General features: G+C 49.9%; 93 protein-coding genes, 1 tRNA gene and 2 riboswitches (1 of these 96 cut by a window edge). Of the genes, 59 read left to right on the top strand and 35 right to left on the bottom strand.

What is annotated here, in order from left to right; genetic code table 11:
• The 8 genes from HMPREF2981_RS09550 to fabF form a co-directional block, all read left to right on the top strand.
• On the top strand, positions 1-282 hold the 3' portion of the coding sequence (locus tag HMPREF2981_RS09550; protein WP_238789094.1) for a YraN family protein. The gene continues 165 nt to the left of window position 1, outside the view; only the last 282 of its 447 coding nucleotides appear in the window; its start codon lies beyond the left edge, outside the window; its stop codon occupies positions 280-282.
• The gene (locus tag HMPREF2981_RS09545) at positions 282-1,826 is read left to right on the top strand and encodes a YifB family Mg chelatase-like AAA ATPase (RefSeq protein ID WP_070662633.1); all 1,545 of its coding nucleotides are present in this window, start codon (positions 282-284) and stop codon (positions 1,824-1,826) included. The genes HMPREF2981_RS09550 and HMPREF2981_RS09545 overlap by 1 nt, the downstream gene beginning before the upstream one ends.
• A gap of 200 nt (positions 1,827-2,026) precedes the next feature.
• Positions 2,027-3,361: a DNA-processing protein DprA gene (gene dprA / locus HMPREF2981_RS09540; protein ID WP_246825444.1), complete on the top strand. Its 1,335-nt coding sequence runs from the start codon at positions 2,027-2,029 to the stop codon at positions 3,359-3,361.
• Between the two features lie 60 nt (positions 3,362-3,421).
• A complete protein-coding gene (locus HMPREF2981_RS09535) occupies positions 3,422-4,492 on the top strand; it encodes a tyrosine recombinase XerC (RefSeq protein ID WP_083313888.1) in 1,071 nt (356 codons plus the stop codon).
• Positions 4,493-4,786: 294 nt separating this feature from the next.
• Positions 4,787-5,686: an ACP S-malonyltransferase gene (locus HMPREF2981_RS09530; RefSeq protein WP_070662628.1), complete on the top strand. Its 900-nt coding sequence runs from the start codon at positions 4,787-4,789 to the stop codon at positions 5,684-5,686.
• Positions 5,687-5,742: 56 nt separating this feature from the next.
• Positions 5,743-6,768 (top strand): beta-ketoacyl-ACP synthase III, encoded by a 1,026-nt coding sequence (locus tag HMPREF2981_RS09525; RefSeq protein WP_070662626.1) that lies wholly within the window; start codon positions 5,743-5,745, stop codon positions 6,766-6,768.
• Positions 6,769-6,970: 202 nt separating this feature from the next.
• A complete protein-coding gene (locus HMPREF2981_RS09520) occupies positions 6,971-7,213 on the top strand; it encodes an acyl carrier protein (protein ID WP_004004541.1) in 243 nt (80 codons plus the stop codon).
• An 88-nt stretch (positions 7,214-7,301) separates the two neighbouring features.
• Positions 7,302-8,570: a beta-ketoacyl-ACP synthase II gene (gene fabF / locus HMPREF2981_RS09515; protein WP_070662624.1), complete on the top strand. Its 1,269-nt coding sequence runs from the start codon at positions 7,302-7,304 to the stop codon at positions 8,568-8,570.
• Positions 8,571-8,774: 204 nt separating this feature from the next.
• On the opposite strand, the gene HMPREF2981_RS09510 is transcribed toward fabF, so the two are convergent.
• The gene (locus HMPREF2981_RS09510) at positions 8,775-10,250 is read right to left on the bottom strand and encodes a GH25 family lysozyme (protein WP_070662621.1); all 1,476 of its coding nucleotides are present in this window, start codon (positions 10,248-10,250) and stop codon (positions 8,775-8,777) included.
• 484 nt (positions 10,251-10,734) lie between these two features.
• A riboswitch (FMN riboswitch) is annotated at positions 10,735-10,873 on the top strand.
• Between the two features lie 123 nt (positions 10,874-10,996).
• Here HMPREF2981_RS09510 and pnuC point away from each other — a divergent pair.
• The 12 genes from pnuC to lgt all read left to right on the top strand — a co-directional run bounded on the left by pnuC (position 10,997) and on the right by lgt (position 22,997).
• Positions 10,997-11,716 (top strand): nicotinamide riboside transporter PnuC, encoded by a 720-nt coding sequence (gene pnuC / locus HMPREF2981_RS09505; protein ID WP_048779804.1) that lies wholly within the window; start codon positions 10,997-10,999, stop codon positions 11,714-11,716.
• A complete protein-coding gene (gene ribD, locus HMPREF2981_RS09500; protein ID WP_048779803.1) occupies positions 11,713-12,960 on the top strand; it encodes a bifunctional diaminohydroxyphosphoribosylaminopyrimidine deaminase/5-amino-6-(5-phosphoribosylamino)uracil reductase RibD in 1,248 nt (415 codons plus the stop codon). The genes pnuC and ribD overlap by 4 nt, the downstream gene beginning before the upstream one ends.
• A 191-nt stretch (positions 12,961-13,151) precedes the next feature.
• On the top strand, positions 13,152-14,429 hold the full coding sequence (gene ribB, locus HMPREF2981_RS09495) for a 3,4-dihydroxy-2-butanone-4-phosphate synthase (RefSeq protein WP_048779802.1): 1,278 nt from the start codon (positions 13,152-13,154) through the stop codon (positions 14,427-14,429).
• Positions 14,426-15,187, top strand: a complete 762-nt coding sequence (locus HMPREF2981_RS09490; RefSeq protein WP_048751638.1) for a GTP cyclohydrolase II — start codon at positions 14,426-14,428, stop codon at positions 15,185-15,187. Before ribB ends, HMPREF2981_RS09490 begins: the two co-directional genes overlap by 4 nt.
• Before the next feature lie 82 nt (positions 15,188-15,269).
• Complete coding sequence (gene ribH / locus HMPREF2981_RS09485) at positions 15,270-15,743, top strand: 6,7-dimethyl-8-ribityllumazine synthase (protein WP_070662618.1); 474 nt, start codon at positions 15,270-15,272, stop codon at positions 15,741-15,743.
• Between the two features lie 139 nt (positions 15,744-15,882).
• On the top strand, positions 15,883-17,475 hold the full coding sequence (locus HMPREF2981_RS09480; protein WP_070662615.1) for an anthranilate synthase component I: 1,593 nt from the start codon (positions 15,883-15,885) through the stop codon (positions 17,473-17,475).
• Between the two features lie 24 nt (positions 17,476-17,499).
• Positions 17,500-18,183, top strand: a complete 684-nt coding sequence (locus HMPREF2981_RS09475; protein WP_070662612.1) for a Trp biosynthesis-associated membrane protein — start codon at positions 17,500-17,502, stop codon at positions 18,181-18,183.
• 171 nt (positions 18,184-18,354) lie between these two features.
• The gene (locus tag HMPREF2981_RS09470) at positions 18,355-18,609 is read left to right on the top strand and encodes an HGxxPAAW family protein (RefSeq protein WP_048779795.1); all 255 of its coding nucleotides are present in this window, start codon (positions 18,355-18,357) and stop codon (positions 18,607-18,609) included.
• A 94-nt stretch (positions 18,610-18,703) separates the two neighbouring features.
• A complete protein-coding gene (gene trpC / locus HMPREF2981_RS09465; protein ID WP_048754311.1) occupies positions 18,704-19,498 on the top strand; it encodes an indole-3-glycerol phosphate synthase TrpC in 795 nt (264 codons plus the stop codon).
• A 187-nt stretch (positions 19,499-19,685) separates the two neighbouring features.
• Positions 19,686-21,017: a tryptophan synthase subunit beta gene (trpB, locus tag HMPREF2981_RS09460; RefSeq protein ID WP_048779793.1), complete on the top strand. Its 1,332-nt coding sequence runs from the start codon at positions 19,686-19,688 to the stop codon at positions 21,015-21,017.
• On the top strand, positions 21,014-21,865 hold the full coding sequence (trpA, locus tag HMPREF2981_RS09455; protein WP_048779791.1) for a tryptophan synthase subunit alpha: 852 nt from the start codon (positions 21,014-21,016) through the stop codon (positions 21,863-21,865). The genes trpB and trpA overlap by 4 nt, the downstream gene beginning before the upstream one ends.
• Before the next feature lies 1 nt (position 21,866).
• Positions 21,867-22,997, top strand: coding sequence for a prolipoprotein diacylglyceryl transferase (gene lgt / locus HMPREF2981_RS09450; RefSeq protein WP_080976609.1), 1,131 nt, complete (start codon positions 21,867-21,869; stop codon positions 22,995-22,997).
• A gap of 228 nt (positions 22,998-23,225) precedes the next feature.
• On the opposite strand, the gene HMPREF2981_RS09445 is transcribed toward lgt, so the two are convergent.
• Entirely contained in the window at positions 23,226-23,798 is a 573-nt protein-coding gene (locus HMPREF2981_RS09445; protein WP_048779787.1) for a flavodoxin domain-containing protein, read from the bottom strand.
• A 509-nt stretch (positions 23,799-24,307) separates the two neighbouring features.
• Here HMPREF2981_RS09445 and pyk point away from each other — a divergent pair.
• Positions 24,308-25,786: a pyruvate kinase gene (gene pyk / locus HMPREF2981_RS09435; protein WP_048779785.1), complete on the top strand. Its 1,479-nt coding sequence runs from the start codon at positions 24,308-24,310 to the stop codon at positions 25,784-25,786.
• A 198-nt stretch (positions 25,787-25,984) separates the two neighbouring features.
• Here pyk and HMPREF2981_RS09430 read toward each other — a convergent pair.
• A tRNA-Leu gene (locus tag HMPREF2981_RS09430) sits at positions 25,985-26,064 on the bottom strand.
• Between the two features lie 212 nt (positions 26,065-26,276).
• On the opposite strand from HMPREF2981_RS09430, the gene HMPREF2981_RS09425 reads away from it, so the two are divergent.
• Positions 26,277-26,891 carry an ANTAR domain-containing response regulator gene (locus HMPREF2981_RS09425; RefSeq protein ID WP_048754317.1) on the top strand — a complete coding sequence of 205 codons (615 nt, stop codon included), beginning with the start codon at positions 26,277-26,279 and terminating at the stop codon, positions 26,889-26,891.
• Positions 26,892-27,331: 440 nt separating this feature from the next.
• Here the strand turns inward: HMPREF2981_RS09425 and HMPREF2981_RS09420 are convergent, their stop codons facing one another.
• Positions 27,332-27,796, bottom strand: a complete 465-nt coding sequence (locus HMPREF2981_RS09420) for a PaaI family thioesterase (protein ID WP_048779783.1) — start codon at positions 27,794-27,796, stop codon at positions 27,332-27,334.
• A gap of 112 nt (positions 27,797-27,908) precedes the next feature.
• Here HMPREF2981_RS09420 and HMPREF2981_RS09415 point away from each other — a divergent pair, with 112 nt between their 5' ends.
• Positions 27,909-28,322, top strand: coding sequence for a nuclear transport factor 2 family protein (locus tag HMPREF2981_RS09415; RefSeq protein WP_048779782.1), 414 nt, complete (start codon positions 27,909-27,911; stop codon positions 28,320-28,322).
• A gap of 79 nt (positions 28,323-28,401) precedes the next feature.
• On the opposite strand, the gene HMPREF2981_RS09410 is transcribed toward HMPREF2981_RS09415, so the two are convergent.
• On the bottom strand, positions 28,402-29,679 hold the full coding sequence (locus HMPREF2981_RS09410) for a dicarboxylate/amino acid:cation symporter (protein ID WP_070662606.1): 1,278 nt from the start codon (positions 29,677-29,679) through the stop codon (positions 28,402-28,404).
• Between the two features lie 229 nt (positions 29,680-29,908).
• Between HMPREF2981_RS09410 and polA the strand changes: the two genes are divergently transcribed.
• Together polA and rpsA are read left to right on the top strand one after the other, a co-directional pair.
• Positions 29,909-32,854 carry a DNA polymerase I gene (polA, locus tag HMPREF2981_RS09405; RefSeq protein WP_080976608.1) on the top strand — a complete coding sequence of 982 codons (2,946 nt, stop codon included), beginning with the start codon at positions 29,909-29,911 and terminating at the stop codon, positions 32,852-32,854.
• Positions 32,855-33,175: 321 nt separating this feature from the next.
• Positions 33,176-34,636 (top strand): 30S ribosomal protein S1, encoded by a 1,461-nt coding sequence (gene rpsA / locus HMPREF2981_RS09400; protein ID WP_004004572.1) that lies wholly within the window; start codon positions 33,176-33,178, stop codon positions 34,634-34,636.
• Between the two features lie 115 nt (positions 34,637-34,751).
• Here the strand turns inward: rpsA and coaE are convergent, their stop codons facing one another.
• Positions 34,752-35,372, bottom strand: coding sequence for a dephospho-CoA kinase (gene coaE / locus HMPREF2981_RS09395; protein WP_239661839.1), 621 nt, complete (start codon positions 35,370-35,372; stop codon positions 34,752-34,754).
• 33 nt (positions 35,373-35,405) lie between these two features.
• On the opposite strand from coaE, the gene HMPREF2981_RS11160 reads away from it, so the two are divergent.
• The 5 genes from HMPREF2981_RS11160 (at position 35,406) to HMPREF2981_RS11155 (ending at position 41,464) form a co-directional block, all read left to right on the top strand.
• Positions 35,406-36,098, top strand: coding sequence for an IMPACT family protein (locus HMPREF2981_RS11160; protein ID WP_280925897.1), 693 nt, complete (start codon positions 35,406-35,408; stop codon positions 36,096-36,098).
• Positions 36,099-36,237: 139 nt separating this feature from the next.
• Positions 36,238-37,437: a hypothetical protein gene (locus HMPREF2981_RS09385; RefSeq protein WP_246825443.1), complete on the top strand. Its 1,200-nt coding sequence runs from the start codon at positions 36,238-36,240 to the stop codon at positions 37,435-37,437.
• A gap of 114 nt (positions 37,438-37,551) precedes the next feature.
• Positions 37,552-39,720 carry an excinuclease ABC subunit UvrB gene (gene uvrB / locus HMPREF2981_RS09380; RefSeq protein WP_048774469.1) on the top strand — a complete coding sequence of 723 codons (2,169 nt, stop codon included), beginning with the start codon at positions 37,552-37,554 and terminating at the stop codon, positions 39,718-39,720.
• Positions 39,721-39,929: 209 nt separating this feature from the next.
• Positions 39,930-40,613: a transcriptional initiation protein Tat gene (locus HMPREF2981_RS10720; protein WP_083313887.1), complete on the top strand. Its 684-nt coding sequence runs from the start codon at positions 39,930-39,932 to the stop codon at positions 40,611-40,613.
• Between the two features lie 407 nt (positions 40,614-41,020).
• Positions 41,021-41,464, top strand: a complete 444-nt coding sequence (locus HMPREF2981_RS11155; protein WP_246825441.1) for a hypothetical protein — start codon at positions 41,021-41,023, stop codon at positions 41,462-41,464.
• 21 nt (positions 41,465-41,485) lie between these two features.
• On the opposite strand, the gene HMPREF2981_RS09370 is transcribed toward HMPREF2981_RS11155, so the two are convergent.
• Entirely contained in the window at positions 41,486-41,884 is a 399-nt protein-coding gene (locus tag HMPREF2981_RS09370; protein WP_048779777.1) for a winged helix-turn-helix transcriptional regulator, read from the bottom strand.
• A 158-nt stretch (positions 41,885-42,042) separates the two neighbouring features.
• Between HMPREF2981_RS09370 and HMPREF2981_RS09365 the strand changes: the two genes are divergently transcribed.
• On the top strand, positions 42,043-42,645 hold the full coding sequence (locus HMPREF2981_RS09365) for an NAD(P)-dependent oxidoreductase (protein WP_048779774.1): 603 nt from the start codon (positions 42,043-42,045) through the stop codon (positions 42,643-42,645).
• A gap of 76 nt (positions 42,646-42,721) precedes the next feature.
• Here the strand turns inward: HMPREF2981_RS09365 and HMPREF2981_RS09360 are convergent, their stop codons facing one another.
• From HMPREF2981_RS09360 to HMPREF2981_RS09340, 5 genes are all read right to left on the bottom strand, one after another.
• Positions 42,722-44,173, bottom strand: coding sequence for an alpha/beta fold hydrolase (locus tag HMPREF2981_RS09360; RefSeq protein WP_048779772.1), 1,452 nt, complete (start codon positions 44,171-44,173; stop codon positions 42,722-42,724).
• 114 nt (positions 44,174-44,287) lie between these two features.
• Positions 44,288-45,604, bottom strand: a complete 1,317-nt coding sequence (locus HMPREF2981_RS09355; RefSeq protein WP_048779770.1) for a hypothetical protein — start codon at positions 45,602-45,604, stop codon at positions 44,288-44,290.
• Positions 45,605-45,759: 155 nt separating this feature from the next.
• The gene (locus HMPREF2981_RS09350; RefSeq protein WP_246825440.1) at positions 45,760-47,100 is read right to left on the bottom strand and encodes a hypothetical protein; all 1,341 of its coding nucleotides are present in this window, start codon (positions 47,098-47,100) and stop codon (positions 45,760-45,762) included.
• A gap of 697 nt (positions 47,101-47,797) precedes the next feature.
• Positions 47,798-49,162, bottom strand: a complete 1,365-nt coding sequence (locus HMPREF2981_RS09345) for a hypothetical protein (protein WP_070662598.1) — start codon at positions 49,160-49,162, stop codon at positions 47,798-47,800.
• Between the two features lie 688 nt (positions 49,163-49,850).
• Entirely contained in the window at positions 49,851-52,457 is a 2,607-nt protein-coding gene (locus tag HMPREF2981_RS09340; protein ID WP_070662595.1) for a DEAD/DEAH box helicase, read from the bottom strand.
• A 539-nt stretch (positions 52,458-52,996) separates the two neighbouring features.
• Here HMPREF2981_RS09340 and HMPREF2981_RS10715 point away from each other — a divergent pair.
• The 3 genes from HMPREF2981_RS10715 to HMPREF2981_RS09330 all read left to right on the top strand — a co-directional run bounded on the left by HMPREF2981_RS10715 (position 52,997) and on the right by HMPREF2981_RS09330 (position 57,196).
• Positions 52,997-53,407 (top strand): immunity 52 family protein, encoded by a 411-nt coding sequence (locus HMPREF2981_RS10715; protein WP_246825439.1) that lies wholly within the window; start codon positions 52,997-52,999, stop codon positions 53,405-53,407.
• A gap of 236 nt (positions 53,408-53,643) precedes the next feature.
• Positions 53,644-55,470 (top strand): ABC transporter transmembrane domain-containing protein, encoded by a 1,827-nt coding sequence (locus HMPREF2981_RS09335; protein ID WP_246825438.1) that lies wholly within the window; start codon positions 53,644-53,646, stop codon positions 55,468-55,470.
• Entirely contained in the window at positions 55,463-57,196 is a 1,734-nt protein-coding gene (locus HMPREF2981_RS09330; RefSeq protein ID WP_070662590.1) for an ABC transporter ATP-binding protein, read from the top strand. Before HMPREF2981_RS09335 ends, HMPREF2981_RS09330 begins: the two co-directional genes overlap by 8 nt.
• Positions 57,197-57,308: 112 nt before the next feature.
• On the opposite strand, the gene HMPREF2981_RS09325 is transcribed toward HMPREF2981_RS09330, so the two are convergent.
• Both HMPREF2981_RS09325 and HMPREF2981_RS09320 read right to left on the bottom strand, forming a co-directional pair.
• On the bottom strand, positions 57,309-58,397 hold the full coding sequence (locus tag HMPREF2981_RS09325; protein ID WP_246825437.1) for a hypothetical protein: 1,089 nt from the start codon (positions 58,395-58,397) through the stop codon (positions 57,309-57,311).
• A 43-nt stretch (positions 58,398-58,440) separates the two neighbouring features.
• Positions 58,441-59,196 carry a DUF6318 family protein gene (locus HMPREF2981_RS09320; RefSeq protein WP_070662587.1) on the bottom strand — a complete coding sequence of 252 codons (756 nt, stop codon included), beginning with the start codon at positions 59,194-59,196 and terminating at the stop codon, positions 58,441-58,443.
• A gap of 198 nt (positions 59,197-59,394) precedes the next feature.
• Positions 59,395-59,519, top strand: a riboswitch (TPP riboswitch).
• 100 nt (positions 59,520-59,619) lie between these two features.
• On the opposite strand from HMPREF2981_RS09320, the gene HMPREF2981_RS09315 reads away from it, so the two are divergent.
• Positions 59,620-61,263 (top strand): bifunctional hydroxymethylpyrimidine kinase/phosphomethylpyrimidine kinase, encoded by a 1,644-nt coding sequence (locus HMPREF2981_RS09315; protein WP_070662585.1) that lies wholly within the window; start codon positions 59,620-59,622, stop codon positions 61,261-61,263.
• A gap of 112 nt (positions 61,264-61,375) precedes the next feature.
• Here the strand turns inward: HMPREF2981_RS09315 and HMPREF2981_RS09310 are convergent, their stop codons facing one another.
• The 5 genes from HMPREF2981_RS09310 to HMPREF2981_RS09290 all read right to left on the bottom strand — a co-directional run bounded on the left by HMPREF2981_RS09310 (position 61,376) and on the right by HMPREF2981_RS09290 (position 67,103).
• Positions 61,376-61,924, bottom strand: a complete 549-nt coding sequence (locus HMPREF2981_RS09310) for an NAD(P)H-dependent oxidoreductase (RefSeq protein ID WP_070662582.1) — start codon at positions 61,922-61,924, stop codon at positions 61,376-61,378.
• 253 nt (positions 61,925-62,177) lie between these two features.
• On the bottom strand, positions 62,178-62,726 hold the full coding sequence (locus HMPREF2981_RS09305; protein WP_070662579.1) for an NAD(P)H-dependent oxidoreductase: 549 nt from the start codon (positions 62,724-62,726) through the stop codon (positions 62,178-62,180).
• Positions 62,727-62,935: 209 nt separating this feature from the next.
• On the bottom strand, positions 62,936-63,718 hold the full coding sequence (locus HMPREF2981_RS09300) for a slipin family protein (protein WP_004004593.1): 783 nt from the start codon (positions 63,716-63,718) through the stop codon (positions 62,936-62,938).
• A gap of 158 nt (positions 63,719-63,876) precedes the next feature.
• The gene (locus HMPREF2981_RS09295; RefSeq protein ID WP_070662576.1) at positions 63,877-64,686 is read right to left on the bottom strand and encodes a transposase; all 810 of its coding nucleotides are present in this window, start codon (positions 64,684-64,686) and stop codon (positions 63,877-63,879) included.
• Between the two features lie 5 nt (positions 64,687-64,691).
• Positions 64,692-67,103, bottom strand: coding sequence for a nitric-oxide reductase large subunit (locus HMPREF2981_RS09290; RefSeq protein WP_070662574.1), 2,412 nt, complete (start codon positions 67,101-67,103; stop codon positions 64,692-64,694).
• A gap of 459 nt (positions 67,104-67,562) precedes the next feature.
• Between HMPREF2981_RS09290 and HMPREF2981_RS09285 the strand changes: the two genes are divergently transcribed.
• The 17 genes from HMPREF2981_RS09285 (at position 67,563) to HMPREF2981_RS09210 (ending at position 89,275) form a co-directional block, all read left to right on the top strand.
• Positions 67,563-68,243 carry a lysophospholipid acyltransferase family protein gene (locus HMPREF2981_RS09285; protein ID WP_004004596.1) on the top strand — a complete coding sequence of 227 codons (681 nt, stop codon included), beginning with the start codon at positions 67,563-67,565 and terminating at the stop codon, positions 68,241-68,243.
• A gap of 91 nt (positions 68,244-68,334) precedes the next feature.
• Positions 68,335-70,308, top strand: a complete 1,974-nt coding sequence (gene uvrC, locus HMPREF2981_RS09280; RefSeq protein WP_070662571.1) for an excinuclease ABC subunit UvrC — start codon at positions 68,335-68,337, stop codon at positions 70,306-70,308.
• Between the two features lie 103 nt (positions 70,309-70,411).
• Positions 70,412-71,302 carry an RNase adapter RapZ gene (rapZ, locus tag HMPREF2981_RS09275; protein ID WP_013399016.1) on the top strand — a complete coding sequence of 297 codons (891 nt, stop codon included), beginning with the start codon at positions 70,412-70,414 and terminating at the stop codon, positions 71,300-71,302.
• Positions 71,302-72,372 (top strand): gluconeogenesis factor YvcK family protein, encoded by a 1,071-nt coding sequence (gene yvcK / locus HMPREF2981_RS09270; protein ID WP_070662568.1) that lies wholly within the window; start codon positions 71,302-71,304, stop codon positions 72,370-72,372. The genes rapZ and yvcK overlap by 1 nt, the downstream gene beginning before the upstream one ends.
• Positions 72,373-72,508: 136 nt before the next feature.
• A complete protein-coding gene (whiA, locus tag HMPREF2981_RS09265) occupies positions 72,509-73,474 on the top strand; it encodes a DNA-binding protein WhiA (protein WP_070620247.1) in 966 nt (321 codons plus the stop codon).
• Between the two features lie 469 nt (positions 73,475-73,943).
• On the top strand, positions 73,944-74,948 hold the full coding sequence (gene gap / locus HMPREF2981_RS09260) for a type I glyceraldehyde-3-phosphate dehydrogenase (protein ID WP_070662565.1): 1,005 nt from the start codon (positions 73,944-73,946) through the stop codon (positions 74,946-74,948).
• 270 nt (positions 74,949-75,218) lie between these two features.
• Positions 75,219-76,442: a phosphoglycerate kinase gene (gene pgk, locus HMPREF2981_RS09255; RefSeq protein WP_048754071.1), complete on the top strand. Its 1,224-nt coding sequence runs from the start codon at positions 75,219-75,221 to the stop codon at positions 76,440-76,442.
• A 114-nt stretch (positions 76,443-76,556) separates the two neighbouring features.
• Complete coding sequence (locus HMPREF2981_RS09250) at positions 76,557-77,624, top strand: hypothetical protein (protein ID WP_246825436.1); 1,068 nt, start codon at positions 76,557-76,559, stop codon at positions 77,622-77,624.
• A gap of 28 nt (positions 77,625-77,652) precedes the next feature.
• Positions 77,653-78,015: a hypothetical protein gene (locus HMPREF2981_RS11150; protein ID WP_246825435.1), complete on the top strand. Its 363-nt coding sequence runs from the start codon at positions 77,653-77,655 to the stop codon at positions 78,013-78,015.
• A gap of 142 nt (positions 78,016-78,157) precedes the next feature.
• Positions 78,158-78,934 (top strand): triose-phosphate isomerase, encoded by a 777-nt coding sequence (tpiA, locus tag HMPREF2981_RS09245; protein ID WP_037230887.1) that lies wholly within the window; start codon positions 78,158-78,160, stop codon positions 78,932-78,934.
• An 84-nt stretch (positions 78,935-79,018) separates the two neighbouring features.
• A complete protein-coding gene (locus HMPREF2981_RS09240) occupies positions 79,019-79,408 on the top strand; it encodes a DUF6176 family protein (protein ID WP_210398825.1) in 390 nt (129 codons plus the stop codon).
• 290 nt (positions 79,409-79,698) lie between these two features.
• Positions 79,699-81,321: a BCCT family transporter gene (locus tag HMPREF2981_RS09235; RefSeq protein ID WP_070662559.1), complete on the top strand. Its 1,623-nt coding sequence runs from the start codon at positions 79,699-79,701 to the stop codon at positions 81,319-81,321.
• A 144-nt stretch (positions 81,322-81,465) separates the two neighbouring features.
• A complete protein-coding gene (locus HMPREF2981_RS09230) occupies positions 81,466-81,876 on the top strand; it encodes a hypothetical protein (protein WP_070448675.1) in 411 nt (136 codons plus the stop codon).
• 122 nt (positions 81,877-81,998) lie between these two features.
• A complete protein-coding gene (gene secG / locus HMPREF2981_RS09225) occupies positions 81,999-82,256 on the top strand; it encodes a preprotein translocase subunit SecG (protein WP_172461380.1) in 258 nt (85 codons plus the stop codon).
• A gap of 247 nt (positions 82,257-82,503) precedes the next feature.
• Positions 82,504-83,883 carry an SWIM zinc finger family protein gene (locus HMPREF2981_RS09220; protein ID WP_070662555.1) on the top strand — a complete coding sequence of 460 codons (1,380 nt, stop codon included), beginning with the start codon at positions 82,504-82,506 and terminating at the stop codon, positions 83,881-83,883.
• A 66-nt stretch (positions 83,884-83,949) separates the two neighbouring features.
• Positions 83,950-86,604, top strand: a complete 2,655-nt coding sequence (locus tag HMPREF2981_RS09215; protein ID WP_070662552.1) for a DUF6493 family protein — start codon at positions 83,950-83,952, stop codon at positions 86,602-86,604.
• Positions 86,605-86,626: 22 nt separating this feature from the next.
• Positions 86,627-89,275, top strand: a complete 2,649-nt coding sequence (locus HMPREF2981_RS09210; RefSeq protein ID WP_070662549.1) for a DUF6493 family protein — start codon at positions 86,627-86,629, stop codon at positions 89,273-89,275.
• A 54-nt stretch (positions 89,276-89,329) separates the two neighbouring features.
• On the opposite strand, the gene HMPREF2981_RS09205 is transcribed toward HMPREF2981_RS09210, so the two are convergent.
• The 9 genes from HMPREF2981_RS09205 to HMPREF2981_RS09165 all read right to left on the bottom strand — a co-directional run bounded on the left by HMPREF2981_RS09205 (position 89,330) and on the right by HMPREF2981_RS09165 (position 100,912).
• Positions 89,330-90,295 carry a 6-phosphogluconolactonase gene (locus HMPREF2981_RS09205; RefSeq protein WP_070662546.1) on the bottom strand — a complete coding sequence of 322 codons (966 nt, stop codon included), beginning with the start codon at positions 90,293-90,295 and terminating at the stop codon, positions 89,330-89,332.
• A complete protein-coding gene (locus tag HMPREF2981_RS09200) occupies positions 90,288-91,274 on the bottom strand; it encodes a glucose-6-phosphate dehydrogenase assembly protein OpcA (protein WP_070662543.1) in 987 nt (328 codons plus the stop codon). The genes HMPREF2981_RS09205 and HMPREF2981_RS09200 overlap by 8 nt, the downstream gene beginning before the upstream one ends.
• A complete protein-coding gene (gene zwf, locus HMPREF2981_RS09195) occupies positions 91,271-92,818 on the bottom strand; it encodes a glucose-6-phosphate dehydrogenase (RefSeq protein ID WP_070662540.1) in 1,548 nt (515 codons plus the stop codon). The genes HMPREF2981_RS09200 and zwf overlap by 4 nt, the downstream gene beginning before the upstream one ends.
• Positions 92,819-93,030: 212 nt before the next feature.
• Positions 93,031-94,137: a transaldolase gene (gene tal / locus HMPREF2981_RS09190; RefSeq protein ID WP_048779729.1), complete on the bottom strand. Its 1,107-nt coding sequence runs from the start codon at positions 94,135-94,137 to the stop codon at positions 93,031-93,033.
• A 111-nt stretch (positions 94,138-94,248) separates the two neighbouring features.
• Positions 94,249-96,390 carry a transketolase gene (gene tkt, locus HMPREF2981_RS09185; RefSeq protein ID WP_083313885.1) on the bottom strand — a complete coding sequence of 714 codons (2,142 nt, stop codon included), beginning with the start codon at positions 96,388-96,390 and terminating at the stop codon, positions 94,249-94,251.
• 324 nt (positions 96,391-96,714) lie between these two features.
• Positions 96,715-97,626, bottom strand: a complete 912-nt coding sequence (locus HMPREF2981_RS09180) for a heme o synthase (RefSeq protein WP_048779837.1) — start codon at positions 97,624-97,626, stop codon at positions 96,715-96,717.
• Between the two features lie 300 nt (positions 97,627-97,926).
• Positions 97,927-98,973 carry a COX15/CtaA family protein gene (locus HMPREF2981_RS09175; RefSeq protein WP_048779725.1) on the bottom strand — a complete coding sequence of 349 codons (1,047 nt, stop codon included), beginning with the start codon at positions 98,971-98,973 and terminating at the stop codon, positions 97,927-97,929.
• A 95-nt stretch (positions 98,974-99,068) separates the two neighbouring features.
• Positions 99,069-99,899, bottom strand: coding sequence for an ABC transporter permease (locus HMPREF2981_RS09170; protein WP_080976603.1), 831 nt, complete (start codon positions 99,897-99,899; stop codon positions 99,069-99,071).
• Positions 99,896-100,912 (bottom strand): ABC transporter ATP-binding protein, encoded by a 1,017-nt coding sequence (locus HMPREF2981_RS09165; protein WP_371326232.1) that lies wholly within the window; start codon positions 100,910-100,912, stop codon positions 99,896-99,898. The genes HMPREF2981_RS09170 and HMPREF2981_RS09165 overlap by 4 nt, the downstream gene beginning before the upstream one ends.
• A gap of 326 nt (positions 100,913-101,238) precedes the next feature.
• Between HMPREF2981_RS09165 and HMPREF2981_RS09160 the strand changes: the two genes are divergently transcribed.
• The 5 genes from HMPREF2981_RS09160 to HMPREF2981_RS09140 all read left to right on the top strand — a co-directional run bounded on the left by HMPREF2981_RS09160 (position 101,239) and on the right by HMPREF2981_RS09140 (position 106,033).
• The gene (locus HMPREF2981_RS09160) at positions 101,239-102,063 is read left to right on the top strand and encodes a helix-turn-helix transcriptional regulator (protein ID WP_070662531.1); all 825 of its coding nucleotides are present in this window, start codon (positions 101,239-101,241) and stop codon (positions 102,061-102,063) included.
• A gap of 93 nt (positions 102,064-102,156) precedes the next feature.
• Positions 102,157-103,614 carry a Fe-S cluster assembly protein SufB gene (gene sufB, locus HMPREF2981_RS09155; RefSeq protein WP_004004625.1) on the top strand — a complete coding sequence of 486 codons (1,458 nt, stop codon included), beginning with the start codon at positions 102,157-102,159 and terminating at the stop codon, positions 103,612-103,614.
• Complete coding sequence (gene sufD / locus HMPREF2981_RS09150) at positions 103,614-104,888, top strand: Fe-S cluster assembly protein SufD (protein WP_070662528.1); 1,275 nt, start codon at positions 103,614-103,616, stop codon at positions 104,886-104,888. Before sufB ends, sufD begins: the two co-directional genes overlap by 1 nt.
• An 18-nt stretch (positions 104,889-104,906) precedes the next feature.
• The gene (sufC, locus tag HMPREF2981_RS09145) at positions 104,907-105,665 is read left to right on the top strand and encodes a Fe-S cluster assembly ATPase SufC (protein ID WP_070662524.1); all 759 of its coding nucleotides are present in this window, start codon (positions 104,907-104,909) and stop codon (positions 105,663-105,665) included.
• A gap of 38 nt (positions 105,666-105,703) precedes the next feature.
• Positions 105,704-106,033 carry a metal-sulfur cluster assembly factor gene (locus HMPREF2981_RS09140; protein ID WP_004004628.1) on the top strand — a complete coding sequence of 110 codons (330 nt, stop codon included), beginning with the start codon at positions 105,704-105,706 and terminating at the stop codon, positions 106,031-106,033.
• 136 nt (positions 106,034-106,169) lie between these two features.
• Here HMPREF2981_RS09140 and HMPREF2981_RS09135 read toward each other — a convergent pair whose 3' ends face one another.
• Entirely contained in the window at positions 106,170-106,634 is a 465-nt protein-coding gene (locus HMPREF2981_RS09135; protein WP_083313884.1) for an HD domain-containing protein, read from the bottom strand.
• Positions 106,635-106,726: 92 nt separating this feature from the next.
• Positions 106,727-107,731 carry a GNAT family N-acetyltransferase gene (locus HMPREF2981_RS10705; protein WP_246825433.1) on the bottom strand — a complete coding sequence of 335 codons (1,005 nt, stop codon included), beginning with the start codon at positions 107,729-107,731 and terminating at the stop codon, positions 106,727-106,729.
• 333 nt (positions 107,732-108,064) lie between these two features.
• On the opposite strand from HMPREF2981_RS10705, the gene HMPREF2981_RS09130 reads away from it, so the two are divergent.
• Entirely contained in the window at positions 108,065-108,877 is an 813-nt protein-coding gene (locus HMPREF2981_RS09130) for a DUF4253 domain-containing protein (RefSeq protein WP_070620301.1), read from the top strand.
• Between the two features lie 50 nt (positions 108,878-108,927).
• On the opposite strand, the gene HMPREF2981_RS09125 is transcribed toward HMPREF2981_RS09130, so the two are convergent.
• The 3 genes from HMPREF2981_RS09125 to HMPREF2981_RS09115 all read right to left on the bottom strand — a co-directional run bounded on the left by HMPREF2981_RS09125 (position 108,928) and on the right by HMPREF2981_RS09115 (position 111,003).
• On the bottom strand, positions 108,928-109,494 hold the full coding sequence (locus HMPREF2981_RS09125) for an energy-coupling factor transporter transmembrane protein EcfT (protein ID WP_246825466.1): 567 nt from the start codon (positions 109,492-109,494) through the stop codon (positions 108,928-108,930).
• 117 nt (positions 109,495-109,611) lie between these two features.
• Positions 109,612-110,352 (bottom strand): energy-coupling factor ABC transporter ATP-binding protein, encoded by a 741-nt coding sequence (locus tag HMPREF2981_RS09120; protein WP_070662863.1) that lies wholly within the window; start codon positions 110,350-110,352, stop codon positions 109,612-109,614.
• Between the two features lie 57 nt (positions 110,353-110,409).
• Positions 110,410-111,003 (bottom strand): biotin transporter BioY, encoded by a 594-nt coding sequence (locus tag HMPREF2981_RS09115; protein WP_070620307.1) that lies wholly within the window; start codon positions 111,001-111,003, stop codon positions 110,410-110,412.
• Positions 111,004-111,270: 267 nt separating this feature from the next.
• Between HMPREF2981_RS09115 and HMPREF2981_RS09110 the strand changes: the two genes are divergently transcribed.
• On the top strand, positions 111,271-112,869 hold the full coding sequence (locus HMPREF2981_RS09110) for an ABC-F family ATP-binding cassette domain-containing protein (protein ID WP_070662521.1): 1,599 nt from the start codon (positions 111,271-111,273) through the stop codon (positions 112,867-112,869).
• A gap of 592 nt (positions 112,870-113,461) precedes the next feature.
• On the opposite strand, the gene HMPREF2981_RS10700 is transcribed toward HMPREF2981_RS09110, so the two are convergent.
• The gene (locus tag HMPREF2981_RS10700; protein WP_246825465.1) at positions 113,462-114,175 is read right to left on the bottom strand and encodes a metal-dependent hydrolase; all 714 of its coding nucleotides are present in this window, start codon (positions 114,173-114,175) and stop codon (positions 113,462-113,464) included.
• Positions 114,176-114,309: 134 nt separating this feature from the next.
• A complete protein-coding gene (locus HMPREF2981_RS09105; protein WP_070662516.1) occupies positions 114,310-115,278 on the bottom strand; it encodes an SURF1 family cytochrome oxidase biogenesis protein in 969 nt (322 codons plus the stop codon).
• Positions 115,279-115,343 lie beyond the last annotated feature (65 nt).

Here is a 115,343-nt window from a genome sequence, read left to right as displayed (position 1 = left end):
CCCGCAGGGCTAGATATTCCGTTGCGGGGAGAGCTAGATCTTATTGCTATTACTCCCCAGGACGAGCTGGCTTTTGTCGAAGTTAAAACTCGATCCTCAGAAGAGTACGGGCATCCTTTTGAAGCTATCAATGGTGATAAGGCTAAACGCACACGTGAACTCGCTATACTATGGTGTCGTCTACGCGAGAACCTTGATTTTGGGCATTTTCGTGTTGATGCTATTGCGGTGACAGGAACTCCTGAAAAGTTCACCTTCGAACACTTGATGGGGGTGGCGTAGTGGGGTTTGCACGTACGTACTCTGTAGCTTTGGTTGGGCTTCACGGCCATATCGTTGATGTTGAGGCGGATGTCTCTCAGGGGCTTCCCGGGTTTGTGCTCTTGGGCCTTCCTGATACAGCTCTTAACGAATCTAAAGAGCGTGTTCGCTCTGCCGCTAAGAACTCGGGTATTTCGTTAACACAGCACAGACTCACCATTAACCTGACACCCGCAACACTGCCTAAGCGTGGCTCTGGGTTTGATCTTGCGATGGTAATCGCGGCTCTGCAAGCTGAACGAAATTTACATCCTAGCGGCGATTGCGTTTTTCTTGGGGAGCTAGGGCTCGACGGTTCTTTGCGGTCTGTTCCTGGCATACTGCCAGCTGTAAAAGCTGCTGCTGATGCGGGGCACTCGCGCGTAGTGGTGCCCCATGCCAACGTTGCAGAGGCATCGTTAATCCCGGGAATTCAGGTTGCCGGATTTCGGTGTTTGGCAGAAGTATTTTCTGCTTTCGGAGCGAGCACAGAGAACCTGAAATATCCACCAGCGCCGGTTGAGTCGATGACTCCGAATCCTTCTGCGCATACTGCGGTATTAGCTGATATGTCTGATGTTGCGGGGCAACAACAGGGAAGATTTGCCCTCGAAATTGCTGCCGCCGGGGGACATCATATTTTGTTGCAGGGTCCTCCCGGATCTGGGAAAACAATGCTGGCAGAGCGGCTTCCTACTATTCTGCCTCTTCTTGATGATGAAGCAGCTATGGAGGTAACAGCGATTCAATCGCTCTGCTCATCGGACGCATCTTTGAGCGAACTAGTACGTATACCGCCTTTTGAAGCTCCGCACCATAGCGCATCTGCACCCGCTATTTTGGGAGGAGGCAGCGGAATCCCGCGACCGGGTTGCGTTTCAAAAGCCCATCGCGGAGTACTTTTTCTGGACGAAGCTCCAGAGTTTAAACGTACAGTGCTCGATTCTTTGCGCCAGCCTTTGGAGAGCGGAGAAATAGTTCTTGATCGAGCTGCGGCCTCAGCAATTTACCCCGCCCGGTTTCAATTAGTTCTTGCTGCCAACCCTTGCCCTTGTGGAATGAACGTAGGTACCGGTGCTGATTGCACCTGTACCCCTCGTGAGCGACGCTCATATTTCAGCCGTTTATCGGGACCACTTCTTGACCGTATAGACCTCAATCTTATGGTTCCTAAAGTATCCTCCGCCGAGCTTGCCAGTCAAGAACGCGGGGAAAGTTCTCGTAGCATTCGAGAAAGGATTATCACAGCTCGTGCTGCCCAGGTGGAAAGATTATCTCCCTATGGGTTACGGGTTAACGCTGAGACGAATGGAAAAATTCTACGCGGACCGCTTCGGCTGAAATCAACCTTGGTACAAGGTCTTAACCGAGCCGTAGACCGGGGCACTTTAACAGCGCGCGGATACGATCGAGTGTTACGCACCGCATGGACTCTGAGCGACCTAGACGGCACGACCTCACCCCAACAGGAACATCTTGATGTGGCTTTATTCCTGCGGCAGCAGGGTGGGCATCAAGGGCTATAAAAATTATCCACGTTGATGGAATAAACGAGCATAGTGAAGAGAGAACTATCATGCCAGACGTACTTTTAGACGTAGAAAACCATACATATTTTCAACAGCTAATGATGTATCGCCGGAAAGAGCTTGAAAGCCTAAACCAAGCGTACATCCCGGAACCTTTTGAAAGTTCAACACCGTTTCAGTGGCGAATAAATGCGAAGTTGCAGGATGAAGAAGCCGAGCTGCTATTTGAGGAAAACCTGGAACCGGAAGAACGGATACGCCAGGTGCGAGCCTATATTCGGTTATGTACCGCCCTTATTATGCGCTTTGCTGATCCTGCGGACCCTCTGATCGTTGAGGGACTAAAAACTTTGGGGGCTCCGCTTACTTTGTATTGCGTGACTAATCCGGAAGGAATGACGGAAACGTGGTGGAATGGGGGAGAACCCAGCGAAGAAATTGCCGATGTACTTCGTGCCGCAGGGGTCAGTTATACACCCGGTCAGCATTCCATGAGCTATGAGGACTTTACTCGTGGTATCGCAAAGAAGCGTAGGAGATGGCAGGGACGTCAGCGATTTGAACCTCGACGTGAATGCGCTATGGCGGTATCTTGCGGTATATGGCTTGTAACCCCTGTTGACGATTTTTGGCCTAACCACCTGCAAGATTTAGGGGATGAAACTCCGTATGGTCTGTGGGGCAAGGGTGATCCCGCAAAATTACGGATACTAACAGAGTATTTTCAGAAATGTGTTGCGGTCGTTGGTTCGCGCGATGCGAGTGTGTACGGGGCTGATGCAACATCATATTTAGTACACGAATTAGCGCAGAAGAGTCACATTATTATCTCCGGTGGGGCTTATGGCATTGATGTGGCTGCCCATCGTGCTGCGCTTGCCGCAGGAAATGCTGCGGTTCCTACGATTGCGCTCATGGCTGGAGGCCTGGATCATTTCTATCCCGTGCAGAACAGCGAGATTTTGCACCGTATTGTGGAGGAAGGCCTTATTCTGAGCGAAGTATCTATTGGAAATACACCCACACGGTGGAGATTCCTAGAGCGTAACCGTCTTATTGCCGCCCTTTCACACGACATTGTGGTGGTAGAAGCACGTTGGAGGTCGGGCGCCCTCAACACCGCCCGGCACGGACTTGAAATCGGACGGGAACTTTGGGCTGTTCCAGGGAATATTAACTCTCCGAACTCTGTAGGCTGCCACAGGCTTATTCGGGATGGTCATGCTCATATCCTGAGCGAGATACAAGATATTCTGGAAGCTCGTGAAGGGTTCGATGCTCTGCAGGAAGAAAAGCAAAGTCATGATCACGAGCAAAGTACAATTCTCGATACCATGTCGGAGGCGCAGGGACGGCTTTGGGACATGATGTCCCCGCGGGCCTATCGATCGGCGGAAGAACTTGCGGGCCACATCGGCTTGCCTTTGCGCGGTACTATGGTAGAACTGAGCCAATTGGCGCAACAAGGTCTGGCAGAAACCGATGGGTTCGGGTGGCGTAAAATACGGCAGGCAGCTCGCTCAGCATCATAGCTTAGTACATGGACTTGCTAACCTCGTAGAAGAGATAGGGGCAGAAAGGAGGAAGGCGAAATGACAGCCGCATTTTGGGATGATAATAAAGAGCTTTCAAAGACTTTACCTATGCCCGATGCAGTTCTACCGGAAAGTTCATTAGCCCCTACCCTCCCCATGTCTGCAAGCCAGCAGGACTCCACCCCAGACCTTGCTCCCGCCTTATCTGGAGAAGTATTTTTACCTATTGTCGAGCATTTCGAACGTTATCTCAGGTACGAGAAGTATCGTTCCGAAGAGACTATCCGATCGTACATATCTGATCTCTGCGGGTTTTTCGGCTTTATCGGACGACGAGGAATTAGCCGTGTTGAAGATGTAAACCTGCAGCTTATCCGTGAATGGCTGGGGTCTATGCACCTGAAACAAAATGCCAAGACAACTGTAGCTCGACGTGGTTCGACCCTGCGCACTTTTTTCAGCTGGGCTCATGAGGAAGAACTTATCACAGAAAATCCTACCCGGGGAATGAGTACGCCTAAGCGTGACCGACATCTTCCTGCTGTCCTGAGTCAGGAACAGATGAGCTCCGTTTTGGACACCGTAGCATTGCGATGCCGCGAAAATCCGCAGGATATCCGGATGCTGAGGCTTTGGGCTGTTCTAGAGGTTCTGTACTCATCGGGTATGCGTATCTCAGAACTTACAGGCTTGAATCTATCGAGTGTAGACCGAGCTAATAAGACGGTTCGCGTTATCGGTAAAGGTAATAAAGAACGTGTTGTACCATTGGGAACCCCCGCGATGAAAGTTCTTTCACAGTGGGTCAAAATAGGGCGCCCGTATTGGATAGCCAAAGGTTCACGCGATGTAACTGCCCTGTTTATAGGGCCACGCGGCAAACGTGCAAACCCTCGACAAATTCGTGAAGATATTAGCCGAATCCTACGTACACTTGAGAATACCGAGGTTTCAGGGGCACATGTCCTTCGTCATTCTGCTGCAACTCATCTTATTGACGGAGGGGCAGACATTCGTACCGTTCAAGAGCTGTTAGGGCACGCATCGCTCTCAACGACACAGATCTATACTCATGTCTCCATGAAACGTTTAGCAGATACCTATATTCGTGCTCATCCGCGAGCTTGATTGTACGGAAGCGGAAAAGGCTATTGAAGTTTTTCGTGTGCTTGCCCTGCGCGGTAAGCGAAAAATGATGACGTTACAAGAAGCAACTGGTACTTAGAAGGCATAAGATGTCAAGACCAATATCCAGCGGAGCCTGTGGTGGGTGCTTATGGAATATACCGGCTAGGACAAAAGATGGGTAGAATATCTCTGGAGCGTTTATCATAATATGTGGCATTTTGAGCTACTCCGTACGATGATAAAGCGATAGAATACTATACGCGAGAGCGTCATGAGCTATTTGAAAGGTCAAGAATGTACGCTATTGTCTGCCCCGGTCAAGGATCTCAAAAAAAGGGCTTTCTCACTCCTTGGCTTGAGATGGTTGGAGTTCGTGAACACCTTGAGCGTCTCTCACAAGCAGCAGAGCTTGACCTTATCCATTACGGCACCGAAGCCGAGGAAGAAGCTATTAAAGACACTGCTATTGCTCAGCCTTTGATTGTTGCTGCAGGTATTGTCACCGGGCGTCTAACGCTTGCTCGTCTAGGATCAGAGAATCTACTTTTCGCGGGGCACTCCGTAGGAGAAATTACAGCAGCTGCGCTTTCTGGAATTCTTAGCGATGAAGATGCTATGCGTTTTATTCGCGTTCGTGCCACCGGCATGGCCCAAGCCGCCGCTGCATCCCCAACCGGTATGGCAGCAGTCCTGGGCGGCGATGAAGAAGAGGTTCGTGAAGCAATTAAAGCGGCGCAGCTAGTTGCAGCCAACTCCAATGGCGGTGGACAAATCGTTGCAGCAGGCGCACTTGACGCTCTTGAAAAATTCACTGAGAATCCACCGGCTCGTACTCGTGTTATTCCGCTTAAAGTTGCTGGTGCCTTTCATACAGAAGCTATGGCCCCGGCCGTGGAACCACTCAAGAAATTTGCAGACACGATCACGGTTGAAGATCCAAAGCACAAAATTTTGAGTAATCGCGATGGCTCTGTGGTCGCTTCCGGACAGGAATTTCTCGATTCTCTCGTCAAGCAGGTTACAAACCCTGTGCGGTGGGATCTGTGTATGGCTCAGATGTTGCAAGACGAAGTCACCGATATTATTGAGGTAACACCTGCAGGAACCCTCGTCGGATTGGCAAAACGCGCAATGCGTGGTGTACCTTTCACCGCCGTTAACGCTCCTGAAGACCTCGAAAAATTTGGTGTATAGGTTTAAGGCGTATCAGATCAGACCCACGAAGAAACAGCTCAAGGAACAGTAAACACGTGACTACCCTCAAACAATATGAGAACAATCGTTACTCCCGCATTTTAGGCTATGGGGCTTCCCGTGGTGAGGTGATTGTTCATAATAACGATATCGTTGAAGCTATCAACTCGTCTGATGAGTGGATTAAGCAGCGTACCGGGATTTCAACTCGACATCGAGCTAGCGAAAACCAAACCGTTAATGACCTTGCAATCGCAGCAGCTCATGATGCGCTCGCCAACTCACACGTGACGGGTGAACAGATTGATGCCGTTATTATCTCAACAATTTCCCATCCGTATGCTACTCCGTCACTAGCTGTTCTGGTTGCGGATGCCATTGGGTCTCGGTGTCCTGCTTACGATATTTCTGCGGCCTGCGCTGGCTTCTGCTATGGTATAGCTCAGGCAGATGCTATGGTTCGTTCTGGTATGGCGCAGAATGTTCTCGTGATAGGCGTTGAAAAACTCTCAGATTTTATAGATAATACGGAACGTTCTATCTCATTCTTGTTGGGAGATGGAGCGGGTGCGGCTGTTGTCAGCGTATCGGACGAACCCGGCATCGCCCCGACTATTTGGGGGTCAGACGGCTCTCGTTGGGAGACTGTCGGAATGACCCATTCCCTCCTCGATATCCGTAACCGTGACTTTGTCGCTAACCCTGTGCAGGAAGATGAAAAGATTTGGCCTACCCTGCGTCAAGATGGACCTTCAGTCTTCCGCTGGGCTGTGTGGGAAATGGCAAAAGTTGCACAGCAGGCTTTAGAATCGGCAGGTATTACTCCGGATGAGCTGGGTGCATTAATTCCGCACCAGGCTAATGCTCGCATTATCGATCAGATGGCAAAAACACTGAAATTGCCTGAAAATGTCGCTATTGCGCGAGATATTACTGATGCTGGTAACACGTCTGCAGCCTCCGTTCCTTTGGCAGCGCATCGTCTTTTGCAGGAACAACCTGAACTTTCTGGAAAATTTGCACTACAGATTGGTTTTGGGGCCGGTCTTGCATATGCGGCACAGGTTGTTGTTCTTCCGTAAGTTATCGAGATCACTCTTAAGGTATCTGAATATACCTTTTATGAGATACCTCAAATTCGTACCTGCAAACACTAGATTTACAGTACGAATTTGAAAAACTCGGGGTTATTGTGTGAGATACTTACACAGACACGATAAACTCGATTATGCACATGCTCTTAACCAGGAGCGTGCTACCACTTCTATGACAAAGGAGCCCTTCATGGCTAACAAAGAAGAGATCCTCGCAGGTCTTGCTGAGATTGTAAACGAAGAGACCGGTGTTGAAGTTGAAGATGTTCAGCTGGATAAGTCCTTCACCGAAGACCTCGATATTGACTCTATCTCGATGATGACTATCGTAGTGAACGCTGAGGAAAAGTTCGAAGTTACTATTCCAGACGAAGAGGTCAAGAACCTCAAGACTGTTGGTGACGCAGTAGACTTTATCGCAAAAACAGCCTAAATTAGGCTGCCGATGATGGGCGCGGGCAAGTAACCGCGCCCATATGTCTAGTTTCACCCTCCACCGATATAACCAAGAAAGTGTGAAGATGTCTCGAAAAGTGTTGGTGACCGGTCTCGGCGCAACCACTCCTATTGGCGGCGACGTCCCCACCACCTGGGCAAATGCGCTTAAAGGCGTCTCGGGTATCACTAAAATTGATGAGCCCTGGGTAGAAGAATACAGCCTGCCTGTTTACATCGCTGGGCGCCTCGCAGAGCCTGCTCACGAGTCAGAACGACTCACCAAAGTTGAAGCAAAGCGCTTAGATCCTTCAGGACAGCTAGCACTTATCGCTGCTCGTGAAGCCTGGGAAGATGCTGGTTTTTCGGGTTCCGACGCTGAATCCGCAGAAGAAGTTGATCCCTTACGCACCGGTGTAGCATTTGGTACTGGTATCGGTGGTGTGTGGACCCTGCTTGATGCATGGGATACACTGCGTGAGAAAGGGCCTCGAAGGGTTCTTCCCATGACAGTTCCCATGTTAATGCCTAACGGCAACGCAGCCGCTGTGTCGATGAACCTGAAAGCGCGCGCCGCTGCTCAAACCGTCGTATCTGCCTGTGCTTCTTCAACGGAAGCTATGGAACTGGGGGTCGATATGATTCGCACAGGTAAAGCAGATGTGGTTGTTGTCGGCGGTTCCGAAGCAGCAATTCATCCTCTTCCTTTAGCGGCCTTTGCGCGTATGCAGGCGTTGTCATCGCGTAACGATGACCCCGAAAAAGCCTCACGCCCTTATGATGTGGATCGTGACGGATTTGTGATGGGCGAAGGTGCCGCGGCTATGATTCTTGAGTCAGAGGAGCATGCCCGAGCCCGTGGAGCGCGAGTCTATGCCGAGCTAGCAGGTACCGGTGTCTCTGCTGATGCCTTCCATATAACCGCTCCCGATCCTGATGCTCTAGGAGCCACACGAGCTCTACGCGAAGCACTCAAAGATGGGGATATTGACCCTACTACAGTTGTGCATATTAACGCACACGCAACCTCAACTCCTGCGGGGGATCTACCGGAAGCAACTGCTATGCATGCTACTTTCGGTGAGCATACAAAGAATATTGCTGTTTCTGCAACCAAGTCTATGACGGGGCATCTGTTGGGTGGTGCAGGAGCCCTTGAAGCAGTGCTTACCGTATTGGCGATTTACAACCGTAAAGCTCCGGCTACTATTAATCTGGAAAACCAAGATCCACAGATTGATCTTGACGTTGTGACACAGGCACGGGAGCTTTCTGAAGGAAAGATTGTTGGTATCTCTAATTCCTTTGGCTTTGGTGGACATAACGCAGTCGTCGCGTTCCGTTCTGTTGAGTAACTCTGCATAATACTGCATTGGGGTCTTCTCAGAAATTACCTGAGAAGACCCTTTTCGTATCTGTGTACAGCTGAACCCACGAAAAACAGTGAGGTACGCATACTTAAAGCAGCTGTCATATCTGAAAGTACCGCGGGTAATAATACAGGGAGGATTCCCCACAAAACTGTGGGAAATCCTCCCTGTTAATGAAGAGCGACTATTTTACTTGTGCTTATAGCGGTAGATAAACGCTGCCATCGCGCCCCGTTCAACAGGTTGCCAAGGACGGAAGGTGCCATCAGCCCAGCCGGTAGCAATACCAGTACCTTTGAGCCACATAATTTCTCGATAGAATTGGTTATTCGCTCCAACATCTGAGAAATTACGACCTGCGGGTACCGCTGGCTTCCCCGCGAAACGGTAGAAGAATGCTGCCATCGCATCGCGGTTGACGCTATCGTGCGGACGGAAGGTACCGTCTGCCCATCCGGTAGCGATACCTTGCTGATGCATCCAGACAATTTCGCGATAGAACTGGTCTTGAGGCGATACATCGCGGAAAGGTGAACGTGCTGGAAGATTAACCGGGGGAGAGCCAGCCATACGGTAGAAATAAGCTGCCATCGCAGCGCGTTCTACACCTGCGTCCGGTCGGAAAGTGCCATCCGGCCAACCGGTAGTAATTTTCTCGTTGGCTAACCATTCAATTTCTTTATAGAAAGGCGAGCTCTGCGGAACATCCCGGAACCGGGTCTTAGGAGCCGTTTCTACTCGGGGCGCGGGTTGAGGATGCCATGAACGGTTCTTTGCCCCCGCGTTGGTGGCTAGTGCACGTAAATCGTGAACCGTACCCGGGAAGAAATTCGAGTCTCCAACAAAAGGTCCTTCAGAAGAGAACTGCCATATATCGTAATTACCCCACCCGGCTGGCATAGGACCGGGATAGTAGTTGTAATTTGCTAGATGCAGGAGATGGTTACCGAACTCTGTTGCGCCTACGCATTGCCTCCACCAGTAATTAGCGGTATAAATCATAGGATATCGACCGGTGAGGCTGCGGTAGGTCTCCATGAAATCACGAATCCACCGAGTGAGATCGGCACTGCTCATGTTGTAGCAGGTGTTGCCAAGACTTGGATATGGGTTGTATTCAATATCGAGTAGGCCGGGCATTGTAATTCCGTCGTTACTCCATCCACCGCCATGTCTGACAAAATAGCGTGCCTGTTCAGCTCCAGAGGTGGAGCGTGGGTTGGCAAAATGATAGGCACCACGAATCATGCCCGACTGCGCGGAACCGTTGTATTGCTGAGCAAAGTAAGGGTTAGTGTAATAGTTACCCTCTGTTGCTTTTGTGTATGCAAAACGGGAGCCCATATTATATGCACGGTTCCAGTCTACGTTTCCTTGGTATGAAGAAACGTCCATACCGAGGGTTCCACTTGTGGGAGTCCACATGGAAGTGGCATTAGGGGAGATCTTGCCAAGAGTTGAGGATTGCGACTCTGCAAGGCGAGCTCGCTCACCTGCACCCATTGGAGTATTCATTTCCTCGTGAGCGGGAATTTGAGCTGTAGCAGAAGCATCAGAAGTATTTTCATGAGCTACTGCCGGGCTTATAGTTCCTAAAGCCAGCACCATAGCGCCAACGGCTGCGATGGTCTTTGAGATAGACTTTTGCCGGTTAAAAAGTTTCATGTTTACCTGCAATTTTATTTAGTTGTGTATGTGAGAGTGATATGTGCTGCGCATGATTTAAAAATACGAATGAGTTTTTCGATTCTTAAAAATGCACTGCAGTTCGTGCTCTTCAGAGGAAGCATGAACGAAATGTATTCTAGAGATAATTTCCTATAAATTTCAAATATTCTGCTTCTTTGTAGCATGGTTTTTCGGGGTTGTGAGCATTTTTTGAGCATCAAGTATTAATATTTCTTATATTCCAGATTTAATATCATTAAATTATATATTAAACCTCATATATGGTGAAAATAGTTTTATATTTTTTAATATAAACAGGTAGGAGTGAACAATACATTCTATATGAGAGTGCATAATATCTAAATCACAGACTTAGGTGTACGTAAATTAGTTATATCTTTACCTACACATGTGCAAGTACTGGTGCCTTCCCCAAGACCTGCTTTTGGCGAGCTTGCGCGGTATGCCATAATTGACCCGTAATCGTGCTCCGGGGTCGGTGAAATTCCGAACCGGCGGTGACAGTCCGCGAACCGTGTGCATCAATATTGTGATGCCTATGGCCGAACCGGTGAAATTCCGGTACCGACAGTACAGTCTGGATGGTAGGTAGCACGAGCAGAAAGCACGGGATGCGGTCACGGTATATATTCGAAACCGTTATCTAATGTTCCAGCAATTGCTGGAATCAATGCATTTTGTTCTCCCCGGAGTCGCCGCAATGACGATGAAAGGGAGGAACAGTGAACGTTCTGCGGTGGCTCTTCGACGCACAAATACAGTTTGGAGACCAGATTCTTCTTGTGCGCGAAGTTTTAGGTAACCTTTTCGGTTTAGCCTCAGCGTTGGGCGGAATGCGCCGTAAAGTCTGGGCATGGCCGATCGGTATAGCCGGAAATCTGCTGCTTTTTACCGTTTTTATGGGTGCCTTCTTCGGCAGCCCCAACCCCATTAATATGCTTGGTCAGGCTGGGCGCCAGATTATGTTCATAACTGTTTCTGTATGGGGCTGGTATCGTTGGCGGCAATCCTGCAGAGTTCAAGGAACGCGTGCCGAGGGGGCAGCTGTAATTCCACGATGGGCATCCAGGATGGAACGTTTTAGCGTTATCTCTGTACTTATTCTTGGCACGATAGCGTTAACCCCAATATTTCGTTCTCTAGGGTCATACGAGCCTGTATGGTCAGATGCTTGGATATTTACCGGTTCGCTTATGGCGACCTATGGTATGGCACGAGGATGGGTAGAGTTCTGGCTAATTTGGGTTGCTGTTGATATTGTTGGTGTTCCGCTACTTTGGGGTGCAGGCTACTATGCCACCTCGCTGATGTATGTTTTCTACGGATGCTTTACTCTTGTAGGCTTCTTCGTATGGTGGAGTACTCGGAACCGTGAAGAAAAAACCCGAGTTCAAACGCAATTTCCAGATATTACTGTTGACGTGGAATCGAGCAAATCATGACAACGTATCTAGGTCCTGAGATGTATACGCCCGTAAATGACCTTGACTATTCTGCTGCGGAGTACGGACATCTTCAAGGAATACCTGCTTCGGTAACCATGAAGATCCCTGAAGGGGCATTGACCGATGATTGTGCTATGCGTTTAGCTTTAAAAGCCGCTCGTCAGGGTATACGAGGGGCTAATCCACTTGTGGGGGCAATTATTACAAACTCCACCGGTCAAGTACTGCATGTTGGATGGCATCGTGGGGCGGGAACCCCTCACGCTGAAGCGGATGCCCTAGCTCAAGCCCGCGCGGCTGGCACGGATATGAGCGATGCAAAAATGTATGTTTCGCTAGAACCCTGCAATCATACAGGCAAAACCGGTCCGTGCTCGCATGCTATCAAAGAAGCTGGAATTTCTCAGGTCTTTTATGCATATCCAGATAGGAGCGCTCAGGCTTCTGGCGGAGCAGAATATTTACGCTCTCACGGAATCGTAACAACATATATGCGAGAATTTGCTGACGACTCGTACGCGCTAAATGAACGATGGTTTATTTCGGTCGCAGAAAAACGACCATTTATTACCGTTAAATCTGCTTCAACTCTTGACGGTTTTATCGCGGCAGCAGACGGCACCAGTAAATGGATAACTGGTTCACAAGCACGTGCTGATGGGCATCTCATCCGAAAACGCGCAGACGCCGTGATGATCGGAACCCGCACTACACTCCTTGATAATCCCTCACTAGATGCCCGTGATATCTCAGGGCAACGCTACAAGAAACAGCCTTTACGGGTTGTCATGGGAGAAACAGATATACCAAGCACCTATAAAGTGTGTGGTCTAGGTACAAGAGACCCAGAAAATTACATGCAGGTTTACACTCACGAGCCCCGAGTCCTTCTTGACGAACTTTACAGTCGTGGGGTGCGACACCTCATGATTGAGGGAGGACCGGGAATGGTTGGCCTATTTACCGGGGAAGATCTTCTTGACGAACTTGTTTGGTACCGCGCTCCTATACTCATGGGGCACGGTAAAAGTGCAATGTACCGACTTATTACCAACACGTTGGAAAATGCCCCTCGTCTGCAGCTTGATGATCTTGGGATGTTTCCATCAGTTCGGGTCTTAGGTGAAGACACCGCAACGCACCTGATACCAAGCCCACGCAGTACCGCAAAAAATACACCGGGTATTCGTCGTGTACTTCCACGTTTCACGCACAAATATTTTCCAGATCCACGAGAATAAAAACTACAAAAGTTATGCATAATTCCTGGAAACAAAGTGCAGGAAAGGGACCATCGTCTTTGAGATCGTTCCGGTATGCACCTGCACGATATTTCGGGGAATAAAAGACTCATCTTTATAGTTATAGTGCAAGTATCGTAGCGGCATCTGAATTCCATCCTGGTACAGCTGCCACAGAGGAGAAGACACACATGTTTACAGGAATTATCGGTGCGCTAGGTACCGTTGAGTCCGTTCAACCAGTCTATGACGCTCAAGGGACTTCGACCGGAGCTGCATATATCACTATTAACGCTGGTGATATTGTCTCTGACTTGGAGCATGGAGGATCCCTAGCTGTCAACGGTGTATGTCTAACTGCCGTCGATGAGGATAGCATTGAACCGCAGCAATTTCGCGCTTATGCCATGGAGGAGACGCTCACTCGGACTAATTTAGGCACACTAGCTCAAGGAACGATCGTTAACCTTGAACGGTGTATGCCTGCCAACGGAAGGTTTGACGGACACGTAGTCCAGGGACACGTAGATGGTATCGCGACGGTTACATCAATAACTGAACATGATGCATGGTGCACTATTCGTTTTTCCATTCCTCAAGAACTTGCTCCGTATCTGGTTGAGAAAGGTTCTATCGCCGTCTCCGGCGTATCGCTGACAGTAACAGCAGTTTCTGCCTCTGCTGAGAGCGCTCCTTGGTTTGAAGTCGGTTTGATTCCTGAAACTCTTAGCGCAACTAATCTAGGGCAGCTTACCGTAGGAGACACTGTCAATCTTGAAACAGACGCGCTCGCTAAATATGTAGCCCGGTTGATGGAAATGAGAAATGTAGATTTCCATGAAACTTCCGTAGTTGCACAAGAGCTGGATTCTATTCAGGAGGCCATTGAGGCTATCTCCGCCGGTCGAGCTGTCGTTGTAGTGGATGATGAAAACCGTGAAAATGAGGGAGATATAATTTTTGCGGCTGAATATGCTACAGAAGAACTCATGGGATTTACTATCCGCTATACTTCCGGAGTGATATGTGCTCCAATGAGTCACGAACGCGCAGACAGCATGAACTTGCCGCCGATGACCGCGCACAATGAAGATCCTAAAGGTACTGCATATACGGTTTCTTGCGATGCGCGTGTAGGAACCACAACAGGTATTAGCGCCGCCGATCGTGCCCGCACAGTCAGAGTTCTTGCAGACGCCTCAGCGGGCCCTGAAGATTTGAGCCGTCCGGGGCATATATTTCCCTTGCGTGCCGTAGCTGGTGGGGTTTTGGAACGTGCTGGGCATACAGAAGCGGCCGTAGAACTTACTCGTGCGGCAGGTCTTTCGGGCGTAGGCGTTATCGCCGAGCTTGTTCATGATGATGGAAGTATGATGCGCTTTGAGGCTTTGCGCTCTTTTGCAGCTGCACACAGCCTCCCCATGATTTCGATCGAAGACCTTATTCAGTATGTGAAGGAACGAGCATGAGTGATACCCCAGAAAAGCAGAGCACTCAGCACAAGCACATACCCTCAGAGCTCGAATTCGAGAAACGCGATCTTGCTGAGAGATTTGCCCACCAATACACAGCTTCGCCTTTAGACTTAGTGCCTCATCCCAGTCCGCAACTGGTGGAATCGACCGTTGAGGTTATTGTTCCTACACCCCATGGAAACTTTGGGGTACGTGCTTGGCGGTTTGCCGATGGTGCTGAGCATATGAGCATTCGTGCTATAGACGCCCAAGGGAACCCTATTGCATTTTCGGGAGAAGCTCAGATTCCCGCAGTGCGAATCCACTCCGAATGTGCTACTGGAGATATTCTGGGCTCCTTCCGATGCGACTGTGGTCAGCAGCTTGAGAATGGGTTAAAAATTCTCTCGCGTTATGGTGGTTGGATGCTCTATATTCGCAATCATGAAGGGCGAGGTATTGGGCTTGTAAATAAGCTGCGAGCCTATGCACTTCAAGACGTTGGCCTTGATACCCTAGACGCAAATTTAGCGCTTGGCTTAGACGAAGATATGCGTGATTACACGCAGGCGGCACTTATTCTGCAAGAACTCGGGGTTCATAATCTGCGACTTATCACAAATAATCCGGCAAAGGTTGACGCGCTGACCGAGCTGGGGCTTGAAGTACATGAGGTAATTCCTGACGAAATTCCGGCGCGTGCTGAGAACGCCAAGTACCTTGAAACAAAACGTCGGCGTATGGGGCATAGGCTCCATGGGCCTAGTATATAGTTCTTCTGGCTGATAACAGCTTGCTGTGTGGTCAGAGGACGACTTTGCGATATAAACCAACGACACCAAGGAGTTAAGAAATATGAGCGGCGCAGGAGCAGCAGATACCACTCTCAATCCTGAGGACTACACTGGATTCAAACTAGCTATTGTCGCGGCAAGCTGGCACACTCAGGTCATGGAAGGGTTACTCGATGGGGCGCAGCGCGCCGCCGCTGATGCGGAGCTGGAGCCGACTATTGTGCGTGTTCCGGGGACTTTTGAACTACCTGTTGCAGCAACCCGTCTTGCCGAAAAATACGATGCGATTGTTGCCCTCGGCGTTGTTATTCGCGGTGGAACTCCTCACTTTGACTTCGTATGTCAGGGCGCTACGAGCGGTCTGACCGATGTTTCCGTGCTGACTGGTCGCCCGGTCGGTTTCGGGGTACTCACTTGCGATAATGAACAACAAGCTCTAGACCGTGCCGGACTTCCTGGTTCCTCTGAAGACAAAGGCTATGAGGCAACGGCGGCAGCTTTGCAAACCGCAGCGACTCTCAAACGACTGAGCTAATTAACAGCGCGAAGTGTCAATTTTGATACTTCGCGCTGTTTGTTCAAACCACTGTTAGATGTGGTGGAACTTGTACACTAATACGAGAGCCCCAGGCAACAGTTTGGGCATCAGCAATCAAGCACGAAGGATTAGTCCTATGCAGGATTTGGGCATTATCTCACCCTCTCTTGAAGAATTCCGGGAACGCGCGGTGACTCACCGAGTTATTCCGGTGTGCATCAAAATTCTTGCAGACTCGCTCACACCCATTGGTATTTATCGTTCGCTGGTTCTACACGATGGTGCCGCTGATCCTGGAACTTTTTTGCTTGAATCGGCTAAGACCGCGACCGAGGGGGAATCGGCAGCTTGGGACCGGTATTCTTTTATCGGCGCTTCTTCTCGTTCAACCCTGACCACACGAGACGGCAAGATATATTGGCAAGGGCAAACTCCGGCGGGAGCCCCAACAGAAGGCGACCCCGTTGAAGCTATTGATCAAACCCTTCGTATGCTTCATACTGAACCGGTTCCTGGCCTTCCACCGTTAACATCGGGGTTGGTAGGTTACTTGGGCTGGGACGTAGTACGCCGCTGGGAAAACCTGCCGTATCCGCCAGCTGATGACGTGAATCTCCCAGAATTTGCCTTGAATATGGTTTCTGACATGGCAATCCATGATAATACTGACGGTACAGCGCTCTTGATCGCAAATGCCATTAACTTCAACGGTACCGATGAAAATGTGGATGATGCATACGTCGATGCGGTCGAACGTCTGCACCGTATGCTGCAGCAGCTAGAACAGGGTGCCTCTGAAACGGCATCGGTTTTAACCGGAGTTTCTGAGGTAAATGATCGAATTCATCGTGAGGTTACTCAAACCTGGTCGGTGCAAGGGTATCAAGACGCAATTGATCGGTGTAAGAAAAATATTATTGATGGCGACGTCTTTCAGATCGTGATCTCACGTCGTTTTGAAGTTGAAACCGGCGCGGATGCGCTTGATGTCTATCGCGTCCTTCGTCAATCTAACCCTTCACCCTACATGTACCTCTTTAACTTTGAAGATGCTGAGGATGTTCCTTTCCAAATTGTTGGTTCTTCCCCAGAAGCCTTGGTGACCCTCAAGGAGGGTCGTGCGACCTCGCATCCTATCGCTGGTTCCCGGCCTCGCGGTGCAACTCGTGAACAGGATATAGCTCTTGCTGAAGAGCTTCTTGCCGATCAAAAAGAGCGCTCTGAGCATTTGATGCTGGTTGATTTGGCGCGTAATGATCTGTCTCGAATTGCAAAGCCTGGAACGGTCTCTGTTGATGAGTTCATGGTGATTGAGCGGTTTAGCCATATCATGCATATTTCTTCCTCAGTGAGTGCTGAACTTGACCCTCAATTCAGTGCTTACGATGTACTTCGCGTTGCTTTTCCGGCGGGGACTCTCTCGGGGGCTCCCAAACCGCGGGCCATGCAGCTTATCGATGAGTATGAGCCGACCCGCCGTGGGGTTTATGGGGGTGTCTGCGGATATTTTGATTTTGCTGGAAACATGGACATGGCTATTGCAATTCGTACTGCTGTTCTCAAGGGAACAAAAGCTTACGTACAGGCTGGAGCCGGTATTGTGATGGACTCCAACCCGGAGTCCGAGACTGAAGAGACCGTAAATAAGTCAGCTGCTCCGCTCCGTGCCGTATTGACGGCATCGGGTCTGAAACCTCTGCAGACAAAACGCGTTACCACAGCAGATTAAGAACCTGCGGGAGGGCATAATCCCATGAATACACAGCGGCATAAATCCTCGTCTTTGAATCAATCAAATAACTACGAGACAACGAGTACTGCTACGGCTTTTAGTGCGGCGGATGAAAACTTACACTCGAAACCTGCGCGACTACAAGCGCCTGGACTGGTGCTTTTAGCAGGGCTTGCTGTGGCTGCCCTTGCCTTTAGTACGACGCTTTTTCCTTGGGTCCAAGCGCATGTGAACGGGGTCTTGGGGGAACAAAACCTTGACATTAACGGGTCTCAAGCGGCGCCCGCAGTAAGCGCGCTGGCGATGGTAGCTTTAGCAGCTCCTTTAGCGGCACGCATAGCCCCTCAGCTTTTGCGGTATGTTATCGCATTTGTAAGTTTAGGATCCGGGGCGGGTATTATTTTTTCTGCGCTGTCGGTGGTGATGAATCCCGCAGATGCGGTTGTAACTGAGACCAGCAAGGTAACGGGAACCGTGGCGTCTACAGGTGCGTATGCTGTGACTGTTTGGCCGTGGATTTCATGCATATCAGGTTTTCTTATTATGTGCGTGGGACTTTGGACTCTTGTGGTGGCTCGACACTGGCAAGGTGGGCGTAAATATGACCGCACAGTGCGTAACATGCAAGAAGCTCCCGGTGAGGTCGACAATATGGATGCATGGGACCTGCTGAGCAGGGGAGAAGACCCTACCGCAGAGAAATAGTTTTAATAGTAAAAAGGTTTCAAACGCTGCGAGTTGTACACCCGTGCCTGCCTAAATATTTGTACGATTCTCACCAGCAAATTCACAGAAGACGAGGTCATGACCTAAAATCGAAGAAAGGACGTCTGTACGCATTATTCGCGTATCTGTGCACACACATGAGGAGTTTTCGTGACGGAAGAGAAAGTTGTTATTGTTCCTGAACGCCCGTATGCAAATCACGGTAGCACCGTAGCGTCGTGGGTTATGATCGCCATCATGACGGCCGGGGTACTTGTTGGTGCTGTTGCGTATGATCTGGCTCAGCCCGTTATCGTCTTTGTTGGTGCTGGCATTATCGTGCTGGGTCTAGTGGCTGGATTGCTTCTCAAGAGTGCTGGCTACGGCCAAGGTGGTTCTAAAACCAAAAATACTGAGCGTCACTAGTAAATACGCTATGAGCGCCTCGCCCATGACGAGGCGCTCTCTCTTGTGCTATCTCAAACTTTTGGATATTTGATGACTATGAGAAGGAACACTGTTGAGTACCGTACTAGATGAAATTATTGGTGGAGTACGTGAGGATTTAGAGGATCGTCGTGCAAAACATCCTCTGGAAAAGGTGCAGGAGCTAGCGCTCTCTACGGCACCAGCTCTTGACGCTGTATGCGCTTTACGTGGTGATGGCCAAACTGTGCGTATCATTTCAGAGGTGAAACGTTCGTCTCCATCGAAAGGTGTCCTGGGGGAAATAGCGGATCCAGCGGAACTAGCGGTGAAGTATCAGCGTGGAGGAGCAGCAGCTATTTCGGTGCTTACCGAAGAACGCCGTTTCGGCGGAAGCCTGGAGGATCTGGATGCGGTTCGTGCTCACGTCAGTATTCCCATATTGCGTAAAGATTTTATTGTTGATGAGTACCAGATTTGGGAGGCACGTGCACACGGCGCAGATCTGGTGCTTCTTATTGTTGCTGCCTTGGAAGAAGATACCTTGAGTGCTTTCTTAGAGCTTGCCGAATCGCTTGGTATGAATGCTCTCGTAGAAGCACATACTTCAGAAGAAATATCTATCGCTCAGCGTGTCGGAGCCAAAATTATAGGTATTAACGTTCGCAACCTAAAAACTCTTGAAGTCAAGAACGCGCATTATGCAGAGCTTGCGGCCGACCTGCCGGAAAGCGTTATTAAAGTTGCAGAATCTGGTGTATCTGGGCTGAGCGATGTACAGAACTACGCGCAGGCTGGTGCTGATGTCGTGCTTATTGGTGAGACTCTGGTCAAATCTGGAGATCCGGAGAAAACTGTACGTGAATTTTCGGCTGTACCTCATCTCTAATGCAGATTAGGGCTATCTTACGTAGATGACAGTTTTTCACATGTGAATAATCATAGGGCTTTTCTTTATATACGCTGACGCTATGTCATTCCGCGTAGAATAGTAAGAATACGAACAAGCCGTACCATGAGTTAAGTGTACAAACCTAACTCATGGATGAAAATAAAAGTACCCGGGAAGGACAACAATGAGCGAAAACCTGGCAGACGCATTTCTTGAGGGGAAATCCCTCAAAAATGCACCCGGTCCCTACTTCGGGCAATACGGTGGGCGATGGATGCCTGAATCGTTAATTGCCGCCATGGATGAGCTTGAGTCTACCTTCCAGAATGCTAAGCAGGATCCAGAGTTTATTGCGGAATTTCAGCGACTCTCTGCTGAATACTCGAATCGTCCTTCATTGCTAACGGAAGTTCCGCGGTTCTCAGAGCACGCTGGGGCTCGGATCTTTCTGAAACGTGAAGATCTTAACCATACCGGTAGCCACAAGGTTAACAATGTTTTAGGACAAGCACTTCTCGCAAAGCGCATGGGTAAGACACGTCTGATCGCAGAGACCGGTGCTGGTCAGCACGGTGTAGCAACGGCAACGGCTGCTGCGCTTTTCGGTATGGACTGTGTGATTTACATGGGTGAAGAAGATACCGAGCGGCAGGCTTTGAACGTGGCGCGTATGCAGCTTTTGGGCGCGAAAGTTATTGCCGTTCAGAATGGCTCCCGTACTCTGAAAGACGCTATTAATGAGGCTCTTCGAGACTGGGTCGCTAATGTCGAGAATACCCACTATCTGCTGGGTACAGCGGCGGGAGCACATCCTTTTCCTACTATGGTGCGTTTCTTTCATGATGCTATTGGTTCTGAAGCACGCGAACAAATTCAACAGATGACTGGGCGTCTTCCCCACGGAGTTTCTGCATGCGTTGGTGGGGGTTCAAACGCCATTGGAATCTTCCATGCATTCCTTGATGACCGCGATGTAAAACTTTACGGTTTTGAGGCGGGGGGAGACGGTGTAGAAACCGGACGTCACGCCGCAACTATTAATCTAGGCCGCCCAGGAATGCTTCACGGTGCCGTAACCTACCTGATGCAAGACAAAGATGGGCAAACTATAGAGTCGCATTCGATTTCTGCTGGCCTGGACTATCCCGGCGTTGGGCCCGAACACTCATACCTTTCAGACTTAGGCCGTGTCAGCTACCAGCCGGTGACCGATACTGAAGCTATGGATGCTTTTCAACTGCTTTGCCGTACTGAAGGTATTATTCCTGCCATCGAATCGGCGCATGCACTTGCCGGTGCGTTACGTGTCTGTCAGGAATGGGCGCATCAAGATTCTGAGTCTGCCCGTGAAAAAATAATGGTGGTGTGCCTATCTGGTCGTGGCGATAAAGACATGGAGACCGCCTTGAAATGGTTCGATCTAGGGAAAGCAACCCCGTCATCTTCTCTCATGACAGGCAATAAAGAGGCAGTTGCTGAGAAGGCAGTGCAGGCAGAAAGCGAGGCGCACGCATGAGCTATCAAGACGCACAGCCGCATGTGGCAAAGTACGAAGTCCTTGACGGTACCTTCCCACCCCAAAACCCGAACTCGCTTCTCGTGCAGCGGTTACGCGAATGCAAAGAAGATGGGTGTGCAGCACTTATCGGGTACCTCCCCGCAGGTTTTCCCAACTTTGAAGATTCTGTGGCAGCAGCTATCGAATTAGGAAATAACGGTGCCGACATTATTGAGCTGGGCGTGCCGTACTCGGATCCGGTCATGGACGGCCCCGTTATCCAGCATGCCACAGGTGCCGCATTAGAAGGCGGCTTCAAACTTTCTCGGGTTTTTGATGCTGTACGGCGCATTACCGAGGCAACCCAAGCTGTCGTTGTCGTGATGACGTATTGGAACCCTGTACTTGCCTACGGTGTTGATAATTTTGCACGTGATCTTGCGGCTGCTGGAGGAGCTGGAATGATCACTCCAGATTTAGTACCCGATGAAGCATCGGCTTGGTTCGAAGCCTCTGAAAAATACGGGTTAGATCGTATTTTCTTGGCGGCGCTATCATCATCACCTCAACGTTTAGAGACTATCGCTAAGGCTTCGAGCGGGTTCGTTTATGCCGTTTCTGTCATGGGCGTTACAGGGGCTCGCACCTCAGTCTCAGAAGCTGCCCAAGGACTTGTCGAAAACCTTCATGCTGCAGGCGCTGAATACGCGTGTGTTGGTTTAGGCGTTTCAACTCGTGCCCATGTTGAAGAGATCGGAACTTATGCAGATGGTGTGATTGTAGGAACGGCACTTGTAAAAGCTCTAGCTGATGGAGGTCCTACTGCGGTGGGAGCACTAACTCGTGAACTTGCAGGACGTGCATAGTATGAATGTTATATTATCGGAATCCTTTACCTCAGCAGTATCCCTTCCGCTGGCGTCAATTCCGTCGCCGAGTGTATCTTATCTTCAGCTTGGGCCGTTTCGTATCCATTTTTACGCACTTTGCATTTTAGCCGGAATAATCGTGTGTCTATGGCTTAGTGCTCGGCGCTGGGCACAAGTTGGCGGCACACGTGAGCGCGTATATGACGTGGCAATGTGGGCTATTCCCGCTGGAATTATTGGGGCGCGTGCTTACCATGTGCTCATTACAGACCCTGGCAGCTATTTTGGTCCCAATGTCTCTGATCCTTGGGCTTTCCTGAAGATTTGGGAAGGCGGCATCGGCATTATGGGAGCGGTGTCCGTAGGAGCCCTGGGGGCCTGGATTGCTTGTCGCCGATACCAGATTAACTATGCAGCATTTGCGGATGCAGTTGCACCAGGTATTATTTTGGCGCAGGCTTTTGGTCGTTGGGGCAACTGGTTTAATCAGGAGCTTTTCGGTAAGCCTACTACCCTTCCGTGGGGTTTGGAGATTAGTCAATCGAGTGGGAATTTTCCTGCTCAATATCCCGCAGGAACTCTCTTTCACCCCACATTCCTTTACGAATCATTGTGGAATCTTGTGGGCGCATTCCTTCTAATTTTCCTGGGGAATAGGTTCCTGAAGCGCGGACAAACTTTTTGGCTCTATGTGCTGTACTACGGTATTGGACGGTTCTTCATTGAAGTGTTCCTGCGTATTGATACCTCTGAAACACTTCTGGGGCTGCGGGTTCACGTGTGGACATCGGGTGCCCTGATTGTACTAGGGTTGATCGGCTTTGTTGCCGCTGGTATCCGCGCTAGGGCTAAAGCTGCAGCGGGCATTGCTGAAGCTCCAGTTCAGGGGCCATCTGTTCAGCATACCCCTAACTCAGAGAAGACTGCCGCCCAAGATTCGGATGAGGTTTCTAATCAGGGTAAAGAGACCTTGGAAGAATCTCGGATATCTGAAAAGAAGGTAACGGAAGAGAAGAAAGCTACAAAAGACAAAGAACCAGGCACCCACGAGGAGCCTGCAGATAGGGTTCAGACCGGTGATAAGCAGGATAAAGCTCCTGATATCCCGTGGAAAAAATCTAAATCGTAAATTCCTGGACAACTAACCTTGGGTCCTCTTCACTATTTCAATGGTGGAGAGGACCTGACTTTTTCCTTGATGAAAGATAAAAGGAGGGGGTGGGCCGCACACACAAGACCCACCCCCTGCAACCGAATACGTTATCGGCGCGGCCTCGCACCCGCATCCGGAATCAAAAGACCGGAGGAGGAGAGAAAACCTCCGGCCAAGCTTATTTTGGTAACCTGCTATGCGATATCAGAGGAATTTGGATATTGCTTCAACAAGTGGTTTTAGAGACTCTCGGTTGGTGTAATCCGCATGGCCGGTTTTATAGCACTCAAGCATTTGCTGAATACCTTCGTTGGGGTTTGGATTAGCCATCAACCAGGCGCGAACCGGACCTTTAAGAGCGGTCTTATGAGCAAGTGAAAGTTCTGAAAAATCAATCCCACCACGTAAATGGAAAGTCGGGCGTCCATCGGTGAGTTCTGCGGTATAACTTTTAGCGACAGCCTTGTCGAGTAGTTTTTTGGAGTACTCGCCTGTGAAGGAAACCGTGAAGAATGCAGTACGTTCCTTTTTAGGGAGAATAAAGGGAACAATCTTCTTCTTGAGGCTGGGAGCGCCTGTAAGGAACCCACCGTAGTCGCTACCGCCAATAATAACGGAGTCTGCTGCTTCCACAAGTTCAGGGGTTACTTCTGTAGCCCGTAGAGTATTGACTTCAGGAGCCTGTGGTAATGCTCGCAGATCTTCTGCTAGCCAGTTCGCATAACGCTCGGTGTACCCATAGGTTGAACCGAAGATAATCAGCACACGAATGGTCACTGAAGCCTCCCAAAGCAAATTTGCATACAAGATACTAATTATTGATTCCAGTCTATGGCAGGTGGTGATAAATGTGAAATTGCTTAGCCAATACTGGCGTGTCGTTTTTATCACATGGAAGAAGGGGGTGAGCGATGAACATCAAGGTGTGTCATACATGATGTGGGCATATTTGTTTCTCGGACAGGAACGCTTGGCCATAGTTTCAAATGAGATGTCAGAAAACAACTAAAACCTAATTATTGTTCTGAGGGGCAGATAGAGAGCACGTGAGTCTTGAGTGGGCAATATGGTTCGAGGTTAAAACAAGGATTTCCTGAAAATACCGAGAATTTTCCTCCCGAAAACGCTTGAGAAGGAATATACTAGAAGGGATGCATGCCGCACATGCCATGTTGTGTATACATGGTGTTGTGTGGGAATAATTGGGACTCCTGATGAGAAGGTTCCATTTATATTATGGGTATCTTTCTTAGAAGGTTCCACCCCAACACACGAAGGTTAGGTACATGAGGCGCGCAAAAATCGTTGCAACCATTGGTCCGGCTATTTCTTCTCCCGAAAAAATTGCGGAAGCGATCAAGGCGGGTATGAACGTTTCCCGTCTGAATATGAGTCACGGTGACCATGACGTTCACACTAACTCTTACACAACTATCCGTGAACAATCCGCGGCGTTGGGGAAAGAAGTAGCTATTCTTGCTGATCTGCAAGGTCCTAAGATCCGTTTGGAGCGCTTTGTAAACGGGGAAGAATATCTAAAGCCTGGCGCTGATTTTACGATTACTTCTGAGGACGTTGAGGGTACCAAAGATATCTGTGGTACGACTTATAAAGGTCTTCCTGGCGATGTGAAGCCTGGCGATAAACTTTTGCTGGATGACGGTAAGATCCAGCTGGAAGCCGTTGAAGTAACTCCAACTCGTGTTCGCACTCGTGTGATTGTAGGCGGACCTATTTCAAACAATAAAGGCATCAACCTTCCTGGGGCGGCCGTTTCTCTTCCCGCACTGACCGAGAAGGATGAGGCTGACCTTCGTTTTGCCTTGAATTTGGGCGTAGATATTATTGCTCTTTCCTTTGTACGTAGCGGGAAAGACGTAAACCGCGTTCATGAGATCATGGCCGAAGAGGGTATCCGTATTCCGGTGATTGCCAAGATCGAAAAGCCTCAAGCGGTTGATAATCTGCAAGATATTATCGACAAGTTTGATGGCATCATGGTTGCCCGTGGCGACCTTGGCGTGGAACTGCCGTTCTCTGAGGTGCCACTGGTTCAGAAGAAAGCTATTGAGATGGCTCGTCGCTGGGCTAAGCCCGTTATTGTGGCAACTCAGGTACTTGAGTCCATGATCTCTAGCCCGACTCCTACGCGCGCGGAAGTCTCTGACTGTGCAAACGCAATCTTGGATGGCGCCGATGCGGTGATGCTCTCCGGCGAGACTTCGGTGGGCAATTACCCCATTATTACCATTGCAGCAATGGCCTCCATTATTCGTGATACTGAGGAAAAGGGTCTATACCGCGTACCACAGCTGGACCGTAAGCCCCGTACCCGTGGTGGTGCCATCACGCGTGCAGCTGTAAACATTGCGGAACAATTGGATGTAGATTACATTAGTACTTTTACCCAGACGGGTGACTCAGCACGCCGTTTAGCACGTCTACGCCCTGCGCAGCCGGTACTTGCTTTCACCCCCAACCCAAAGGTGCGTGCTTTTATCTCACTGTTGTGGGGTGTTGAAGCTGCGCATGCGCCGGTGGCGACCAACATTGACGGTATGACCGACATCGTAAATGACTACCTGGTCGAGCATAAGCTCGCAGAACCGGGTGATCTTATTGTGATTGCTGCAGGTTCGCCTCCCGGGGTGGCGGGATCAACCAATATGGTTAAGGTACACCGTATTAAGGAACAGGGTTCCGGCGAGCATGAACCGGAAGAGCGTGAGCACCTGCGTCCCTACGGGGAAGACGAACACAAGTAAGGTTCTTCTTTATCGTGTAAACATTTTCGAACTGAATCTATGAGAAGTCCCGCCTCTTTGATACAGGAGGCGGGACTTTCTATATGCGGAAAGACCCACCATATGAGTTGCGGGTACCCAATCTATTGAACTGGAGCTCCAGGAAAATAAAAACTCGTCTCAAAACCATAACTATGGTCAAGACGAGTTTAGTAAATGTGCCCGAGGTGGGACTCGAACCCACACTCCGAAGAACCTGATTTTGAGTCAGGCGCGTCTGCCAATTCCGCCACTCGGGCTTGTACTCAAAGGTACGCATAAGATTCTACCCTATCGATTGGCAGAAAATCGAATTACAAAGAGCAAGAAATATCCACAGTATTCTTTGAAGCCTCGACGATAGTTTTTGCTTCTAGACGAGAAACATATAAATTTCAACCTTACACAGTAGATGAAGTTTTATTAACTACTGTAGAATAAAGGCGACTGAAAATAGACCAAGGAGAGAGTTATGTCAGAGAAGACCGCTCACGAACACGAGGGAGAGCAGGTCTCGGCGCGCACCGTTGTGGTTGCCGAAGACGAAGCGTTGATTCGCCTGGACATCGTCGAAATCCTGAAGGACCAAGGGTTCGAGGTCGTGGCAGAGACCGATAATGGTAAAACCGCTATCGAGCTTGCCAAAAAACACCATCCCGATTTGGTGCTCATGGATGTCAAAATGCCGATTATGGACGGTATTACAGCCGCCGAGGAAATCGGAAAGGAAAAAATAGCGCCTGTGGTGCTCCTGACCGCTTTCAGCCAGAAAGAGCTGGTGGATCGTGCTGTTGAAGCTGGGGCCATGGCATATGTGGTCAAGCCCTTTACTCCTAATGACCTTTTTCCCGCTATCGAGGTGGCGCTTTCTCGATATGAACAGCTGCGTACGCTAGAGAAAGAGGTCACAACTATTCGTGATCAGTTTGAGACTCGAAAGCTCGTAGATCGTGCCAAGTCTTTGCTTATCACCAAAATGAACCTCACCGAGCCTGAGGCATTCCGGTGGATTCAGAAGACCTCAATGGACCGTCGCCTCTCTATGCGAGAGGTATCCGATACTATTATCAAGCAGCTGTCTGAGTAATCTTCTTGGGACCTTAGTATCAAGTCCCAAACGATGATTAGCTGCTGCTCTAGAATATAAAATTCAGGAGTGTGGATTTTCAGGACAACAAGAGTCTTGTTGTCCTGAAAATCCACACTCCTGTTTTACGCTTTTATTTGCTCACGACAGTCTTGAAATGAATGTATTAGCGTCGCATTATGCGGGTTATGTCGTCATCGTCATCACTACCATGAGGACCTTTAATCGGGCGTGCTGTTGGGGATCCAGCCCAGAGTAAAACGCCAGCTGCTATGAAAAGTCCTAGCCACCAGAAACTTCCTGGATTTCCCATAGCGGCAACCCAACATACCAGTAGAGCAGCTATGGCTAAGGGCAATGTAATACGTTTTGCACGGACGATTTTTGGATAGCGTTTGGAATACGGTTGGCGCGCCATGTCAATCCTCTATATGTCTGCTTTAGGGTCGTGGAATGATCATATTAGTTATACGAGCTGTACAAATAGTTCGATCGGACTCATCCATAATCTCTATAGTGTGTACGCAAACGGTACGTCCCAGCTTAACTGCCGTACAGATTCCCGTAACGTGGCCACTAATGGCGGGGCGCACGTGAGTTGCATTGAGATCTACCCCAACGGCTATGGAGTCAACTCCTCCATGGATACCTGCTGCTAATGAACCAAGAGTTTCTGCAAGAACAGCCGAGGCACCTCCGTGGAGCAAACCGACAGGCTGGGTATTCCCCTGCACAGACATGGATGCCACAGCTCGCTCGGCAGTTAGCTCACTAAAGATAATTCCCATACGGGGGATTAGCTCTCCCAAGCCCTTCGGAAAGAATTTATGAGTCTCTGCGGGCACACCGTGCTCGTTGAGCTGTGCTACAAGGTCAGCAGATAGTTTAGGGGTAGATTCAGTCATGCCTTCAAGTGTACTCCCAGTGATAGGGTGGAGTAGAAAAAGAGCTCTTATCAAGTATGTGTTTGTCGGGATTGAGAAGAAACGAGATTCTTGCTTTGGAAGGTGTAAGAATATGGATGATCATGCACGTATCTATGAAGAATGGCATCGGTACGCTAAAAACCGTGATACTGAAGGACTGCTCAGCCTTTATGCTGAGGACGCAGTTTTTGAAAGCCCCCTCGTGCCAGCAATAATTCCCGGAGCTGGCGGCGGCGTTTTGCGGGGACGAGAAGCGATTAAGCATTTTCTGGAAGAGGGCACCCACCGTCGTCCGAATGAATTTGTACGTTGGTACCGCACGGGGGAGTATCTGACTAATGGGAAAACTTTGGTGTGGGAATATCCGCGAGAAACTCCTGAAGGAGAACAAATAGATATCTTAGAGCTCATGGAAATATCCGATGGGCTTATTGTGAACCATCGCATCTATTGGGGTTGGAAAGGATGTCAGCATATTAGCGAAGCCCTCGTGCGGAATAAGTAAGGTGTAAGTAAAGCTCCATATGAATAACGGGGTGCGCATCCAAGGTTTCTGGACGCGCACCCCGTCGTTTAGATCAAGGCTATGCCGAAATTGCTTCTGCTTTTTCGATGTCTTCATCGCTAATCCCGGCAGTTGGATCAACCCCCAACATCTTAGAGATACGTTCGGTAAACGTTGCAATGGTGGCATCTCCGGTGACATTAGTTGCGGTACCGAAAGAGTCTTGCGCAAGGTACAGAGCAATCATGAGGGCGATCATGGATTCATTGAAACCAAGCATCGACTCCAGCAGCCCGATGGCGGTCATCACACCTCCGCCGGGTACACCCGGGGCCGCGACCATCATAATGCCTAGCATAAGCACTACTGGAGTCACCGAGGCAAAATTGGGATTTTGCCCGGTCATATACAGGACTGCGACTGCACATGAAGTAATCGTGATCATAGAACCCGAAAGGTGGATGGTAGCGCATAGCGGAATAGCGAAATCAACCACGCGAGGAGAAATACCAGCCTTCTTCGCAGATCGAACCGTTACCGGGATGGTAGCTGCTGAGGACTGAGTTCCAATGGCCGTGAAATAGGCGGGCATCATGGTCTTGAGCATCCTAAACGGGTTGCGTTTTGAAACGCTTCCGGCAACTGTGTACTGTAGCGTTAGCGTTATCCAGTGCAAGATAATGACCATAATGAATACCATGCCGAAGACCGAGAGAATCTTAGCAACCTGGCCTGCAAGGGTCATATTCGCAAAGACGCCCACGATATGGATGGGCAGAAGCGGGATAATAACGTAGCTGAGAAGCTTCTCAATGATAACTTGAAAATCCTCGAAGAGATTGAGCATGCTACGAGTCTTGAGGGCTGTTATTCCCAGACCTAGGATAAAGGACAGAATGAGTGCGCTCATCACTCCCATAATGGGGTCAAGCTCAAACTTGATGTATCCTGTCGAGAGTGCATTTTCAGGGTTATCAAAAGATTCTAGCCGTTGCCCCTTCAACAAAATAGGGTACAGGAATAGTGCCGCCGTTAAAGCTAAAAATCCAGCAACAATACTGGAAAGATATGACAGAGCTACGGTAATGCCCAGCATCTTACCTGCACCTTGGGCTAGCGAACCAATTCCTGGAACGATAAAACCGATAATAATAAGCGGGATAGAGAAGCTCAGGAACGCACTGAAAACAGTAGAGAACGAGACAAAGATCTGAACTACAACATCGGTAGGGATAGAGGTACCCAGCCCGCTATTTATGCCACCGATCATCCCAGGAGTTGTAGCACCGATAAGAACACCTGCAAGAATTGCGATCACAATCCAGGCAAGGAGAGGGATCTTTTTGAGTAGTTTCATAATTTCCTATGTGTGTTGGGACCGATAAGATCCATGCCGCTCATCCCCGGTATTCTCAGGGAACACTCAAGTATAGAGTTATATCCTAGCGTGAATGAATATGTTTATCCAGCGACAGGACAGACGTTCATGACATGAAAACGCCTAGTCGGTACTAGGCCTTTTAGAAGTTTTCAGGCGTGTTGCGTTCACTATCACCCCCGCTGTCGAAAACCTCTAGAATGGGATTGTGAGTAACTCAGAAAATACCCTGCTCCTTATTGATGGACATTCATTGGCCCTTCGCTCTTTCTTTGGCATCTATACAATGGCAGAGAAAACGGGAAACCATGTTTTTGTGCGAAGCGACGGGCAGCATACGGAGGCAGTTCATGCCTTCCTGTCTACCTTGCTGAACATTATTAAAGACCATAACCCTAGCCATATTGCGGTGGCATTCGATCTGCCCGGTGGTACTTTTCGCACGGAGGAATACAGCGAATATAAGAGCGGTCGTAACGTTATCCCTGAAGCCTTCGACGGGCAGCTTGATCTCATCAAGAAGATGCTCGGAGCTCTGAAAATCCCGGCGCTTACCCAGGAGAATTATGAGGCAGATGATATCGTCGCAACACTGACACGGCAGGGATCAGAAACTCAATACAAAGTGCTCATTCTTTCAGGAGACCGCGATATTTTCCAACTTGTTACGGACGATGTTACATTGCTGTATCCCGTGACGACTGGTCCCTCCAAGGGGATTCAGCGTATGGATCCTGCAGCGGTTGAGAAAAAAACAAAAGTACCACCTCGGCTGTATCCGGATCTCGCTGCACTCACCGGTGAGCAAGCCGATAATCTGCCTGGAGTCCCCGGAGTTGGACCAGGCTTTGCTGCTAAATGGCTTCACGAGTACGGTGATCTTGAAGGTGTACTTGCTAATAGCGAGGACATCAAAGGTAAAAAAGGTGAGGCTCTGCGCGAAAACATTGAGAACGTACGCAGGAACCGTCGCCTCAACCAGCTTGTTGACACGCTCAACTTGGATGTTAAGTTCGATCAAATGCGGTTTATTCCGGACCTTCAAGAGCTTGAAGCGTTCTTCGATGAAGTGGAATTCCGCACTATTCGTAAGCGGGCCCAGGATATATTAGGGCCTGTCATACGTGCTTTGGGCGCGCAAGCTCGTACCGCAGGTGAAGAACCCATGACAGATAACGGGGTTCCGAGTGGTCCCACCTTTGAGCCAATTCGTACCGATGAGGCGATCACTGTGACATCAGCCGCAGACTTTCGTGCATGGTGCGAGCATGCAGCCCACGTTGGGTATGGGCGTGACGCATCGGGTAATGCCATTGAGGTCCCTGAAAGGCTTAAAGGCGCGGTTACGCTTTTCCCTGTGATTGATGTGCCTGTAGCCCGTGAAGGTGTGAAAGTTACCAAGACTAAGATTCGCGCTGCTGAAGAGAATCCGGTACTGCGAGGAATTATTCTGACCTCGAAAGAATCATCGTTGTGGATCAACCTGACGAATATTTCCGAAGATCTCGCCTCAGCATTTGCGGAGTGGGTTTCTGACCCTCAAATGCGTAAGATCGTGATGGATCTCAAAAATCAGCGGAAACTCTTACGTGAGTACGGGTATAAACTCGATGGAGCCATCGAAGATCCGTCACTATCCTCATATATGTGCGGATACATAGCAGCTACGAATCGTAGGCTCTTTGCTGAACGTATTGAGGATTTAGCTGAGAAATATCTTTGGATTCCCCAACAGGAATTCAGTGAACTTGTCTTCCCAGAGGAAGCACCCTCACTTTTTGAGATGCCCGGTGAAGAGAACTTACGTTACTTTACCCAGGTTTCACGGGTTATTCACGAACTGGCGCGTATTTTGCACTTCGAAATGCAAGAACAGGGCCAGCTTAAGATTTATGAAGATATTGAGCTGCCGCTTCTGTACGTTCTGGCTGATATGGAGCAGGCGGGTATCGCTGTCTCAGATGCCTTACTAAACGAGCTTAATGATACGTTTAGCTCACGCGCATCCATGGCCGAGGAACAGGCGAAAGTACTTATTGGCGGTGACGTCAATGGCGAGCCCCTCAATCTGGCATCTGTGAAACAGCTCCAAACTGTACTCTTTGAGAGGCTCGGTCTTCCGAAGACCCGCAAAATTAAGTCTGGGTATTCAACGGATTCAGAATCTGTGGCTGACTTGTTGACCAAAGTATCGCCGGAATCAGATGGTGCTCAATTCTTGATTGCGCTCCAGGCATACCGAGATAATATCAAGCTCAAGCAGACTGTTGAAGGTTTACAAAAAGCGGCAGTCACAGATGGTCGTGTACACACTACTTTCCAGCAAAATGCTGCATCAACGGGGCGTCTTTCCTCGACGGCACCGAACCTGCAGAATATCCCAATCCGCACTGATGAAGGACGACGTATCCGCGGTGCCTTTATCGTGGCTCCAAAAGTTTTAGACGGTGTAGAGTATGAAGGTTTGCTCACCGCCGACTACTCGCAGATTGAGATGCGTATTATGGTGCATCTCGCCGCCGATGAGAAATTAATCCAGGCTTATGCGGATGGTGAAGACCTGCATCGGTACGTTGGCTCTGAGGTGTTCGGGGTTGCCCCCGAAGAGGTGACACCCCAGATGCGTGCGAAAGTTAAAGCAATGTCTTATGGATTGGCATACGGTCTTTCTCGGTTTGGTCTCGCAAAGCAGCTCAATATTAGTTCCGATGAGGCAGGGGAGTTGCGTACCAACTACTTCAAACGATTTGGTCGTGTGGGGCGTTTCCTGCGCGGGGTCGTCAAACAGGCTCATAACGACGGTTATACCGAAACTATTTATGGGCGCCGACGTTCACTGCCAGATCTTGACTCTCCAAACCGAACTCGACGTGAGGCAGCTGAACGAGCTGCCCTCAACGCTCCAATTCAGGGGACAGCTGCAGACATCATTAAAATCGCAATGATTAACATTCACCGCCGACTTCAAGAAGAGAATCTCAAGACCCGCATGCTCTTGCAGGTTCACGACGAGATTATCCTCGAAGTTGCCGTCGGTGAACGCGAAGCAGCGCAACGCATCCTAGTAGAGGAGATGAGTGAAGCTATTGAGCTGAAGGTTCCTCTCGACGTGCAAGTTGGCTGGGGCAAGTCATGGGAAGAAGCCGGACACTAGTCAGAAACCGCGAAGAGAGACGAACGATACCGTCGGACTTATTCGGAATATATTGCACACAGAATAGTGCAAGAAATACCCTCATCGATGCGCGTCGTTCATTGACGACACGCCCGAAAAACACGTACACTAGTAATCGCGTGTATCAGCATCCCTATGCACCAGAGGCATGTACCTACGCATCTTCCGGATGATACGCGCGGTAAGTATCCGTCAGACTCGACGTCACTTCCCATGTTTTGAGTAGGAAACAGCAAGTGAGCGCTCGCAAACTTGCCGGAGACGTCGACCTATTATTAATCCAATTGGAGCCCTAACTACATGAGCACCAACATCCCTCAGGTCGCAATCAACGACATCGGCAACGAGGAAGAATTCCTCAAGGCAGTTGACGAGACCATCAAGTACTTCAACGATGGCGATCTCGTCTCCGGTCAGGTTGTTAAGGTTGATCACGACGAGGTTCTGCTCGACATCGGTTACAAGACCGAAGGCGTCATTCCCTCTCGCGAGCTTTCTATCAAGCACGATGTAGATCCCGGTGAAGTAGTCGCAGTTGGCGATGAAATCGAGGCTCTCGTCCTGACTAAGGAAGACAAGGAAGGTCGCCTGATCCTCTCCAAGAAGCGCGCACAATACGAGCGTGCATGGGGCGACATCGAAAAAATCAAGGAAAACGACGGCGTCGTCACCGGTACCGTTATTGAGGTTGTCAAGGGCGGTCTTATCCTTGACATTGGTCTGCGAGGCTTCCTGCCCGCATCCCTCGTTGAGATGCGTCGTGTTCGCGATCTTGCACCCTACATCGGTCAGCAGCTCGAAGCTAAGATCATCGAGCTTGACAAGAACCGCAACAATGTTGTTCTCTCTCGCCGCGCATGGCTTGAGCAGACTCAGTCCGAGGTTCGCTCCACTTTCCTCAACCAGCTCGAAAAGGGCCAGGTACGCGAAGGTGTTGTATCGTCTATCGTCAACTTCGGTGCCTTCGTCGATTTGGGTGGCGTGGACGGTCTGGTTCACGTTTCCGAACTCTCCTGGAAGCACATCGACCACCCCTCCGAGGTTGTCGAAGTTGGTCAGCCTGTAACCGTTGAAGTTCTTGAGGTTGATCTGGATCGTGAGCGTGTCTCGCTGTCCTTGAAGGCTACCCAGGAAGACCCGTGGCAGGCATTTGCTCGCACCCACGCTCTGGGGCAGATCGTACCCGGTAAGGTTACTAAGCTCGTTCCCTTCGGTGCGTTTGTTCGTGTTGAAGACGGTATTGAGGGTCTGGTTCATATCTCTGAGCTTGCTGTGCGCCATGTTGATTTGGCAGAGCAGGTTGTTTCGGTGGGCGAAGAGCTCTTCGTCAAGATCATTGATATTGATATGGATCGTCGTCGTATCTCCCTGTCCCTCAAGCAGGCTAACGAAGGCGTTGATCCCAACGCTACCGAGTTCGATCCCGCACTATACGGTATGGCAGCTGAATACGATGAAGCTGGCAACTACAAGTACCCCGAAGGCTTCGATCCCGAAGCTAACGAATGGCTTGAAGGCTTTGACGCACAGCGCGAGGCTTGGGAAGCACAATATGCAGAAGCACAGGCTCGCTTCGAAGCACACAAGGTTCAGGTTGCTAAAGCACTTGAAGCTGACGCAGAGGCAGCTGCTGCTGCTCCCGTTGCCGCAGCTGAGCCAGCACCCGCATCATCTTACTCTTCCGATGAGAAGTCTTCCGCTGGTACTCTCGCATCTGATGAGGCTCTAGCAGAGCTGCGTAAGAAGCTGACTGGCAACTAAGGTTTACTCGTTTATGGAGTAGCCTCTAGTTCTAGAGCACAAATATCACGCGCGAGGGTTCCCCAAACCTGGGGAACCCTCGCGTAGTATTGTGTGCCTTTTCTCGCGTACAGTTTTAGACCTCAGCACGTAGCTCGTTCCAGACCTTTTGAACCTGTGCTTGAGTATCTTCACGAGATCCACTATTGGTAATAACCCACCGAGCAATGGCGGAGCGCTGTTGATCGGTGGCTTGAGCAGAAATGCGTGCTTGGGCTTCTGCATAGGACATATTCCGATATTTGCTAAGTCGCTCTAGACGAATGGGGAGATCTGTCTGTACCGCAATGACAGCATCAAATTCTGCAGCGCGTTGAGTCTCAACCAGGAGCGGAATATCATCAATGATAATGCCCGAAAAGTTGGGGGATTTTACCGCATCGTCAACAATCTCAGAGGCGCGAGCACGAACTTTGGGATGCACAATAGCATTGAGTTTCTTTCGCTCTGCGTCATGGGTAAAGATACGTTCCGCTAAACGAGCACGATTAAGGGTTCCGTTTGCATTGAGGACGGACTCTCCGAAGAGGTTGACTGTGCGAGCAAGGACTTCCTGCCCAGGCTCCATGAGTTCACGCGAGATCGCATCTGCATCAATAATAACGGCGCCTAGATCCCTGAACATCCGCGCAACTGTGCTTTTACCGCTTCCAATGCCGCCTGTCAGAGCGTAGCGACGGTACTGTGTAACGCCCATGAAACCCCTAGAATAGTAGTTGTGAGTACTCAAATGTTCCAAGAATCCCGCGCACAACGATACACAGTATTGCATGGAATAGAACCCTATGAGAGTCTTCTTGAAATTAAGCGTAGCGAATTTATTGGTCATGTTAAACGCGTATACACAACAGACGAGGCACGCGCTTACATAGATTCGCTTCGGAAGAGCTATCACGATGCCCGCCATGTGTGTTCGGCCTTTGTTCTTGGAGCGGATCGTGAAATTCAACGTTCATCGGACGATGGCGAGCCTGCCGGTACTGCAGGAATTCCAATGCTTCAAGCTCTTTTAGCACGCCAGACACGCATTGATGAGGGCGGTACTGACCTTTCTGATCTTGTGGCCGTTGTTGTGCGTTATTTTGGGGGTATCAAACTGGGCGCTGGCGGATTGGTGCGCGCCTATACAGATGCGGTGGTGCAGACTCTCGATAACGCCCATTTTGATTCTCGGGAACGGATGCGGGTAGGCACCGTTTTAGTTTCTCTGGCTGAGGTTGGGCGAGTGGAGAATGAGATTCGGGCATCAGGAATTGAAGTATTAGGTACGGATTATCTTGTAGACGGCGCCCAGATCTCTCTAGGTGTTTTCGACCGGGAGCAGAAGAAGCGCGAGGCACAGGAACGTGTTATAGCAATAACTTCTGGTCGGGAAAATATCGTATGGGGCGATACTCGGTGGGTAGATATTCCATATTTTTAGCCCAGCCATATTAGATTTAGAGCATACCCTAAATTTTAAACTAGGCTAGGCATAGTGTCTTGGTGCTGATTGTGGTACGTTGAATACGGTGCAGCATTGTCTGCCACATACACCGCAAGTGAAAGCCGAGAATTTTCCCGTGCATTTTAACTCTGAACAGCATAGCTCCGTCACACATACGTCTAAACCCGATGTTGAACCTGCGACTGTTGAGCAGATTCTCAATGCTTATGCGCAGGGTAACCTAGATACGCTCCTGAATGTGTTGACGCAGTGGCCGCATGATTTTGCGCAACAGCTTAACCGTATTTGCCGTGCTTTTCCTTCTGAAATTGAACGTATTGCGGTCACTCTTCAAGAAGTAGGCGAAAATCTTCCTCAAGGAACCCTAGTTCGCCTCTATAATCAGTATTCCAATGCGGCTCGCGGCGTGGGAGAGAAAATCTCTCAAGATAATTCTCGTATGCTGCATATCATCCAGGCCCCTGTGATAACTCGTGCTCATGCTGCCCGTCTACTCCTAGCCCTAGAGCTCTGTTTGGCACCTAAGATGCGTGGACTAATTGTGACCATGCCGCCTCAAGATTTTTATCGGCCTATGGAAGCTGAACCTCAGCCAGTCTCATGTAACCCAGCGCTCGATGGTGCAGTTAACCCCTTTATACCCAGTCTGTGGGAAACTTTTCCGTTGGGAAACTCCAATGAAGCTGTGGCGCTGAGTGCTACAGGTATACGGGAAATTCCTGACGGGTATGAACTATCTGTTATGCTCCTCGACGATGACTACCAACGCGTGCATACCATAGAGCGGGGTGCACCAGATACTTGCTTCTCATGTTTCTGGGATGAAGAAGTAGAAGATTCAGAGAACGATATTCGGTGTGGGCTTGAGCTGGGATACCGTGTTGAAGAATACGCTGAAATTAACGTGCATCGCGCCATGAAAATGGGAGCGCGGTATATTGTGGTGACGGCTCTTGTAGGTGAGCGCTTTCCTCAGAGCACTGATGAGGATGATACCTGTAATGCACCGTCGCAAAATGGTGCTCCACGGTTTGATTCTCGGGTTGCGCCAGATCTGCGATCTTTGATTATTACCCCGGATGAAAATATTCGCCCGGTTGCGCATCGCGGCAATTTTCACGTTCTGGATGTTCCAGGGCGCACGATCTGCGCCGTACTCGATCTTTATAAGCAACGAATTACTATGCCTGCGGTCGGCATTCCAATGAAAGCTGACGAAGACGATACGCTCGCCGCTCTCATGGGAGTGCTAAATGGTTACCTGCCCATGACAGTACGAGATTTCATGCAGCTATCGGGAGCTGTAGTTAAATAAGTATCAAGTTTGTATCGTGTGGGATATGAGACCCAATAATTTCTTAGATGGTGGCATGCATCTTCCTCGAGCGAAACCCTCTGATTTCTCGAATACATCGACTAGAATAGATGTATGAGTCTTGCTCCGGAGATTAAACGAGTCGTAGCCCCTTTTGAAGTTGTCAGTCCATATCAGCCAGCTGGTGATCAGCCTAAGGCTATTGCTGAGCTTACTGAGCGCGTGGAGAACGGTGAAAAAGACATCGTTCTGATGGGTGCCACCGGCACCGGTAAATCTGCTACGGCGGCATGGCTGGTCGAATCTGTGCAGCGCCCTACGCTTGTTATGGTGCAGAATAAGACTCTTGCTGCCCAGTTAGCCAATGAACTGCGTGAGCTCTTGCCCAATAACGCGGTCGAGTATTTCGTCTCATACTATGACTATTATCAGCCTGAGGCCTATGTTCCGCAGACGGATACTTTTATTGAGAAAGACTCCTCAATCAATGAAGAAGTAGAACGCCTGCGGCACTCTGCTACGAATTCCCTTTTGACTCGTCGCGATGTTGTTGTGGTCTCGACTGTTTCGTGTATTTACGGTTTGGGTACGCCCGAAGAATATGTGGAGCAGATGGTCACTCTTAAGCGCGGGGATGAGATAGATCGTGATGATCTGCTGCGCCAATTCGTGAATATGCAGTACGCCCGTAATGACATGGATTTTCACCGTGGAACCTTTCGGGTGAGGGGCGATACTGTCGAAATCATCCCTATGTACGAAGAGCATGCTATTCGTATTGAATTTTTCGGCGATGAAATTGAGGCTATCTATACTCTGCACCCGCTCACGGGTGAGGTTATTCGAGAAGAAGACGAGATGTATGTCTTCCCGGCGAGCCACTATGTTGCTGGTCCTGAGCGTATGGCTCGCGCTATTGCCTCCATCGAAGACGAGCTCCAGGAACGTCTACAAACGCTAGAATCTCAGGGGAAGCTTCTGGAGGCACAGCGGCTACGTATGCGTACCACCTATGACCTTGAGATGATGGAACAGATGGGGTTCACCAGTGGTATTGAGAACTATTCACGCCATATCGACGGTCGTTCAGCAGGTTCAGCTCCGCATTGTCTGTTAGACTATTTCCCCGATGATTTCCTGCTTATTATCGACGAGTCACATGTGACGGTACCTCAAATCGGTGCCATGTACGAGGGCGATATGTCTCGTAAACGTACGCTCGTGGAACATGGGTTCCGTCTGCCTTCTGCCATGGACAACCGTCCTCTAAAATGGGATGAATTCTTAGAGCGCATAGGGCAAACTATTTATCTTTCGGCTACTCCCGGCAAGTATGAGCTTTCACAGGCTGATGGTTATGTTGAACAGATTATTCGTCCAACAGGACTGGTGGACCCAGAGATTATTGTAAAGCCCACGAAGGGGCAGATTGATGACCTTCTTGAACAAATTCAAGAGCGTACTGAACGCGACGAGCGTGTTTTGGTGACGACTCTAACCAAACGTATGGCAGAAGACTTGACCGAGTATTTGGTGCAGCATGGAGTACGTGTACAATATTTGCACTCCGATGTAGATACTCTCAAACGCGTAGAGCTGTTACGTGAGCTTCGCTTGGGCACTTTTGATGTTCTGGTAGGTATTAATCTGCTTCGTGAGGGACTGGACCTTCCTGAGGTTTCACTGGTGGCCATTTTGGACGCTGATAAAGAAGGATTCTTACGTTCGACGACCTCGCTCATCCAGACGATTGGTCGTGCAGCGCGTAACGTCTCGGGGCAGGTACATATGTATGCAGATACTGTTACCGATTCAATGCGTACTGCTATTGACGAGACGAACCGTCGTCGAGAGATTCAGCAGGCGTATAACCGGGAGCATGGCATAGATCCGCAGCCTCTGAGGAAGAAAATTGCGGATATTACAGATGTTCTCGCTCGCGAAGAGGAAGACACCCATGAGCTTTTGCAATTACGCAAGAGCGGTAAGAAAGGTTCTCGAACAGTTGAAGCCGGAGCGAAGACAGGGTCAAGTACTTCTTCGAAGATCGTAGCAAGTACTCCAGAGTCGGATGCTCTTCTTGCCAAAGCTCAAGACCGTGTTCGCGCCGATGGTCTCGCAGCTGAGCCTGCTGAGGATCTGTTGGAACTTATCGAACAATTGAGTGAGCAGATGCGTCTGGCTGCAGAAAACCTGCAGTTTGAGTTAGCGGCACGTTTACGTGATGAACTTACCGATCTCAAAAAAGAATTTCGGCAGATGCGAGAAGCTGGGCATGCTTAATGTCTTATTAAGAATGAAAATATAAAGGTTCAACCTTATACTTGTTGAGATATTGTGTTTTGCCCTAAAATTTAGAATATTGCTTCGATGAAGATATGCGTCATTTTCGCTTCACAGATGTATAGGAATTTGCGCGTTATAATTACTTATCAGCAGAGAAGCAATTACACTCACTCACAAGATATGCGTAGGCATTCAAGGAGAAGCTTTTGCCCAGAAATAAGTCAATATCTATTAATCGACGTGCTGTGGCTAAGGGCGTCGCATGGGCTACCCCGATAGTGGTCGCTTCTACAGCGGTTCCAGCAGTCGCTGCATCCCGATGTGATCCTAAGAGCGCCCCTGGATTTCGCCAGGCGGGTTCGTGGGCCATTAAGAATCCAGATAGAGGAAAACTCAAGTCCGCTGGATCTAATCGTCCGAGCACGTTTCATGGAAAAGAATATTGGATTTCAAATACAACTGCTTTAGGCGAAGAACCCGCTACTATTAGGATTACTGCGGGGTTTGAATCAGGAACTGATGACAGCAGTATTTTAAATACTGAATGTGGTATGTATCGTGTACGTATCTATATGACGGCTATAGAAACACGAGCAGCTTCCGGAGAATACCGTGGTAATCCTAAAGTAACTATTACCCTGAGAGATCCTCGAGGAAAACTTATTAACGGAAAAACTCTTCGATATACCACTGACCCCGCTGGACAACCTGGGGGGTTTATTCCAGTTCCCTTAGGTGAAGATATACAGGCACAAGAATGGACTCTCAAAGCAATTCCTGGAGTCTATAGGTTTGAGGCTGTCTTTGACGTTCCTGCCGAGGGCCTGGAGTCTCGTCGAGTCCAGAATCGTGGTCTTGGCTTTACTGTGCCAATTTTTGAGCCAATGTAAAGTAGATTATTTTGCATAACCTTGTACATGCACAGAAAGATAATAATGTCGTAGCGCATATGCATAGATTTACACGTATACCTACACTCTGGATTTGTTCTTGTTCCATAAGGGTTTAGGTGGTCATCAAAACTTGAAAGAAGGAACAATACCTGTGCGAACCGGTGCGTCGCAGAGCTGCGCTTACAGGGCAAATCGCCGCACTGTTACTAAAGGTATAGCCTGGGCGGTACCTGCAGTGCTGTCAGCAGTGACAGTACCAGCTTTTGCAGCTTCCGGCTGTGAAGATGTAACCTGGACCCAGTTTTGCCCAGCTGGAGCGGTGGTCTATCTCCAATCCTACATCCGGGGAACTGATATCGCCTGCCTCGAATGGGATAAAAATTATTGGTGGGCAGGAATACTGGATGTCGGAAAGCACCGCAGCAGGCAATGAAAAAGCGAGTATTGTTTTGCGCACTGCGTACCGTGCTGGCTACGATTCAGAAGCTCAGCTACGACCAGGATGTCGGTATTCTTTTAAATACTCTGTAGCGGCACATGACGCAGACCATGGTAGGCGCAAAGGCAAAGGTGACGTCAAGTTGGATGTTTACCTCTATGACCCTGAAGGGGGCCAGGTGCGTAACAGTGGGCATACCTATACGACAAAGCCGAGACAGAACACTAACAAATCAACCTCTGTTCCTCTTGGCGGGCAGGTGTCTGCGCATGAGGTTTATGTAACTGCTCAGGAAGGGCTTTACCGTCTCGAAACTGTTATTACTGTTGCCGCAGAAGAAAAACGGCGCAATAAAGTCGTAGCCCGAGCAATCGGAATTACCTCACCCTGCTTTGAATTTGCGGGGTAGATGCTTCCTGCCTAGGGAAAACTATGAGGCAACAACGTTCCGATCGTAACGTTCGCGGGCGGCGAGAACTGCATCCATATTAGTTTCTGCCCACTGGCGTAAAGCATTCATCGGGGCAATGAGTGTATTACCAAGCGGAGTTAATGAATAATCTACACGTGGTGGCATAGAAGCCGTGACCGCGCGGGTGAGCAGGCCATCGCGCTCCATGGAGCGCAAAGTCTGGGTAAGAACTTTGGGGGATAACCCTTCGATATGATCCTTAATCTCCCCAAAACGAGCACTTGGCTGATCGGCAAGAACAGCAACAATCATAGGAGTCCAGCGGTCCGTAAGATGTCGCAATACAGTACGTGAAGGACACGCGCTAGCCAGAATATTGGCGGGGGCTCCATTATGTGATGTCAGAGTTTCAGCCATAACTACTTTCCAGTCCAAAAATTGAGAAAGTTTCTATAATTACCTTGAGGTATCTGGTTACTAAAGGATACTATTGTCTCGGAAGCCCGGCAAGCTGGGGGAGTACAAGACAAAAATCCGAGCTATTGGTGTGCTTGGAAACAGGAAAGGATATACAGATGAACATCGCGGTTATTGGGGCAACCGGTATGGTCGGGGAGCGCACTGTGGCAGAGGCAGTTGCGCGCGGGCATCAGGTCGATGCATACAGCCGTTCTGGTAACGCGGTACCCGGTGCAGAAAGCAAAACTGTTGATCTAGCTAACACCGACGAACTTGTCTCAATCGTTAACGGTCACGACGTTACCATTATTGCTGTTTCTGCCGGTCGCGGTACTTCTGCAGATCCGGTTATCAACGCCCATAAGGCGCTAATTGCAGCCAAGCCTGCTGGCCGTCTACTGATTGTAGGTGGTGCTGGTTCCCTCATGGACGAAAATGGTGTGCGTCTCGTTGATACCGCCGGGTTCCCCGAGGCGTACAAAAATGAAGCCAAAGCTTTCTGTCAGATCCTTGAAGAATACCAAGCATCCGACGGGCTAGCTTGGACGTTGCTTTCCCCCGCACCTCTGATCCGTCCCGGTGAGCGCACCGGAAAATACAATGTATCGCTTGACACTCCTGCTGGTACTGAGATTAGTGCTGAGGATTTTGCTGTTGCTCTGCTTGACGAAGCGGAAACCCCGAAACATCCCGGTGTTCGCTTTACCGTTGCTCACTAAAATATAGGGTTGGAAATACTAAAATCCGGTACAGCTTCGTAAGAAGCTGTACCGGATTTTAGTATTCATAAAGAATTTACTGATTATGGACCTCGGCTAGCATATTCTTCAAATGGCCCAAAATAGTGAGTGGATCGGAACCAAAACCATCATGATGATGAGTTTTTGAGGTCCATACCTGAGTATTACCAACCCAGCGGGCTGTCTCCATTGAGTTCTCAAAATCCACATAAATATCTGGGTTGTAAGCTGCGGCAACTACCGGAACCTCATTCCGATGCAACTGCTCATGATCGTAGAGTCGACCCCAATCTTTCTTCTCCGCAAGAATTTGCGCAACATCTGCCAGAGGGCGCAGGGCAGGATCTTCTTCGTAGTACCACGGGAAAATGTGCTCGCCCGTGAAGAAGAGAGTATCGGCTTCAGGCGAAAACTCGGGGCGCTGTGCCGCTACCCGTGCCGCTGCCCAATTAGTGGGGGCAGGCGAAGGTGAGAGCTCATAACCCGCAATGCCCGGCAAGGTACCGTCAGCGGGACCATCTGCATAGATCGTCTCATGCATAAGGGCATAGAGAGGATTTGCCAGGAAAGAAACTTCGCTGCTCATGGATGAGAGGAACTGATCTGAGAGGCGATCATCTCCTTCAGCGAAAGCAGTTTCTAAGAAGTAGTGCAGACCGCGCTCGCGCCAGCGCCCACCTAAATAGTGGCCAGCCATCTGAAAACGGTGATCGGTCAGACGCTCACCCGTGGGAAGGTACTCTTCGTGGGTGCGCAGATGTTCTGCGATGCGAGTAGCGAGAGCTGCATCCTCGGGAAACCACTCATAGTATTCCTTGTTGCGCTCAGCCATACGATCGAAGGTATGCTGGTACACGTTGTCTACTGTGGTGCGAATTGGTGCCAAACCCGCAGTAATCCTCGAATCACGCAGTGATTGTGGGGCGAAGGACAGGTAAGACAGAGTCAAGAATCCGCCGAAGGACTGACCGATGGTTGACCACTGCTTGTCCTTACGGCTGGCGAGCAAGACCTCGCGTATAGCTTCCGCATCTGCGATGATAGAGTCTGCTCGGAAAAGCTCAACATATTCGGCCTGAATCTGGGGGTCACCCACCGCTGTAATGTTGCGTGCGGATAGGGGAGAAGACATACCGGTACCACGCTGATCCAGCAGGATAACGCGGTGAGTTTTAGCCAGCTCGGCTATCCACCCACCGATGGAACCGGTCTTAGGGGAACCAAACCCAGGACCGCCCTGTAGATAGACGATATAGGGACGCTTCTCGACGGGAAGAGTCAGAGTCTCGCTTGTATTGATGACTTCACGAGCAAAAATTTTGATGCTTTGATCTGCAAAATGTGAAGATAGCGCGGCATCACGCCCTTTGGAAAAAATCAGGCCGTGAGTGAGCGGAACCTGAAACCAATGGTCGATAATTTCGTATCCATCATGTTTGACGACAGTGCCTTGGCGGTATTCAACTTGAGGAAGTGCAGAAATGGTCAACGGTGAACCTTCTTTCATACCTATAAACTCATCATGTGTATAGTCTATCGCGCCCTACCTCTTAAGGCAGAGCGCGATAGTTTTATGGTAGTGCAAGAAGTCAGATTCGCTTACATGTGCGTACTCAATGTGTTAGGAAAGCTTGCACAGCGAAGACTCAGCGGTTCCATTAACACGACGACCTGGGGAACCCGGGGTCGTGCCTGAAGAAATATTAGAGTTATAGACTTGCGAGCTATCTACATATGAACCGCCTGCGCCGCCGCCGCCCGAAAAAGCAGAGGCACCCACAGGAGACCATGTACGGGTAGTCCACGGTCCATATGTTTCACGAGTCCAGCTCTGATCGGTGATGTAGCCGCCCGATGTAGTTACCGATCCTGAACCACCGCCTCCATAACCCCCACCACCGGTTGCGCCGTGGAGAATAGAACATTGGTTAACTTCTTCATCGGATGAATTCGTCGTGTTCACCATGCCGATACCGACGACACCGGAACCCCCAGTACCACCGTTGGAACCATTACCCGTTAGACGTGCATCATCTCCCATGCTACCCGCAAGGTACTGGTTTATTGTGGAATGCTCGGCATTATTCTCATAGGAAACCGAAGTGATATTCCGTGTATTAACGGTACCGCCAACAGCGCCGCCAGCACCTCCGCGCCCGTCACGGCCACCAAGTCCACCATTCATTTTGAGTCCGAGACCTGGAAAATAGTGGTATATTTCTTCATAACTACCGCCGTTCGTGTCACCAGAGCCTCCCGTACCACCATTAGCGACGGTACCCGGAGTGAAATAAAGGGATTTAAAATCTGCTGGGCGAGGTCCAAGGCTATCTTCTCGCCAGTCCGTATAAAGCGTCTGGCGACCGCCTCCTGCACCGCCACCGCCAGCGATAGCGATAACAGTACCGTTGAGAAGAACCGCAGATGCGCCTCCGCCCGTAGGAGCATAGAACTCCATCAATCCGCCTGGATGCTCCTGAAACCTTTGTACCTGACTATTAGTGCCAATATATGCACCAACATGGGAACCACCGTCTGCCCAACCGCGTCCCGGCGTAGAAGCAGTAGAACCATAAGGGCCGCCTCCACCGGCCACAATGAAGGTGATAACGTCACCTTCGTTGACATTGACAGCACCAGAGACTGTGGCTCCCGCACCCCCGATGCCACCTTGGGCAGACCCCTGGTACGAGCCTCCAGAGCCACCGGTAATAGAAAATTTGAAGGCCTTAGTTTTCTTATCTACCGTTACAGTATATGTACGCGACGTACCGTCGGCTGAGGTATTTGCAAAGGCCTGTTCGTAGCCGCCATATTCACATTCCACCGATGATGCGTAAGCGGGAATGGTAGCGCTTGCTGTCACGAGGGGGACAGCCCACGCCGACCCCTGTACAAGAGTTCGACGAGATAAGAAGGGGGAGGATTTTGCTTTCATGGGTTTAACTCCTTGAGAAATTGATATAAAGATTTGCGAAGTGCAGTAGGGGAGATAGAGCAATCATACGTATAGGGTAACTCCCTAGTTACACGCATTAGAGGGATAAGAAGTACGGTGCGAAATACGTACAAGTATTTCGCACCGTACTTTATTTACTTGGTCTTCTTATCTGCTGTGAAATTACGGCATACAACAGCGGTTGCCGCGCCATTCACACGCATACCGGGCTTACCAATGTTGCTACCAATAGTTATATTGGAGTCATATACGCGAGAGGTATCGACGTAGGACCCTCCACCGCCACCTGCGCCGGAGAACGCCGCTGAGCCAACTGGTGACCAGTATCCCCCCTCGATGTAGTTCCCATCAACCCAACCTGTGACAGAGGCGTAGGATTGATCCGCGCCATAACCGGCAGCAGTAGTCACTGACGCGCTACCGCCGCCGCCGTATCCACCGCCGCCGGTTGAGCCGTGGAGAATGGAACACTGGTTCAGATCACTTGTGCGGTACCAGGTAATAGCCATACCGATACCAACCACGCCTGCACCGCCTTGACCTCCATTATTTCCTTGGGGATTTTTTGTGAGGGTAGCATCGGCACCTGCGTTACCGGCAACGTTTTGGCTGAATAAGTAGCGCTCTTGTGAACCCTCAAAGGAAATAGCGCTGTTGCTCTTCGGATCAGACAAAGAACCTGCAGGTGCACCTGCTCCGCCCTGCCCATTACCGCCGCCAAGACCACCGTTCATGTTGAGGGCAGGTCCTGGGAAGAACAAGTAGGTTTCTTGGTAGCTGCCGCCGCGTTCACCCACACGTCCGCCAGAACCGCCGCTTGCCATATCGCCTGTATTGAATTTGAGACCTTTAAAGCTTTCAGGCTGCGGACCGTAAAACTCCTTATTCCAAGAAGTACGCGAAATCTGGCGAGCCCCTGCACCGCCGCCGCCGCCAGCAATAGCAATAGGAGTACCATTCAAGAGGATTGCTGATGCACCGCCGCCAGTAGGACCATATAGCTCGTTTATTAGGCTCTTGCTAGAATGCTCCTTGTACCGCTTCGTGTACTCATTTTCATCCATGATCGCTTCACTATGAGAGCCACCGTCAGCCCAGCCTTTACCCGGTGTAGACGGGCTATTATTATATGGGCCTCCGCCGCCAGCAATGATGAAGGTTACCTCATCGGTTGGGTTAAGATCAAGGGTTCCGGTAACAAGAGCACCAGAACCACCGTGGCCATCGCGGGCATTGCCTTGATAAGTACCACCAGCTCCACCCAAAAGGGTGAAGGTCATGACTTCAATATTGCCAGCGGTGAAGGTATGGGTTACAGAATCACCGTTTGTCGTAGTGTTAGTGGGTACATCCAGGGTAATACCTGGGGTGCATAGTGATGATGCGAAAGCTGGTACAGAAGCGCTTGCTACGACCATAGGAGTAGCCCACGCAGCACCTTTCACAACGTTGCGGCGAGATATGGAATGCTTCATTGTATCCTTCCAGTGTTTGATGTGTGAGTGATATGAAAACCTTAGCGCTAGTTTTGACGCACTATCGAATGATGGCATTATCACCAATGTCATTAGTAGGCGATAGGTGTCATTATCCTTGGTATCTCTGCAGATTTATCAGTCAGAGCTGTTAAAAACTCTGATATGAAACTGCTCTGCGGAGATGAGAAAGCCCTAAATTATTTTGTGTAGTGGCGCCTTTCGAGGATGGATATAGTGCGATTATTTGAAGCGCATGGATTATTTAAGGATTATAGAGTATTTTCTCTGTGAAATGTATTCCCAAGGTTGAGAATATTATAAAATTCACTATTTTACGTCAATAATGATGTGATATTTACAAATCTCTCAACCTCTTACGGAATGATATTGAGTAAAAATATTAAAAATGTGTCATGTAGTGAATGAGGGAGCATAATGAAATGCATGAGAAGATATTTTGATGTAGGGAGCATCTAGAAATGATTTATTGGTAAAGTTATTTTTGATAAAATTTATGGCTTGCGATACACATACATGAAGTCAGATTCGAAATAGTATTGATGTAAAGTTTTACTTATTTGAGGTATATGAGATAAGGCTTTGCATGGTCAAAATTCTACACATGCAAAGCCTTATCTCTAGAGAGCACCGTAACGCTTGAGCATCATCATATGCTATTCGGCGTTGTCTTTACTTACTCACCTTTATTGTCTTTATTATCCGAGTTTTCTTTCTTGGGGTCATCGTTGTTGGGGAGGCGGCACCAAGAAAGTTCTGCCACGGCGTTAATACGGCTCAAAGCAGTAGCCGGACGGGTGACCAGATCCGGTAGGATCTGCCCTTCAAGGAGAGCATCATCATGGGTTAGGTATGAACCACCCGCACCCGCGCCGCCAGACACAGCGGCAGCACCAACAGGAGCCCAGCCGCCTCGGTCGTATTTAACCCAGCGCTGATCAGAAGCATAAGCACCTGCGGTTGTTACGGAGCCAGAACCGCCCCCGCCGTAACCCCCGCCACCGGTTGAGGAATGCACAAGCGCGCCCTGGTGCAGATATTTGTGGGTAAACTGACGGTTATCGACAAAGGCTCGACCAACTACGCTGCCACCGCCTGTGCCGCCGTTATTGCCGAGGCTATTTCTGTCAAGGGTAGCGTCTTCACCCGATTTGCCAGCTACATCCTCATAAAATACGTCGTTTTCATCGTTAGTTGCAAAAACAATGGAAGCATTGGAATCCATATTGCGCAGACCACCTGTTGCTGCGCCAGCACCACCCTTACCATTCTCTCCCGCAAAACCACCGTTTGCTCTTATGCTAGGACCGGGGAAGAACTTGTAGATCTCAGAGAATGAGCTGCCATTTGCGCCGTTTCCAGCGCCGCCGCTGCCGCCTTGGGCAGCTTCGGTTGTTTCAAGAACGAGAGGGAGAAACTCTTTGGGCTGGGGGCCGGACTGCATATCGTTCCATACGGTGTAGGAGTAGAACCTAGTTCCCGCTCCGCCACCTCCACCGGCGACGGCAATGAGTTTGTCATTGAGGAATACCGCAGATGCGCCACCGCCCGTAGGGCCGTAGTATTCCTCGGCAGTGTTGGGGCCTTCAAAGAATTTAACGGTGCGTGCGTCGGTCGTTTTGTAGGATGGTCCGTGTGAACCGCCGTTAGCCCAGCCCTTACCTGGTTCCGTTGGCTTATCGCGGTTATAGGCGCCGCCCCCAGCAAGAACAAACTTGAGAACGTCATTCTCCTTGACCGCAAGAGTCCCAGTAATGAGTGCGCCTCGGCCGCCGGAACCATGCATTGCAAGACCGCGGTAAGAGCCGCCCACACCGCCAGTAATGCGGAAAGTAACGGTTTCAACACCAGCAGGAATGGTGAAAGCTTCTAGGGTAGATGACCCATCATTAGTGAGGTTCTGGTTAACCGGGACAGAAATGTCGGGAACGCATTTTTCGCGGGATGATGCGTATACAGGAACGGCGGAGCTGGCGATAACAATGGGGGTTGCCCATGTGGTGCCCTGAATAATACGACGTCTAGAAATTGAGCTTGCCACGTATGATAATCCTAAATGTCTGAGATGTAGTGATACTGTCTTTCCCTGTTTGCCTATCAGAGCAAATTCCGGGATGCGTTACTGAGCACAACAGACGCAAAGAATTACATAGGCGAACCTTAATCTGTAATCAACAATATATTTCAGGTATAAGTATATACTTGGCAGAATATATGCTGATATTAAGGTTAGATTCTTGTTATCTGTGTGTTTTGAATCGTAACTGTATCTATAGTTTACGTGGTTGAAGATTGTAGTGGTCGGAAATGCAGAGAGATTTTGGTAGTGCACTTCCATAAAATTTGTTTCAGATCACAAAAAATTTAAGATTTATAGAAGTTTTTGTGATGTAAGATACTAAATATTCTAGAAATTTAGGCACTTTGGCGGAAATTTGTGATTTGTGACATATTTTTCTAAGTAAAGAAACTATTCTTCATATTTGGAAAATGAGCGTGTTCGATAAACGCGGTATGTGGACTATAAGTGCATCAAACTACGCAAGCTATTTGCAATGTATGACGGCGCAAAATGATGTGGAAGAGGATAATTTTATAGACGCGGGGGGGGGGCAATCCTACTCTCGATATTTTAAGGCTATGCGAACTCTATTAGCACTGGAATCGTTTTATTGGATTATGAAATGTTTAAGCAATGCATTGAAAGTACGCAGCTGATCGCACATATTTTAGAATTCACCCACACTTAGGATCTTCAGAACTGGGTAACCAGCATCATCGGAGGCAGCAAGAGTTACCTCCGCCCGAATACCCCAGTCGAAGTTGTCCTCAGGATCAGCAAAGGTCTGCTGTACTTTCCATACGCCAGGATGTTCCCGCACATCATCGTCAATTTGAACGAGCTTAGGGGAGCGAGCCTCAGCATCCGTATAGATATCGTCGTAGGCATCAAAATAGTCATCCATCGCATCCGCCCAAGCGTCAGCATCCCATCCTGAGGCCTCATCTAGTTCCCCAAGTATGTTCTCTCGCTCATCGGCGAAAAGCTCAACACGGCGGAAGAGAGCATTGCGCACCATCACCCGGAACGCACGTACATTCTTCGTGACGGCCGGGGGAGTATCATCCTTAATCTCGGCGGCGGCACGGTCAGCTGCCAAGGATGCAGCATCTTCGCCAGCGGCAAGTTTCTCCCACTCATCCACCAGCGATGAGTCGGTTTGGCGCACTAGTTCACCCAGCCACTCGATAATCTCCGCAAGATCATCGTTGACGGCCGACTCAGGTACCGTTTGCCGCAGCGCCTTATACGCATCCGAAAGGTAACGTAACAGCACGCCCTCGCCACGTTCTAACGCATAATACTGCACAAAGTCGTTGAAGCCCATAGCGCGCTCGTACATATCACGCACCACAGATTTTGGATGCGGCTCAAAGCGTGCCACCCAGGGGGCCGACTGCTGATACGTAGTGTATGCCTGCTCGATTAACTCAGTGAGAGGCTGAGGGTAGGCTACCTGATCGAGCTCATACATACGCTCGTTATACTCCACACCGTCTGCCTTCAGCTGCGCTGAAAGCTCGTTCTTAACCTTACGCTCCTGTGCATATAACACCAGGTGAGGCGGTTCCAAAGTTGCCTCAATCAGCGAAAGAACATCTAAAGCATAGTTGGGAGAATCAGGATCCAAAAGTTCAATAGCTGCCACCGCGAATGCCGAAAGTGGCTGATTTAAAGCAAAGTTATCCTGTAAATCCTCGGTAAACCGCAGGTATGAGCCATGCTCATTCGGGGTATCTGTGCGCTCAATAACCCCGCCGGTCAGTAGTTCCTTATAGATACTAACGGCTTTACGCAAAAGTTCCCGGCGACGCTGTGGAGGCTCATGATTCACCTGAAGAATGCGATAGGCTGCGACCACCGGGTTCTGAGGGCGCTGCATCAGGTTCAAAAGCATTGAGTGGGTAATATCAAACGAAGAAGTTAGCGGCTCAGGCTCTGCCGCGACCAGCTGATCGAAGGTCTTCTCTGACCAACCCACAAAACCTTCCGGCGCTTTCTTGCGTTTAGACGACAGTGACTGATTAATCTTCTTTGCATCGTCACCGAACTTCGCCTGTGCTTTGGCCAATAGGCGCGCATTTTCTATATCGTGTTCGGGCGCCTGCACCACTACGGTACCGGCGGTATCAAAACCAGCTCGACCGGCACGTCCCGCGATTTGGTGAAATTCACGTGCGCGCAGGCGGCGATTCTTCGACCCATCAAACTTTGACAAGGCCGTAATAAGTACAGTGCGAATAGGAACGTTAATGCCTACGCCCAAAGTATCGGTACCGCAAATCACCTTTAATAACCCAGCCTGCGCAAGCCTCTCCACAAGGCGACGATACTTAGGGAGCATTCCCGCATGGTGAATACCAATACCAGCCCGCACCAGTTTATTCAGCGCCTTGCCGAAACCCGGACCAAACCTGAACTTCGCAATAAGCTGCGCGATCCGCTCTTTCTCCTCCTTTGAAGCAATAGCTACCGGCAGCAGCGCGTTTGCCTGTTCCAGGGCGGCCTTCTGCGAAAAATGAACAATGTAGACGGGGGCTTGCTTAGTCTGCACAAGCTCCTGAACCGCCTCCTGAATGGGGTCGGTTGAGTAGTAGAAATGAAGCGGAATTGGACGTTCACTACTGGCAACCAGCACGCTTTCGCGGCCGGTGAGCGTCGTCATCTCTTCCTGGAAGCGCGTGGTGTCGCCTAGGGTCGCGCTCATGAGCAAGAATTGCGCCTGCGGAAGCTCTAAAAGCGGCAGCTGCCATGCCCAGCCGCGTTGCGGATCGGAGTAGAAATGGAACTCATCCATAATAACTTGGCAGACATCCGCAGTCTTACCCTCGCGCAGAGTAATATTCGCTAGAATTTCGGCGGTACAACAGATAATGGGGGCATCCGCGTTAATAGCCGAATCCCCGGTAATCATACCGACATTTTCGGCACCAAAAATCTCGATAAGATCAAAGAACTTCTCAGAAACAAGCGCTTTAATGGGTGCGGTGTAGTAGGAACGCTGCCCAGTTGCCAAACCGGTAAAATGCGCCGCCACCGCCACTGTAGATTTACCAGAACCGGTGGGGGTAGCCAGCACCACATTATGCCCCGCCGCAATTTCCAAGACAGCTTCATCTTGAGCCGGGTAAAGCGTCATGCCTCGGCTGGAGATCCACCCGGTGAACGCCTCATAGATTTCATCCGGGGTGAGCGGATTGCCAGTATAGTCGCGCCGGTTGTAACCGCCGGGATTCTCCGCGAGTTTGGGGGAAAGGTATTCAAGAATGCTCATGGTGCTTCAATTTTACCGAGTCTAGAGGCAGAGAATTAGCAGAATCCGTCAAAATCAGCGATGCGCACAATATTGGGTGACTATTGCGTTGCGCAAGATATACACGCCACAGGAAACTTAGGTTATGGTCATTTTTTACGCTAGCAGAAACCCCTCTGACTGTTAGACTTGCGTATAGCGAAGTGCGGTTAGTTTCCCTTCTGATAAGGAGTACGCAATATAGCATGAGAATATCCTTAAAGGACACACAAATAGCGGGATACTGGGCGACCGCAAGGAAAAATACTCTTGATGATTGTGTGTCAGAACTTCACCATTTTATGACCTCGCTTGAGTCACTGTACCCGGGCGGACACTGGCGTATCATGCGCTAAGCTCCTCAGCGGTTAGGGGCTAATGTTGAAAACGCTATTCCTGGATTGACCGATCTGCTACTGGGCCAGCTAGAGGGCGCGAAAACTCCAGATGCAGACGCCTCATTTGGGTACTACTTTAACCTTGAATATCTGGGGCCGCTCCCAATAATTGTCCAAGGATGCGTGGGAATACAAACCGACAATAAGAATTTTAAAAACTTTGTCCTGATCAAATTTTGGCGAGACCCCGAAGTGCCAGAATCTTCACAGGGAGAACCCACTCTTGAATCCGGTCACCAACTGCTTGAAACAATTATTCGTTGTTGGTCACCGCACTTAGCGACATGGACAACACCCGCCTGGTTACGTGCTGTACCGAAGAGAGAAGCGTATACACCATCTCTAGGGTGGAAAACCTATTTCAGCGAACCAGCAGCATGCGAACTAATCAGCGACTTAGGAAACCCCCTGCATCAGGGAATACTTCTTGAAACCTCATCGGATATTCACGATGTCACCCCGGAGAAAAATGTGGCGCTCGCGCAAGAACTATCGAACCGTGGAGTAGAGAGTGTACTCTACTGCGGCACATGAACGTATTGAATCAGCATCTTGAATCTTCGCACCAAAAAATTACTGCGTGACATCCTCTGCTGAGTATGTTTCATCTAGATTGTTTACAAAACTATCGTAGCTAGTTTCTGTAGGCCCTCGTGAAAATAAGCGGTACAACAGAAAACTATAAAATCTGCAATGCAACATGTCACATATATAAGGTAAATGTGTTAGCCTCAATATTTAATGAAATAGAGGGTATAAGCGAGGCACATATGGCGAATGTGGATGAGCAGCATCACCAAAGAAGTACAGAAGAAGCTCCCACTAGTACAAAGACGACACAGAACCAGCAGAAAAATCCTACACAGTCCTCACAAACTCCCAAGGTAGGTATTTCTGACGATGACCTGAAAAATCGGGTATCTTTACGTGTGAGTGCCCCCGGGTATACATATCCCTGGTACCGTTGGGTTATCCCCATGCTTGGCGAAACTACTGCGGGTATAGGCGCTATCGGCATTCCCGTTGTCGTGGGCACTTTTATCAATCACCAAATCGCAGGACACACGGCTGATGCCTGGCTGCTGTTTTGGGTCGTTGTCGTCTCCATCGGGTTTATCGCGCTCAACGAATACTTTGGGTGGGGCGCATCCATGAAATTTGGCGCCGAGCTAGACCGCGACTGGCGCACCTATATTAACGCCCTGCTCAACCGCGCAGCGCATAAGAACAATGCGGGTGAGATGGTTACCGTTATGAGCAAAGACGTGCGCCGTATCAGCGCAGTATTTTTCTCAATCCCTCTCTTCACCAACGCCATGATTATCGCAACTTTAGGCGCTATACAGTTGTGGCTCATTAGTCCGCTCACTGCGGCGGTGACTCTTACCGGAACAGCCTTAGTGATATGGGTTCTGGCGAAATACTCCACCTTCATGGAAAGTAAAGTGGGCGTCTACCGCGCAAAAGATGGTGAAAATTCTTCGCGTGCCTCAGATATAGCAACAGGACTACGCACCATCACAGGACTGGGCGCTGAACAGCAAATGCGCGAGCGCTATCACCAGGGAGCAGATGACGTTTTCGACGCTCTCATGGAATATGAGAAAACTCATCGCTGGATGTTCCTTATCCGCGTATTCCTCAGTGGAACAGTCACCCTGCTTGGTATTGGTTTCGCGCTGACGGGACACGTTGAGAACGGACGCTGGGTACCTGATGTTCCAGCTGCTTCCCTAGTAACGGTTGCTTCTATTATCGCCATGATGGGTGGACCCGTCTGGATTTCACAAAACTTTCTCACCGAATGGCGTTACGCTAAGGTGGGGCTGGCTAAAGTTGCTCGGCTTGAAGGATACGCCGGGGTACGTCAAGGTGTGCTCAAAGAACCGCGAACAGATACCGAACTTGAAGCATATATGAACCATGAGAAAGAACACGATATTCCGGTCGTCGATATCCCACAGGATCCCGCAAAGGCACGCAACGCGCGCATTGTATACATCAATCCTCGACATTGGCAGCTGACTGCTCAAGAGTATGCAGAATCGCTTGTCGAACATGTGCGTGCGCTCGCTGCCGAAAAACTGCCGGATAAACAGCGAATTCTACTAAGTGAGCCTAACCCTATGATTTTCGCCGGAACTTTGCGGAATCACCTACGTCTGGGCACCGTACCGCCCGAAGATACTGTGGCTGCGCAAGCGAAAGATGAAGCTCTCCTTCAGATAACAGACTCTAGCGAAATTGCTTACCGTTTGGGTGGGCGAAATCCAGATGAATATTTTGAAGCGCTGATCACTAGCGAAGGGGCTAACCTGTCGGGCGGACAACGCCAACGTTTAGCTCTCGCACGTGCGCTCGCTCAGGACACCCAAATACTCATTTTGACTGAGCCCCTTAATTCTGTGGATGAGCCAAGCCAGAAATATATTTACGACAGACTTGAGGAATGCGTGGGCACGCCTGCAGCACCAGAGCTCTATCCTGGGCTGCTTGCGGGCTTTGAGACTATTTACATTATTTCGACAACTGCAGAAGTATCTCGGCGTATTGCGCGAGATAACAATATCGAAACCCAGAGGGTAAATCATGTCTAAGTTACCAACCGAACCGCCCCGTGTGGTTGTGCAGAAAATGGGTTCTTATATTGTGCGTTATAGAGGGCGTGCATTCTTCACTTTTATGGTTTATGTGTTGAGCAGCGTCATGGGCGCGGTAGTGCCTCTGCAGATTGGTGCAACTGTTGACGACGTTGTGGCTGGTAAGTATGCGCAATTTCCGTGGAAACCTGTATTGATCATTCTTGCCGCTACTGTTGCTCAAGCCATCGTGATGCTTTTGGCTATGTACAGCGCCGCCCGTCTTGGCGCCCTCGTAACACGCCAAGCAAGTATAGATACCATCGATGCAACTCTAAATCTTGATGCGCGAACCGTCGAGGAATCCGGCAGCGGCGACCTGCTCACACGAGTAACTGATGACCTGTCTTCAGCCTCGAACGCCGTCAGCTTTGACCTGCTCGAAATTCTTTTTGTGATTCTGTATTTCGTAGTTTCTATGGTTTCACTTGCCGCACTCAGCATACCTCTGAGCGTTATCTTCCTGCCTATGATTATCGGCTTGGGCTTGCTGATGGGATATTTTCTGCCGCGTCTTGCCCGTGAAAATCAGAGCGTGCAGGAGATTACGAGCGAGCTTAATAGCGTGCTGACCGAGAACGTCCGGGGCGCATCCACCATTCGTGAACTTGGGGTGCATGATGCCCGCAACGAAACATTTGAGGCTGATAACGATCGGCGTTATCGGGCTACACTCAAGATGGTGCGTATACGCCAGAATTATTACACGCTTGATGCTCTGAATGCGTGGTTCCCTACCGTTATCTGCTTGCTCTGGGGGTCCTTCTGCGTCATGCAAGGGTGGGCAACCTGGGGTGCCTTGGCGACTGCATCCATTATGGTTTTCGGCCTGAGAACTATGGCGGATATTTTGGGGCATCACGTGGGCAATATACGCATAATGCTGGTTAATATGGGGCGCGTGTTCGGGATTATTAATCTGGCGCAAGCGCAGCGTGCTCGGCGCAAAGATATTCGTAGAGCACAACATCATGAAACTTTGGGGAATACCACACATGTAATCGAATGCTCCCATGTGTCGTACGGTTATTCTTCAGATGCGCTTGTACTGACTGATATTAATCTAAAGATTGCGCCTGGGGAGTGCTTAGCGTTAGTTGGGCGTTCTGGCTCAGGAAAAACCACGTTTGCAAGGCTCATTGGTGGTTCCTTGAGCGCGCTTGACGGTACAATCCGTGTGCTGGGAAAACCAGTTGGCAATGGGGAATTTCCAACCGACAAGTACGAAGATGGTAGGCCGCGACTACTGGTTTGTACCCAAGAAGCGCATATTTTCTTTGGTACCGTTATTGATAATTTCACCGCTGTAGTACCAGAAGCCACCGAGAAACAGATCGGTGAAGCTCTGGATGCTGTTAGCGCTCGTTGGTGGCGTGAGCTTCCCCAAGGGTTGAAGACGCGCATCGGTACGGGAGAGCACGAACTCACCCGTGACCAGATTCAGCAGCTTGCTTTAGCGCGCATCGTCGCGGCAAACCCTCACGCGGTGATTCTTGATGAATCGACCACCCAGCTTGAGCTTGTGAACGCGACCGAATCATTACAGGCCGTGCTCGCGAATCGTGCTGTGTTGATTATTTCGCACGATGCGCGTATCGCCTCTCTGGCAGACCGCGCCGTTTTGCTTCAGGAAGGCATGATTACTGCTGAGGGCACGCCCGCTGAGATTTTCGCTCTGACCTAGAAGATGATAGTCAAAAGCCGTACACTCTCTGCCCCTCTCGTAGATGGGCACAACGGCACGATAGAGAAGAAAAGTGTACGACGCTCGGACAGGTTATAGAGTTAGTTGGGATTTATTTTTTCTTATGGAGCCGCCATTCGGTATCGCCTGCTCCCGAGTCATCGCGATGCCAATGCTGCCCTGTCACCGGATCAGGCTGCGTTAACTTTGGATTCGGGTTATTACGATCGGGCTCATCCGGATGTGCTGGGCATCCTCGAGCACCAGGGTCTTCGTGGCAGGTTTTACCTACAGAATGCACCTCGGTATCCCACACGCGTACTAGAGTGGGATCACTGCGAACCGTAAGCGAGCCAACAATATTCCAATCTCCACCTTTGAGACGGTACCGACCCTGATAGGTGGCAGTAACGTAAGCATGATAGTTGCCGGATTCTTTGAAAGCATAGCTGGTGTCGGTGGGTTTAAAGTTACGTTTGCTCTTGTCCCAGACAGAGCCTTGCGCGGTTCCTGAATCCCGCGTTGTGTACACAGGGTCGCCGGCACCGTACTCATAGGTATAGGCAACGGGAACAGCTTCTATCGTGACTTCTTCATCGAGGATAGTAGTATCACGTGCTTCGGTTTTAACACCGGTCACATAGAAGTTTGTGTTGATCCCGGTATTGACGTGGGGCTCATGCCCGTCGAAATGTAGTGCGGGTTTTGTGGTGGTAAGTTCGGCGAGTTGCTCCCGAACCTGGTGCTCTATCTTTTGGGTGCGAACTTGGGCGTTATCGGCAGTAGGTTCGTTTTCAGGTGTGTTTTGGTCTGCAGGATCGTTGGGAACGCACGTTATACCGCCGTTTCCTGACTGAACGACACCGTATTGTTTATAGTTGCCTGAATCGTCAATGGGTAGGGGAACACGGGCTACTTTACCGGGTTTCCCTTGGTAGAGACAGGGCGCATCTTTTGAAGCATTGCCATTGTAGACATCGAAGGTATTTCCTACACTACTCACGGTTGCGGGAGCGTTAGAGCCTGTATCGGCGATACCTTGCTTCGCGTCAGTATCTCGATATCCATTACTTTGTTGAGGTACCGTATGAGGTTCGTTAGGCTGTTGTGAATTGCTGGAAGACGAGGTTCCCTTAACCGTGAGTTTACCTCCGTGGATATTGCCTGAATAATCGTTTGCAGCAGAAGAAGAGTATGACACTGTACAGAAGAAAATTACTGTTATAGCGCAAAAAACGCGTTTCTTATTTGAGCTCAACTTTTTCCATCCCAGCAAATGCCCAGTGACCAGTTGATTTGAAAACGATACCGAATTCGATAGTGTTCTTATTTTGTTCGGACAAGGGATAGGTATGGGTCTTATAGTCTTCGTTATCTAAGTAGACGACGTCGTTAGCGATAATATTTCCGATGATGAGGTAAACGTGATCGCTTGGCGATATCAGAGTGGACGGGTCAAAGGTGAGTTTTCTAGTACCACCAACTGCCCATCCTCCCTTTTGGTAGAGCCTATAGATATAGTTGGCAATCTCTTCCTCTTCTTTATAACCTTCAGACGTATAGTCAGCATATGGTTGTACGTCTCCAGTCTGTATAGCGTAATTCCGCAGGTCGTTCCAATACTGAATAAAGTGAAAAAGCGCCTCCGGTGTCTCAATCCCAATATCTTCGGGCTTTTTGGGCTTGGGGACGTTCTGCGCGGGTCCTTTTTCGTCTGCGGGACGGTACTCACCTTTGGGCGCTTCAGAGCCACCAGAATAACCCTTAGTGAAGGTCGGATGCGCCTGGGCCTCAGGTGAGGCAGATTCGGTACCATGTGGGCTGGAGCTACCGTCTGTGGTGTCGGATGTTTCGGCACGAGCAGGTGCCGTATCATGTGTTTGCTCTCCGCAAGCGGTCAGGAACTCAGTAACGCAGATCCCCGATGCGAAGGCTATCAGGGCACGACGGTTGAGGACTTTTTGAGGCACGCTGTTGTGCCTAAGGGCAGGAATGCTCATCAGTGAACTTTCGTGGTTGGGTGAATATACAGCAGGCCGCAGGGGAGCGCGACCCTTTTCAACAGTACTGTTACATGTCAAGAATAAGAAATATTACTTTATAAGAGTTTGAAAATTACCAAAACTTAGAGATATGTGCACGGCAATGACATATAAAGTCCGTGAACCTATTGAGCCCAACGGTATATGCTACAGTGAAAACGCGATATGGGGTGCTCCATTTTGTAACGGATACACAGCACGGCGCTGTTGTCTGGAGCTGAGATATACCCATTGAACCTGCTCTAGTTAGAACTAGCGAAGGGATATCGAACTGTGGCAGAGCAGCCTTAACCTTCTTTCTGAAACATCCGATTCATCATTATCTAGATAGCGTGGTGCGTTTGCAGCGATGCCACGCCCATCCCAAGGAGACTTATAGCTATGACGCTATTAAACACATCTACGCCTCGTGTGCTTTCCATTGCCGGAACCGACCCTACAGGCGGTGCTGGAATCCAAGCTGATCTCAAGTCTATTGCCGCAAGCGGTGGTTACGGTATGTGCGCCACAACCGCGCTTGTCGCACAGAATACACAAGGGGTTCGCAGCATTTTTGCTCCACCCACCGAGTTTTTACAAGAACAGCTTGCGGCAGTTTTCGACGATGTGACTGTGGATGCCGTTAAAATCGGTATGCTCGGCGATGTTGAAACTATCACTACCGTCAAGACCTGGCTTGCAGAACATCCGGTACCAGTGGTGGTACTTGATCCGGTGATGGTTGCCTCCAGTGGCGATCGCCTGATTAGTCAAGACGCCGAGCAGGCACTGCGCGAATTGGTGGCGCAGGCAGATGTTATCACTCCGAATATCGCCGAACTCGCGGTGCTCTGTGAGAGCAACCCTGCCCAGACTTTGAAGGAGGCGCATCACCAGGCGGCTCAGCTCGCGGGGAGCACTGGCACGATCGTGATTGTTAAGGGCGGTCACCTGACGGGGGAGGACGCCGGAAACTCGGCTGTTTTTCCTGATGGAACTCATACACATGTGGCTACTGCTCGCGTCCAAACGAAGAATACCCACGGTACCGGGTGCTCGCTCTCATCAAGTCTTGCTACCCGCCTTGGACTTGCCCGTATGAACGGCAATAAAGAGCTGAACGCACAAGTGCTCACGAACGCGCTGGCATGGAGCACCCGGTGGCTCAACGAAGCTATTATCGCTGGTGAGGAACTGCACGTGGGCAGCGGGCAGGGTCACGGGCCGGTTGATCATCAGGCACGCGCTCGCCGTTTGGAACATGCAGCCGATACGAAACCGTGGGAACACTTGTATGTTGCTGAAGAGCTTACAGGTGAGAACCCCAAGAACTTGGTGAAACCCGCGCAGCGGAAATCCCCAGACCCGAAGGTAACTCCGGCGGGTCCGTGGACCGCCGTCCTGTGGCAAGCTACCGGTGATATTTGGCGTGACATTCTCGATTTGCCTTTTATTCGTGGGCTGGGCGACGGCACGCTTGACGAGGATTTATTCGGCTTCTATTTAGACCAAGATGCACAGTACCTTGCTCAGTATTCTCGCACCTTAGCTACTCTTTCGGCACGTGCCACCTCATCGCAAGGTCAGGTGCATTGGGCTGCGGGTGCCCAGGCGGCAATTGTTGAGGAATCGCTTTTGCACGATGAATGGTTGGCGGCGCATCCCGCTATTCCTGCGGAGCAGAGTGGTATTCGGCGTGGTGCACCTTCGGCAGTGACAATGGGGTACACGAACTTTTTACGTGCTACTGCTGCTGGCGAGGATTATGTGGTGGGCGCAGCTGCGGCGCTTCCATGCTACTGGCTGTACCTTGAGATCGGTTACCGGCTCTTGGAGAAAACCCACGAGGAACATCCGTATAATGCTTGGATTTCGGTGTATGGCGGCGAAGAGTTTGCTACGGATGTGCGCCGGTGCGTGGCGGTTGTTGAGGAAGCATTTGAGCAGGCTTCCCCCAGTCAGCGTGTTGCCGCCGCGCAGGCATATATGAGCGCATGCCTATATGAACGTGACTTTTTCGACCAGGCTCATAGAGCGTTGCGGTAAAATCACACCGTCCGGCCCCCACGCGAAAAAGTAAAAAAGGCTCTTTATCCAAATAAAGCGTATTTTTCACCGCTTGATTTGGATAAAGAGCCTTTTTAGCACGTAGAAGGGACTATGCCCCCAGAGTCTCCAGACGCTCAATCAGGCGCTTGCCGTGATCCTCACCGATGGCGCGAGCAACAGCGGGGTTATCGGGGTCGCCGGTTGTGCCGTAGCTGTACAGTGGTTCTTCAAGAGGCATACCGGTGAACGCTGCGGTGTTCTCAAACTCGGTCAACGTGGCAGATACGTCGCGTGGCAGCATAGTGCGGTAGACATCTTCAATAGCGCCAGCGGTTGCAGAGATCAGAAGCTTCTTACCCTGCAAAGCGGTGCCGTTTTCTCCATACGCGAAGCCGTACTCGAAAACGTCGTCAATCCACTGCTTCAACAGAGAAGAAATTGAATACCACATTACCGGGAACTGCAGAACGATGACGTCTGCTTCCACAAGTGCCTTCTGCTCAGCAGGTACGTCAAACTTACCGTTTACACGCAGCTTGTCGAGCTCACGAATCTTGACGTTATCGCCGAACCGTGCCCGCACGGCATCAAGAATAGCCTTGTTAGCGTTAGAAGTCGTAAGGTCAGGGTGCCCCGAAATAATCAGGATATTAGACATAGTCATCCAATCTATTAAACATCAGAATCATGAGCTTGTGAGTGCTGATTCAAGTATAAGCTCAAGTTTGCCACCTTCGTATATTAGCACGCTATTCCCTATGTCTGCCTGTGAACATTATGTCGAATCTAATACATACTGCTAACAAGCTTTTAGTTTTCCAGAAGGTGTACGATGCACAACATTACCCATAAAATGCATGACAAATACCTAATGCGATGGCGCCGAAAAAGAAAATAGCAACCGCAATATACTAAGCCCGCAAGGATTCTAACCTGGCGATGAGCTTGGTGCCATGATTCTCACCAATAGCCCGTACCGCTGCGGCATTCCCCGGATCGCTTGATGTGCCGTAGCTGAAAATAGGTTCTTCCAACTCCATACTCGTGAAAGCGGCAGTATTCCCAAAGTCGGCGTATGTAGTTGTGAGCTCATACGGCAAAGCATCACGGTACATATTCTCGGGAGCTCCCGCAGTTGCAGAAATCAAGAGCTTCTTACCGCGCAGCGCCGTGCCTTGCGAACCGTATGCGAAGCCATACTCGAAAACGTCATCAATCCATTGTTTCAGCAATCCCGGCATCGAATACCAGTACACAGGGAACTGAAGCACCACGATATCTGCTTCCGCGAGTGCCTTCTGCTCGGCTGGAACATCGAATTTACCATTCACGTACAGTTTGTCGAGTTCACGCATGTTTATCGCATCGCCAAAATGGTTTTTTACGGCATCAAGAACCGTCTTATTTGCGGTGGAATCTGGCAGGTTCGGGTGACCTGAAATAACAAGAATCTTTGACATGATAAATCCAATCTGTGTGCGATAAACAGGAAAGTTAGGAATCCAATATATCGAGCCTCAAGTAGAGCTGCTAGGTTCCTTGCTTATTTTCACGATTTCTACGCCCTGAGGTGAATAGGTTAAAGAAATATCCGGAACAAGCTATATTTTCCGAGTCTGTGGGAAAGAACTGTTCCGGATATTTCTGTGATATTTATCGAAGGCTGCTGTTACTTTTCCTCGTGAGAAGCACCCTTCAAAGCCCCCATAAGCGGTCCCACAATATCCAGCGGAAGCGGGAAAACAACCGTCGAATTCTGATCAGCGCCCAACTCCAAGAGAGTCTGCAAATACCGCAACTGTAACGAAGCCGGTGAATCACTGAGAATATCAGAAGCCTCCTTAAGCTGAGATGAAGCCTCAAGCTCACCACGTGCCGAAATGATCTTGGCGCGGCGTTCACGTTCAGCCTCGGCCTCACGAGCCATTGCGCGCTGCATGGCCTCAGGAATCTCAATATCCTTGATCTCAACCAGCTCGACTTTAATACCCCACGGGCGGGTGCGTGAATCAATAATGCTCTGCAAATCCGCATTCAAATCATCACGATGCGCCAGCAAAGTATCAAGATCCACACGCCCCAGCAGTGAACGTAGTGTAGTCTGAGCGATCTGAGAAGTAGCGATCGGGTAGTTTTCGACCTCAAGTACGGCGTCTTTTGCACTAATCACACGGAAAAGTACTACCGCGTTCACGCGCGCAGGAACGTTATCTTTTGTGATAACTTCCTGCGGGGGAATGGTCAGCGTAATCACACGCATGTCCACGCGCTGCAGAGAATCGATGAGCGGAACCACCAGGTTAATACCAGGTTTCAGCTCGGAACGCAGATGACCGAAGCGGAAAGAAATACCGCGCTGATATTCAGGGATGACCCGAAGGGTACGAATAATCAGAAAAGCGACGATTACAAGAATCGGAATAACAATCGAAAGAACGGTAAGAGAATCCATCATGTCCTCTAAAAATATGTTGGTAACGGTCAGTAGGAATGACCTGTGTAGATGCGTGCTGAGAAAAAATCTAGATGCGGTGACAATACGCACCCCGATCTCTAGGTTACCGATTCATCAACAACGGTACCTTAGAAACCGGGGCGCGCATCCTCACACTAACGAGAGACTTCTTCGAGATTCTGCTCCTGAATAACCTCTGTGGTAGTTTTATGCAGACGTGGGGTAGAAGTCCCCTCGCCGCTCCACGCCGGACGATCAGGATCAATCTGCGAAGAACGCACAGGCAAAGTTGCAGCAGAGATTATCTGCTTACGAGCATCGTCGGTGCGGCGCTTACGCTCATTGCCAATACCGCCCCACTTAGCGGCAAACCTATCCATCTTAACCGCCACCGATTCATCCGCAGTAGACCCAGGAATATGTTTAGGATCTGCCACAAAGTTCTCAGGCGATTTGATGAGCTTGATGGCTAGGGGATAGGTGAGTGACAAGCAAGCCACAATAACGGCGGCTTCCACCAGCAGCTCCAAGGGAGCATGCCAGGCCAGAGCCGTAGCACCCACGATAATAGGACCGAAAAGCGCAACCGTCACGGCAAGACCGCGATGGAACTTACCCGACTCCGAGTAAGGCCACTCATCAACTTCACGCGTAAGTTCACGCCCATTAGACGAGACGGTGCAAGTGTCCTTAATAGGACAGGTATTGCACACGCTCGGCTTGGCGCGGTAGCGCATCACACGATTATCCGTATCAAACGCTACCGGCCATAGCCACTGATCCTCGGGGCAGAGCCACGCATCGTTACTCTCGTGGTAGGTGAACCCGAAAGTCCGGGATGCCACGAAACGTTGGCTTGTGCGCTTAGCAAGAATATCGAAGCCCCACCCGACGGCGACTAGCCCCAGCGCATAAACGCTGGATAGCCACACCATCAGGGATACTCCGGCAATTTGCTCAGGCATGATAGTCAGCCTCGACGATCGCTACGGTACGGACTGGTCTGTTCGGGAAGCTCGTCAGCAGCCTTAGCACCCGCAAACTCGGCAATGCGCTCGTCATCCACCAACTCGTATAGCGGCGGCTCGGGGAGCTCCAGAACAGTTTCTTTGTTCTTCTGTGAGAAGTACGAAGTTATACCTAACCATGCGAGTTTGATCAGTGGCATGATACCAGCCAAGAAGATCACGTCGCCTGGTAAGCGTATCCAGTCCATAATCACAGTTGAACCATCGTGAATAAACGCGAAGGAACGGGCCTCGTAGTAGCCTTCACCCACGGACTTATACAACTGAGCGACACCCAGCGGCAGAAGCGAAATGAAGACCATCCAGATCAGGCCGATGTTCAAGGCCCAGAATGAGAACTTCAGCCCCTTCTCAGGCCATTTATTCTCAGGAATCAGGTAACGCAACGCGAACACCGCGAAGGCCAGCGCCAACATACCGTACACGCCCATCATAGAGCCGTGCGCGTGGTTTGCGGTGAGTGCGGTGCCGATTTCGTAGTACGAAACAACCGGCAGGTTGATCAGGAAGCCGAAGACACCTGCGCCCAAGAAGTTCCAGAAGCCTACAGCAATAAGGAACATCACAGCCCAACGATGCGGGAACGGCTTGGTGCGGTTGGAGTACTGGCGAGCCCCCAACTGCATGAAGCCCCACGCCTCAACAGTCAGGAAGGTCAACGGAATAACCTCTGCTGCCGAGAAGAACGCACCGAATGCCATCTGTTCCGAAGGAGTACCAGCGAAGTAGGTGTGGTGCATAGTACCAACCACACCACCGGCGGAGTAGAGCACTGCATCCATCATGATGATGGAGATAGCGATGCGCTCGCGCACCACACCCAAGAGTACGAAGACGTAAGCAACCATCACAGTGGTGAAGAGTTCGAGGAAGTCTTCAACCCACAGGTGCACCACCCAGAAGCGCCAGAACTCGGCGACTGAGAAATGGGTGCGCTGACCAGCGAGCATACCCACGGCGTAGAACATCGGAATTGCTAGACCTGAGAAGAGGAACAACCAAGGCATGGAGGTTTTCTTCCCGCTCTTGAGGCGTGAGCTAAGGGTACGCCAAACAATCACAATCCAGATGAACATACCAGCGGTGAGCAGAATCTGGAAGAAACGCGGTAGATCAAGGTACTCCCACTGCTGCGCAAAGATAGTGTTCTCGGGTATCCAACCCTTTTGCGAGAACCATTCGTTGAGGAGCGAACCGAGCACCACAATAACCACGGCCACGAAGAGGATGACGGTGAGCAGACCTTGCTTCTTCGGCTCTTTGCGGGTAATAAGCGGGGCAATGAAGATACCACCAGCTAGGAACGCCGCAGCCGTCCAGAAGAGGGAGAGCTGTACGTGCCACGTTCGAGACACGGTGTAGGGCAGTAGCTCACCCATATTGATACCGAAGAACCCGTCTATTTCAACGCGATAGTGCTCGGTGAGAGCGCCCACCAAGGCTTGCAGGAGGAATAGAACAATAATCGTGATGAAGAAGAGTCCAGCTGCCTTCTGGGAGGGGGTGAGCTTAACTTCATCCGGCTGCCGGAAATCAAGGACTGGGGCTTCTTCGCCGTGCCAACCGATGGTGCGCGACCAACGACCATATATGGCAAACAACAAGCCGGTACCGCCAATGAGGGCGATGAGCGATAGAGCCGACCAAACCATGAGGTCTGCAGTAGGTTTATTATCAACGTTTGGTTCTGCGGGCCAGTTATTGGTGTAGGTGTAATCCTGGTTAGGACGCTCGGCGGCCGACGCCCACGCCGTCCACCCAAAGAATGCTGTCAAATCGTGCAGTTCTTCGTCGCTCTTAATAGCGTTAGGGAAAAGACCTAAGGAAGTATCACCACGGGTAAGGGTGTCCTTGTAGTGGTCTGTCATCAAGCTGAAACCCTTGGTCTGTCCTTCGGTCCAGGTAAGGGTTTTGCTGGATTCGTCGTATTTATTCTCGTGACGCCACTCGTTTTTAACGATTTCGCGCGGTTCTTGCTTGCCTTCTGAGCGGTATTTATCAACGGCGGCATCGGTGGTCTTGCGCAGGTATTCTGCGGTGAAGTCCGGACCGATGTACGCACCGTGACCCAGAACGGAGCCGTACTGCTGCAAACCGCGGCTCTGATAGAGCTCCTGACCATGCTGAATCTGCTCAGCAGTTGCGATAACTTTACCGTCATTGCCGACGATCTTATCTGGGAGCGGCATAGAGAGCGCGTAGGTGCGCATCGCCAAGACGGCCATGATGGTAAAGCCCAAGAGCATCACAAACGCTACAGCCTGTACCCAGCCTTTTCCAGCGTAGGCACCGACTGCATCCGTGCGGCGGGTGATCTTGGCGATCTCCCCGCGCGTTACGGTTTTCTTAGCCATTTTGATGTGTCTCCAGTGTGCGTGGATTGATTTTTGTTAGTGCTCGCGGCAAGCATCCCCATAATTAGGAAACCCACAGGGGCACTTAGTTTTATTCTTGCATTACGAATACGAATTTAGAAAGTTTACAGACACGGTGTCATTATTATGAAAGAAATTACACAGGTGAAGTAAGAATAGTTCTCATGTTGTGTATTGTTTGATATAATTTAGTACCTCATTTTTATTTTTAGGTGAGGCTTACCTAAGAATTAAGCTAGATTTTTGTACTCTAATCCTGGTGGGGTTCCTTAAGAATATGCATCTGCTTGAAATAATAAGAAAGTAAAGAAAACACTCCATAGGTTTTCATAATATCTTTGCTGATCCCGAAAAAGTTACTACAAGCGTCAAGCCTATAAAATCTGTATGGAATAATAAAGAACGGAGAAAACCACCAGAACCATAAGGAGTTCGGACATGCTGGCGTACAAGGCAGGGCAAAAAGTAGTAACGGGGCTACTGCGCACTGTATTCAGGGCACGGGTGACCGGGCTTGAGCATTTCCCAAAGAAGGGGCCCGTAATTGTGGCATCTAACCATTTATCCTTCCTCGACTCCATTATTATCTCTGCTATGATGCCCCGCCGAGTAGCATTCCTCGCGAAGGCGGAGTACGTAAATACACCGGGTATTCGAGGCAAGGCCATGAAGGCCTTTTTTGAAGCCGTAGACATTATCCCCGTGAACCGCTCCGACCGTTCGGAATCCCTTAAAGCACTCGATCTAGCTCTTGAAAAACTTGAAGAGGGTAAAGTCTTCGGTATCTACCCTGAAGGTACACGATCTCGTGACGGGTTTTTATACCGCGGCAAAATTGGTGTAGCCTGGCTAGCCCATATGACTGGAGCACCAGTAGTTCCTGTGGGTCTTATCGGAACCGAACGTCTGCAGAAGCCCGGCTCAAATATGATTTACCCTCACCGGTTTACCATCCGCGTGGGGGAACCCATGCATTTTGAGAAGACCGGCGAGAAAATGACCGGTAAACAGCGCCGTCAGACCACCGACCACATCATGGATGCTATCGCTCAGCTCTCGGGCCAAGCCCGGAAGGACGAATACAACGTTTCGCCCTCCGCCGAGCGTGACGCAGGGTAGCGCTTGCCAGTCTAAAAACGAGTACACTTAACCGCGCATCCTGATTATGGATGCGTGGTTATTTTTCAGTACTACACCGTGAGGAGCGTTCGTGGCAGATCCCCAGAGCTATCGCCCAGCCTCCGGCGATATCCCAACGCACCCCGGTGTATACCGTTTTCGTGATTCCCACGGCAGAGTTATATACGTGGGTAAAGCAAAAAACCTGCGCAACCGACTGAGCAGCTATTTCGTAGCCCCAGAACGGCTGAGCCCGAAAACCTACGCTATGGTGCATACTGCCGCCAGCGTGGAATGGACGGTGGTTGGCAGCGAGCTGGAATCTCTACAGCTTGAATACACCTGGATCAAAGAATACAAACCCCGCTTTAACATAGCGTTCCGCGACGATAAATCTTATCCCTACCTTGCAGTCACAATGCGTGATAAATTCCCGCGAGCGCAGATCATGCGCGGTGATCGTAAAAAAGGTGTGCGGTACTTTGGTCCTTACTCACAAGTGTGGGCTATTCGTGAAACTTTAGATGCGCTTCTGCGCGTATTCCCGGTGCGTACCTGCTCGGAGGGAGTCTTTAAACGTGCCGAGGCTTCGGGACGCCCGTGTCTTTTAGGGTATATCGATAAATGCGCAGCACCGTGTGTAGGGCGTGTGAGCACCGAAGAACACCGTGAACTAGCGGATGGGTTGTGCCGTTTCATGGCAGGGGGTGCCGAAAAATTTATTACCCAGCTTACCCGACGTATGAAAAAAGCTGCAGCCGATATGGACTTCGAACGTGCAGCTGTATTACGTGACGATATTACCGCGTTAACAAAGGCATTTGAACGTAACGCCGTGGTTTTATCGGACTCTGTTGATGCTGATCTTTTCGCCTTTGCTCAGGACGAGTTAGAGGCATCAGTGCAGGTGTTCTTCGTGCGCGGTGGGCGTATTCGAGGCCAACGTGGCTGGATCGTTGAGAAGGTTAACGATGGTGGTGAAACCGAGCTGATAGAGCAGCTTCTCGTTCAGGTTTATGGTGAAATGGCAGCAAATATTGCTAGCGCTGCAGCTTTCGACGAAGATTCCGGGTTAGACGCTACACAACATGAGATCCCCCGACAGATTTTAGTTCCTACTATGCCGGAGAATACCCAGCAGCTTCAGGAATGGCTATCAGGTGTGCGTGGTGCCAAAGTCGATATTGCAGTACCGCAGCGCGGCGATAAAGCGGCACTGATGAAAACGGTCGCCGAGAACGCCCAACATTCCCTGACCCTGCACAAGAGCCGTCGTGCTGGGGATATTACCACCCGTTCAGCGTCGCTCGTGGAGCTCCAAGAAGTCTTAGAACTACCGGACCCGCTCATGCGCATAGAATGCTACGACATTTCCCATGTGCAAGGTACTAACGTGGTAGCCTCTATGGTGGTCTTTGAAGACGGCATGCCCAGCAAAAGTGCCTACCGTAAATTCTCGATCACAGGGGATGCTGCTCGTGACGACACCGCCAGTATGTATGACGTCATCACCAGGCGATTTAAACGCTATCTCGCCGAGCAGCAGCAACGTGCGGAAGCACCTTTGTCCTCGGGAGAAGTTGCGGCGGATAGCTCGGCACAAGAACCAGCTAAATTCGCGTATCCGCCTAATCTGGTCTTAGTTGATGGCGGTCCACCTCAAGTTGCAGCCGCCCAGTCCGCCCTGAGTAACCTCGGCATTGAGGATATCTACGTGGTAGGTATCGCAAAGCGTCTCGAAGAGCTGTGGTTACCTGACGATGATTTCCCAGTGATTCTGCCCCGCACCTCTGAAGCGCTATACCTTGTGCAGCGTATTCGCGATGAGGCACACCGTTTTGCTATTACCTTCCACCGCGCAAAACGAGGTAAAGCTATGGTGGCTTCTGCTTTGGACTCTGTGCCCGGACTAGGCAGTGTCAAGCGTGCGGCGCTTATTAAACATTTTGGGTCGGTTGCTAAAGTACGGAACGCCTCGATTAAAGAACTCCAACAGGTTTCAGGGGTAGGACCTGCGCTCGCGCAAAAAGTGCATGACCACCTCAACCAAAAGGAAACTGCCTGAGGCAGCACCCCGGGTATTTATGCACAGATAGCCGTCCGCCATAAGGGGTTGTCTAGTATGATGGAGAACTAAAGACAATTCGTATCAAAGGAGAAACTGCATAATGAGTGACGAATTGCTAAATAAATCGCAAAAACCCCAGATATTGGTAATTACCGGTATTTCAGGCGCAGGTCGTAGCACTGTTGCTAATGTCCTTGAGGATGAGGGCTGGTATGTGATTGATAATATTCCGCCACAAATGCTGGAATCGATCGCGGAACTCGTTACGCAGGACGGCGCCAAAGTTCCGAAGGTTGCACTGGGGATTGACGTACGAGCCCGCGCGGTTTTCGACGACTTACCAGCGGCTATTGAAACTCTTCGCAAATCTGACGTTGATTTCTCGATGCTCTTTCTAGACGCCAAAGATGAAACTATCGTGGCTCGCTATGAGGCACAGCGTCGCCCCCATCCGCTTCAAGGAGAAGGTCGCGTACTTGACGGTATACGTGCCGAACGTTCCCTCTTCGAGGGGCTTCGACTCGCCTCTGACCGCACGATTGATACCACGGGCATGAACGTGCACGAGCTTGCACGTACAGTACGCGAGATGTTTGCTGACGGACCGGATAAAAAACTTAACCTTACTGTCATGAGCTTTGGGTTCAAACATGGATCACCCACAGACGCAAATTTCATGGCAGATATGCGCTTTATTCCAAACCCGCACTGGATTCCTGAATTGCGTCCGCTCACCGGACAGGATGCCCCAGTACGTGACTACGTGCTCAGTAACTCTGGGACTGAGGAATTTATCAGCAACTACTTGGAAGCTCTGCGTCCGGTTCTGGAAGGGTACCGTCGCGAAGGAAAATACTACGCTACCATCGCTATAGGATGCACCGGCGGGAAACACCGCTCGGTTGCTGTCACGGAAGAAATCGCTCGGCGCTTGAGCGCGTTCCCTGAAGTTAACGTACACGTATTACATCGTGATAAGGGGCGTGAGTAATGGTACGCATCGGTTATTCACCTGACCTGCCTGTCGGCTCTGACACCCAGGGAATCCCGAAACTACCCGCGTTACCAACTCAGGCTTTACGGCTTCTTAAAAGTACTCACCGCGTTACCAAAGTAACAGCTTTGGGGGGTGGGCATGGACTTTACGGTTCGCTGTCCGCGCTTCGGCATGTCACAACAGATCTAACGGCTGTAGTAACAGTTGCCGATGACGGAGGCTCATCGGGTCGCCTGCGTAAAGAGATGGGCGTACTTCCTCCGGGAGATTTACGTATGGCTCTCTCGGCCCTTTGCGATGATACCGATTGGGGGCGAACGTGGCGAGACGTTATGCAGCATCGTTTTAGCGCGCCCGAGGGGTATAATGATGAGTTTCCTCTTGAATATCATGCCCTTGGAAACCTGCTTATTACGACGCTCTGGCAGCTTCTCGAAGACCCTGTTGCCGGGCTTGACTGGGCGGGAGCTCTGCTCAACGCCCGTGGTCGGGTGCTTCCTATGGCATTGGATCCTATGGTGATTTATGGTACGGTGCTACGGGAACATGCTGGCGGTGGCATCGAACGGGTGCGTATTAGCGGGCAGGTTAACCTCTCAAAAGAAAAGCAAGTGCACGATATTGGGCTTACTCCCAAAGACGCGCGCCCATGTCCGGAAGCGCTAACCGCTATTGAGGAATCCGATTGGGTAATATTAGGCCCAGGGTCGTGGCGCACCTCCGTTTTGCCGCACTTGCTGTTAGAAGCACAGCGCGATGCTATCTGCCGTACAGAAGCTATGCGCTGTGTGGTTATGAATCTTTCGGATGACGAAGAAACCGCTGGATTCACCCCAGCCGCACATTTAGCACTCTTGAAACGATACGCCCCGAGTCTTCGATTGGACGCGGTCATTGCTGATGACGAAACACCCAAGTCTGTACGTAGCGAACTGGAACGAGAATCAGAATCTATGGGAGCGCGTGTGATGTGGGCACCCGTACGAGCATCAGCTGAAAACAATGTACATAATCCTCTGAAACTTGCAGCGGCTTATCACGAACTATTTTCGTTCAAGTTTTAGAGGTAAGGAGCGTGGAATTTATTTTCTATTTATGCCACCTCAAGATAAACCGTTTCTCTAAGTAGAGCGTGTAGCATAGCTGAGTGCATTATCAGCACATCACATCATACGAACCTCACGGTGGGAAGGAACAACAATGGCTCTTACCGCGCTCGTTAAGGATGAGCTGGCCAGATACGAAACGAGCAAAGCATCAGTACGTAAGGCGGAAATTTCGACTATTCTGCGCTTTACTGGTGGTTTGCACATCGTTTCTGGGCGGATTGTTGTTGAGTCAGAAGTTGATTCCGAACAGACCGCGTTACGCATGCAGCAAACCATTGCTGAAATATACGGGCATGAGGCTGAGATAACGAGCGTCAGCGGTGGCGGTTTACGCCGCGGCGGGCGTTATATAGTGCGTGTTGACGCCGGGGGAGAAGCCCTTGCTCGACAAACCGGTCTTTTAGATTTGCGCGGCCGCCCGGTGCGGGGGCTGCCGCCTGCTGTTGTCAATGGCTCCATTCAGGACGCCGAAGCGGTCATGCGTGGTGCTTTCTTGGCACATGGATCGCTCACAGAACCTGGTCGCTCATCAGCAATCGAATTTACATGCCCGGGGCCGGAAGCAGCGCTTGCTCTTGTGGGAGCGGCCCGGCGTTTGGAAATTATTGCTAAAGCGCGTGAGGTTCGTGGAGTGGATCGTGTTGTGGTTCGCGATGGCGAGACTATAGCCCGGCTTTTGGAGCGTATGGGGGCTCAGGACGCCCTTAAAGCGTGGCGCGAGCAGCGTACCCGTAAGGAAGTTCGGGCGACCGCGAACCGTCTGGCAAACTTTGATGATGCAAATCTGCGTCGTTCTGCTCAGGCAGCTGTGGCTGCGGGTGCCCGTGTAGAACGTGCTTTGGAGATCCTAGGAGACGATGTTCCAGATCATCTGCGTTATGCGGGCGAGCTGCGTGCCATGAATAAGCAAGCCTCTTTGGACGAGCTGGGACGTATGGCAGATCCTCCTCTGACGAAGGATGCGATCGCTGGACGTATTCGTCGTTTGCTAGTCATGGCCGATAAACGTGCAAAAGAACTGGGGATTCCTGGAACTGAACTCCCGAAGTCTTCATAAGTAATTGTCGTGTCAAGGGCGGGTTATCTGAACTCTCTACAGATAACCCGCCCTTCTGTTGCGCAAAAAATTTTTATAGGCAAGCTAATACTACTGTGATGCGGTGGCGCGTGGGGTCGTGCGCTCTTTCATAGAAGAGAAGGATCTAACTATAAAGTCTTTATGTATATTTTTTCTTAGTTTGACATCAGTTGCGTTTGAGTAGCTACAACCATATCCCAACATAAAGAGCCGCTGAATTCAACGTAAAACAACAGAAAACAAAGAGTTTTTGGTCAATTTCGTAATGTAAATCACAAAAATACCTGATAAAAACACACCCAAACGCACATAAACTAAGGTACGATTATAACAACACCGGCGGACACGCAACCAGCGTGAGACGAAAGACTCTAGAGACTCTTGCATGAGACCCATGAACAATGGCTCTAGTCCGTCAAACTCAATGCACTGACAAGGAGATACTCCAGTGACTGTACGCGTAGCTATCAACGGTTTTGGTCGCATCGGCCGCACTTTCTTCCGCGCCGCGCGCGCTGAGGCTGAGGGCTTTGAGATCGTAGCAATCAACGATCTTACCGACCCGAAGACTCTTGCCAACTTACTTAAGTATGACTCCATTATGGGTCGCCTGGGGGTCGACGTAGAGGTCAAGGATGATGTACTGGTTGTCGACGGCAAGGAAATTAAGATCCTTGCTGAGCGCAATCCCGCAGATCTTCCTTGGAAGGACCTCGGCGTAGATGTTGTGCTTGAGTCTACCGGTTTCTTCACCGAAGGTTCAAAAGCACAGGCGCACATTGATGCCGGCGCTAAGAAGGTTATTATTTCTGCACCCGGCAAGAACATTGACGGTACCTTCGTGATGGGCGTGAATGACGACCAGTACGATCCGCAGAACCACCACATTGTCTCCAACGCATCCTGCACCACCAACTGCCTGGCTCCTTTGGCAAAGGTTCTCAACGATTCCTTTGGCATTGAAAAGGGCCTGATGACCACTATCCACGCATACACTGCTGACCAGCGTCTGCAGGATGCCCCTCACTCCGACCTGCGTCGTGCACGTGCAGCAGCTGTCAACATGGTTCCCACCTCCACCGGTGCAGCAGCAGCAGTTGGCCTCGTGCTTCCCGAGCTCAAGGGTAAACTGGACGGTTTCGCAGTTCGCGTTCCTACCATTACCGGCTCCATTACCGACCTTACCTTCACCGCATCCCGCGAGGTTACTAAGGAAGAAGTTAATGCGGCTCTGAAGGCAGCAGCTGAGGGTCCGATGAAGGGCATCATCAAGTACAGCGAGGATCCCATCGTTTCGAAGGACATTGAGGGCGAAGGAATCTCCACTATCTTTGATGCGCCGCTGACCAAGGTTATTGGCGACCAGGTGAAGGTTATCGCTTGGTACGACAACGAGTATGGTTATGTATCCCGCTTGGTAATGTTCACCAACAAGGTTGTGGCTTCTCTCTAAGCCTATCTGCGCAAGGATAGCTACTTTACGAGCTGACGAGGAGAACCCCAATTCTACAGCATGTTTTTACCGTAGAGTTGGGGTTTTCTTGTACCACGAAGTAAAAATGAGGCGTGTATGTATGGAATATCGGTAGAACTTGCTTAAACCACCATCCGCGCCGCACCAGGCTAAAACTTGGTCATTTCAGCAGACTTACGGCTGTGTGACCACCAGAATTTTGTATTATTGAAAATACACACATCCCCACTAATGTAGGAGGAATTTCCCATGGCTAAGGCACTTGCAGAGCTGCTTGATGAAGGCGTAACGGGGCGTTACGTGCTGGTTCGTTCCGATCTTAACGTTCCCCTAAAAGACGGCGTGGTAACCGATGACGGTCGTGTGCGCGCATCCCTTCCTGTTATTGAAAAATTGGCTAAAGCTGGTGCTCGCGTTATTGTAACTGCGCATCTTGGGCGTCCCAAGGGTCAGGTAGATCCCCAGTATTCGATTGCCCCTGCGGCTGCGCGCCTTGCCGAGCTTGCATCCGTACCTGTAAAGGTAGCGGCAGATCTTGTGGGTGAGGACGCAAAGGCGAAGGCCGCGGACCTCAAAGACGGTGAAGTCCTTGTTCTTGAGAACGTGCGTTACGATGCTCGGGAGACTTCTAAGGACGATGCAGAGCGTGGTGCATTTGCAGATGAGCTCGTTGCTCTCACCGGTAAAAATGGCGCATATGTGGATGACGCATTCGGCGCTGTTCACCGCAAGCATGCGTCAGTTTACGATGTAGCGAAGCGTCTGCCCGCGTACCTTGGCGACCTTGTTAAGAAGGAAGTTGATGTTCTCTCAAAGGCTCTTAATAATCCCGAGCGTCCCTTCGTCGTCGTCATGGGCGGTGCGAAGGTCTCTGATAAACTTGCCGTGATCGACAACTTGATTGGCAAGGCAGATTCCATTCTTATTGGTGGCGGCATGGGATATACGTTCGCCTATGCGCAGGGTTACGAGGTCGGTAATTCCCTGCTTGAAAAAGACCAAGTTGAGACTGTAAAGCGTTACCTAGAAGAAGCTCCCAAGAAGGGAACTGAAATCGTGACCGCTGTTGATGTTGTCTGGGCTGATGACTTCTCGGCAGAGGCTAACACTGAGATTCGCCCCGTCGAGGATCTCACCGGCGGTAAACTCGGCGCCGAAGCAGAAGGTCTAGATATTGGACCGAAAACTCGTGAACTCTTCGCAGAGAAGATTAAGAATGCGAAGACTATTTTCTGGAATGGTCCGGTGGGCGTCTTTGAAATTGCTCCCTTTGCTGGTGGTACGAAGGCCGTTGCAGAAGCAATTGTTGAGTCTGATGCATTCTCCATCATCGGTGGTGGCGACTCTGCATCGGCTGTGCGCAACCTTGGCTTTGCTGACGAACAGTTCGGACACATCTCTACGGGTGGCGGTGCATCGCTCGAATACATTGAGGGTAAGACCCTGCCCGGTTTGGACGCTCTAGGCGCATAACTCTTATCGCGCTGCCGCTAGGAAAACGCACCCGGCTCTCAACCTCAAGGACGTGCCGGGTGCGTTCCTATATGCTCATAGACAGCCATAACCCACATCGCAAGGATACATTCCATGGGATTTTTCTCTAAATACTTTGGTTCCCGCGAAGCTACAACAGTCACAGACTATGAACGTGAAGTGCAGCAAGAAAGACAGGTATCTGCTCAAAGTCTAAAGGAACCTCGGAAGGCAGACGAAGCTAAAGTCGCATCAGCTTCAGAACATCGGGATTATTTGTATGGTGCCTCTGCCGATAATTTGTCAGATTTTTGGGAAAACTCGGCAGCTGATCGGGATCACAAACTGACTATCACCATGCTGCAAGCACAAAAATCTAGGGATATTATTCAGACGCTAGTAACTGACCTTGAAGATCACCTGGACGAGCTCCCTAGTTATCTAGAGAAAACCGTGACGGAGCTTCATCAGAAAACCACTCAAGCGCTCCTGAGCTACTACACTTATAACGCTGCATGGGAGATAGACCCACAGAACCCAGAACTTGCTGAATATTATTTTCCGGGGTATCACGCAGCATGCGATACTGTGAAAGTTGCTTACCGGTGTCTGCAGAATAATATCTGGAATACTACTAATATCTCGGGGCAACAACACGAGATGATACGTATTTTATTTGAACGTGTGCAAGATACGGCGCAGATTATTCCAGAGATTATGCCAACAGTTATAGATTCCCCGGTAGTCATGGCTCCATCAGACGCATTTCTTATTTCTGTAGAAGAACGCCAGAGCATTCTGAAGACAGGACAGCGTCTTGCCCAAGAAGCAATAGTACGCACTCAGCATCTTGTACAAAAAGCCGAGTCACAGCGTGAAACAAGCCTCTATGACCTTGCACTCGCTTATGAATCGGGTGCTTCAGATCTTGTACTTGCCCTTGAAAACTATGCAGACTGTGCGCGGGAGAGCCAACTGCTGCATGTTGATTTTGTTACTGCATTTCGTCAAGTGGTGAGAATTTTGCGGGAGACTTCTGACGATGAACAGTACGTTCATATACTCGAATATCTCGCGAGATTAGAGTCTATATCGATAAGAGCATTGGAAGATTACTCTCTTGCTGACGACGCTGATACTGTGCTCTACACTTCTGGTTCTTGTGCAATCGGATGTTCCTGAACAGACCTTTACAGAGATTTTGGGCTGTTTGCTTGAACCGTACCGGCGCTACCTCACAATGCTGCTGACTCAGTGGGATATCTATGCTCTAGGAAATTTTGCTCCGCTTATGGTAGCGACCTATGCGATGTATACCCATGCGCGTATATGTTATGAGGAAGCATTGGCTGAGAATGGAAATACCCTACAGGCCTGGAGCCTCGCCCACAGCGCTCATGAGGCGATCGTGATGGCGCATCGTTATGCGTACACTGATTACCGTGAGATGTTTCAAGATTACGACGAGGAAGAACTTGATGCTCTAATACTGCAGAACATGTCGGAAAATACTCGGGAATTCTTCATACAGGAGACAGAACAAATGGCAAACGCCTGGAAACTTGATCTGTAGCTTTTCGGAGTAGGCCTGACTAGCCTAAAAATCCAGATAAAACCTAGAGCATTTAGTGTTTTTTGAGTGATCAAACCATTAAAATAGAAGATAGAAATTTCCGAATCTATACCCTGATTTTTTGGGGGATTGGAGCGAAAATATGTCGCGCAAACCGCTGATCGCCGGTAACTGGAAGATGAATCTTAACCATGCTGAAGCCGTTACGTTGGTTCAGAAGCTAGCATGGACTCTTGATGATTCGAATTTTGATTTTACAAAGACTGAAGTAGCGGTATTCCCTCCCTTTACCGATATTCGCTCTGTACAGACCCTCGTTGAAGGTGACAAACTGAGTATTGAATATGGTGGTCAGGATCTTTCTATACATGAATCCGGTGCATACACCGGAGAGATCTCTGGTGCTTTTTTGAAGAAACTTGGTGCGAAATACGTTCTCGTAGGACACTCTGAGCGTCGCACTTACCATCACGAAAGTGATGAACTATGCGCTGCTAAGGTACAGGCTGCTTACACCTATGATTTGACTCCGGTACTGTGCGTTGGTGAAGCCCTGGAAGTTCGTGAGGCTGGCACTCATGTGGACTTTACCCTTGAGCAACTTCGCGGTTCTATTGCAGGCTTGAGTGCCAATCAAGCAGAAACTCTCGTGGTTGCGTATGAACCTGTATGGGCAATTGGCACTGGTAAGGTCGCAACTGCCGATGATGCGCAGGAAATGTCTGCGGCTATACGTGCTGAATTTGAAAAGCTCTACTCCGCAGACGTTGCTCAGAAGGTTCGTATTCTCTACGGTGGATCGGTTAAGTCTTCTTCGGCGCCCTCTATTATGGGGAAGGAAGACGTGGATGGTGTGCTGGTAGGTGGCGCATCCCTTCAAGCTGAAGAGTTTGCAGCAATTGCGCGTTTTGATGCATAGCTAAGCAGCAATTCGTACTTAAAGGCGTCTAGCATACGTGTATTCGTGCGCTAGGCGCCTACCATTTTGTGTAATGTTACGAACATGAACAGAAATATTCTCATTCCATATTTAGAGAGGCTGATATTGATGCAGGTTGAGCTCACCAGATTTCGGGTGCGAAAAGGTCAAGAAGAGCGAGCTGTAGAATGGATGCATTTTCTTCGCCAGAATATGGATGCCGTTGAGCAGACTTTAGCGCCCGAGAAAATGTATGTCGAAACGATCTTTTCGGAGGTTCGTGATGGGCATATGTACTTGTACTGGTACAGCGTACAGGGGCAGGGAGCACAACCTGTAGAAGAATCAGAGCACTGGGTGGATAAGGAGCATTTAAGATTCTGGCGCGAGGTTATTGACCCTACTCCGGGAGAAAATCTAACGATGGAGGTTCTGATGATGCTACCAGATGTTCGTAAAGTTGCCTCAGGGTAAGAGAATGTAGCTTTGGAGCACAATAGGCGGTACCTAAAATTTTTTCTGTAAAAATGTGGAAAGTTAGCGATTTTCGGTATAGATCTACGGCTAATATTATTATAATAATATCTAAAATATAACAAAATGATTAAGGGTTTTGAGTTATTTTGATGCAGTTAGCTGTGTTTTATTTAAATTTAATTTAATTAAATATGATTTAAATTATTTTTATGTCTTTAAAATGTGTGGTTTTGTAAAATCTTTGAGATTTGTTACACTTGTGCCTAAGCGTTTTAGGAGGGTGAGATATGAAATCACGCAAGTATACGTCTGTTTTTATTGGTTCATTAATTATTTCATTAATATTAGTGGCTCTGGGCTTTGTTCCGGGTTACGGGGAAATTGCCGAAAATTGGAGGTCACTGATCGGGACTGACTTCGGTTGGTTCTACCTCTTGCTTGTAACTCTTATTGTATTTGTCTGCGGCTTCTTTGTTTTAAGTCCTATGGGACAGATTAAACTGGGGGAGCCGGACTCAAAACCTGAGTATTCAACCGGATCATGGATTGCTATGCTTTTCTCGGCGGGTATGGGTATTGGTCTGGTCTTCTATGGTTCAGCTGAACCGCTTTCGCACTTTGCTAGCAAAACCCCGCATGCTGAACCCGGGTCACAGCAAGCAATGGCGGACTCTTTTCAATTTACCTTCTTCCATTGGGGTATTCACGCCTGGGCTGTGTACGGTATTGTCGCTATGGCTCTGGCATATTTTGGATTCCGTAAAGAAGAAAAGTATCTTCTCTCGGTAACTCTTAAGCCCCTTTTTGGTAAAAAAACTGATGGTTGGCTTGGCTATATTATCGACATTATTACTGTGGTAGCTACGGTTATTGGTGTGGCGACTACACTTGGCTTCGGTGCTATCCAAATCAATGGTGGGTTGAGCTATTTAACTCATAACGCTATTCCCAATGAAATGTGGGTGCAGGTCATTATTATTGTTGTGACCACCGGACTTTTTGTGCTTTCAGCTCTTTCCGGTTTGGGTAAAGGTATCAAAATTCTCTCAAACGTGAATATGGTTTTGGCTATTGCGTTGCTGGCAATCTCTATTGTGGTAGGACCCACCGTCAAAATCTTTGATAACATGACGGAATCTATCGGTCTATACCTACATGAATTCTTTGGAATGAGCTTCCGAACTGCTGCATTCAATAGTGGTGAACGTTCTTGGATTGATACCTGGACCATCTTCTACTGGGCATGGTGGATTTCCTGGTCTCCCTTCGTTGGCATCTTTATTGCTCGTATCTCCAAAGGCCGTTCAATCCGTGAGTTTATTACTGTAGTACTTCTGATACCTACCGTCTTGAGCTTTATCTGGTTCTCCGCATTCGGTACTATGGCGAATACGGTACAGCAAAATGGAACAGCAGATCTGACGAGTCTGAAAGTTGAAGAGACGCTCTTTGGTACGTTTAGTCATTACCCATTGGGCATACTTATGTCGATCATCGCAATTGTTCTGATCTTTACCTTCTTCATTACCTCGGCAGACTCAGCAACTTATGTGTTGTCGATGCTCTCTGAAGATGGGAAGCTTATACCTACAAACGGTAAAAAGGTTGTGTGGGGTGCTATTGTTGCTGGTATCGCTATGGCACTGCTCTTCGCCGGTGGTCTGAAGGCCTTGCAAAGTACCTTGATTATTATTGCATTGCCATTCGCAGTTGTTATTGCGCTTATTGTGGTTGCATTGATAGTTGAGGTATATCACGAGAAGGTTCAGATGGGTCTGTCGATCTCGCCTAAACGGTACCCCGAAAAGGGACAGCCCTTCAAGTCATATGAACCTTACGAGGATAAAGATTCTGAAGATGCTCAGGTATTAGAAAAGTCTGAGGCAAAGGCAGCCGGAAAAAAGGTATAAATCTTTAGCCTTGTAAAATAAAAGACCTTCCCAGGTGTCGGTTATCACTCTTGGGAAGGTCTTTTATTTATGGAGTAGCAAACTGTAGCTACCCTATAAGCTAAGTTCCTGCATCCCGGAAAATCGACCCGTTAGACTTTAACTATGTTTGCAATTGTATCCCTTGTTGTTGCAGGTCTTTTGGCGGTCATAGTGGTCCTCATTATTCGAGGCCGACGAGTCTCTGCACCTACCGCGGAGACTCCGCAGATCGTGTATTTTGAAAATAAACGTGATAGCTTCCTGGACTGGCTGTACCATCGTACAAGTTCCCCAGAAGTGCCCGTTCAGGTAAAACTACGCGATTGGGTAGACTTGGGATTCTATGCCGAAGGCGGCAACTACTGGGGTGTAGCCCAACAATTTACGTACTATCTTGTTCAGGGCGGTTATGTTTACGCTTACGATACTGAGGGAAATCCACTTGATGCGGGGCGAGCACTGCGAGACCGTCCAGATGCATTTCAGCTTACCCCCAGCGAATATCAGCGGCGTGTCACTCAGTTTAGGCAGTAATTTAGCCCTTCGCTCTACGCGTTATTACGTGTTAGAGAATGACCACAGAGTCTCTATACCGTATAGTTATTAAAGTCTGCCATGGGACAGGCTTTATTATCGACCTATTAGGAAGGCCCGCTGTGGACATCATTATGAATGTGCTTTTGGTAGTCATCGTGATTACCAGCATTATCACCGTGCTTCTGGTGCTCTTGAACCGCGGTCAGGGTGGTGGCTTGTCCGATATGTTTGGTGGCGGTATGACCAGCTCACTGAATTCTTCAGGTATGGCTTCTAAGAACCTAATCCGTCTGACCATTACAGTTACCGTTATTTGGGTTATTGCCGTGGTGCTTTACGGCCTAGCACTACGTTTTAACGGACAGTTCGTCATATAGACTTTATATATTTCAAGAAGCCCCGGCAGGTACATCTGCCGGGGCTTCTTATATGTCCTACTGTAGTAATTATGGAGATTGTCGGTGCATAAGATGACGGAGGATCAAGTCATGACGAGTATCTGATATAGAGACAAGTAGATAATATTTTCCCTAGGATGACGGAAAAGATGCCAAAACTTTCGGGGTTCAGGCATAGTAGTGATAAGGCGAAAACCTAGCATATCCAACCACTGAAGGGATCGCCATGGCACAGACTCTAACCTATACATATCTAAACCCTTCTTTACTGCATGAACAAGACGGCAGTCTTGGACTTGCTTTAGCAACTAGCGGTGGCAGCACACCGGAAGGCGCGGCGGCACACCCTTACTTCTTCTCAGGATTCATGGAGCACCCTGATGTAATCGCGGCGTCGCTATTGGTGGTTGCGCGCGTGGCCCGCACCCGCTACTACACCCCACCCGGCATGGTCGCCGCCATTTTGCGGGCTGCCGACCCGGTAGTGACCAGCACCAGCGAGGGACTCCGGTTTGAATCCTTTAGCGCCTGCTGCGGTGTCTACGCCCGACTTGACGTAGACTCCTCCGCCCTAGATGCTACCCACAGTGCTGTGGGCGTGACAAATGTGGACGTGAATCCGCCGCTTCGCACTGCTTTAGCTTCTCTCCGGGCTGGCGAACCTCTCCACATGGATGTGGGGAATGAAGGGTTGCTGACCACCACCCTAGACGGTGAAGTGAAGGAAGATAAAGTGCCCCTGCCAGTACGCTGGCTCAAAGGGTTCGCCGAAACACAGATGCTCTCATCCCTGATGAAGCCCACTCATTCTCTGGACGCGGCAGCAGCTCGCATGTTCATCCAGGGGCTGCCGCGCCGATCCGCCACGAAAAGCGTCATGTGGGCAACCCGTGCGGTGCGTTCACTGAGGCTGGCTACCCGAGCCACCGTTGGGTCGGTGTGTGTGGCCGGACCGGAGCGGCTGCGGGCGCTTGAGCCGCTCATCCGATTCATGACCCGCCTAGAAGCATACAGCGAACCGGTCACCTCAGGTAACACCCCGGTGTCAAGCGTGTGGGTGGCCCACTTGCCAGGCGCGCGCCTGAGCATTGGGCTGAGCCCCGAAAAATCACGCGGATTCTCAGGAGAAGGTTCTGTGTTGCAGGCGCTCTCCAATCCGTCAGTTGCTGAAAATGCAGATATGCTCAGTGTGCTTCTGTCCTTTGAGCCGCGTATTGAGGTGCCCGTCATGTCTGCACGCAGCGGGCTGAACGATACTCAAGTACGCGACGCCCTCGCATTACTGGCATCCTCCGGGCAGGTCGGTTTTGATGTGCAGGCGGGGGAGTACTTCCACCGGCCGCTGCCCGTGCAGGCGGATGCTCTGCAGGCTATGCATCCGCGGCTGGTGGGCGCGCAGAAACTGGTGGACTCCAGCGCGGTGCGGGATGATGAAAGCGGTACTTACCGTGTACAGTCGCGGGATACGTTCTACACGGTAACCCCTGCCGAGAAAATCGAAGAATACCGGTGTACCTGCCCGTGGTGGGTGAAATACCGGGGCACCCGAGGACCCTGCAAACATGTACTGGCGGTAAGTATTAAACGTCGTGGCAGGCTATATTAGCCCGATACCGGGTTGCATCCGTAAAGAAGCATATTTTCCGTACACACCCAAATATACAAACAGGTAATGATGGATGAGAAGAACTATTCGCAGCACACGAGCCTTGGAGAGCGTCGTGCACACCTTCGGGAGCTCATGAAACGTGACGACGCAACCGTTGAGGATTATCACGCGGTGATTAGCGGGGCGGCAGAGGAAGAACGCGCGTCGTTGGCCAGGACGTTATCGCCCACGAAACTTGCGAAAGCCCGAGGGGAGAAAGCAGCTTTGGCCGCATATGCAGTAGGGGCTTTAACCTCTTCGACTCCGCGTGCGGTAAGGATCATAAGTGAACTTTTTCATCCTCTTCGAGATGAGAATTTTAATATTATTCCTGAGCCGCCTATGCCTGCTACTGAGCAGCTCTGGGAATTCTTAACTCAAGGGGTAATAGAACGATCCGATGAGCGGGTTCTGCATTTTGTTGAAGAATGTTCAGACGATTGGTCCATACGTTCCTGGACACACCTCAATAAACTTATGCGTGAACATTCGCTGACGAGCTTATCGCCAGGGTATCTTTGCATGGTGATGAATGCCGTCCCACACGTGAGAGAAAAGTCTGCGGAAGAGTATCAGAATATAGAGCAGTTCTTCCGTCACGATCCTGTGCTGCTGGAACGAGAATTTTGGGATGCTTTCACAGCTGAAGGGGTACTCGCACAGTCTAGGTGGGATCCCACCTTGCAGCCTGAATATCGAAGTTCGTCGTCATTTTCGGCTCTTGCTCAGGTCATGTGCGAAACTTTTCCAGATATTCGTCCCAGGTTCTTGGATGAAACGCTCAAAGGTCTCCTGCGCGACTACTCGGCCCACCATGTGCGGCATTTTTATCGGTCCCATGCTGCTCTGCAGCCAACACCTCAAGAAATTAAGGAGCGTTTTGCGCTCTACCTTTCGGTGCTGGGGACGGCGTATAGCCCAGCTATCGCCATGGCGCAAGATCTGCTGGAGCAGGCAGTCTACGAGCTTTCCGACGCGCAAGCACGTGAGCTCATTGAGGTTTCAGCAACAGTGCTGACGCGCACCGAAAAGAAAATTCTGCATGCTCAGATACGGCTTCTTTCTCTACTGCTTAAAGTCCACCCCGAATGTACTGAACAAGTAAGCCAGACAGTACAGGATGCTTTCAAGTCTATGCCCTTGGATCTTCAAGACAAGGCCCAGAAGCTCATCAACGATTCGGTGCAGGAGCCACCCATACCTCAGAACGCAGCGGGGAGCATCACGGTACCGGATATCACCCCGAAGGATCGTGAACCGCAGGGGTGCTTGACGCCTCGACCGCCTATTACTACGGATCGGGAACTAATGGAATGCCTGGCAGCAACCTTCCAAGGAGGCGATGGCACCGATATTCCGCGTATCCTGGAGTACTTGGAACATGCCGAGAGTCTGGAAATAAACGATGCAGAGCAGAAGCTTCTCTGGGAAGCTCGTGAACTTCTCATAGAAGAATCATTCGGTATTTATACCCTCTCCAGCCCCAATATCCCGTACCTTGCCATTGCGGCACTCATCAAAAGCGGGCAGATACAACACGCTGATATTGCTAAGATACCGATCATCCCAACCTGGTATAAAGAACGTCTCTACCTAAGCGATGAGCACGGGGACCCGGTGATAGTAGATGAACAGACGGCTAAGAAGTATCACCCTCGTCCCTTTAACGTAAAAGCTACAGGGACAGAACTTCATCTCAATGAGCGCGGACCTCACATGCTGCTGATGGAGCAGTTGTTCGCCCTGATTTTTGCGGATCAAGACGCAGAAACCAACATAGTGGCCGCGCCTTTTGCGCCCCAGCGAGTAGCCCTTGAACGCACTACGGGTACAGTCCTCACCCAGTATTGGGAATCGCTATATCTTGCTCGGGAGTACAGCTTCCCTCTGCAATTCCCGCTGTGGGTTGGAACAGATACACCCGATGCTGCCGCGCTCTCCATTGAAGCTGCTGCGTTTAACACCAATAGCACGCAAATCGAGTACGTGCACCGTATGGTGGAATCAAAATACTATCCTTCGTACCGCACGGTCATGGGGTGGTACGGCTGGCTGATGCAGAACAACCCAGATATTTTCAGCGCACAGACCATGCCTATTCTTGTGGCAGCTATACATGCCCATAATGCTTATGGCGCCGATATCATCATGCGCATCCTAGGCGATATGCACCGAGTACTGGGCGCTGCCTCCTACAGCTCACTCGGGCTTGGTGCCAGCGCTAAAACTACCGAGGTGCGTGCCAATGCTGCGGAGGCGCTCGCCTCCCTGGCAGATCGGGGCATGGTCGATACCGCTTTATTCGCCGAAGAACTGTGTTGGCTGTTGGGTCAGCACCATGTGATGGCTCAACGAATTGAGCAGACATTTAGGGATGCTGCGTCGATTAGCCCCTTGGCGGGCTGGCGGATTATGCAGGTACTAGAAGGCATACTGCCTGCCGTGGGCGAGGTGAACAGAGGCGGTACGCTGGTGCAGCTTTTAGCGCAATTAGCGGGGGAGTACGGTGTCAGTATCGAGATTCCTGAGGTTTTGCGGCCCAAAATGAAAGGATCGACCGTGCTGGCGAAAAGTCTGCGTGCGCTTGAAAAGCTGCAGCCTCATCCGACCGAGCTTGCGGAGCAGGCCCGAGACCAAGCCCAAGAACTGCTGGACCAACACCGCTGCGCACAACCCTAAACGCAGAAACTGAGAGCCCGTTATGACACCAAAAATACCGCAACCTAGTCTTACGGAACGTCGCGCCCGCCTGCGGGAGTTGCTGAAACGTGACGATGCCACCTTCTGGCAATACCATGAAGTTCTCACCGGTGCCACCGAGGATGAGCGCAAGAGCCTTGCACGCACACTTTCCATTAAAAAGCTCATAGACCGCTACAGCCGTGAAGGAACGACCGAGCAGCGGCTTGTGTGCGTCTACACGGCGGCCGCACTGGGTGGAACCTTCAAACATGTGGGTGTTGAGCTCTTAAACCTCATCGGCCGGGGATTACCCGGTGAGGCGAACTGGAAGTTTTCAACCGCTGAATCGGAACAATACCTTAGCCAACGCACAGAAGCCATGATGCTTGGACTCAGCGAACGTGATAACACCTGGATAACCGGGTTCGTTAACGAGCGTGGCTATGGCAGGTTTGGTTACGACTTGCCCACGCTCTGGGTGCAGATACATCAGCTTCTTCACGAACGCGGACTTACCAATACCACGCGCTCCTACCTCTGGGGGTTCGTGACGGCCGTTCCTGACATGTACATTGGCTCATCCGAGAACCGGGAAGAGGTTATCTCTTTCTTCAAGAACAACCCTCAGACGCTAGAACACGAAATGTGGGCGTGTTTCACAGATGAAGGGCTTCTGCGGAAAGAGTGGTCAGGGCGTGAAAACGCGGACACGCTCGCTCTCTTCCACATGCTGCAGGAGAATTTTGACGGATTCCGTGACCGCCTGCTTACTGAATGTCTGAAGGCGATGCTCCGCGACTTTTCTGCCAAGAACACCAGTATCTTTCACCACATCTATCGGGGGATGAACCCCACCCCAGACGAGAACCTTGGTAACACCAATCTGCTCACCTCAGTGCTCACTACCGTTCCCTCAACCTCCGTGGGATTGGCTCAAGAAATGTTGATGTCATGCGTCGAAAAGCTGACCGAACCCCAGATTCATGACTTACTTAATGTCTCTCGCACCGTGATGCTTCGCACCGAGAAGAAAATACTCCGGGCGCAGATCGCACTCCTTGGCGCTATTGCTAGAACGCACCCCGAGTATACTCAAGATGTGGACGGCTTGATGAGGGAAACCGCAGAATCTCTTCCGCCTGATCTGCAGCCCGCTGCGCAAACACTCATGTCTCCTGCTGAAGCCGCGGCGGATAAAACTAGCGCACCGTCTCACGCGGAGCAAGTAATGGGCAGCGTCATGATTCCCGAGAATCTGCCGCAACTTTTAGAGCAGCACGTTTCAACCCCACAGGTGCATATTTATAAGAGTGATGCTGAGTTTATGGATGGTCTTATTCCCTGTCTCCAAGGCACAGGTGACGGTTCGCAGCTCCCGCAACTCATTGATTATTTAGCGCATAATCCTCGCATTACTCTTGATACGGCCCAGCAGGACTTTCTAGCTGAACGATGCGTGAATTCCGGTATCCGCTCGGGTACTCATGCGTTAGGCAACTATCTGATGTACCGGGTGATTGCCCCGCACCGAAAACTTTTTAAAAAACTGCCGCAAGGTTTTACCGGGTACCGGCATGAATTCCATACCGACCCCCAGACTGGCGAAACCATCCAGCCCTACCAGGTTGAACACACTGGATCTCCGGGGCGTCAAAAACCCCGTATAGAGAAAACGACCACAAATTATCGTGGACCGGCGGGGCTCTGTCAAGAGCAGATTAACTGTTTAGAACATCCAGAAAACCTTGTATTTGCGCCTATACCTCACGCAGAAGAGAGCACCTGGACACGCCATGTTGAACCTCTCACTTACCGCCCGCGTCCTCACAATATGTACGACCAAGCCTATGCTGAGGCTCCTAACGGCAGCCTGATGATGTGGCTTATTGAAGATCACGAACTACCGACCGCACAGATGCCTTTCGCACAGGCGGCTCTGAACACGGCAGGCATTCCGGAAGAGTTTATGCACCGTGCTGTTCAGGCAATCGACGATTTTCACTGTACCCTTATGCAATGGTATGCGTGGCTTCTGCAGAATAACCCCAATACATTGGCAGCGCAGAGCATGCCGTTCGTCACTACAACAGGATTCCAGAAACACGTCAAGGGGCTTGACGCCCTACTGGATACCATCACCCACACACATCAGGTTCTGCAAGACCCCGCCTATTCCGTGTTGGGCTGGCTAACTGGTGCAGCAGCAGCTGAGCACAGGGCTCTCACCGCCGAATCTATTGCCGCTCTTGCGGGTCGCGGAATGCTTGACACTTCTTTACTTGCGAATGAACTGGCCTACCTGCTCCGAGGGGGATGGGTTAAACCGATACGGGCAGCCAGCTGTTTACAGGACGCTGCATCCATTAGCCCGCTGGCGGGGTGGCGAATTGTGCAGGTGCTAGAGAACATGCTGCCTATGGTAGGTGAGATAAATCGGGGCAGTGCCCTGGTGCAGCTTTTAGCGCAATTAGCAGGGGAGTACGGGGCGAGTATCAAGATTCCTGAGGTTTTGCGGCCCAAAATGAAGGGTTCAACTGTGCTCGCGAAGAATCTGCGGGCGCTCGAAAGGTTAGAACCGCATCCGACTGAGCTTGCGGAGAAGGCGCGGCAAGAAGCAAGTAACCTCAATACTTTCAATAGGGTGAATGAGACTAGGGACGCGAAATAAAAGTGGGAGTCATAATCCTAAGACCGTAACCCCCACTAGAAAAATTTGTGGATCCTAAGTTAGCGATTCTTCCGTCGCAAAAATCAGGGTCTGTTTCTGCCCACGAGCCCCGATAGCTGGAGTTTCTAGGAGCATATCGGCAGTAATGTCCTCAGCAGGAACCTGTGCACCCTTGAGAAGACGGGTTGTCGCATCCTGTTTATCACCGCCGGTAATCAAAAAGAATATATGGCGCGAATTATTGATAACCGGCAGCGTGACAGATACACGTTCGCTAGGTGGCTTAGGGGAATCCTTGACCATTACCGTCACAGCTTTAGCGCCGTCCACAGGATCCTCTGGTAAACCTGTGCCCAGAAGGACTTGCTGCCGGTTGGGAAACAGCGAAGCGATGTGACCATCAGGCCCCATCCCTAGGAGCGTAACATCAAAAATGGGGACAGGCCATATATCCGAGCCGCCGCCGCATCCACAACCACCGCATCCGCAGCCGCCTCCAGATTGCTGAGAAGCAGATCCCCCGTGCCCTCCCGCTAATGGAAGCTCGGATGCCCCCTCAGGCATCTCAACACGCACGGGTTCTGCAGAACCCGCAAAATTGCGCATTTCGTAGGCATAGTGCTCGGCAGCAGCTTCAACATCAATCATGACATCGGAAGGACCCATACGATGCGCGTTTTCAACCGGAAAACCAAGATCTACTAAATCTGCGAGAAGCGCCTCGATTGCTTGTCCATCGTTCCGATCCGGATCATGCTCAGGAACAAAGCGTTCATCCGAGAACCAGAAATGAACGCGCGACCAGTCAATATCCTTAACACGTGGAAATTGAGCCCATGCACGAAGAGTAGCAATGCCCATCGTGCCACCTGTAAGAGAGACATGAGCCACAGTACGTTCGGTGAGGACATGCTCAATAACATCTAAGATACGCGTAGTGGCATCAGAGGCAAGCGCCTCCCGAGAAGGATGCGCTATTAAAGTTGGAGTACTCTCACCAATATTGTTGATCTTAGGCATCAAAAACCTCGGGGAATTCAGAAGTATTAAGGAAAGGTTCAGCATCGCACTGAGCAGGATGCAATTCCAGAGTAGGGAATGCCGACTTTAAAACTTCCCCATACATAGTGTCAGGGTCAAGTCGGCGTAACTCCTCAGAAATACAATCCGCTAGAGTACGAACTGGTAGTGGAATCTGCTGATCAGGTGTATACGGAGTCTCAATAATAGCGATGTTTTTGCCAGGACGGAACATTATCGTTTGTCCATCTTCACGCTCAATAGCTACACGGTAAAGACCCCGTTCTGCTGCGCCGATAGTTGCAAGATGAACCTCAGCCTCGAGTTTCCAGCCAAGCCAAGCGCCAAGGAGCACAACCGAAGGAGACTTCTCAGACCCCCAAACCACTACACGCTTAACAGGGGAGTCAGGCATCTGCTCCAAAAGAGCTGCCAGTTGGGTACGCCACAGCGTCAAACGTGTCCAGGCAAGATCGCTATCCCCGGCCTGATAAACCTCAGAAAGATGCGTAAGAACAGCCATCGGATCATATGCGCGTGCCGAATCTGTGATGCGGCGCTGTGCAATCCTACCAATTGAATCCTCACCCGGATTCTCAGGAACGGAATGCGGCCACCACACAACAATAGGAGAATCCGGCAAAAGCAGACCAGAAATCAACGATTCTGTCGGCCTTGAGGCGGTGCCCCAGCCGCGCAGAATAATAAGTTCAGAAGCGCCAGCTTCACCGCCCACATGAATCTCAGCATCCAGCTGATCGGGCGCATCACTATTATGCGCAATATGCACAATGATACGACTTGGGTGCTCATGCGAAGCACGAATAGCCGCATTAATAGACTCTCGGGAATGACCTTTCTCTGCAAGCACTACCAGCGTAAGTACGCGGCTGCTGCTAAGACTACCATTAGATGCCAGAAGATTAGAAAGCTCCTTTGAAATGGTAGAAACATTCGTGTGTTGCAGATGCGAAATCACGGGCGCCTCCAGGAACGGTTATCACGCTCTAGCATCTTATGTGCCGAGCGTGGACCCCACGAACCGGACTCGTAGGGCTCGGGTTTAATTTTGTTCTCTTCCCAATATTCCTCAAATGGATCCAAGATCTTCCACGAAAGTTCAACCTCCTCGTGGCGCGGGAACAGCGGCGGCTCACCTAAGAGCACATCCAGAATTAGACGTTCATAGGCTTCAGGAGATTCCTCAGTGAACGCATGACCATACCCGAAATCCATATTCACATCACGGATTTCCATCTGAGTGCCAGGAACCTTAGCCGCCAGACGAATAGTCATACCCTCATCGGGCTGCACACGGATCACAATGGCATTCTGACCCGCAGGAACCTCAGTCTCCTTACCAAAGAGACGGTCAGAAGATTTCTTGAAGAGAAGTGCAATCTCAGTTACTCGGCGGCCCAGCCGTTTACCCGCACGCAGATAGAACGGAGTTCCTGCCCAGCGGCGGTTGTCAATATTGACTTTGAGCGCAGCAAAAGTTTCTGTGCGTGAGTCCGCAGGAATATCTTTCTCATCAAAGAAACCATTGACATGTTCGCCGCCCTGATAACCGGGGGCATACTGACCGAGTGCAAAAGAATTTTCTAGATCATCAATACGTACTGCTTCCAGTACTTTAGCCTTTTCAATGCGAAGATGCTTAGAATCAAGGCTAAGGGGCTCCTCCATGGCAGTTAGAGCCAACAGCTGAAGCAGATGATTTTGAATCACATCGCGTGCAGCACCCACGCCATCATAATAACCCGCACGTGAACCAATACCGATATCCTCTGCCATAGTAATCTGCACGTGATCTACATAGTTGGCATTCCAGATCGGCTCGAACATTTGATTAGAGAAACGCATCGCCAGAATATTCTGAACGGTCTCTTTACCTAAGTAGTGGTCAATACGGAACACTGAATCCGGGGGGAATACACGTTCCACAATTCCATTAAGTTCACGCGCTGACTCTAAGTTGTGACCAAACGGCTTCTCAATAACGACACGACGCCATCCGTTCCTGGGATTATTGTTCGCGTTATCGCGTGAGGCTAAACCGTGCTCGGCAAGCTTCGACAGCACCTGTTCGAAAGCCTTCGGCGGAATAGAGAGGTAGAACGCATGGTTCCCCTGGGCGCCAAGTTCATCGAGCTCAGCAAGAGTATTTTTGAGACGTTCAAATGCGGCATCATCATCAAAATTACCGCGAACAAACCGCATACCCTTCTGAAATTGGTTCCAGACATCCTCACGGAATGGGGTACGCGCATTTTCTTCCACAGACTTACGCACATAGTTACGAAAATCATCGTTATCCCACTCGCGGCGCCCATACCCAACAAGACCAAAACTTGGGGGCAACAAACCACGATTCATTAGGTCATAGACCGCAGGGAGCAGTTTCTTGCGGGCAAGATCGCCCGTGACGCCGAAGAACACAAGTGCGGAAGGACCCGCAATACGAGTGAGACGTCGATCGCGCGAATCTCGTAGCGGATTCGACTCATGATCGGTATGCAAGATAGATTCCTTTGATTGCTGATAATGTGCACATTCACCCTGCGATACTTTATGTACCTCTGGGGCACGTATCCCTGCATCTTACCGTTTCAATGGCAAACGAGAGATATCTGACAGCGAGCGCCGAAGCTAATTCTGTGCTATTTATAGCGACAGCGCTCACCTTATGAACTTTAGAGAACGGGTATAACGAAAAAATTATTCACTAGTCACTAACGTGACTCACTAAGTGCTTTCCGTACGGTCTCCAGAAGCTCTTCCCACGAAACGTCAAACTTTGCAAGACCCTCGGTTTCGAGCTTATCCACAACCTCTACATATGAGATACCCAGACGCTCGATATCGTCCAGAATCTTGTTGGAGCTCGTATACTCACCGGTTACAGTGTCTCCCGTGATTTCACCATGGTCAGCAACAGCGTTCAGAGTTGCTTCAGGCATGGTATTGACAGTGTGTTTAGCGACCAGACCGATAACGTAGAGAGTATCTGGAAGCGCCGGATCTTTGACTCCAGTAGATGCCCAGAGTGGGCGCTGAACGTTGGCACCATGAGACGCCAAACGTGCCCAGCGTTCAGAAGAGAACATCTCTTCAAAAACTTCATATGCCAGACGAGCATTTGCCAGACCGGCCTTACCCTTAAGCGCTAAGGCCTCTTCAGTACCGATTTCATCCAGACGGGTATCTACCTCGCTATCTACGCGGGATACGAAGAATGATGCGACCGAATGGATCTTAGAGAGATCCTTACCATTTTTGAGTGCTTCTTCAAGGCCGAGCATGTAAGCGTTAATGACTTCACGATAACGTGTTAGTGAGAAAATGAGAGTCACATTAACGCTGATTCCGGCTGCAAGAGTCTTGGCAATAGGCTCCAAACCTTCGACGGTTGCGGGAATCTTGATCATGACATTCTCACGGCCTACACGCTCGTAGAGTTCTCGTGCCATTTTCTGGGTTCCCTCGGCATCGCGGGCAAGGCGAGGATCAACCTCAATAGAAACCCTGCCGTCGTAACCTTTAGAAGCAGAATATATGGGTTCGAATACGACACAAGCAGCACGTACGTCGTCAGTAGTCGCTGCGAAGACAGCTTCTTCAACGTCTGCACCGGATGCGGCAAGCTGACGCATCTGCTCAGCGTAAGCAGCACCTTTTGAAAGCGCCCCGGCAAAGATAGTGGGGTTGGTAGTGACACCCACGACGTTCTTAGCGCTGATGAGCTCTGCAAGACTGCCACTGGTAAGACGGTCGCGGGAAAGATCATCAAGCCAAATGGAGACACCAGCGTCAGAGAGCTTTCGAGTTGAACCACTCATGAAATAAAACCTTCAATCTAACTTAGTTAATATGGACGGGTGAGCATTAATGAGCTATGCAAGATGCAAGTAGCACCAGGAATCACCGAAAAACTTTAACTTGCCGACTGACTATTTGACCGAAGCGATAGATTCTTCAGCAGCAGTCACTACGGCTTCAGGGGTAATACCAAACTCACGGTACAAAGTCTTAGCATCGGCGGAAGCCCCAAAGTGCTCAATTGAGACAGCACGTCCTGCAGAACCGAGCAAATCGTACCAGCTCATGCCCAAACCGGCTTCAACTGAGACGCGTGCTGCAACCGAGGAAGGCAGAACTGATTCTCGGTATTCGTCTGACTGCTCGTTGAACCATTCGCGGGAAGGCATTGAAACAACTCGGGCTGCAATGCCTTTTTCTGAGAGCTTGTGGCGAGCTTCGAGGGCAATTTCAACTTCGGACCCAGTTGCGATTAGGATGACATCTGGAGTTCCCTCGGTGTCAGCCATAACATAACCTCCGCGGGCAGTTCCTTCTGCGGAAGCAAATTTTTCGCCTTCAGTGTCTGAATGAATATCCTCACGAGCCCAAATTGGTAGGTTCTGGCGAGAAAGTACTAGGCCGGCAGGGCGGTCTTTCTTCTCAAGAATAGTACGCCAAGCAACCGCAGTTTCGTTCGCATCCGCAGGGCGTACAACGTCGAATCCAGGAATTGCGCGCAGTGAGCTGAGATGTTCGATCGGCTGGTGGGTGGGCCCGTCTTCGCCAACACCAATGGAGTCGTGAGTCCAGATATACAGCGCAGGTACACCCATGAGAGCTGAAAGACGGACTGCAGGACGCTGGTAATCCGAGAATACGAAGAATGTCCCAGAGAAAGCACGGGTTGGCGAAGATAGTACGATACCGTTCACAATTGCGGCCGCCCCCTGCTCGCGAATACCGAAGTGCAACACACGACCGTAGGGGTTGCCGGTCCAATCCTCCGTACTGTGCGAAACCGGGTTGAATGATTCGGCGTTGTTGATGGTGGTGAGGTTAGAACCTGCTAGATCGGCAGATCCACCCCAAAGCTCAGGGAAAGTATCAGCAATTGCATTAATGACTTTGCCGGATGCTGCGCGGGTTGCTAGTGAAGTACCCGGCTCAAAGACGGGGAAAGCAGCCTTATAATCAACTGGCATTTCGCCTGACACCAGGCGGTTGTACAGCTTTGCCCGCTCGGGGTTAGCCTGAGCCCATGCCTCAAATTTTTCATTCCAGACCTTATGCGCAGCAGCACCGCGTTCACGAAGTTCACGAGTATGCGCCAGAACCTCATCCTCAATGAAGAAGCTCTTTTCGGGGTCAAATCCTAGAACTTTCTTGGTTTCAACGATTTCTTCGACCCCCAGCTTTGAGCCGTGAACGGACCCAGTATTTTGCTTGTTGGGTGCTGGGTAACCAATGATAGTACGCACCTCAATGAATGAAGGCTTATCCGTGACCGTTTTCGCGCGCTCAATAGCGTTGTAGAGTTCCTGCACATCTTCAACGTAGTTTCCGGTCTTGGTCCAGTCCACGCGCTGCACATCCCAGCCGTAGGCCCGGTAACGGGCTGGCACGTCTTCGGTGAATGCAACGTCAGTGTCTTCTTCAATAGAAATGTGATTGCGATCCCAGAGTACGATGAGATTGCCCAATTCTTGGTGCCCAGCAAGCGCACTGGCTTCTGCCGTTACGCCTTCCTGAACATCACCTTCGGAGGTGATACAGTACACATAATGGTCAAAGGGAGAAGCGCCAGCCGGTGCTTCGGGGTCGAAAAGACCACGCATATAACGTTGAGCATATGCAAAACCAACGGCAGAAGCGAGACCCTGACCCAATGGACCAGTCGTAATTTCTACACCCTTAGTGTGCTTATATTCGGGATGTCCAGGAGTGAGCGCATCCCATGTGCGAAGAGATTCTAGATCCTCCATCTCAAGACCATACCCACCCATAAATAATTGGGTGTAGAGAGTCAGCGATGTGTGACCGGGGGATAGGATGAAACGATCGCGACCTTCCCAACGGTCATCGTTGGGGTCTTGGTTCATGACCTTTTGGAAGAGCAGATAGGCAACAGGAGCAAGGCTCATGGCGGTGCCGGGGTGACCTGACCCTACTTTCTCAACCGCATCGGCTGCCAATAAGCGAGCAGTATCAACCGCACGCTGGTCTACCTCAGTCCATTCGAACTTTTCGTTAGGGTTAGTCACGTATTGTCCCTTCGCTTGGTGGTACGTCATGCATGAAGTACACAAACAATAGTAGTCTGTGAACGCTGACTACAGCAGATATAACTCAAAAGATAGGGTGCGTATTCCATGAGCACTCTCAACAAGTAATCATGTACATAGCATCTATAAATCTATCGTGAAATTCTACCTTCTTAAGAATAGTTCACCATCCTAGTGTTTATAGTATGTTCGTACGATGTTTTGGCAACTTATGCCTCACGCTGAACTTACATACCTAGGATGCTGTAGCCTAAGCTCCACGTAGATAAGCTTCAAAATAGACCACCCGTATCTTGAGATAGCTGCTTTACTCGCCTCAAGATACGGATGCTCTTAGAAAATAAAAGATTCTAATATTGGCTGTCCAACAAAAGGATCGATTGCCAATGCAATGAAAAGAATCGTTAAGTATGTGATAGACCCGAAAAATACCACCATAGCGGTACGGCTTGTCGCTACCTGCTGGAGAGCTAAATAGTGGAGCTTGTGGCAGTGGTAGAGGAACCATGCACCAGCGGTAGCCGCGCTAACGCCGTATACCCAGCCTGCGCCTCCAATAGGGATCAGTAGAAGCGAACAGATAACCATAGCCCAGCCGTAGAGTACGACTTGCACGGAAACCGCTTGAGCGGGGGCGATAGCACCCAGCATAGGGACACCGGCTGCTTTATAATCCTCCGCGTATTTCATAGAGAGTGGCCAATAATGCGGAGGAGTCCAGAGAAAAATTACTGTGAAGAGAACTAAAGCTGGCCATTCAATGGTATTGCGAACAGCTGCCCATGCAATTAGGACAGGCATACACCCGGCAATCCCACCCCACACAATATTCTGAGTAGTGCGCTTCTTTAAATACATGGAGTAGAAGACTACATAGAGCAAAATAGCGGCAAGCCCTAAAAGCCCAGAGAGGGGATTTACCATAGTCCACAAATATACGACGGAGATAACAGCAAGTACCCATGCGAAGATGAGTGCTTCTCGGTCTGTTAGCTCTCCGGTAACTAGGGGGCGTTTTTTGGTTCGCTTCATTTTTCGGTCAATATCACGATCGATATAACAGTTGAAAGCGCAGGAAGCGCCAGCCGCCATGGCTCCGCCAAGAAGCGTATTTATGACTAACCAGAAACTGGGCATGCCGTGTGCCGCAAACATCATTGTAGGGGCGGTCGTTACTAGAAGAAGCTCAATAATTTGGGGCTTTGTCAGGTGAATATACGCTTTTATTTTGCGTCCCAAGGCCATGTCCCTTGTTGCCCGCGGAGTAGGTACAGTCACCTCTGACGCCGCATGCGTGGAGGACGGAACCTCCTGAATTGTGTAACCCTTCATGATGGGCTCCTTGACGTGTGTGCGTGTGCCTAATCTGCGCGTATCAATCTGTGGGGTAGGAGGTACTCACAGATAGGCATACCTTCGGCTCAAAGACGTGCAGGCGCAGGAATGCTCCTTAATAGTGTACGCCTAACCTTAAATAGCTACCAAGGCATGCCAGCAATAAACCCATATATGACATTGTGCGCTTACCGTGTGAATAACTCAGCTCTACGAAGTTGCTAGCCGCTGTTGAGCTAGGGCACGGGCCTTCTGAGAAGATAGGGTCAGCTGCCTTTCGATCAGCGATAGTGATGCCCAGGTAAACATGCCCGACCCCAGCATATGTGCCTCAACGAGTAGAGGGGGAAGCCCCGTGTTGTACTGGATATAGCCAATCGCGCCCTGATAGACCATGATTGCTGCCAGTACAAGTAAAGATGATAGGAAAGCCCGTGGCATGGCGTACTTCCGCACTAAAACAAACATGATGATCAGCAAAAGAAGAAATGCCCACACCGCCCATGCATGAGCACGGGATACTGCGATAGCGTCGAACTCGTGGCGATGCGTGCGTGGATCACCCGCATGCGGACCAGTCCCAGTGACTACGGTACCCATGAAAAGTAAGAACGAAACTAACGCCAAACCAGTCCAACCAAGTAGGCGGATAACACCACTTTTTTGTGGAGGAAATTCCCTAGTAATATCTTCGCGCTCAGAGACACCTGCCCTAAAATAGCGACGCACACGGTTTACCAAGATTGCCGCTAGTCCAATCATGATGGCAGAGGCGAGGTAATGGGCTGTTACCATCCAGGGATTGAGCCGCTGCCATACAGTAATGCCACCAATAACGGCCTGTAGCGGAATACCCCACAGGAGCAGTAAAGTCAGATTGAACAGATCACTGTACTTTGATTCGTGCGCTCGTAATCCCGTAAAAAGCTTTGGAAAGATTGCTTTGACGTGGTACACATCAGGCAGCGCAATGCGGAGAATCGCTAAGAACGCAAGGATAGTGATTACCATGAGCACAAAAGTGAGCATACGGTTACCGAATTCAACGAGCCCATGGATACCGTCGGCAGGGGTAGTTGTCCACTGTTCTGCAGTACACCGCGGCCAGGTATCGCATCCTAGGCCTGATCCTGTAAGGCGCACAACGGCACCGGTTACGATGAGTAAGAGATTGCTCAGAGCCGTACCCACCGCTGTGTATAAAACCCAGGGAGTGTACTGGATGGGGGATAGCTTATTTTTGAGGGTAACTAGCATGAGAAAAGCCTTTTAAACCGGGGGTGCACCATAGGTAGCCACCAATAATACTCGATGATTCTAGGGTTTGTCGCAGAACCCTGAACCTATGAGCGCTAATCGGACCATTTAAATTTGCGTGAAGCAATAAAACCAATCACTAGTGTCCAGACAAGTAGCACAGCATGGGGAAGAGGTAAGAATATATCCTGTAGATAATCACCGCGAATCGCTTCACCTAAAGCGCCTGAAGGCAGGCACAGAATGATAATGCGGTACAGCTCAGGGAAATTATCCATTGGAATAAGGATCCCACCAGCGCTGGCCAGAACAACCCAGGCGATATTCACGATAGCCAAAGTTGCCTCAGCCCTCACCGTCCCAGCAACGAGTAAGCCTAGGGCTGTAAACGCGGCTGCCCCGAGCAATAAAGTACTAAAAGAGCGATACATCGCAAAAATATCCGGACGCCATCCAAGACCGAACCCAACAATAGTGACCATAATAAACTGTATGGCGATAACGGTGATAACTGCCAGCACCTTGCCAATAATAAGCCCATTGCGTCCTAGAGGAGTGGTAGACAGAAAACGAAGAACACCGTACCGGCGGTCAAAACCAGTGGCAATCCCTTGACCAGAAAGTGCAGTTGAGACAACACAGAGAGCCAGTACCCCCGGCACTGCAACATTGATGCGGGTCGTATTCAACGCATCAGCGTAAGAATCCAGAAAGCTTGTATAGCGAAGTCCAAAAAGCGCCAGCACGGGGAAGGCAATATTGAGCATTAGCTGTTCGCCATTTTTAAGCATGGCAAGGGTCTCATATTTACCTTGAGCTAGAATACGCTGAAAACTAGAAGCAGCGCGCGGATACGGATACTCGTTACCTTCTGTCATCTGCTGACTATCGGGGGCAGTGGGCAGCTCTGCATTTGTGGGGTTCATCGAATATCACGTCCCGAAATATCCAAGAATACGTCTTCCAAAGTCTTCGGTTCCATCGTGAGAGAGTTAGGCATAAGGTAGTGATGTGCTAGGGCTGTCGTGAAAGCGGAAAGATGCTCGGGTGTAAGGGGACCACGGAGCTCATATTCGCCTAAGTCGCCTAGTGAGTATGGCATATGCTCGATAAGCTCTACATCCGTACGAAGATGTACAGGCAATAAGTCGTCACGCGTAGGTGAAGGTGCTTCTAACGTGAAATGAAGACGTACAACCCCGTCTCCTGATACAAGTTCAGGGACCGTGCCTTCACGCACCGTTTGACCATTATCAATAATATAGACATAATCTGCGAGCTTTTGCGCATCATCAATGAGATGGGTTGTTAAGATAATGGCGACTCCAGCCTCACGCTGCTCACGAATAATGTCAAAGACGACATTGCGAGACTGCGGGTCAAGTCCTGCTGATGGTTCGTCTAAAAAGAGTACCGAAGGACGCCCAAGAAGGGCTGCTGCTAATGAGACACGTTGTTTTTGTCCCCCAGAAAGGCGCCGAATATTGGTGCCGTTAAAAGCATCTATTCCTAAACGATCAACAAGTTCACCGACAGGATAAGGATTGGCGTACATCTGAGCAACATGTTCAAGAAGTGGTACGGGACGTACGGCGTTAGGAAGCCCCCCATCCTGAAGCATGATACCGACGGAGGCCCGCATCTCTGGGGATGCCAGAAGAGGGTCTTCTGAAAGAAGCTGAATAGTGCCGGACGTAGGTTCAGTAAGCCCCTGGGCACATGCAAGAGTTGTAGTCTTACCTGCACCGTTAGCACCCAAGAGTACAACAACCTCGCCGGGATAGACTTGAAGACTTATGTCAGCAACTGCGCGATGCATACCCTGAGCGGTAAGACGTTCAGGGTGTTTCTCGCGGAAAGAACGAGAGGGCTTAAACTCTTTGACGAGATGAGAAATCTTGAGTGCAGGATCGCTGCTAGTACCGCGAGCTGCTGAAATGTCTAATGCGGTAGCTGCTTGGTGTTGATAAGCTTCAGTTTCTGCCACCTCTCTATCTTAAGCCCTCAGAGAGTAATCTCTATGTTTCCCTCTAGCGATAGCATCTTTATGACGAGAGTTAGATCACGTCACAGTGAGGATATGAACCGCTTAGCACCCTCATGGAAATGCCCGAAGAGCAAAAATACCTAGAGGCCTAAAGGCGGTATTATCTTTCACCGGTTCTTATGGCTTGCCGCAGCTAAGCAAGAGACTAAATGGTGTGGTGTGTGCAAGTAGGAAGACCTTACTAGCCAAGATTGAAGTAATTAGGACATACTTTAGTTGTGTATTCCGTGAACAAGACATCTCATCGAGGGCTTCAACAGCAGCCTTCCTCGCATAAGAAGTCAAGCTCTGGCGCACGTAAAGCGGAAGTTGAAGAACGCACCCGTGACCGGGTTCTTCGTGGTGTCCTGAACCATGGTCCCGTGTCTGCGGCAAGCTTGGGAGAACTTTTAAGCTTGACCCCCGCCGCTGTGCGTCGGCACCTTGATGCGCTTGAACAAGCAAACATGATTGAAGTTGCTTCTCTCAAACAATATGGGGCAGGTGCGGGGCGCCCAGCTCGACGGTACGTCATCGCACCTCAAGGTCACGAACGTCTAGGAAATGACTATTTGATGATTGCGCGCAACGCTCTTGAAATGTTGCGTGACACCGTTGGGGAGAGCGCACTTGAAACTTTCGCATCCACACGGGCTGCCGAAATGGAGGCGCGATACCGCCCTGTTGTGGAAGCGGCAGGGGAGGATGTTGCGGCGCGAGCCCAAGCTCTCGCTGAAGCCATGAGCCGTGATGGGTTTGTGACAACAGCGCAGATTACAGAACCACCTGCCGGTCGGCTTGCGCCGGGGAAATTGCTAGCTAGCATACAGCTCTGCCAAGGTCACTGCCCAATACGTGATCTGGCTGAAGATTTTCAGGTTTTCTGCGAACAAGAGACTGGGATTATTTCTGATCTTCTGGGCGTTGACGTACGTAGGCTATCAACGATGGCTGGAGGGGCTCACGTATGCACAACTCACGTTCCGCTCAATCACTTAACAGAACGTGTGAATTCTGAAAAACCGGAAACATCAGAAAGCATGCGGGGTAGTTCGGCACGGTAGAAATTACCCCAACCTAGAGTGTGTTATTCCAAAGACTACCGAGCCCGCATCTGCGGAGCCGGATAAATTTCAATCCATCTAAGAAAGGCCGTAATGACTGAGCAAGTTGAGCAGAGTGCCAACGACACTGTCATTTCAGAGATTCTGGAGTTGAACCCTGAACTCGAGGGCATTGGCAATTACGAGTATGGTTGGGCAGACTCTGACGAGGCGGGCCAGTCCGCTAAGCGTGGTCTGGACGAAGCCGTAGTGCGTGACATCTCTGCGAAGAAGAATGAACCCCAGTGGATGCTGGATATGCGTCTGAAGGCATTGAAGTTTTTCGAGCGTAAGCCGATGCCAACCTGGGGGGCAGATCTTTCTGACATCGATTTCGATAACATCAAATACTTCGTGCGTTCTACCGAAGGTCAGGCTGAGTCTTGGGAAGAGCTTCCTGAAGATATTCGCGTAACATATGAACGTTTGGGTATTCCGGAAGCGGAACGTAACTCATTGGTCGCTGGCGTCGCCGCTCAGTATGAGTCTGAAGTCGTGTACCACCAGATCCGTGAAGACTTGGAATCTCAGGGTGTTATCTTTGTCGATACTGATACTGGTTTGCGCGATTATCCTGAAATATTTAAGGAGTACTTCGCCTCTATTATCCCTATCGGCGATAACAAGTTCTCCGCTCTTAATACTGCGGTGTGGTCTGGCGGATCATTTGTTTACGTTCCGCCGGGGGTGCATGTTGAGATTCCTCTGCAGGCGTATTTCCGCATCAACACTGAGAATATGGGCCAGTTTGAGCGTACCTTGATCATTGCAGATGAAGGTTCATATGTTCACTATATTGAGGGCTGCACCGCGCCTGTATACCGCTCTGACTCGCTGCACTCAGCAGTTGTCGAGATCGTTGTTAAGAAGAACGCCCGTGTTCGCTACACTACCATTCAGAACTGGTCGAACAATGTGTACAACCTGGTGACTAAACGAGCAGTCGCACATGAGGGCGCCACCATGGAATGGGTTGATGGTAACATCGGCTCTAAGGTTACTCAGAAGTATCCTGCAGTATATATGGTCGGTGAACACGCCAAAGGTGAGACTCTGTCAATCGCGTTTGCTGGTGAAGGGCAGCATCAGGATACTGGTTCCAAGATGGTGCATATTGCCCCGAATACTTCTTCAACGATTGTTTCGAAGTCCGTGGCTCGTAACGGCGGACGTAGCGCATACCGTGGTCTGGTTCAGGTACGTGAAGGTGCGAAGCACTCGAAATCATCCGTGGTTTGTGACGCTCTCTTGGTTGATACTGTATCGCGTTCAGATACCTACCCATATGTCGATGTTCGTGAAGATGACGTTACGATGGGGCACGAAGCTACGGTTTCACGCGTCTCTGAAGAACAGCTCTTTTACCTCATGCAGCGTGGGCTGGCCGAGGATGAAGCAATGGCTATGATTGTGCGAGGCTTCGTTGAACCGATTGCTCGTGAGCTGCCCATGGAATACGCACTTGAACTTAACCGCCTCATCGAACTTCAGATGGAAGGATCTGTGGGCTAATGTCGACTAACGAAGAGACCTTGGGATATCACAGCCCAATTATTCCCGGTATGGACCAGGAAGGTGAGAAGCTCGCCTCTGAACATGTCCATGATGATACTATTCTGCGCGCTACCGAGGAACACCATCAAGGCTCAAACCCTAATAACGTGCAGAAGGTTCTTGACGCTTCCCGCGCAGAACGGAAAACCTCATATAACGTTGAAGACTTTGAGCCACTTACTGGACGCGAGGAAGATTGGCGTTTTACCCCGCTGAAACGTTTGGGCGGTCTTCACCTTGACATTCTGCAGGCACAAGCCCCAGCTCCGAAGATCCAAGCACCTTCTGAAGTTATCCTTGAAGAAGTATCCCGTGAAGATGAGCGCATTGGTACAGCAGGTGTTCCTGAAGACCGTGTAGCTGCAAATGCATGGACTCATTTTAAGACGGCTACCGTGGTGACTATTCCCACCGAAACTGAGCTAACTGAGCATATTGAGATAGATATCGACGGACAGCATCATGATGCTGCTGCTCAACATATACTGATCGAGGCTAAACCATTCTCAAAAGCGGTTGTTGTAATTCGGCATACCGGATCGGCTGTTTTGGCGCAGAACATAGAATTCCTGGTACAAGATTCTGCACAGTTGAGCGTTATTACTCTTCAACAATGGAATGACGATGCGATCCATGCCTCTGCGCAGTATGCCAAGCTAGGGCGCGATGCTCGTTTCAAACATGTGTGTGTTTCATTGGGCGGTGATATGGTGCGTGTTACCCCTTCAACGAAATTCACGAAACCGGGCGCTGAGACAGAGATGTACGGTCTTTATTTTGTGGATGCTGGCCAGCACATCGAGTCACGTTTGTTTGTGGATCATTCTGTGCCCAACTGCAAGTCGCGAGTGACTTATAAAGGTGCATTGCAGGGCAAAGCAGCGCACTCCGTATGGGTTGGTGACGTCCTCATTGGTAAAGAGGCGGAAGGCACGGACACCTATGAGCTGAACCGTAACCTCCTCTTGGAGATTGGTCCGCGCGCTGATTCCGTACCGAACTTGGAGATCGAGACTGGACGTATCGAAGGTGCCGGCCACGCATCAACAACCGGTCAGCTAGATGATGAGCATCTATGGTACCTGCGGGCTCGTGGTATTCCGGAAGCTGAGGCGCGTCGTCTAGTGGTCCGCGGATTCTTAAACGAAATTATCCAGCAGATTCGCGTACCAGAGCTTGAAACAGAACTTACTGATGCCCTTGAAGCAGAACTTGCTCTCAGCAACAACTAAGCCTTATTAGGAGAAACAATGTCTACCCTTGAAATCAAGGATTTGCACGTCTCGGTCATTCTTGATGATGAAAAAACTAAGCCTATTCTCAAAGGCGTGAACTTAACCATTAACTCGGGCGAAATCCACGCTATTATGGGTCCAAATGGTTCCGGTAAATCTACTCTTGCCTCAACTATTGCCGGTCACCCCAAATACCACATTGATTCCGGGCAGATACTGCTTGACGGTGACGATATTACCGAGATGAGTGTGGATGAGCGTGCTCGTGCTGGATTGTTCCTCGCCATGCAGTACCCAGTCGAGATCCCCGGTGTCACGATGTCTAACTTCCTGCGTGCTGCTAAAACTGCTGTGGACGGTAAGGCACCTAACTTACGAACCTGGACCAAAGACGTTAAAGAAGCTATGAACCATCTGGACATTGATCCTGCGTTCGTTGCTCGTAACGTCAATGAAGGTTTCTCCGGCGGTGAGAAGAAACGTCATGAGATTCTGCAGCTGGAGCTTTTGAAGCCCAAGTTCGGTATTCTTGATGAAACCGACTCCGGCCTTGACGTTGATGCTCTTAAAGTCGTGTCTTCCGGCGTGAACCGTGCTCACGAGGAAAATAATATGGGTGTTATGCTGATTACGCACTATACCCGTATCCTGCGTTATATTAAGCCCGAGTTTGTGCATGTTTTTGTAGACGGCAAAATGGTCGATCAGGGCGGTCCTGAACTTGCAGATCGTCTAGAAGAAGAAGGCTATGTAGCATACACTGGGAAGAAATAATCTTACTCAGTACGCGAACTACTTGTAAGAGGTGCATCATGACTGAGACAGTGCAAGCTCGTCCCTCGCAAGAGGAAATTGAGGAAGTCCTCAAGGAAGTCATTGACCCTGAACTTGGGGTAAATATCGTTGATTTGGGTCTGCTTTATGGCATGCGCTGGGATGATAATGGAGTCCTGATCCTGGATCTAACGCTTACCACAGCTGCATGTCCGTTACAGGACGTTATTGAGGAACAGGTGGAAGCAAATCTCGATAGTGTCGTTGCTGAATGGCGCGTGAATTGGGTATGGATGCCCCCGTGGGGACCCGAACGCATTACTGAGGACGGTCGCGATATGATGCGCGCTCTCGGCTTCAACATTTAGCATTGCCATACGTTTGTTCATGCTGTAGAGGGTGGGTGCCTGGAATATTCCAGGCACCCACCCTCTACCTATAATTCCACCTGATATAATACCAGTCGTTCACAAACGAGATAGGCCATGCTTGATTCTTGCGCAGCTACTCTTTGGTAATGCCTAAGAGCCTGAGCGATTTATTGTATTTCTTCGTCAGACGTTTGCGAGTATCTTCATCAAGGCGGGAAATACGTTCCGGGTCGGTGTTATCGGCAATGTCAGCACGTTTGACCCACAGCGCAATTTCATTGGCGCGAACTCTCGCCATAGATGACTCCAGGGGTTCATGCGGACGTTTGGTGAGCGCATCAACGGCATCAACAATGCGGGCTGAAAAGTACCAAGCAAGATAGGGAAGAGTGACTTCTGTATCCTCTACGGTATCGTGCAATAACGCCACGATCTGTGCTTCTGCGCGAAGCTCTTCAGGGGCAATTTCGCGCACTTTAAAAGCAACCCGTCGCGGATGAGATATATAAGGCCAACCGTTTTTATCGACTTGCCCAAGGTGGGCGTTGTCAGCAATACTATCCGCGAGACGGATCATTTCTTTAAAATGTGAATTCATCGTTGTTTCCTTCAATAACGTGATATTTCTAATGTACTCCCGCGTATGTCATTGTGATGCGCTGCTGCTCGTCATATATCGCTTCTTTGCGTCTAGCTAGAGGAGCGTATAGGGCGAGAGTTTTCAACCTCAAAAGACTGGTCTCCAACCCATATATAACTTCCTATTATTGCGCGTCCTATCCCTTGAGCATTGCGCAGGGAAGGAACGTTGTCGGCATGGATTGTTCCCCATAGCATGTCTTGAGGATTTACTTGAGGTAATTTGAGGAGGTTTTTAATACCGTGACGTAGAACTGCGTTCCCTAGACCTTGTCTGCGAAAAGGCGCATCTAGACATAACTCTTCGACGCTAAACCCTCTAAGTCCTTGTTCACCTCTGCGATCTAGAGTCAAAAATCCTGCTGAGGAATTATCTACTGTAATATGCCAGCCTGTTCCTTGACGTATAGCATTTTCAAATGATTCTTCTCCCTGAGGAGTGGCCCACTCAAAAAAATTAGAGTTCTTAACTGCAATAGATTCATATATGCGCTGCGCTTCGTGACTGGCAGCAGAAGCATCAGCAGGAGAAAGCGGGATGAGCTCTACTCGATCATAATTCTTCGGCCATGGGCGTTTGTCTAACTCACCTAGAGTCCCAGCGACAATGTGCATGTCAATAGTTGTTGCACGAGAACCAGGGACTGAACCAACGTCATGTATAAGCTGATCTACCTTACCTGGCACAAAGAAACGTGTGCATATAGGACGGAAGCTTTCATAGTGGCGAAGCAAAGATTGGCTTAGAGCTGCGATATAGACTGTAGTACAAGGAATATTCGTAGCTATTACATCTATAAAAGGTCGATTCAGATTTTGCCCACGGTATCGAACTCCTGTAAGCGCTTGGTATGTGGCATGTGAATCCGTTATCGAAAAGAATCTATTGGCCCAGTCTCGTGTGTCTTGCGTAGGCATGTAGTTGAATTGGTCCTGTAGAAGAGGACTTATATGATCTCGATACCCCGCACCAAACTCTGAGGAAGCACGTTCCGTAATGTCTGCCGTGAAGTCTTCTGTACACTGCCGTGAAATCTCTTTGGCAGAGTAGTACATATGGAAATTCTGAGGGACCCAAGAACGAGAGAGAAAGTCTTGTGCTTGTTCTGCGGGAAGATTTCCTAGTATAAACATAGAGATACCCTAACATATGTGATGTGCAGCATGCTTATATTCGATTTATGAAACTTATTCTGTTTTAAAAGAGATAAAAATCATAGTATATGAATGTCAAATAACAGATAGGTTTGAAATACTTTGAGGGTATATCATGTGAATTGCTTAAGATGCTTTAGACTCGCCCCAAATCTAGCGTAGAAATCTGTTGTATGAGGCAGAAACTAACCGAAAACTCAGGTAAACTGGTGAGAATCAAGCATCGGAGACACCATGGCGGAACTCTATAAGAAGTTCACCTCTTTATATCCTTATCCGCATCTGCGGATAGCCCCTGGCGCTCCCAGCAGTTATATTCACCATTTGTATCTTAACCGTTTGGCGGATGGGCGAACCTACGGGTTCACCCCGGTTCTGGTCGTACTTGACGATCTTCTTCTGTCTACTATCCAGAACAATATATCGGCACGCACGAAAAACCCACCAGTGGATATTAGCGCTGAGTACGTTAAATCCTATGCCCAAGATATATTGACAGAACACCAAAAACGCCTTGATAAGGATTCATTAGAAATTCTTGTGCGTAAAATATTAGCTCGGGCTGACTCGACTTTATTCGAGAACTATTATGAAGGATTCTTAACGTCACAGGTAACGGTTCCTCGCGGCATTGCACCTGCTCTACGTGCGCCTGCCCCTCTGACATTCGTATCAAGCCTGATGAACGAAGATGAGATTCTAGATAATTCAGCTGAAATTATCTTGCTTGAAATCCCTACAACGTCCCCATCAGACGTCTTTGCGTATCTGCCGTTTGGCGGGTGGGAAGACGTCCCAAGTGCGGAAGACATGCTAGCACTCGCGCAGTATTGGTATGAGCGGGATAATGCTATTCCGGCTGTTATTGCAGCAACCTATCTTGAGTTTTACACTGCAGAGCCAATCACAACATTGCGCGACGCCGAGGTGCTTGCTTTAGAGCAGGGGATAATAAGTCGAGCGCTAAAGCCCACGAGTTATGAGGATCTCTCATGTGTCGTGAAAGGGCTTTATAACAAACCTTCGTGGTTCGTATGGTGGGAATAGTTTTGCTTAGCCGGGAATGATGTTGCTGGTGCCGTAAAAGAAAATTCCTTTTAGAGTTCTACGCCTCGTGCGGTTAAAACGTCCCCGGTTATTTGAGCGTATCCTACTGCTTGTACCACAAGAGGTACAAGCAGTCGCCAAGTGGAACGTTTGGGCAAACCGCGTGCGTGAGCAGCTTGTTGTAAAGCTGCCCAATTATCCATAATGGCGGGAATAGATCTTATAACCAGAGCGAGCATCAGTCCTATACGTTTGGGAGATAAGCCTAGAAGTTTAAGCGGTGTGAGTAACCAGATGATTCCATCAAGTAAAAGAGGTAGCGGAGTAGTCGTGAGAAGAAGCCGTGAGATTAGGACGGCGCCTAGCATGGTGCACATGACGTCTACCGCATTTTGCCACGTGCCCCAAAAGAGATAATAAAGTCCTAAAAGAATTATGAGCCATCGCAGCGTATAGACAATTTCTAAGAGCGTGCGGATGCGCATCCCAGCTGACCAGGACAAGATAAAACAAAAGAACAGAACGTATAGTGCTACTTCCCAACCGGTCACCGCGAGCGCGAGAAGTAAACAAGCGCAGAGGCTGCTTTTGCCCCAAAGCGGTGTGCGATGCAGCATCGAATTTCCCGGAGCGTAGCTTCCAATAAGTAAACTGCCGAGGAACGTCGTATGATGCAACCTATGAGCGGTTCGATTCACGCAGCTATATCCTTCCTGGACTACCCGAGTTGTATATCATACAGAGGGGTTTTCGTTGGGAAAACCTTGTTCACAATATAGATGGTATCGTTGAACCGTCTCGTGCGCTTTGCCATGGTATATAAGCTCTCCATTATGGATAATGATTGCTTCATCGCATGTCTCCGCCAAGTCGAGGTCGTGGGTACTGATAATAAGCATCTGATCGAGACTATTCAGAAGGTTTATCAGCCGTGTTCGATTACGTAGATCAAGAAGAGTCGTAGGCTCATCAAGTAAGAGGATTTGTGGTTCTACCGCTAAAATTCCGGTGAGGGCTACAAGTTGTTTCTCTCCGCTGGAGAGAGAAAAAATACTCTGATCAGCTTTGTCGTCGAGACCTTGTTGAGCAAGAAGCTTATGTGCTTGCTCTAGGCGTTGAGTTCGGTTGAGAGAGCTATGCCGACGGAGGCTAAGCTCTAGATCTTCGAGGACTGTAGGCATGATAAGCTGCGCATCTGGGTTAGCGAAGAGCATACCTATAGACTGACGAGTTATCTGGGGACGTTCGGAGATATCTACTCCACATACCTTTATGATTCCCTGGGAGGGCCGAGTAATACCGTTAAAAAGCCCTAAAAAGGTTGACTTTCCCATGCCGTTAAGCCCAATAATCGCAGTTTTAGGTGCGGTTAAAGAGACTGATACATGGTCGATAATATTTCGAGTTTGTCCGTGAGCGTCTTCAGCTGACACGGTAACTGCATCAAGTTCAAGGGACGGGGGAGCGGGCGGCATCGTTGGTGCTTCGTGCTCAATTTTGGCGCTACTTTTCTTGGAAAAAAACATCCTCAATTACCTGCGAGATTTTGAGCGCACTAACCCAGGAAATGCCCGATGCACAGCAGACGATACGATAGACGCAACGATAGATTTAAGAAGGTCTGGAAGAGCAAATGAAGCCGCGATAACGAACGCATGGGTAAATTCCATATGTCCGTTGGTCATAAGCCCTAAGATACCTCCTGCAGAAATTACAACGAAGCCTACCATAGCGCAGAAGATGCACAGGATAGCGGTAAGCCAGGGGTTGAGCTTTCTGCGGATTACTGTATAAGCTAGCGTCCCAGCCAATAACGCGCCCAGAGGATACGCCAGAAGATAGCCACCGGTTGGCGTCGCAAGCGTACCAAACCCTGAAGCACCTTTAGCAAAGATTGGTAGCCCTAGGCACCCTAACAGTACGTAGAGGAGAGTTGCTATAAAAGCTCGAAAACCACCGAGTACTAGAGCGGTGGTGTAGATAGCGAAAGGGCCAAGAGCTAAAGGAATCGGGACACCTGGGATTGGTAGTGCCAAAGGACTAAGAACCGCGATAAATGCTGCGAAGACTGCTATAAGAGCTATATTGCGCCCTGGTGATTGATCTGGGGCATAAGAGTTAGGCACGAGAGTTGATCCTTAAAAATATGAAGTCGTGTGTGGCTGATTATGACGTTCGGTGTCAAAATCGAGGGTAGTACCGCCCTCGACGCCGCTGGGGTCTTATATATTCTTATATACCTTCCTACCATAGAAAACGCATTATGTAATATATATGACGTTTTACGGAGACTATCGGGTGTCAGCGTCTTCTAGCGTAACTCACGTAGAATAGATGGGTTGTTAAACTCCTCATTCACTAACTGTTTTGTTAATCCTCGGAAGGGACATGTTGTGATTTCAGTACAGAATTTAGAGCTCCGCGCGGGTGCCCGTCTGTTAATGGAAGATGTAACCTTTCGGGTAGATAAGGGGGACAAGATCGGTTTAGTGGGGCGTAATGGGGCCGGGAAAACCACTATGACAAAAGTCTTGGCGGGATTAGCTCTACCAGCAGAAGGTACAGTCACCCGGTCCGGCTCTATCGGATACCTTCCTCAAGACCCCAAAGTCGATGATATGACTCAACTGGCGCGTGACCGTATTCTTTCAGCCCGCGGACTTGACGGAGTAGCCAGGAAAATGCGCCAAGCTCAAGAAGATATGGCGAGTGAAGATGAGAGCATACGTACAAAGGGTATGCGGCGCTATGATCGTCTTGAGGCTGAGTTTATTGCTGGCGGCGGCTATGCCGCAGAATCTGAAGCCGCAGTTATAACCTCCAACTTGGATCTGCCTGAACGAGTACTCGCGCAACCTCTTGAGACTCTATCTGGTGGGCAGCGTCGTCGTGTGGAGTTAGCACGTATCTTGTTTTCAGCTGCCGATACGATGCTACTTGATGAACCAACAAACCATTTGGATGCGGACTCCATTTTATGGTTGCGTGAGTTCCTGAAAAATTTTTCGGGTGGTTTGCTGGTTATTAGCCACGATGTTGAGCTTATGGAGTTGGTAGTTAACCGTGTATTTTATCTTGATGCAAATCGTTGCGTGATTGACCAGTACAACATGGGGTGGAAGAACTATCTGAGCCAGCGTGAGCAAGATGAACATCGTCGTAAGCGTGAGCGCGCTAATGCTCAGAAAAAAGCTCAAGCACTCATGGAACAGGCTAATAAAATGCGGGCAAAGGCAACTAAAGCCGTGGCGGCTCAGCAGATGATAAAGCGTGCTGAACGTATGATGCGGGGTCTGGAAGACGAACGCCAAACAGATAAAGTTGCTGCTATCCGTTTTCCTGAACCTGCCCCGTGCGGTAAGACCCCGCTGTCTGCACAAAGTCTTTCAAAATCTTACGGCTCACTTGAAATTTTTACCGATGTTGATCTGGCTATTGACCGCGGTTCTCGTGTTGTCGTCTTGGGGCTAAATGGGGCTGGTAAAACTACTTTGCTACGTATGTTGGCTGGCAACACTGCTCCCGACACCGGCGGAGTTGTCTATGGGCATGGAGCTAAGATCGGGTATTTCGCGCAGGAACATGAGATTCTCGATGGTGAGCGAACTGTTTTAGAAAATATGAAATCCGCTGCGCCGGATCTTGACGATACGCGGGTACGCACTATCCTCGGATCATTCCTTTTCTCTGGTGACGATGTAGAGAAACCAGCAGGTGTACTTTCCGGAGGAGAGAAAACTCGTCTTTCATTAGCAACTTTAGTCGCTTCGAGCGCCAATATACTTCTCTTGGATGAACCGACTAACAACCTTGATCCTGCATCTCGTAAAGAGATTCTGAACGCGCTCAAGGCCTATAAAGGCGCTATCGTTATGGTATCCCATGACGAAGGAGCTGTGGAGGCTCTAAACCCCGAACGTGTTCTTTTGCTTCCGGACGCAGTTGAAGACCTCTGGTCGAAGGAGTATCAGGATCTTATCTCACTTGCCTAGACGCAATCTGCTCTTAGGACAAGGAAAAGGTGTTTACCTAGGCATCTGTATGTGATGTAACGCGTGGGAATGCTCCTAATCTTTGTGGGTATAGGTGTGTATGTAAACTGGCTCATAATTGAAAATGCTATGAAACTTTGAATATATCCTTAGAGATTTCGCATATTATGTTGGCTATGTGGGATTTTCTGGCTAGAAGACACCCTCTTCACTTGATTTAATGCTATATTGTGTGGGTTTTATAAAAATATAGTGTGTACCTGCCTACATTGTGCGTTTTTGGCTGGAAAACCAATACATGAGCGGGTTAGACTTGAGTTGTTCCCGCAAATGCGAGGATGCAAAAGCACAGATTTTCGACTCTGACGAGTCGGATTAGCGCAGGTAGAGAGATTCTATCTGTTCGTAAAAGGAGAACAGCCTATGCATAACACTGAGTACGAAAAGTACCCCACCTCCGGTGAAGAGAACGTCGAGGTTGACGTCTTCTGGCCCATCCAGGATGCTTAAGTCTTGGTAAGATCGAGGTAAAAAGGTTTTATCTCCCGCTCCTAACCATATGGTTAGGAGCGGGAGATTCTTTGTATGATGCTCAAGAAATACTAAAGTTGTGGAGTGGGTAAGGGCAGAAACCTAAAAGAGCTGCCGTGTACCAAACGATATAACAGGTTAGGCAGAGAATAAGGATCTTTTCCCGGATGCTTCCTGCATCACCTAAAAGTGGGAGTGCCATGTAGCCGCTTTTCTTCCAGAGGGAAGAGGCAACAAGTGGTTTAATCGTAATAGGGTATAGCGGGAGAATACCTCGGGTGGTCAGTGCGTCACCTATAACATGTAAGGTTGCGCCCACTGAAATGGCCCAGGGAAGAAGCTCTAAAGAATGAGTGGTATACGCAGCATAGCCTAGGGCGCAAGCCCCAATCCAACCTCCTGGAGCTCCTAAAATACGCAAAGCCAGACCTCCTGAGAATGCGGCTAGAGCAAGGGACAACCACGGAATACCTTGGTAAGTGAGTGTACTGCCAAAGTATGCGATAGCCCAGAACGCGATGATCCCTAAAATTGAGTGCGTTCCCTTTCGGTGCCCTCCACTGATAAGGCCTACAATCCGGGCGATCCAACCTGATACAGGAGGTATAGAACGAGCGATAGAACCATTATGGTGATCGATATCTGGTAATACTCCTGCGCCAGCACAGGCAAGGGTTGTAACAATGAGGGTAGGAGTATTAGGGATTTGGATTACACTAAGTTCTGAGAGAACCAACCAGCCAGCGGCAGCGCTGACGGTATGAGAATAACCCATCATGTGTGACGAAACCCCTCGTATTATTTCGAAACTATATATGAGATCTTAGATCCAGTATACAGGGAAAATTCGAAAAAGGTTTCGATTTTTATGGTAGGTTACTTCCATATCCCTGCAGGAAAGCCTGGCAGTTACGGCCGTTCTAACCTGTCCAGGAAAGCGTCTTCTTCCTCTTCATCGGTCAGACGCGAGTGTTTCTTGGCAGGGCGGGGGCGTACAATAGATTTCATATGCGAAGGCATATCGTCGATCATATCCATCTTGCGAAGCACAACGGTTTCATCCTCATGCCCAATATAACTGCCATCCTCGGCATAGAACTGCCTATAATAGCGTTCTAGCTCCTGGGCTACCTGAGCATCTAATTCATCATTGCGAACTTTTTGCCGTGCACTCCAAGCATAAACAGCATAAATAAGAACTGCAAAAGCATACCATTGCATAGAATAGGACAGATTAGGTCCATTATCGAGTTCAGGTTCGGATTTCTGTACAGGCCGTTGCACAGGCGTAGGTTCTTCAGAGTCCAGCAGACCGTAAGCCCCAGCGGCAACAGGTAAATGCGTACGTTCGCCGATTTCCTGAAGGTTGATAGACGCGACTTGGCCTTCGGGAGCATCCTTACCTGTAGCGCTCTCTCCTTGGTGGACTCGCGCCACAACAATAACATCATTTGCTGGTGGCGCAGGGACTTCGGTGCTGGTGCGTGAAGCATCTGAAGAACTCGCCGACATCCAACCCCTATTGATAATGACTATTTCACCAGTATCTGCACGAAAAGGGACCAATACTTCGAATCCATTTTGTCCCTGATAAGGACGGTTGCGTACCAGTAGCTGTTGATCGGTGATATATCGACCACGAAGGGATACAGGGCGCCACTGTGCCCCCGAATCAAAGTCTCGAAAAATTGTAGGATGGTCTTGGAAGCTATAGGGAGTTGCGTGATAATTCTGCACGATTAGTGAGTTGCGCCAATCTAAAGCCTCTTTTCGGCTCATCTGCCAACCAGCTAAATAAACACAGATTATCGAGAAAATAATGCACAACACGAAAGAGCCTATCCACTTACCTGTGAAGAGAAAACGGTATGCACCCATAGCGAATTCCTCATGCCTTTCGAAGCTGATATGAGCCTATAAAAATAGATGTGTATATAGAGACG

It is taken from the genome of Rothia sp. HMSC069C01 (assembly GCF_001814655.1).
Classification (GTDB): Bacteria; Actinomycetota; Actinomycetes; order Actinomycetales; family Micrococcaceae; genus Rothia; species Rothia dentocariosa.
Note: the sequence above shows the minus strand (reverse complement) of the source record. Positions and strands in the feature narration are given on the sequence as shown.

What these genes read in the sequence shown, in the direction of transcription:
- HMPREF2981_RS09535 (WP_083313888.1), top strand. Translation starts at nt 3,422, where the DNA reads ATGACAGCCGCATTTTGGGATGATAATAAAGAGCTTTCAAAGACTTTA.
- HMPREF2981_RS09530 (WP_070662628.1), top strand. Translation starts at nt 4,787, where the DNA reads ATGTACGCTATTGTCTGCCCCGGTCAAGGATCTCAAAAAAAGGGCTTT.
- HMPREF2981_RS09520 (WP_004004541.1), top strand. Translation starts at nt 6,971, where the DNA reads ATGGCTAACAAAGAAGAGATCCTCGCAGGTCTTGCTGAGATTGTAAAC.
- fabF (WP_070662624.1), top strand. Translation starts at nt 7,302, where the DNA reads ATGTCTCGAAAAGTGTTGGTGACCGGTCTCGGCGCAACCACTCCTATT.
- HMPREF2981_RS09510 (WP_070662621.1), bottom strand. Translation starts at nt 10,250, where the DNA reads ATGAAACTTTTTAACCGGCAAAAGTCTATCTCAAAGACCATCGCAGCC.
- ribD (WP_048779803.1), top strand. Translation starts at nt 11,713, where the DNA reads ATGACAACGTATCTAGGTCCTGAGATGTATACGCCCGTAAATGACCTT.
- ribB (WP_048779802.1), top strand. Translation starts at nt 13,152, where the DNA reads ATGTTTACAGGAATTATCGGTGCGCTAGGTACCGTTGAGTCCGTTCAA.
- HMPREF2981_RS09490 (WP_048751638.1), top strand. Translation starts at nt 14,426, where the DNA reads ATGAGTGATACCCCAGAAAAGCAGAGCACTCAGCACAAGCACATACCC.
- ribH (WP_070662618.1), top strand. Translation starts at nt 15,270, where the DNA reads ATGAGCGGCGCAGGAGCAGCAGATACCACTCTCAATCCTGAGGACTAC.
- HMPREF2981_RS09480 (WP_070662615.1), top strand. Translation starts at nt 15,883, where the DNA reads ATGCAGGATTTGGGCATTATCTCACCCTCTCTTGAAGAATTCCGGGAA.
- HMPREF2981_RS09475 (WP_070662612.1), top strand. Translation starts at nt 17,500, where the DNA reads ATGAATACACAGCGGCATAAATCCTCGTCTTTGAATCAATCAAATAAC.
- trpB (WP_048779793.1), top strand. Translation starts at nt 19,686, where the DNA reads ATGAGCGAAAACCTGGCAGACGCATTTCTTGAGGGGAAATCCCTCAAA.
- trpA (WP_048779791.1), top strand. Translation starts at nt 21,014, where the DNA reads ATGAGCTATCAAGACGCACAGCCGCATGTGGCAAAGTACGAAGTCCTT.
- lgt (WP_080976609.1), top strand. Translation starts at nt 21,867, where the DNA reads ATGAATGTTATATTATCGGAATCCTTTACCTCAGCAGTATCCCTTCCG.
- pyk (WP_048779785.1), top strand. Translation starts at nt 24,308, where the DNA reads ATGAGGCGCGCAAAAATCGTTGCAACCATTGGTCCGGCTATTTCTTCT.
- HMPREF2981_RS09425 (WP_048754317.1), top strand. Translation starts at nt 26,277, where the DNA reads ATGTCAGAGAAGACCGCTCACGAACACGAGGGAGAGCAGGTCTCGGCG.
- HMPREF2981_RS09420 (WP_048779783.1), bottom strand. Translation starts at nt 27,796, where the DNA reads ATGACTGAATCTACCCCTAAACTATCTGCTGACCTTGTAGCACAGCTC.
- HMPREF2981_RS09415 (WP_048779782.1), top strand. Translation starts at nt 27,909, where the DNA reads ATGGATGATCATGCACGTATCTATGAAGAATGGCATCGGTACGCTAAA.
- HMPREF2981_RS09410 (WP_070662606.1), bottom strand. Translation starts at nt 29,679, where the DNA reads ATGAAACTACTCAAAAAGATCCCTCTCCTTGCCTGGATTGTGATCGCA.
- rpsA (WP_004004572.1), top strand. Translation starts at nt 33,176, where the DNA reads ATGAGCACCAACATCCCTCAGGTCGCAATCAACGACATCGGCAACGAG.
- coaE (WP_239661839.1), bottom strand. Translation starts at nt 35,372, where the DNA reads ATGGGCGTTACACAGTACCGTCGCTACGCTCTGACAGGCGGCATTGGA.
- HMPREF2981_RS11160 (WP_280925897.1), top strand. Translation starts at nt 35,406, where the DNA reads ATGTTCCAAGAATCCCGCGCACAACGATACACAGTATTGCATGGAATA.
- uvrB (WP_048774469.1), top strand. Translation starts at nt 37,552, where the DNA reads ATGAGTCTTGCTCCGGAGATTAAACGAGTCGTAGCCCCTTTTGAAGTT.
- HMPREF2981_RS11155 (WP_246825441.1), top strand. Translation starts at nt 41,021, where the DNA reads ATGTCGGAAAGCACCGCAGCAGGCAATGAAAAAGCGAGTATTGTTTTG.
- HMPREF2981_RS09370 (WP_048779777.1), bottom strand. Translation starts at nt 41,884, where the DNA reads ATGGCTGAAACTCTGACATCACATAATGGAGCCCCCGCCAATATTCTG.
- HMPREF2981_RS09365 (WP_048779774.1), top strand. Translation starts at nt 42,043, where the DNA reads ATGAACATCGCGGTTATTGGGGCAACCGGTATGGTCGGGGAGCGCACT.
- HMPREF2981_RS09360 (WP_048779772.1), bottom strand. Translation starts at nt 44,173, where the DNA reads ATGAAAGAAGGTTCACCGTTGACCATTTCTGCACTTCCTCAAGTTGAA.
- HMPREF2981_RS09355 (WP_048779770.1), bottom strand. Translation starts at nt 45,604, where the DNA reads ATGAAAGCAAAATCCTCCCCCTTCTTATCTCGTCGAACTCTTGTACAG.
- HMPREF2981_RS09350 (WP_246825440.1), bottom strand. Translation starts at nt 47,100, where the DNA reads ATGAAGCATTCCATATCTCGCCGCAACGTTGTGAAAGGTGCTGCGTGG.
- HMPREF2981_RS09340 (WP_070662595.1), bottom strand. Translation starts at nt 52,457, where the DNA reads ATGAGCATTCTTGAATACCTTTCCCCCAAACTCGCGGAGAATCCCGGC.
- HMPREF2981_RS09335 (WP_246825438.1), top strand. Translation starts at nt 53,644, where the DNA reads ATGGCGAATGTGGATGAGCAGCATCACCAAAGAAGTACAGAAGAAGCT.
- HMPREF2981_RS09330 (WP_070662590.1), top strand. Translation starts at nt 55,463, where the DNA reads ATGTCTAAGTTACCAACCGAACCGCCCCGTGTGGTTGTGCAGAAAATG.
- HMPREF2981_RS09320 (WP_070662587.1), bottom strand. Translation starts at nt 59,196, where the DNA reads ATGAGCATTCCTGCCCTTAGGCACAACAGCGTGCCTCAAAAAGTCCTC.
- HMPREF2981_RS09315 (WP_070662585.1), top strand. Translation starts at nt 59,620, where the DNA reads ATGACGCTATTAAACACATCTACGCCTCGTGTGCTTTCCATTGCCGGA.
- HMPREF2981_RS09310 (WP_070662582.1), bottom strand. Translation starts at nt 61,924, where the DNA reads ATGTCTAATATCCTGATTATTTCGGGGCACCCTGACCTTACGACTTCT.
- HMPREF2981_RS09305 (WP_070662579.1), bottom strand. Translation starts at nt 62,726, where the DNA reads ATGTCAAAGATTCTTGTTATTTCAGGTCACCCGAACCTGCCAGATTCC.
- HMPREF2981_RS09300 (WP_004004593.1), bottom strand. Translation starts at nt 63,718, where the DNA reads ATGGATTCTCTTACCGTTCTTTCGATTGTTATTCCGATTCTTGTAATC.
- HMPREF2981_RS09295 (WP_070662576.1), bottom strand. Translation starts at nt 64,686, where the DNA reads ATGCCTGAGCAAATTGCCGGAGTATCCCTGATGGTGTGGCTATCCAGC.
- HMPREF2981_RS09290 (WP_070662574.1), bottom strand. Translation starts at nt 67,103, where the DNA reads ATGGCTAAGAAAACCGTAACGCGCGGGGAGATCGCCAAGATCACCCGC.
- HMPREF2981_RS09285 (WP_004004596.1), top strand. Translation starts at nt 67,563, where the DNA reads ATGCTGGCGTACAAGGCAGGGCAAAAAGTAGTAACGGGGCTACTGCGC.
- rapZ (WP_013399016.1), top strand. Translation starts at nt 70,412, where the DNA reads ATGAGTGACGAATTGCTAAATAAATCGCAAAAACCCCAGATATTGGTA.
- yvcK (WP_070662568.1), top strand. Translation starts at nt 71,302, where the DNA reads ATGGTACGCATCGGTTATTCACCTGACCTGCCTGTCGGCTCTGACACC.
- whiA (WP_070620247.1), top strand. Translation starts at nt 72,509, where the DNA reads ATGGCTCTTACCGCGCTCGTTAAGGATGAGCTGGCCAGATACGAAACG.
- pgk (WP_048754071.1), top strand. Translation starts at nt 75,219, where the DNA reads ATGGCTAAGGCACTTGCAGAGCTGCTTGATGAAGGCGTAACGGGGCGT.
- HMPREF2981_RS09250 (WP_246825436.1), top strand. Translation starts at nt 76,557, where the DNA reads ATGGGATTTTTCTCTAAATACTTTGGTTCCCGCGAAGCTACAACAGTC.
- tpiA (WP_037230887.1), top strand. Translation starts at nt 78,158, where the DNA reads ATGTCGCGCAAACCGCTGATCGCCGGTAACTGGAAGATGAATCTTAAC.
- HMPREF2981_RS09240 (WP_210398825.1), top strand. Translation starts at nt 79,019, where the DNA reads ATGAACAGAAATATTCTCATTCCATATTTAGAGAGGCTGATATTGATG.
- HMPREF2981_RS09235 (WP_070662559.1), top strand. Translation starts at nt 79,699, where the DNA reads ATGAAATCACGCAAGTATACGTCTGTTTTTATTGGTTCATTAATTATT.
- HMPREF2981_RS09230 (WP_070448675.1), top strand. Translation starts at nt 81,466, where the DNA reads ATGTTTGCAATTGTATCCCTTGTTGTTGCAGGTCTTTTGGCGGTCATA.
- HMPREF2981_RS09220 (WP_070662555.1), top strand. Translation starts at nt 82,504, where the DNA reads ATGGCACAGACTCTAACCTATACATATCTAAACCCTTCTTTACTGCAT.
- HMPREF2981_RS09215 (WP_070662552.1), top strand. Translation starts at nt 83,950, where the DNA reads ATGATGGATGAGAAGAACTATTCGCAGCACACGAGCCTTGGAGAGCGT.
- HMPREF2981_RS09210 (WP_070662549.1), top strand. Translation starts at nt 86,627, where the DNA reads ATGACACCAAAAATACCGCAACCTAGTCTTACGGAACGTCGCGCCCGC.
- HMPREF2981_RS09205 (WP_070662546.1), bottom strand. Translation starts at nt 90,295, where the DNA reads ATGCCTAAGATCAACAATATTGGTGAGAGTACTCCAACTTTAATAGCG.
- tal (WP_048779729.1), bottom strand. Translation starts at nt 94,137, where the DNA reads ATGAGTGGTTCAACTCGAAAGCTCTCTGACGCTGGTGTCTCCATTTGG.
- tkt (WP_083313885.1), bottom strand. Translation starts at nt 96,390, where the DNA reads ATGACGTACCACCAAGCGAAGGGACAATACGTGACTAACCCTAACGAA.
- HMPREF2981_RS09180 (WP_048779837.1), bottom strand. Translation starts at nt 97,626, where the DNA reads ATGGCCTTGGGACGCAAAATAAAAGCGTATATTCACCTGACAAAGCCC.
- HMPREF2981_RS09175 (WP_048779725.1), bottom strand. Translation starts at nt 98,973, where the DNA reads ATGCTAGTTACCCTCAAAAATAAGCTATCCCCCATCCAGTACACTCCC.
- HMPREF2981_RS09170 (WP_080976603.1), bottom strand. Translation starts at nt 99,899, where the DNA reads ATGAACCCCACAAATGCAGAGCTGCCCACTGCCCCCGATAGTCAGCAG.
- sufB (WP_004004625.1), top strand. Translation starts at nt 102,157, where the DNA reads ATGACTGAGCAAGTTGAGCAGAGTGCCAACGACACTGTCATTTCAGAG.
- sufD (WP_070662528.1), top strand. Translation starts at nt 103,614, where the DNA reads ATGTCGACTAACGAAGAGACCTTGGGATATCACAGCCCAATTATTCCC.
- sufC (WP_070662524.1), top strand. Translation starts at nt 104,907, where the DNA reads ATGTCTACCCTTGAAATCAAGGATTTGCACGTCTCGGTCATTCTTGAT.
- HMPREF2981_RS09140 (WP_004004628.1), top strand. Translation starts at nt 105,704, where the DNA reads ATGACTGAGACAGTGCAAGCTCGTCCCTCGCAAGAGGAAATTGAGGAA.
- HMPREF2981_RS09135 (WP_083313884.1), bottom strand. Translation starts at nt 106,634, where the DNA reads ATGAATTCACATTTTAAAGAAATGATCCGTCTCGCGGATAGTATTGCT.
- HMPREF2981_RS10705 (WP_246825433.1), bottom strand. Translation starts at nt 107,731, where the DNA reads ATGTACTACTCTGCCAAAGAGATTTCACGGCAGTGTACAGAAGACTTC.
- HMPREF2981_RS09130 (WP_070620301.1), top strand. Translation starts at nt 108,065, where the DNA reads ATGGCGGAACTCTATAAGAAGTTCACCTCTTTATATCCTTATCCGCAT.
- HMPREF2981_RS09125 (WP_246825466.1), bottom strand. Translation starts at nt 109,494, where the DNA reads ATGCTGCATCGCACACCGCTTTGGGGCAAAAGCAGCCTCTGCGCTTGT.
- HMPREF2981_RS09120 (WP_070662863.1), bottom strand. Translation starts at nt 110,352, where the DNA reads ATGCCGCCCGCTCCCCCGTCCCTTGAACTTGATGCAGTTACCGTGTCA.
- HMPREF2981_RS10700 (WP_246825465.1), bottom strand. Translation starts at nt 114,175, where the DNA reads ATGGGTTATTCTCATACCGTCAGCGCTGCCGCTGGCTGGTTGGTTCTC.
- HMPREF2981_RS09105 (WP_070662516.1), bottom strand. Translation starts at nt 115,278, where the DNA reads ATGGGTGCATACCGTTTTCTCTTCACAGGTAAGTGGATAGGCTCTTTC.